The sequence below is a fragment of the Runella sp. R0.1_18 genome (assembly GCF_057652155.1).
Genome location: NZ_JBYFCK010000017.1, coordinates 56,313 through 142,226 on the forward strand (window position 1 = coordinate 56,313; position 85,914 = coordinate 142,226).

Annotated in this window: 60 protein-coding genes and 4 tRNA genes (1 of these 64 cut by a window edge); 42 read left to right on the top strand and 22 right to left on the bottom strand. The window is 44.0% G+C overall.

From position 1 onward, the window contains the following. Window positions 1–501 carry the 3' portion of a polyphosphate polymerase domain-containing protein gene (locus AC23P2_RS23795; protein ID WP_487775520.1) on the top strand. It extends 246 nt beyond the left edge of the window, so the window shows 501 of its 747 coding nt (coding positions 247–747); its start codon lies beyond the left edge, outside the window; it ends in the stop codon at window positions 499–501. 24 nt (window positions 502–525) lie between these two features. Next, window positions 526–1,095, top strand: coding sequence for a DUF4956 domain-containing protein (locus AC23P2_RS23800; protein ID WP_037302407.1), 570 nt, complete (start codon window positions 526–528; stop codon window positions 1,093–1,095). Window positions 1,096–1,098: 3 nt separating this feature from the next. Here the strand turns inward: AC23P2_RS23800 and AC23P2_RS23805 are convergent, their stop codons facing one another. Beyond that, the gene (locus tag AC23P2_RS23805) at window positions 1,099–2,157 is read right to left on the bottom strand and encodes a hypothetical protein (RefSeq protein WP_487775521.1); all 1,059 of its coding nucleotides are present in this window, start codon (window positions 2,155–2,157) and stop codon (window positions 1,099–1,101) included. 207 nt (window positions 2,158–2,364) lie between these two features. Here AC23P2_RS23805 and AC23P2_RS23810 point away from each other — a divergent pair, with 207 nt between their 5' ends. The 9 genes from AC23P2_RS23810 to AC23P2_RS23850 all read left to right on the top strand — a co-directional run bounded on the left by AC23P2_RS23810 (window position 2,365) and on the right by AC23P2_RS23850 (window position 11,347). Then, window positions 2,365–2,775, top strand: coding sequence for a VOC family protein (locus AC23P2_RS23810; protein WP_487775522.1), 411 nt, complete (start codon window positions 2,365–2,367; stop codon window positions 2,773–2,775). A gap of 463 nt (window positions 2,776–3,238) precedes the next feature. Next, entirely contained in the window at window positions 3,239–3,916 is a 678-nt protein-coding gene (locus tag AC23P2_RS23815; RefSeq protein WP_487775523.1) for a LytR/AlgR family response regulator transcription factor, read from the top strand. 199 nt (window positions 3,917–4,115) lie between these two features. Further along, window positions 4,116–5,294, top strand: a complete 1,179-nt coding sequence (locus AC23P2_RS23820; RefSeq protein ID WP_487775524.1) for an acyltransferase family protein — start codon at window positions 4,116–4,118, stop codon at window positions 5,292–5,294. Window positions 5,295–5,350: 56 nt separating this feature from the next. Next, the gene (locus AC23P2_RS23825; RefSeq protein ID WP_487775525.1) at window positions 5,351–5,935 is read left to right on the top strand and encodes a c-type cytochrome; all 585 of its coding nucleotides are present in this window, start codon (window positions 5,351–5,353) and stop codon (window positions 5,933–5,935) included. Between the two features lie 58 nt (window positions 5,936–5,993). After that, complete coding sequence (locus AC23P2_RS23830; protein ID WP_487775526.1) at window positions 5,994–6,443, top strand: nuclear transport factor 2 family protein; 450 nt, start codon at window positions 5,994–5,996, stop codon at window positions 6,441–6,443. 545 nt (window positions 6,444–6,988) lie between these two features. Continuing rightward, window positions 6,989–7,933, top strand: coding sequence for a Kelch repeat-containing protein (locus AC23P2_RS23835; RefSeq protein ID WP_487775573.1), 945 nt, complete (start codon window positions 6,989–6,991; stop codon window positions 7,931–7,933). 214 nt (window positions 7,934–8,147) lie between these two features. Beyond that, window positions 8,148–8,990, top strand: coding sequence for an amidohydrolase family protein (locus tag AC23P2_RS23840; protein ID WP_487775527.1), 843 nt, complete (start codon window positions 8,148–8,150; stop codon window positions 8,988–8,990). A gap of 163 nt (window positions 8,991–9,153) precedes the next feature. Continuing rightward, window positions 9,154–10,437 carry a Gfo/Idh/MocA family protein gene (locus AC23P2_RS23845; protein WP_487775528.1) on the top strand — a complete coding sequence of 428 codons (1,284 nt, stop codon included), beginning with the start codon at window positions 9,154–9,156 and terminating at the stop codon, window positions 10,435–10,437. A gap of 7 nt (window positions 10,438–10,444) precedes the next feature. Continuing rightward, a complete protein-coding gene (locus AC23P2_RS23850) occupies window positions 10,445–11,347 on the top strand; it encodes a sugar phosphate isomerase/epimerase family protein (RefSeq protein ID WP_487775529.1) in 903 nt (300 codons plus the stop codon). Between the two features lie 67 nt (window positions 11,348–11,414). Here the strand turns inward: AC23P2_RS23850 and AC23P2_RS23855 are convergent, their stop codons facing one another. The 3 genes from AC23P2_RS23855 to AC23P2_RS23865 all read right to left on the bottom strand — a co-directional run bounded on the left by AC23P2_RS23855 (window position 11,415) and on the right by AC23P2_RS23865 (window position 13,010). After that, window positions 11,415–11,942 carry a DUF4199 domain-containing protein gene (locus AC23P2_RS23855; protein ID WP_487775530.1) on the bottom strand — a complete coding sequence of 176 codons (528 nt, stop codon included), beginning with the start codon at window positions 11,940–11,942 and terminating at the stop codon, window positions 11,415–11,417. A gap of 114 nt (window positions 11,943–12,056) precedes the next feature. Then, entirely contained in the window at window positions 12,057–12,530 is a 474-nt protein-coding gene (locus AC23P2_RS23860) for a response regulator transcription factor (RefSeq protein ID WP_487775531.1), read from the bottom strand. Between the two features lie 21 nt (window positions 12,531–12,551). Then, on the bottom strand, window positions 12,552–13,010 hold the full coding sequence (locus AC23P2_RS23865; RefSeq protein WP_487775532.1) for a hypothetical protein: 459 nt from the start codon (window positions 13,008–13,010) through the stop codon (window positions 12,552–12,554). Between the two features lie 97 nt (window positions 13,011–13,107). On the opposite strand from AC23P2_RS23865, the gene AC23P2_RS23870 reads away from it, so the two are divergent. Together AC23P2_RS23870 and AC23P2_RS23875 are read left to right on the top strand one after the other, a co-directional pair. After that, window positions 13,108–13,449 (top strand): hypothetical protein, encoded by a 342-nt coding sequence (locus tag AC23P2_RS23870; protein WP_487775533.1) that lies wholly within the window; start codon window positions 13,108–13,110, stop codon window positions 13,447–13,449. Between the two features lie 149 nt (window positions 13,450–13,598). Then, entirely contained in the window at window positions 13,599–14,264 is a 666-nt protein-coding gene (locus AC23P2_RS23875) for a murein L,D-transpeptidase catalytic domain family protein (RefSeq protein ID WP_487775534.1), read from the top strand. A 44-nt stretch (window positions 14,265–14,308) separates the two neighbouring features. Here the strand turns inward: AC23P2_RS23875 and AC23P2_RS23880 are convergent, their stop codons facing one another. After that, window positions 14,309–15,382, bottom strand: a complete 1,074-nt coding sequence (locus tag AC23P2_RS23880; RefSeq protein ID WP_487775535.1) for a phosphotransferase family protein — start codon at window positions 15,380–15,382, stop codon at window positions 14,309–14,311. A gap of 78 nt (window positions 15,383–15,460) precedes the next feature. Beyond that, window positions 15,461–16,105 (bottom strand): uracil phosphoribosyltransferase, encoded by a 645-nt coding sequence (gene upp / locus AC23P2_RS23885; protein WP_028527173.1) that lies wholly within the window; start codon window positions 16,103–16,105, stop codon window positions 15,461–15,463. Between the two features lie 136 nt (window positions 16,106–16,241). On the opposite strand from upp, the gene AC23P2_RS23890 reads away from it, so the two are divergent. Beyond that, window positions 16,242–17,039 (top strand): polysaccharide deacetylase family protein, encoded by a 798-nt coding sequence (locus tag AC23P2_RS23890; RefSeq protein ID WP_487775536.1) that lies wholly within the window; start codon window positions 16,242–16,244, stop codon window positions 17,037–17,039. An 80-nt stretch (window positions 17,040–17,119) separates the two neighbouring features. Here the strand turns inward: AC23P2_RS23890 and AC23P2_RS23895 are convergent. Together AC23P2_RS23895 and AC23P2_RS23900 are read right to left on the bottom strand one after the other, a co-directional pair. Next, window positions 17,120–17,191, bottom strand: a tRNA-Glu gene (locus AC23P2_RS23895). A 169-nt stretch (window positions 17,192–17,360) separates the two neighbouring features. Further along, window positions 17,361–17,432, bottom strand: a tRNA-Glu gene (locus tag AC23P2_RS23900). A gap of 149 nt (window positions 17,433–17,581) precedes the next feature. Here AC23P2_RS23900 and AC23P2_RS23905 point away from each other — a divergent pair. Beyond that, on the top strand, window positions 17,582–17,938 hold the full coding sequence (locus AC23P2_RS23905) for a winged helix-turn-helix domain-containing protein (RefSeq protein ID WP_487775537.1): 357 nt from the start codon (window positions 17,582–17,584) through the stop codon (window positions 17,936–17,938). 77 nt (window positions 17,939–18,015) lie between these two features. Next, window positions 18,016–18,089 (top strand) — tRNA-Pro (locus AC23P2_RS23910). Between the two features lie 55 nt (window positions 18,090–18,144). Here AC23P2_RS23910 and AC23P2_RS23915 read toward each other — a convergent pair. The 3 genes from AC23P2_RS23915 to AC23P2_RS23925 all read right to left on the bottom strand — a co-directional run bounded on the left by AC23P2_RS23915 (window position 18,145) and on the right by AC23P2_RS23925 (window position 20,424). Further along, window positions 18,145–18,741, bottom strand: coding sequence for a helix-turn-helix domain-containing protein (locus AC23P2_RS23915; RefSeq protein ID WP_487775538.1), 597 nt, complete (start codon window positions 18,739–18,741; stop codon window positions 18,145–18,147). Beyond that, window positions 18,738–19,571 (bottom strand): helix-turn-helix transcriptional regulator, encoded by an 834-nt coding sequence (locus AC23P2_RS23920; protein ID WP_487775539.1) that lies wholly within the window; start codon window positions 19,569–19,571, stop codon window positions 18,738–18,740. Before AC23P2_RS23920 ends, AC23P2_RS23915 begins: the two co-directional genes overlap by 4 nt. A 121-nt stretch (window positions 19,572–19,692) precedes the next feature. Continuing rightward, window positions 19,693–20,424 carry a LytR/AlgR family response regulator transcription factor gene (locus tag AC23P2_RS23925; RefSeq protein ID WP_487775540.1) on the bottom strand — a complete coding sequence of 244 codons (732 nt, stop codon included), beginning with the start codon at window positions 20,422–20,424 and terminating at the stop codon, window positions 19,693–19,695. Between the two features lie 381 nt (window positions 20,425–20,805). Between AC23P2_RS23925 and AC23P2_RS23930 the strand changes: the two genes are divergently transcribed. The 9 genes from AC23P2_RS23930 (at window position 20,806) to AC23P2_RS23970 (ending at window position 48,394) form a co-directional block, all read left to right on the top strand. Continuing rightward, window positions 20,806–22,695, top strand: coding sequence for a tetratricopeptide repeat-containing sensor histidine kinase (locus tag AC23P2_RS23930; protein WP_487775541.1), 1,890 nt, complete (start codon window positions 20,806–20,808; stop codon window positions 22,693–22,695). Window positions 22,696–22,791: 96 nt separating this feature from the next. Further along, window positions 22,792–24,882: a tetratricopeptide repeat-containing sensor histidine kinase gene (locus tag AC23P2_RS23935; protein WP_487775542.1), complete on the top strand. Its 2,091-nt coding sequence runs from the start codon at window positions 22,792–22,794 to the stop codon at window positions 24,880–24,882. Window positions 24,883–24,962: 80 nt separating this feature from the next. After that, window positions 24,963–27,083 carry an ATP-binding protein gene (locus AC23P2_RS23940; RefSeq protein ID WP_487775543.1) on the top strand — a complete coding sequence of 707 codons (2,121 nt, stop codon included), beginning with the start codon at window positions 24,963–24,965 and terminating at the stop codon, window positions 27,081–27,083. 221 nt (window positions 27,084–27,304) lie between these two features. Beyond that, complete coding sequence (locus tag AC23P2_RS23945; RefSeq protein ID WP_487775544.1) at window positions 27,305–28,384, top strand: hypothetical protein; 1,080 nt, start codon at window positions 27,305–27,307, stop codon at window positions 28,382–28,384. Window positions 28,385–28,802: 418 nt separating this feature from the next. Further along, window positions 28,803–31,343, top strand: a complete 2,541-nt coding sequence (locus AC23P2_RS23950) for a hypothetical protein (protein ID WP_487775545.1) — start codon at window positions 28,803–28,805, stop codon at window positions 31,341–31,343. Between the two features lie 122 nt (window positions 31,344–31,465). Further along, on the top strand, window positions 31,466–33,106 hold the full coding sequence (locus AC23P2_RS23955) for a spermidine synthase (protein ID WP_487775546.1): 1,641 nt from the start codon (window positions 31,466–31,468) through the stop codon (window positions 33,104–33,106). A 46-nt stretch (window positions 33,107–33,152) separates the two neighbouring features. After that, window positions 33,153–41,933, top strand: a complete 8,781-nt coding sequence (locus AC23P2_RS23960) for an Ig-like domain-containing protein (RefSeq protein ID WP_487775547.1) — start codon at window positions 33,153–33,155, stop codon at window positions 41,931–41,933. A 78-nt stretch (window positions 41,934–42,011) separates the two neighbouring features. Beyond that, complete coding sequence (locus tag AC23P2_RS23965; RefSeq protein ID WP_487775548.1) at window positions 42,012–47,060, top strand: beta strand repeat-containing protein; 5,049 nt, start codon at window positions 42,012–42,014, stop codon at window positions 47,058–47,060. Between the two features lie 71 nt (window positions 47,061–47,131). Beyond that, on the top strand, window positions 47,132–48,394 hold the full coding sequence (locus AC23P2_RS23970; RefSeq protein WP_487775549.1) for a DUF11 domain-containing protein: 1,263 nt from the start codon (window positions 47,132–47,134) through the stop codon (window positions 48,392–48,394). A 173-nt stretch (window positions 48,395–48,567) separates the two neighbouring features. On the opposite strand, the gene AC23P2_RS23975 is transcribed toward AC23P2_RS23970, so the two are convergent. Then, entirely contained in the window at window positions 48,568–50,109 is a 1,542-nt protein-coding gene (locus AC23P2_RS23975) for an alpha-N-arabinofuranosidase (RefSeq protein ID WP_487775550.1), read from the bottom strand. A gap of 151 nt (window positions 50,110–50,260) precedes the next feature. On the opposite strand from AC23P2_RS23975, the gene AC23P2_RS23980 reads away from it, so the two are divergent. After that, complete coding sequence (locus tag AC23P2_RS23980) at window positions 50,261–50,719, top strand: hypothetical protein (RefSeq protein WP_487775551.1); 459 nt, start codon at window positions 50,261–50,263, stop codon at window positions 50,717–50,719. Window positions 50,720–50,765: 46 nt separating this feature from the next. Here the strand turns inward: AC23P2_RS23980 and AC23P2_RS23985 are convergent. Continuing rightward, window positions 50,766–50,838: transfer RNA gene (locus AC23P2_RS23985), tRNA-Lys, on the bottom strand. A gap of 281 nt (window positions 50,839–51,119) precedes the next feature. Between AC23P2_RS23985 and AC23P2_RS23990 the strand changes: the two genes are divergently transcribed. The 8 genes from AC23P2_RS23990 (at window position 51,120) to AC23P2_RS24025 (ending at window position 65,394) form a co-directional block, all read left to right on the top strand. Then, window positions 51,120–51,974 (top strand): fumarylacetoacetate hydrolase family protein, encoded by an 855-nt coding sequence (locus AC23P2_RS23990; protein WP_487775552.1) that lies wholly within the window; start codon window positions 51,120–51,122, stop codon window positions 51,972–51,974. Window positions 51,975–52,083: 109 nt separating this feature from the next. Beyond that, the gene (locus tag AC23P2_RS23995; protein ID WP_487775553.1) at window positions 52,084–54,249 is read left to right on the top strand and encodes a DUF5916 domain-containing protein; all 2,166 of its coding nucleotides are present in this window, start codon (window positions 52,084–52,086) and stop codon (window positions 54,247–54,249) included. A gap of 31 nt (window positions 54,250–54,280) precedes the next feature. Beyond that, entirely contained in the window at window positions 54,281–54,964 is a 684-nt protein-coding gene (locus AC23P2_RS24000; protein WP_487775554.1) for an HAD family hydrolase, read from the top strand. Window positions 54,965–54,994: 30 nt separating this feature from the next. Then, entirely contained in the window at window positions 54,995–57,328 is a 2,334-nt protein-coding gene (locus tag AC23P2_RS24005; RefSeq protein WP_487775555.1) for a TonB-dependent receptor, read from the top strand. Between the two features lie 190 nt (window positions 57,329–57,518). Continuing rightward, a complete protein-coding gene (locus tag AC23P2_RS24010) occupies window positions 57,519–58,139 on the top strand; it encodes a TetR/AcrR family transcriptional regulator (protein WP_487775556.1) in 621 nt (206 codons plus the stop codon). 100 nt (window positions 58,140–58,239) lie between these two features. Further along, window positions 58,240–59,037, top strand: a complete 798-nt coding sequence (locus AC23P2_RS24015; RefSeq protein ID WP_487775557.1) for a DAPG hydrolase family protein — start codon at window positions 58,240–58,242, stop codon at window positions 59,035–59,037. Between the two features lie 26 nt (window positions 59,038–59,063). Further along, window positions 59,064–60,413, top strand: a complete 1,350-nt coding sequence (locus tag AC23P2_RS24020; protein WP_487775558.1) for an FAD-binding oxidoreductase — start codon at window positions 59,064–59,066, stop codon at window positions 60,411–60,413. A 52-nt stretch (window positions 60,414–60,465) separates the two neighbouring features. Beyond that, window positions 60,466–65,394, top strand: coding sequence for a tail fiber domain-containing protein (locus tag AC23P2_RS24025; protein WP_487775559.1), 4,929 nt, complete (start codon window positions 60,466–60,468; stop codon window positions 65,392–65,394). 61 nt (window positions 65,395–65,455) lie between these two features. On the opposite strand, the gene AC23P2_RS24030 is transcribed toward AC23P2_RS24025, so the two are convergent. Beyond that, window positions 65,456–67,240 carry a MutS-related protein gene (locus AC23P2_RS24030; protein ID WP_487775560.1) on the bottom strand — a complete coding sequence of 595 codons (1,785 nt, stop codon included), beginning with the start codon at window positions 67,238–67,240 and terminating at the stop codon, window positions 65,456–65,458. A gap of 35 nt (window positions 67,241–67,275) precedes the next feature. Further along, window positions 67,276–67,575, bottom strand: a complete 300-nt coding sequence (locus AC23P2_RS24035) for a muconolactone Delta-isomerase family protein (RefSeq protein ID WP_028527195.1) — start codon at window positions 67,573–67,575, stop codon at window positions 67,276–67,278. Window positions 67,576–67,713: 138 nt separating this feature from the next. Between AC23P2_RS24035 and AC23P2_RS24040 the strand changes: the two genes are divergently transcribed. Then, on the top strand, window positions 67,714–68,241 hold the full coding sequence (locus AC23P2_RS24040) for an acyl-CoA thioesterase (RefSeq protein ID WP_028527196.1): 528 nt from the start codon (window positions 67,714–67,716) through the stop codon (window positions 68,239–68,241). A gap of 23 nt (window positions 68,242–68,264) precedes the next feature. Here AC23P2_RS24040 and AC23P2_RS24045 read toward each other — a convergent pair whose 3' ends face one another. Next, window positions 68,265–68,552 (bottom strand): ATP-dependent Clp protease adaptor ClpS, encoded by a 288-nt coding sequence (locus tag AC23P2_RS24045; RefSeq protein ID WP_028527197.1) that lies wholly within the window; start codon window positions 68,550–68,552, stop codon window positions 68,265–68,267. A 104-nt stretch (window positions 68,553–68,656) separates the two neighbouring features. On the opposite strand from AC23P2_RS24045, the gene AC23P2_RS24050 reads away from it, so the two are divergent. Both AC23P2_RS24050 and AC23P2_RS24055 read left to right on the top strand, forming a co-directional pair. Next, window positions 68,657–70,126, top strand: coding sequence for a sodium:solute symporter (locus AC23P2_RS24050; protein ID WP_472486959.1), 1,470 nt, complete (start codon window positions 68,657–68,659; stop codon window positions 70,124–70,126). Between the two features lie 20 nt (window positions 70,127–70,146). Continuing rightward, window positions 70,147–70,863 carry a LytR/AlgR family response regulator transcription factor gene (locus tag AC23P2_RS24055; protein WP_487775561.1) on the top strand — a complete coding sequence of 239 codons (717 nt, stop codon included), beginning with the start codon at window positions 70,147–70,149 and terminating at the stop codon, window positions 70,861–70,863. Between the two features lie 257 nt (window positions 70,864–71,120). Here the strand turns inward: AC23P2_RS24055 and AC23P2_RS24060 are convergent, their stop codons facing one another. Next, window positions 71,121–71,417: an HU family DNA-binding protein gene (locus tag AC23P2_RS24060; protein ID WP_028527200.1), complete on the bottom strand. Its 297-nt coding sequence runs from the start codon at window positions 71,415–71,417 to the stop codon at window positions 71,121–71,123. A gap of 352 nt (window positions 71,418–71,769) precedes the next feature. Beyond that, entirely contained in the window at window positions 71,770–73,977 is a 2,208-nt protein-coding gene (locus AC23P2_RS24065; RefSeq protein WP_487775562.1) for a hypothetical protein, read from the bottom strand. A 130-nt stretch (window positions 73,978–74,107) separates the two neighbouring features. Here AC23P2_RS24065 and AC23P2_RS24070 point away from each other — a divergent pair, with 130 nt between their 5' ends. The 3 genes from AC23P2_RS24070 (at window position 74,108) to AC23P2_RS24080 (ending at window position 76,890) form a co-directional block, all read left to right on the top strand. Beyond that, window positions 74,108–74,908, top strand: coding sequence for an RpnC/YadD family protein (locus AC23P2_RS24070; RefSeq protein WP_487775563.1), 801 nt, complete (start codon window positions 74,108–74,110; stop codon window positions 74,906–74,908). Between the two features lie 189 nt (window positions 74,909–75,097). Continuing rightward, window positions 75,098–75,922 carry an SGNH/GDSL hydrolase family protein gene (locus AC23P2_RS24075; protein ID WP_487775564.1) on the top strand — a complete coding sequence of 275 codons (825 nt, stop codon included), beginning with the start codon at window positions 75,098–75,100 and terminating at the stop codon, window positions 75,920–75,922. Between the two features lie 74 nt (window positions 75,923–75,996). Further along, window positions 75,997–76,890, top strand: a complete 894-nt coding sequence (locus tag AC23P2_RS24080; protein ID WP_472486955.1) for an NAD-dependent epimerase/dehydratase family protein — start codon at window positions 75,997–75,999, stop codon at window positions 76,888–76,890. A 58-nt stretch (window positions 76,891–76,948) separates the two neighbouring features. Here AC23P2_RS24080 and AC23P2_RS24085 read toward each other — a convergent pair whose 3' ends face one another. The 4 genes from AC23P2_RS24085 to AC23P2_RS24100 form a co-directional block, all read right to left on the bottom strand. Then, a complete protein-coding gene (locus AC23P2_RS24085; RefSeq protein ID WP_487775565.1) occupies window positions 76,949–78,127 on the bottom strand; it encodes a sialidase family protein in 1,179 nt (392 codons plus the stop codon). 106 nt (window positions 78,128–78,233) lie between these two features. Continuing rightward, window positions 78,234–79,289: a polysaccharide deacetylase family protein gene (locus AC23P2_RS24090; protein WP_487775566.1), complete on the bottom strand. Its 1,056-nt coding sequence runs from the start codon at window positions 79,287–79,289 to the stop codon at window positions 78,234–78,236. A gap of 125 nt (window positions 79,290–79,414) precedes the next feature. Beyond that, complete coding sequence (locus AC23P2_RS24095; protein WP_487775567.1) at window positions 79,415–81,784, bottom strand: GH92 family glycosyl hydrolase; 2,370 nt, start codon at window positions 81,782–81,784, stop codon at window positions 79,415–79,417. A gap of 61 nt (window positions 81,785–81,845) precedes the next feature. Continuing rightward, on the bottom strand, window positions 81,846–83,771 hold the full coding sequence (locus AC23P2_RS24100) for a PfkB family carbohydrate kinase (RefSeq protein WP_487775568.1): 1,926 nt from the start codon (window positions 83,769–83,771) through the stop codon (window positions 81,846–81,848). A 282-nt stretch (window positions 83,772–84,053) separates the two neighbouring features. Here AC23P2_RS24100 and AC23P2_RS24105 point away from each other — a divergent pair, with 282 nt between their 5' ends. Then, complete coding sequence (locus AC23P2_RS24105; RefSeq protein ID WP_487775569.1) at window positions 84,054–84,755, top strand: DUF6090 family protein; 702 nt, start codon at window positions 84,054–84,056, stop codon at window positions 84,753–84,755. Between the two features lie 883 nt (window positions 84,756–85,638). Further along, a partial coding sequence (locus tag AC23P2_RS24110; RefSeq protein WP_487775570.1) for a DUF1349 domain-containing protein occupies window positions 85,639–85,914 on the top strand: 276 nt, incomplete at its 3' end.

Sequence of the window (85,914 nt, forward strand, 5' to 3'; positions counted from 1 at the left end):
AATCGATACAAAGTGCGAGCTAGGCGATATGTGGATACCGATGCGCAGTTTTTGGAAGTGAAATTAAAGGATAACAAGCGACGAACCATCAAAAAACGGATAGCCATCGAAGAGTTGTCGTTGGATTTGTGCCCAACCAGCACAGATTTTTTGGATAATATAGCAGGTGATTTTTCAGCAATGAGCCTAGAACCAACGGTTTGGGTGTATTATCACCGATTTACGCTGGTCAATAAAACCTGCCCTGAGCGCGTCACGTTTGACCTCAATATGTGGTTTCGTTGGCAAGACCAATCAGGAATTTACCCGCATATTGTGGTGGCAGAAGCGAAGCAGCGTACGTATTTTCAAAGTCCTTTTACCCTGTTGATGAGAGATTTGGGCATTCGGGAAGGGGGATTGAGCAAGTATTGCTTAGGTTTGATGAGCGTTGAACCTGGCATAAAGGCAAATCTTTTTAAACCCATGTACTCAAAAATCCATCGATTAAACGAATATTGAAACACCACGGATACCTAACTCATTATGTCGAACGATTTACCATACGAACTGTTTTTTCAACTTGGCCTTGATTTGATGAGCATGGCCATTTTGCTACGTTTGATTTATTTTCCAATCTATCGCAACACTGAGTTTGTCTTTACTTTTCTCATTTTCAACCTTATTATCTTTTCGGTCACGTACTTACTGAACAAGGTAGAGGTGTCGATGGGGGCTGCTTTTGGGTTGTTTGCGGTGTTTTCGATGCTAAGGTATCGAACGGAAGGTATTTCAACTCGGAATATGACGTACCTGTTTTTGGTAATTGCCTTAGGGCTAATTCACGGTATTTCGACCAATTCAGCAGGTATTACGGCCATCATAACGACGCTGTTGTTGTTGTTGACGTTTATTCTGGAAAGCAATTTCTTGTACCGTCGCCAATCGACGAAAGAGATTATGTACGATAAAATTTCGTTGACAGCCAAGTGTCACCGCCAGGCTTTGATTGAAGATTTACAGGAACGGACAGGTTTACGTATCATTCGGGTAGAGGTAGAAAAACTCGATTTCTTGCGAGACATGGCCTATCTTCGGGTGTATTATTACGAATAACGTTTATCCAAAGTCCAATACCACTACTTTTTCGCAATAAATTTCCTTTAAATTACTCCGATTGACGCGCATCACCATCACAAACGGCGCATCGCCAATCGGTAAGCTGCGCTCAGTATCGTGTTTTTGGGAAAGGTTTTTCCAACTTTGGCACAGGTACATGGTCATGGCGAGGGTCGCTTTATTTTCGAGCCCACAGAAGAAGTAACACGGAACGGCACTCGTTCCAAACTGGATGGGGAGTTTGCAAATAAAACCCACATCAAAGCCTTCACTGCCTTGGTAAAAATCACTCCAAACGGTCTGTTCTAAAATTGGGTGAAAATACTTTATCCGAAAGCGAATGTTTTTATCGTCAAATTCGAGGTAAGGATAGGCGTAGTTTGCCAATACCCAGCGGAAAAAGTAATTGGAATAGAAGCCAATCGAGAAGATACAATTTGTTTTATTTAGGTTTAAAATTGTTTCGTTAAAACTGTAACCATCGCTTTTGTGGGTAATTAATTCTTGGTCATAGACGCGTTGCGGAAGAATTTGATGGTAGCTGTGAAACAATTGAATTAGCTCCAACAAACATTCCGTGTCCCGAGAATCGACAGTTTGCTCGTTGGCACGTGGAAACTTGCCTTGCATATCGGGCGGTGGCACGTCTTTGTTGGCGTCAAAAATGGGTTGAACAACCACAATTTTACCTTCGTTCTTGATCCCAAAATAATTGTGTAGCGTGAGCGAAAACTCACTTATGTACGATTGGGGGTTGGGATATCCCAGAAACTTGGTGAAGAGCTCTAAGTAATCTTTCTGAAAATTAACGACTTCGCGGGTTTGTACCTCGTTTTTTTTGCGCCACAGGTACATGGTATTGAAAGTGGTAGAAAACGATAACTGGGTATGTTCTTCTAAAATGGTTTGAAAATATGTCTTGTCGGTGTTTGGGTTGACCAATTTCCAAATAGAAGTTTCAGAACCACGATACGTCATCCCTCGCCTGATAAACTCGTTCTGAAGTTTAGCTTTTACTTCCAAATACAGTTTTTCGCAGAGGTTTTTGTTAATATTCATTGGTAAAAATTGTGCTAAATTGTTCCAAATATATTTCAATTTTTTGTTATAAATTTAATAAAATCAAACTGAGAAGAATAAATTTTAGGCGTGAAGAGGCATTACCTTTGTCATACAATTAACCTGTGATGAACGATAAACGATGGGCTGTTTGAAGGTGTGAGCAAACAGCCCTTTCGTTTTCTCACCCCAAAAACACTTATTTCTATGAAACTGAACTTAGCTCGTATTCAGCATATTGGTATTCCTGTTGTGGACTTGGCTCGCTCGGAAGCATTTTATCAAAGCTTGGGCTTTACAAATGTGATGTCTTCTACTTTTCAGCACGAAGGAGGGGAGGGGAAAGTGGCGATGATGAAACAAGGGGACATCATCATGGAGATTTATCAAATGCCCGACGCCGCCTTAAATGAGATTCGTTCCCGTAAAGACGGCCACATCGATCACGTCGCGTTTGACGTGGAAGACATTGATGCGACATTTGAGCTTTTGAAAAAAGAAGGCTTTAATATCATCGAAGAATCGCCCGTATTTCTTGCTTTTTGGCAGAAAGGCTGCAAGTATTTTAACATCACAGGCCCCGACGGCGAGCGTTTGGAGTTTAATCAGATTTTGTAATAAAAAGTCCTTCCAAGTTTTTTATCGCCAAAGTGGAAACTTGGAAGGACTAATTAACCCACCAAAACTGATAGGTAAGCATGAAATACAATAGTAGCGAACTGGTATAGGGCGCTACTATTTTTTGTTAAAAACATTGAAAATGCGGTTGATTTTACCGTTTAATCAATTCAGGTACAGAGGGTTTGTAGTTTTACACATCAAATAATACTTTTGAGCGTAGTAGAACCTAACTCACTTGACCTTAAAAGTGCTTCAAAGAATCAAAAATTGGCTTTCCCAGCCTTACATGGCTTACACTATTGGCTGGCACAATTGGCCGTTGGTAGTAGGGTCGTGCATATTCCCGTTTTTGTTTTTATATATATTTGAGCCTTTTACTTTATATACCATTACCGATCCTTTTTACAAACTAAGCCTTATTTCAGGATTTGCTGCGGGGCCTCCTTTCTGCGTCATCTTCATGATTGAAATATTGGGGCGTATTTTTCCAAAAATTTATCATGAAAAAGGATGGACTGTAGGAAGTGAAATTCTATTTGTGATGGGGCTTATTTTATTAATTGCAATCTGCAATTTTGCCAACGTTGTCCTTCAACACTCCGATAAAATTCCCGCCACTGTAGAGGGGTTCGGAATGATGCTTTTATTTACAACCATCATCAGCTTTTTTCCAGCAGTTGCCTTTGTGTGGTTTCGATATTATAGGCTGAATCGTCAATACAGTCGCCCAGCAAAAGTGATGGAAACCGAGCTAGCGGAAGAGATGGAAACAGTGAATGAAGAAACTGCAACTGAGCATCTTTTTCTAACTTTAATGGCTGAAAATGGGAAGGATAAAGTTGTTTTAACTCCCCAAAATTTGTGTTACATCGAAGCCGATGATAACTATGTCATGGTCGTTTACCAAGAGGCAAACGGGAAATTGAAAAAGGAGCTTTTGAGAAGTACTCTCAGTAAAGTAGAATCTCAAATTCAGGTTTCCTACATTCGACGTTGTCATCGATCCTATATGGTCAATCTACAGAAAGTATATAAGGTTTCGGGCAACGCACAAGGGTATAAATTGCATCTATGGCAAGTGGCCGAACCCTTGCCCGTTTCCAGAGGATACGCTAAGCAAGTGGTACTAGCGACCTAAAAAGGTACGTATTTTTACTTATAGGGCTTTGTTATTCACCCCAAAGCATTTACAGTCACCCCATTTTTTGTTACAAAAAGACATTTTTATCTACGTTTGTCCTACCTATTGGCCAGGAAGGTTTTAGGTTATAGCTGAAAATACAAAACTAGAATCTGGCTTAACTTGCTAAAAGTTACAAAGATATACTTTGGAAATTATGAAAACAACTACCTCCTATCTTTCTAACCTCACCCCGTTGCGCGGCATTGCAGCTTTGCTTACGGTTATTTTCCACGTTGATTTGATGCTCGGCATGGGAGGTGACATGCTCCTTAAATTCAAAGACTCGCTTCTATTCACCCGCATGTATCTGATGGTGGATTTTTTCTTTGTATTGAGTGGATTTATCATGATGCACGTATATGGTAAATGGTTTACCGATTCGGTATCGGGTAGTGATTTCAAACGTTTTACTACTGCGCGTTTTGCGCGGGTGTATCCGTTACATTTTGTTACGTTGCTCTATTGTATTGGTCTCAAAATTATCATGTTGGCCAACAACGCCCCCGCCAATCCGATGGATACCGTCAGCAATGATTTTTCGACCATTCCAAGTCATTTGTTGCTGCTTCACAGCATGAATTTAAACCAGTGGTTTACGTGGAACAATGCTTCTTGGTCAATCAGTACCGAATGGTGGATGTACATGTTGTTTCCGTTTTTGGTAAAACCATTTTTGAAATTAGGCGTACTGGGCAGAGTTATGGTTGTATTGGCTTGCTTTGCGGGATACTTGGTCATAACGTTTTGGATTGTTCCGCTGGTTACTGAGCCTGCTTCAATACCTTTTGTACGAGTTGACCCCGCGCTGCTGAGTATCAATGTATCCTACCAATACGGCTTTCTGCGCTGTTTATTTGGCTTTGTGTTGGGTATGGTGATGTATGCTGGTTATCAGGAAGATTGGGGGAAAAATTGGCTTGCCAACGGCAATTCATTTCTACTGCTTACTTTGGGTTTGGGACTCTGTATGCACTTTGCTATACCAGATGTTTTTACGGTTTCGTTTTTTCCGCTGATGATTTTGTCGGCTGCTTATGGAAGCCCAAATTTGAATACTTTTTTGGCAACCAATGCCTTACAACGCTTAGGGGAGTGGTCGTTTTCGATTTATTTGGTACACCAACCGCTCATGTACACCATTCAGGCCATTATGACACTGACTGCCCCGCCTAATCCAACAGGCCCGCCGTCCAAACCAGATATGCTCACGGGCTGGCTGATATGTTTGGTATTTATCGGTATTACGTTGGTCGTATCGTACTTGACTTATCGGTTTGTAGAAGTGCCCGCGCGGCGGTGGATAAACAAATCGGGTCGAGTTATTAGCGCATAGAATTTTAGGCGTTTACCTGTTTAATCGTTAAGTCTTTTTTAAACCAATAATGTATTATGAAAAAACAAATTTCTATCTTCGCTTTTGCAGTTTTCGGTACTGCAGTTTTAATGTCTGTCAGTCCTCTAGCCGTATCTACGGCTCGCTTCGACGGTGGGGCAGGGGAGTTATACACCCAAGCCCAAATTGAAAAGGGAAAATACTTAGTCGGAATCATGGGTTGTGCTGACTGCCACGCCCCCAAGAAAATGACCGCTCAAGGGCCAATTCCTGACCCTGATTTGGGATTAAGCGGGCACCCTGCCCACATTCCAATCGGTAAAGTGGTGAAAACCCAAGATTGGGTACTTTTCCATCCCATGAACACCATCGCTGTAGGGCCTTGGGGAGCCACCTTCTCGGCCAATCTTACCCCTCATGCTACGGGTATCGGCACTTGGACTGAAGAACAATTTATCATTGCTATGATTGAGGGCAAAAGCAAAGGCATTCGCTCGGCCCGTCCGCTGTTGCCACCAATGCCTTGGCAGAACTATGTTCATGCCAAAAAAGAAGATTTGGTAGCGATTTTTGCGTATTTAAAAAGCTGTAAGCCTGTTGAAAACGTTGTTCCACAGCCTATTAGTCCTGATAAGTTGTGAAATCGGTTAAAAGAATAACTTCTTTCCCCATCGGTTTCTGTATTAAACTTAAATTACCATGAAAAAAATATTTCTCATTCTCATCACTTCTCTTACATCATTCATCACTTCATTTTCCCAAACTGACCCACGAGAGGCGGAGCTCCGTCGCCTTGAAAATATCGAACGAGAGGCTACGATGCGAGGAGATTCAGCAACGTTGTTTGGTAAAATTTGGTCGAACGAAATGGTGGTAAATACCCCTGCGAATCGTGTTGGTACAGTAGAAGGTTCTAAAATGCAGCTTCGTACGGGAAATTTGGCGTATGCTTCGTTTGTCCGAACTATTGAAAAAATTACTTTCAATGACAACATCGCGATGGTAATGGGGGAGGAAATTACTAAACCACAAGGAATGCAGCAACATGCAGATAAGACTGTTACCCGTCGTTTTACCAATATCTGGAAATACGCGAATAATCATTGGTTTATGATTGGACGACAGGCAACAATTATAAAAGTGGAGTAAATAAGCCACGTTTACCTTTTGTATGGTTATAGGGCTAGACGCCTGTGCATCGCTAACACGAGTTAGAGGCTCGCGTTAGCGAAATAACTGAAATTACAAATTATTATAATTTCTTGCAGGTTAAACGCATTCAAAAAAGTAGCCTCAGCGAGGCTAAATCTTAGTAGAAAAAAAGGGGTAAAGGCCATTCCAAAGCCCCATGGGGGTGACATCTTTCACCGAACGTCAGCCGCCCCGATGGGGCTTTGTGGGGGATTTGATTCATTTTTCTACGAAGATTTAGCTCCTCTGGAGCAATGAATAGCCATTCTATCGACAGGTAGAAGATTTAATTATTTATAAGCTGCTAGCCCATTCATACTCTTGCTTGTATGGGTAGAATTAGGCTTGTAAGTATTTGATAAACAAATGCTTATGTTTTTTTGTTGATTTGTGTATAAGGTAAAAGTGAGTATAAAATGCCATTGTGGTAGTTTTTATGTTTTCACTTTAGACTACTTACCATGCACTCAACTCACCTTAAAACAGGTCTTTTTTGTTCAATAATGGCCCTTGCTCATTTTGGAATTGCTCAGTCGGTTGAAAACTGGGAAACTGCGCAGACCGTCAATAGCTGCACAGCACGGCACGAAAATGCGTTTACCAAGGTCGGGGATAAATTGTACTTAATTGGTGGACGCGGCACGCGGCCCGTTGATGAATTTGACCCCAAAACCAATTCGTGGAAGCAACTCGCTGCGCCGCCCGTGGAAATGAATCACTTTCAGGCGATTGAATTCAACAACGAAGCCTACGTGATGGGGGCGTTTATGGGACAATATCCGCACGAAAAACCATTGACTTCTATTTATATCTTTAACCCTGCCAAAAACGAATGGCGTGAAGGAACGCCGATTCCTGCTGACCGTTTGCGGGGAGCAACGGGAGCAGTAAATTACAAGAATAAATTGTACCTCGTTTGCGGTATCCAAGATGGCCATTACGACGGGCACGTGGGCTGGCTCGATGAATTTGATCCCAAAACCAATACGTGGCGTAAACTTCCCGATGCCCCGCACGTGCGAGACCACGTTTCGGTGGCGGTTATTGATGACAAATTGTACGTAGCGGGAGGGCGCCGCTCGACAGCTCGTATCAATCAGGTGTTGAATTTGACAGAAGCTGCTGTTGATGTCTTTGATTTTAAGACAAATACGTGGACAACCTTGCCCACCGAATTAAATTTGCCTACGCAGCGGGCGGGAAACATGGCCGTGCCTTTTGGGTATAAATTGTTGATTATGGGCGGAGAAAGCTCCGCTCAAGTAGAGGCCCACGCAGAAGTAGAGGCACTGAATACCAAAACAATGAAGTGGGAAAAGCTCCCCAACATGAACAAAGGCCGCCACGGAACAGGCGCGACGATTTATAAGAAAAAGGTATATGTAGCGGCGGGTTCTGGAAATAGAGGCGGAGGCCCCGAACTGACTTCCATGGAAGTCTTGAAATAAATAGGAAAATTGGCGGTGAAATTTCAAGGGATAACAAATCCCGCATCGGAGATGCGAAACGTTTGTAGATTCGCACACAAAGAAACAAATCCCGAATCGGAGATGCGAAACGTTTGTAGATTCGCACACAAAGAAACAAATCCCGCATCGGAGATGCGAAACGTTTGTAGATTTGCGTAAACAAACGAACGTTCAATTAAATTTTTGATTTCAAATGATTATTGATTCGCACCAACATTTTTGGATATACGATGTCGAGCGCGACGCGTGGATTAACGATGAAATGACGCGCATCCGTCAGAATTTCCTCCCTGAGGATTTACAACCAGTCTATGCCGCTAATGGTGTGACCGCCTGTGTGGCCGTTCAGGCCGACCAATCGGACGCCGAAACCTTGTTTTTGCTGGCCTTGGCCGAAAAATATTCCTCATTTGTGAAAGGAGTTGTGGGATGGGTCGATTTGCAAGCAAGCGATTTGTACGACCGCCTAGATTATTATTCACAATACGAACTGTTAAAAGGTTTTCGACACGTAGCGCAAGGAGAACCCGACGATTTTTTGGCGCGCCCCGAAATCATCAAGGGCATTCGTCAATTGAGCGCGTTTGACTTCACTTACGACATTCTTATTTATCCTACGCAGTTGAAAGCCGCTTTGCAACTTGTGCGTGAAGTTCCAGAGGTGCAGTTTGTGGTCGATCATATAGCCAAGCCGTATATCAAAGACAAAAAAATAAATACGTGGTCGAACTACATGCGGCAATTGGCGACTTACCCGCACGTTTATTGTAAAGTATCAGGCATGGTGACGGAAGCCGATTGGAAAAACTGGAAAACCGAGGATTTTTTCCCCTATTTGGACGTGGTTTTTGAGGCTTTCGGCGTTGAACGATTGATGTTTGGCTCCGATTGGCCAGTTTGCTTGGTAGCGGCAGAGTACGAACAAGTACTTGGCATCGTCCAAGAGTACATGAAACGCGTGGGTTTCTCGGACAATGACCAAGCCAAAGTTTTGGGTCAGAATGCCGCTCGTTTTTACCGTTTGGAGGAAGTTTAGGTTTGTTTTTAAAAAAAATTATTATTTGTGCTATATATTTTAAAAAAATAGTATCAAATTTGAGTTAAAATTTGGGTGCAAGGTTTTCGATAAAATCGTATTTTTGTTGAAAATCGAGCGTTCAGTCAGTTAGCTCATTCATTTCTAAATCCTTTCAATTCTCATGAACACCACTCGCCGTGAAGTGCTAAAATTGGCAGGTGCTGCTTTAGCAGGAACTGCATTTCCATCCATCATTATTCCGAACAAAGCGTTTGCTGGTATGAATTCGGAAACTCTTAAAGTAGGTCTTATTGGTTGTGGTGGACGTGGCTCGGGAGCTGCCATGCAAGCTTTGAAAGCCGATCCTAACGTTGTTCTTTACGCCCTTGGTGAAATTTTTCCAGAGCGTTTTAATACTTGCTTAGAAGGACTTCGTAAAGTCCACGGTGACAAAGTACAGGTGGATGAAGGCCGTAAATTTGTAGGTTTTGATGCCTACCAAAAAGTAATCGACTCAGGTGTTGACGTCGTTCTTTTGGCGACACCCCCACATTTTCGTCCGCTTCACTTGGAAGCTGCTATCAAGGCGGGAAAACATATTTTCTGCGAAAAACCAGTAGCGGTTGATGCTCCTGGTATTCGTAAAGTATTAGAATTGGCCAAGTTAGCTAAAGAGAAAAATATCTCTTTGGTATCAGGTTTCTGCTGGCGTTTTCACGAGCCAAAACGCGCCGTATTTGGTAAAATCAACGAAGGCGCAATTGGGGAAGTAATGTCGATTTACAACACCTATAATACTGGTGGCGCGTGGTCATTCCCTCGTCAAGAAGGTTGGAATGATTTACAATTTCAATTGCGTAACTGGATGTATTACACTTGGTTAGCAGGTGACCATATCGTAGAACAAGCCGTACACAGCATCGACATGATGTCGTGGGCAATGGGCGACGTTTTACCCGTCAGTGCCGTTGGAACAGGAGGTCGCCAAGTACGCGTTGACCCATTATACGGACATATTTTTGACCACTTTGCCATTACGTACGACTATCCAAACGGGGCAAAAGGGTTCCACTTCTCGCGTCAGCAAGAAAACTGTGAGCGTAGCTATTTGGTAGAAACTTTTGGTACTAAAGGTCGCGCGATGGCTAACTGCTCACGCCCAACGCACAAAATCGAGGGAGCGAATCCTTGGGAATACTCAGGCCCGCAAAACGATATGTACCAAACAGAACACAATGAACTGTTTGCGTCGATTCGTAACAGCAAGCCCATCAACAACGGTGAGTGGATGGCCAACAGTACCATGCTTGCGATTATGGGACGTATGGCGGCCTACACAGGTAAGAAAATTACGTGGGACGAAGCGATTAAGTCGAACGAGGTATTAGCACCAGACATCACAAGCTGGGATATGCCAGCACCAAAGGTGGAAGTAGCTCGCCCAGGTTTTACGCCATTCTTCTAATCACCTCATGCAAAGACGAGAATTTTTAAAAAACTCCACCATCGCAGCTACGGCTGCGGTGGTGGGGATAGATCGTGCTGCCCTCGCGGCAAAGCCCGCAGCGCGCCCCTTGGTAAAAAAGAGCCTTAAATACGGCATGGTGACCGAAAAACTGTCGGTGCTTGACAAGTTTAAGTTGCTCAAAGACCTAGGATTCGATGGCGTGGAGCTTGATTCTCCCAATGAGTTAGACCCGAAAGAAATCTTAGAAGCCCGTGACAAAACAGGGTTGGTGATTCCTGGGGTGGTCAACTCGGTACACTGGAAATCGCCGCTTACGGATGCAGATCCTAAAGTAAGAGAGACTTGCTCAAAGTCAATGATTAAGTCATTGAACGACTGTAAACTCTACGGAGGAACTACGGTTTTGCTGGTTCCAGGGGCAGTCAATGCAGGTACAAGTTACCAAGATGCGTATCAACGTGCTCAAGTTGAAATAATAAAATTGATTCCCGAAGCAGAAAAAACGGGGATAAAAATTGCGCTCGAAAACGTTTGGAACAATTTCTTGATAAGCCCAGTTGAAGCCGTTCGTTTTGTCGATGAAATTAATCACCCGTTGGTAGGCTGGTATTTCGACGTGGGTAATATTCTTCGTTACGGTTGGCCTGAGCATTGGATTGAAGCGCTCGGAAAGCGCATTATGAAAATTGACATCAAAGAATTTAGCCGTAAAAAACAACAAGACGAGGGCCTTTGGAAAGGTTTTGACGTGGAGTTGATGGACGGTGATTGTAATTGGCCTGTCGTTAACAAAGCTTTGGCAAAAGTAGGCTATTCGGGTTGGGGCTCAGCCGAGGTTCCTGGCGGTGACCGTAAGCGTTTGCAAGTTATCAGCGAACGTATGGATGCCGTTTTTAAGGCCGAATAAACTTCTACGCTAAAATCTCCTTGAACCTCCCGAAAGTTTTGAATTTTCGGGAGGTTTTGTTTTATAATTAGGAATATACTTCTGCCTTGTTTTTTCGCTTTAAAATAAGTGCACTTACCAAAGCCACCACCAAGCCAACAGGCAATACTTCGGTGTAAGTGATGAGTACAACATACAAAGGGTTTTTGTACATTTCTTTGAACTCTTCCATTTCTTTGGTTTTTGCGGCCAAGGCTACTGTATCCGTTTGGGCGACCTCTTTGAGAACGTGTGAAGTGTAAATGTCGAGGTAATCAGGCACAAACAAATAGTAATAAAAAAGCCAAACAAAGACGTACATCGTTGACCCAATGAGGGCGATAAAAGCCCCCGTTTTAAAAGCCTGACCAAACGAGATATGTCCACCTAGCTCTTTGTTACGGTAATTGCGAACTCCAAAAAAGATAAGTGAAAAAATAAGCACCATGGCAGCGTAGCCCATGAGCTCGTTGCCGCTGAAATCGGGGTTGGTGTAGCACAAGTTGACCATGTAAACCATGTTGACACATAGAATCGTACCGAGCACAAGTCCGAAAATGAGAATGTAGCGTTTCATTGTTTTTGAGGGTTTTATTTTCGGCAAAACTAGGTTGAGTACGTGGTTTAGGATTCATACTAAAGTACCAAAATGCGTTTTTAGGCCAAATTCAGACTAAAGTAGGAGCGTGCACTAGGCGATGATATTCAGTCGCTTGGCTTTTTCAATGGCTTGAGTTCGGCTTTTGACGTCCATTTTTACAAATAAATTGGACACGTGCGTCTTTATCGTACTCAATGATAAAAATAGCCGCTCGGCGATTTCGGCGTTGCTGTGCCCTTGTGCCAAAAGCTGCAAAACTTCGTATTCGCGCGTGCTTAAATTCAGTTTTTGAAGTTCATTTTCATTGATGGCTGATTGACCTGCGGCTACCACTTCTTTTTCGATAATGACGGTTTCAACGCTGGGTTTGATAAGTTGTTTGGCTACCCACACACCAAGTAGCAAGAAAAAAACCGCAATGAACCCCACGTAAATATCAATGGAATTGTCCATGATTAAAAACTTCCATTGCAGCCATTTTAGGGTAAATACCAAAACAGCCATGAGGAAACCGTACAAAGCAAAGTGACGTGTTCTGGAAAATAGGTCTTTAAAAAAACTCATGGCGAGGCCCAACAGTGTTATTTATTTTTGACGAATGTAGGTTTCGATATTGAGGTGATTGACACCTAACTTTTCTACTTTTTCGATGCCCGTAATCGTCAGCGTATCTCCCGAAATGTTGTATTCAAAGTCAAATTTACCGCCTTCCCATTCCCTTACGTTGAAGTAATCCAAGTATTCGGTATAGTTTTTTTCGCCAATGGTCACGCGGCCACCACCTGCACTGTAATCGGCGGTAGAGTCTTTGCCATGTTGGAGGTCGTGGCGTAAAAAAGCAAAGTGCGTTGGGCTAATGATTTTAATCATTTCTTGTCCTTTGGTATAATCGGTACGCGTAGTGTCATTGCCTTTGATGGTCGTACCTTGTAGCAATTTCCAGGTTCCAACGAGGGGCAAGGAGGCCGACTGCGTTTGGGTATCTTTATAGCCACATGCCGCAGCCGTTAGGGTCAATAAAATACCGATGGCTTGGTTTTTCATTTGTGATAGGTTGGGGTTTGTTTGAAAGCACTAAGATAGAAAAAAGGGGAAAGCTAGTCGTTTTTACGTTACTTTTGTGGAAAATAATCACTTCGATATGGCTCCTTTTTGGACAAAAACACTGGTTCGTGACGCACTTATTACAGTGGGAACGAGCTTGCTTGTCACAGTATTTTGTTTCATTGGCCCTACGATTCACACGCCATTTTTGGTGGGAATGCTTTCGGCGTTGGGGCTAGGCTGGCTTCAGCCCAAGAAAGGCTGGTTATTGGCAATTGAACAAACGGTCTTAATTGCGGTGTTTTATTTTGCGTTCAATACGTTCAAAATTATGACTCCACTTGATGCCGAAGCGACCCAATTTACGGCTTTATTGCAGTTTTTCCCTGCGTTCACAGGAAGCTTTTTAGGAAGTTTTATTCGGAAAATATTCAAATAGACAAAGGGAATCGTTGGGGAAAAACCTGTTCTATTATCCTGATTATAATCAGTTTATCGGAAAAAGAATCGCGAAAAATGCAACATTTTTTTTAAATTAGGCGTTAGCTTTTTTGTGAAATAGAAACGTGAATCTCGAAAATGGAGTCTATGAAGTCATTACATGCCCGTCTATTTGTTTTTTTATTCGTACTTTCTTCCCTGACAGTCACCGCCAAACCTCGCTTAACCACCTACAGTTCTTTGGTAACCATCTACCAAGAACTCAGCTTAGACGAAGCAGGACTGAGCCACAGCGTTTTTGAGTATGCCATTCGCGGAGTTCAGAAAGTAAACCCAGCCAAAGCCATTCTGGCCATTGTAGATTTGAGCCAACCTTCGGTGAATAAGCGTTTGTACGTCATTGATTTGCTCAAACGGAAGCTTCTTTTCCGTACCTACGTGGCACATGGACGTAATTCGGGGGATTTGTTTGCACAAAAATTTTCTAATGAAGTCTCTTCGCTGCAATCAAGTTTGGGGTTTTACCAAACTTTGGGGACGTACCAAGGTAAACACGGCTTGTCGCTGAAACTCAAAGGGCTTGAAAATGGCTTTAACACCAATGCCCTCGACCGTGCGGTCGTAATGCACGGCGCCGATTACGTGAGCGAAGATTTTATTCGTAAAATTGGTCGTTTGGGGCGTAGTTTTGGGTGTCCAGCGGTACCGTATGGAATCCACAAAGACATTATCGAAACCCTCAAAAACGGGGCTTGCCTGTTTGTTTTCTCTCCCAATCAGCACTACCTGAAGAAATCCACCTTTCTGCTGTAATTGATAAGGTGTCGAGCGCATTTCTCCTTAACAAAATGAAAGCCTTAAATTTTACCTTTTTCAATGGCTTTTGAGGCTGAATTGGTCAAGGCATGAACACCCATCAATAAGGCCCCAAAGCGCTCGTCTTTGCTAAACCCTTTTTTCCAGCGCGCATAAATTTGCTGAATGACAACCGTATTTTTGAACAAGCCAAACACGTAGTAATACAAAATATTCGACAAATCGCGGCCGCTTTTTTGGGCGTAACGGTCGGCAAATTCTTGACGCGTTAGGTTGCCAGGAAGCCACGTTAAATTAAAACTTTTCTCAAAAGGCCCATCGGTCGCTTGTGCCCAGTAAGAAAGCGAAGTTCCTACGTCCATGAGTGGGTCGCCGATGGTGGTCATTTCCCAATCCAATACCGCCAAAATTTCGTTTAAATTCTGGGAATTCAGCACGACGTTATCGTACTTGTAATCGTTGTGAATGAGGGTAGGGGTATTTTCAGCGGGGAGATTTTTTACTAGCCATTTATACACCTGCTCAAAAGCAGGCACGTCGTCGGTTTGGGCGTTTTGATACCGACGGTACCAACCTTCCACTTGGCGCTGTACGTATCCTTCAGGCTTCCCGAGTTGGATTAAACCCGTTTGCTGAATGTCTAAGCCGTGTAAAACCGCCAAGTTGTCCACCAATGCCTCCGAAAGTTGCCGCATGGTTGCTTCGCTCAAACCCAATTTGGGTGCAGAATGCGCCCTAAGAATCACACCTTGAACGCGCTCCATGACGTAAAATGGGCAATCGAGGACACTTTCATCCTCACAAAAAACAATAGGCGTAGGGATTTTGGCATACCCTGCCGCGTGCAGCATCGACAATACCCGAAACTCCCGCCCCATGTCATGTCCTCCTTTGATATTTTTGGCCCCAAACGGCGGGCGTCGCAGCACAAATTCCTTCCCTGTATCGGTTTTTAAGAAATAGGTTAAGTTGGAATAGCCTCCAGGAAACTGACTTACTTCCATAACCCTCCCGATGGCAGGTGCTTGAGACCCAAAATAGGCGTTGAGCTGGGTTAAGTCAAGCTGCTCGCCTTCCCGTACTGAGGTTGGAGTATCGTTTTTGATAGTGGACATTACGTAGCTGATTGTTGGAAAAAATGGTGTTTTTTATGATAGGCGCTCAGTGTAACTTACCCACAGCGTATTTATTTTTTAAACTTTCGCCCCGAACGACAAGTCGCCAGCATCACCCAACCCTGGCACGATGTAATAATGGGGGTCGAGTTTTTCGTCGATGGCACCAATCCAGAGACGACATTCGGGCATTCGGCTTTGCAGGTATTTTACCCCTTCGGGACTGGCAATGACGGCGGCGATGTGCGTTTGGGCAGGAATACCAAATCGAAGGAGTGCATGATATACCTTTTCTATCGACCGACCTGTGGCCAGCATGGGATCCATCAAAATAAGCGTACGGTCTTGTAAATCAGGGGCGGTAATGTAGTCCATTTCTACTTGAAAGTCTTCTTCGCCAATGTGATGGCCTCGGTAGGCACCAATGAAAGCGTTGTCGGCTTGGTCAAAAATATTGAGAAAGCCTTGGTGAAAAGGCAAACTTGCCCGCAAAATAGTGGCCAAAACGGGAGGCTGACGTAGTAATCGAGTTTGGGCAACTCCCAGCGGCGTAGTCACTTGCGCTTGACGATACGGCAACGATTTAGAGATTTCATACGCCAATAATTCCCCCATCCGTTCTAGGTTTCGGCGAAATTTCATGCGGTCTTGTTGAACGTCAACGTCACGAAGTTCGGCTAAAAAATGGTTGGCTACGGAGGGTTGTTGGGTCAAAACAAACATGAGTAAGTAGGTGGTTTGGTTTTAGGGCACTACATTTGCCGCAACGATAATACAAAGACATTCATAGAAAACCAAAAACCTCTACCAACAAAAAAAAGGGGAGGTGGGATAGGCAAAAAAGTTAAAAAACTTGGGGATGAAAAATAGCGTTTTGGGATGGTTTTCGGTGCTGAGTATCCTGTTGATAGGGTGTAACGAACGGCCTGAAAAACAGCATCGAGCAGGGTATGCACTGACATTTGACGACCGTTATGTGGAGGAATGGACGCGACTTCGGCCATTACTAAAAAAATACGGTGCTAAGGCGACGTTTTATGTGACTCAGTTTGACAGTTTGAGCCCGAAAGAAGTACAGTTACTGCATGAACTTACCCAAGACGGGCACGAAATTGGGGCGCACGGTGCTGCTCACATTCGCGTCCTTGACTGGCTCAGAGGAGGGGGTTCACTAGATGATTTTTACAAATTTGAAATAGAAGGCGAATTAAATGTAATGCGCAAAGCAGGTTTTCGACCCGTTACGTTTGCGCACGTTGGCGGGCAACAAACGTGGTGGACTGACCGACGACTCTTGCGTGATTATTTTAAACTGTTGCGCGATGTTTCGATGACCGAGCGGCATTTGCCCTTTATCACGATTCGCCAGCCAATCTTTGCCATCGACGATATTTATTATCAGTTTGATGGCTCACAAAAGGTTCATGCGTTGCTGATTGATCAATACACCCACCTGACTCGTTCCCAATTGAAGGATGGTCTGATTCGGGCTAAAAACACCCATTCTGTGCTAATGTTGTTGGGGCATCGTCCACTGTTTACGCCCTCGGGAGAACCCTACGCTTTTTCGGTACAATTATTAGAAGAGTTTTTGCAAGACGCCCAACGAATGGGCCTTAAATCTTACACGATGCTTGAATTGGTCACGGCTCAATAGCAGGCGTGTTTGAGAAGAATAAAAAACAAAAACGCCCCAAAACTTGTGGTTTTGAGGCGTTACGTTTCGCGCTGCGATTGTGACCCGTAGGGGAATCGAACCCCTGTTTCAACCGTGAAAGGGTCGTGTCCTAACCGCTAGACGAACGGGCCGACTGGTCTCATTGTTCGCTGCGTTTGTGAAACGTGGTGCAAAGGTACGATTATATTTCACACAAAAAACATTTGCGCCAAAAATATTTTTAATTTTCTTGAAACTACCTGAAAACAAAAACGCCCCAAAACTTGTGGTTTTGAGGCGTTACGTTTCGCGCTGCGATTGTGACCCGTAGGGGAATCGAACCCCTGTTTCAACCGTGAAAGGGTCGTGTCCTAACCGCTAGACGAACGGGCCGACTGGTCTCATTGTTCGCTGCGTTTGTGAAACGTGGTGCAAAGGTACGCCGATTTTTGACACTGTCAACAGTTAGATTATTATTTTTTTGGAAATAATTTTTTAATCACTGACAATCAGTAGATTTGGGCCAAGAAAAAAAGTAGAACGTGAAGCATCTTTTAAAAGAAATCCCATTTAGGGTATCAGGAAGTCTTTGGATAGAAAGTGACGAACAGCGATTTTTAGGGCCAGGTAGGGTAGAGTTATTGGAGCGCATTGCCGAGACGGGTTCTATCAACCAAGCTGCCAAGCAAATGGGGATGTCGTATAAAAAAGCGTGGGAGATGGTTAATTCCTTAAATGCGCAAGCCAAAAAGCCATTGGTAGTTACTCAAACGGGAGGGGAGAAGGGAGGAGGGGCGACTGTGACGGAGGAAGCGTGGGTGCTAATTGCAGCTTATCGTCAAATTCGGGAGCGTTTTCAGCGTTTTCTAGAGGAGGAAAGTCAATTTTTAAGGGAATAATTTCAGTAAGAGTTGACACTTATCAAAAAATGAAATACTTTTGCTGCCACCTTTAGCGAAAGCTAACGGTAAAGTTTCGGGATATGGCGCAGTCCGGTAGCGTACTTGTCTGGGGGGCAAGGGGTCGTGGGTTCAAATCCCGCTATCCCGACAACAAAAAAGCACTTACGGTTTGACTCGTAAGTGCTTTTTTGTTTTTAGGTATATTAAACAACTCTCCTATCTATTCGTCCTATGTGCAACAGCTGATATTTCTTAGGAGTAATTCCAAAATGCTTTTGAAACATTTTGTTGAACTTTATGCAAGAACTGTCGCTATAGCCAATACATTTTGAAACTTCTACTGCTTTGTAGCCATTTTTGAGGAGTTTAGCAGCGTGTTCCATCCGCTTGTCCATGTAAAGCTGATAAAATGGTTTACCATATATTGCTTTGAAATTGTTTTTAAACAAATTCAAAGGGATTTTATATTCAATGGCTATTTGTTGTTCGGTAGGTGGAACTTGCTCAAATCCTTCTAATATATATTTTCGGTAGATTTTTTTTATTATATCATCCCAGGTATTCCTATTTTTCATGCGTAAAGGTTCATCACTTTCTTGGGCTGCTTCAGCATTCTCATACTTTAACTCGGTATGAAGATGTTTTATCCTTAATTCTTTGTCTATCTGATTGATTTCGAGGTTGTTGGAGGGAGTTAGAATAAAGGAAATTTTATGAGAAAGTAATAATGCTACTACCGCCTGAACACATTCAGTAGAGACTACAAAGTCAACAGTCGAAGGGTGATGTTTCGCTATCATTGTTTTTCGGTGTAAGTAGTGTTGGGGGAATAGTTGAATTTTTGCTTGAATACACGCGTAAAGCCTGAAGGATGGTGATACCCAACCTGATAAGCTACTTGTGTTATAGAATATTTTCCAGTTTGAAGTAAGCCATGGGCATACATCATCTTTTTATCTAAAATGTATTGGTGGGGGCTAGAATTAAACAATTCATAGAATAAAATCTTGAATTTACTGACACTCATTCCAGCCATTTTTGCCATTTCGTTGATGGAGGGAGTCGATCTTTTAAAATCGGACGTTATTTGTGCTTCGACTTCCTTGATCTTTCGGGAGTCAATTTCTCGGAAGTTTTTCTCAGTCTTACTTAAAATTTGTGTTTGAATATCATCTATAAAATGAAGGAGGAGCTGAAGAAAGTAGCTTTTGGCTAACAAATCAGGATTGACTGCCCGCTGGTACTCTTTCTGAAAAGCAGAGTATTTCAAAGTAAACAAGCTGTATTGGTTGTTCCAATTAATTAGAACTTTTGGAATAATATCTTCCAAGTCAGAGTAGGGACTCCCCACTTGATTTATTAACCAATCAATGCGAATCCCCACGAGAAAAGGCCGCGCATGCTCATAAGTAGTACTTATCAAACAATAATCACCCTCAAGGATATTCCGAAATGAATCAGTGAGGTTACGTAAATCTTTATTGTGCTCAGGTAGTATGGTGAAAAAGTAAGTGTTGCTCGAACCAAAATCGAAAATTTTAAAGCTGGCTTTAGTCCTAGCTCCACTTGATTCCTCAGAAGCTTGTCTTTTGAAGCACATTAACCAAAAATCTAACTTTATGTTCGCCATGAAATATTACAATGATATGTAAATGATACCAAAAATGGTATATCTAAGTATCCCATAGTAAACGTAGTGGCCTAAAGTGAGGTAAGTGGTTTTTTTTAGGTGGTAACTGACAATTTTTGGACTAGATATGTCTTTTTAAAAGATGGTTTAGCTCTTTTCTAAAGCTTCTGCCAACGGGAAGTGTCACCAATCCAGTCAGTTTAATTATGTTGGCTTCTAATTGCTGAACATGTAGTGTATTGACTGCAAACTTGTGATGGATGCGGATAAATTGGGCATCCAAAAACTCTTCAAGGAGCTTGGTTAATGATTTTTTCAGTACATACCTTTTAGAGTGTGTATGTATGTAACAATGACTGTCGTCGGCTTCGATATACACAATTTCAGTGAACCTAACCTGCTCTTGTTGACCTGTCCTGCTACTCAAGTACATGTACTTTCTATCTATAAAATCATACTCTTTGCTTTTGGTTTGCGCTTCTAAGGTTTTTTCGATGGCTGATTGTAGGGTTATCGCATGAAAAGGTTTAATTAGATACTGAACGCTGAGGTTCTTTTGTGCCTCCAAAAATAGATTTTGGTCTTGGGAGGTGGTCATCAGTACGACGGGAACAAGGGTATCTCTAAGAATTTTAAGAAGCTCAATACCAATAGGTTTGTTTTCAATCATGATATCTGATAGCACCAAGTCAACTTCATGATTATCAAGATATTTGGTTAAATCTGTCAATTTTGTGAAAATACCCCCTAACCGAAATGTGTAAGTGGAAGAAATGCGCTCAGTCAGCATAATTTCTAATTTAATTTGGTCAATCGGGTCGTCTTCTAGTATCACAATCGTAATGTCTTTCATAGCTATACTTTATATGCTTAAACATATAATTTGCCGTAAGTGTTATATCAAAAAATGTAAAGCTTGGCTGTGGAATTACTGAAGCAAAAATAGAGTTGGAGGGAAATGAAATAACAATGCCTTTTTAAAAAAAAACATATATGATAAGCGTGATAACGTTTTGGCTAATTTAACGTCGCTCCTTTTAATAGATAAACCATTAACTTTGATAACGTAAAAGACCAAATAGTATATTTTTATTATATAGTATATAGTTTTGAAAATAATTGAGTTAGACTAATGATTTTTTGCCATTCTTTCTTCTATGAATTTGTTTTTTGCTGAAGTTTATTTGAAATGCCACAAGAGCCACTTCTATTGTATGTAAAATGTTTGTAATTTATGAAATACTCATTTCTTCTCTTTTTATTGATGTATATTTCTGAGATAGGATATGCACAAAATAAATCTTTTAACTCTTTTCGTGATTATCTAGTTTTTGCGTGCGATTTTGATAACTATAAGATGCAATTAGAAACAAATTCTAAAAGTGAATCATTGTATTTGTCGATTGCCAATCAACTTAAAAAACAAAACGATTATGAAAAGATCGATTTAAAGAAAATGAGCCTGATTGTAAAACAAGCTTCAAAACAAAAATCACAACTTGGTTTGGCAATGGCTTATTACATACTTGGAAGAGAGCATACGATTGATCAAGATGATTCTTTGTCATACAGTTATTTAACAAAAGCTGAGAAAATTTTTATAGCAAGTAATGATACTACAGGAATAATTCACTGTTCCAAACTGTTGCGAGCCCATACAAGAAGAGCAGACATAAATTTGTCAAAATATTATTTTGAAAGAGTTGTTACACTAGGTCAATATTCAAAGTATCCCATTGATAATTATATGTATTATTTACTTATAATGGCCTGTGATCCTTATTTAAAGCCTCAACCAACTGAAACCGAAATTGAACAGGCTTTAAGTAAAACGATAAAGATAATAGATACATACCCGCATTTTGAATACATCCGAGCCAATGTTTACAAAAATATTCAAGAAGGGTACCGACGAAAGGGAAAGTACGAAAAAGTACTTGAATACGCCCTGAAGGTGATGACTCAAACAAATAAAAAAATTGATTTTATGGACTATCAATACTTGGGTAGTGCCTATCTATCTGTAAAAAAATATGACCAAGCAGTAACTGCACTGGAAGAGGCGGAAAAGCGGATAAAAATTGAAAGACCAAGGGCGCTCATTCGACTTAGAAATATCTATTTGTCATTAAAAAAAGCTTACTACGAACAAGGAAACCTAAAAAAAAGTATAAAAACAGATGAAACATACGATAGCCTAGTTAGTATTATTCGAGACAATGACCGAAGCGTAGCCCTGTTTCACCTGCGAGAAAAATACTCATTTGCTGACAAAGAAGCGACACTCAAAAGACTAGCTTTAGAAAAAGAAATAAACAACTCACAAAAAAGGCTTTTGATTGGAGGTCTAATAATGACACTCATATTGGTTGGAATTGTACTTTTTTTCTCAATAAGGCTTCGGAAAACCAATATTAAATTATTGCGCCTTCAGCAGGCAAGAGACAAGTTTTATACCATCATTGCGCATGATTTACGCTTACCTATGAAAAGCCTCAATGACATGGGTATATTGTTACAACATCTTATTAAAGAAGGAAAAGTTGAGGAATTAGATAGAGTTATTAAGCAGATTGAAAAAATGAGGTATCAATCAAATTTGCTTCTAAATAACCTGTTTGAATGGGGGAAAAGTGACTATTTTGTTAATCAATCTGTAACACGCCCTATTGTCTTTGAAGCGCTTGTCCCTTTGCAAACAATATATAACTACTACTTTCCTTTTGCAGAGTCAAAAGGAGTATTGTTAGAATTATCACTACCATCCTCCTTGCTACTTTTGGCTGATCAAAAAGGATTTGAAATAGCCATCAGTAATATACTTGACAACGCCCTAAAACATACAGCACCTGGTGGAAAAATTATGATTAAGGCATATAAAAGTGACCGTAAATTTCGCCATCATTCAATTGTCATTTCTGATACGGGAGGTGGAATTACACCTAAACAATTAAACTACTTACAACAAGTATTTTTGTGGAAAACAAAGCCAGAAGTAGGTATTCAAGGGCTAGGGTTAGGTATAATTTTGATTTACAACTTTGCCCGAAAAAACAATATCAATATTCATGTAATGAGTGAAATTGGGGTAGGAACTTCATTCAAACTAGTCTGGAAAAGTTAGGTGGTTAAGTACTTTAATTTTCAAAAATTTGTCATAAATTAAATCCCTCACTATTATATTAAAATTGCTTTTTTATAAGATTCAAGTCAATAAATTATGAAATTCGTTGTTTTTGTATCTTTTTATTTGTTCTCAATTGGGTTAGTATATACTCAAAATATTCCCTTTAAATCTTTTCGTGATTATCTTCCTCCTGCATCTCGTTTGGATAGTTTAAAAGAAGTGAAACGTAAAAGTAAGCTCAATCCTCAATCGAGCCAATACCTGCATTTATTGATTGCCATTGAGTTGGGCAAGTCACAACGTGATGATTCAATCACTACGGAAGAGTACAATAAAATAGTACAATTGGCTACCAAGTATAAATCAACCTTGGGGCTTGCCATGGCAAATTATATCATGGGCTTGTATAACTCAACTTGGCAAGAAGAGGTAGCTTATGAATACATGATGAAAGCACAAAGTCAGTTTGCCCAACTGAAAGATACGTCTGGCATAGTTCAGTGTCTTGGTTGGTCATTGCGACAATTTACACAAGATGACGCAAGCTACGGCCCATTTATTAAAAAGGATTTACTGAAAATGAATCAGGAGAATTATGCTAAGTTGGTGGCCCTTTCCGAAAACTCAAAGCATGCCATTGACAGGTTTACGTACTATCGTACTGTTCTGAACAGTCCTCCATCTTTTTCCCAAGAAAAAACCGAAAAACAACAAATGGAAGCCTTCAGGGCCGCCAATGAAATATTGGACACAAACCCGCACTTAGCATACTTGAGAAAAGCAATTTATCGAGCTGCGCAACAAGGTTACTTAAATGCGAAAAAATTTGATAAACTTTTGGAATTGGGTTTGAAAATACTGAATCATCCTGACATTAAAGCTACTTACCCAGATTATAGAAACGTAGCCAATACTTTCACACATTTAAAAAAATATGACAGTGTTATTGTCTATATGAAGGAAGCGATTAGGCGAGTCAAGATTGAAGACCCTAAGAATATAAAGGCATTACGAGGAATGAACAGGCGTTTAAAAAACGCATATTTAGAGATAGGCAATTGGAAAGAGGGTATAAAGGCATACGACGAATACGACAAGTATAATAACCTGGTTCGTGACAATGACCGCAGGTTGGCCGTGTATGAAATCAAAGAAAAGTATTCTTTTACCGAAAAAGAGGCCGAACTGAAACGGTTATCCTTAGAAAAGCAAGTAGCCGAAAGCCGAAATCAACTACTCCAAGCACAATACGAAGCCGAAAAACGAGAGGCTGTTTTAAAAAATCTAGCTTTGGAAAATCAGGCAGCTGAAAGTAAGGCCAAACTGCTCCAAAGTCAGATAGAAGTTCAAAGCAAAGAACGTACCCTCCAAATAGCAGAGGAACAAAAACAGTTTTTGCTTGTTGGTTTTTTAGTTGCTTTGGGGTTGATTGGAACGATTCTGGGTTTTTCAATAAAACTGCGGCAAACCAGTACAAAACTGTTGGAGTTACAGCAAGGCCGTGATAAATTCTATACCATTATAGCGCATGATTTACGTACCCCCATCAACAGTCTCAATGCCATGGGCGGCTTGTTGCCACACTTGATTCAAGAAGGTAAAAAGCAAGAGTTGGAGAGAGTAATCCAACAAATTGAATCCATGAGACAAAAGACCAACCTACTGCTTAATAACCTATTTGAATGGGGTAAAAGTCAGTATTTTACGCCAGATGTGGCGGAAGTTCGTCAACAAGTGGATGTAGTACCTTTGCTGGCTGAACTACACCAAACCTATCTTCCGATTGCGCAATCCCAGAAGATTGATTTGTTAGTGGATTTACCAGCGAGTCTTGTTACAGAAATCGCCCCCAAAGGGTTGTTGATGACGGTGCGAAACTTACTAGACAATGCCATCAAAAACACAGCAGAAGGGGGGGAGGTTTCAATCCGAACCAGTTCACCTGCTGTGGGTAAGGCTTCCAATGGTCTAACAATCACGATTACGGACACAGGAAAAGGTATTGCCCCAGACCAACTCCATTATTTACAGCAAGTATTTGCAGGGAAAGTCAAACCCGAAGTAGGGATTCACGGGCTGGGATTAGGCATGGTATTGATTTACAATTTTGTGCAGAAAAATAAAACATCCTTATCCGTCGAAAGTGAAGTCGGGAAAGGTACTTCTTTTAGATTAGTTTGGTAGCTTTAATGTCGATTCTAACTAGCAGAGCCTCTTTTTATGACGTGAGGGCGAAGTACATATTTTTTAAAATAAGAATTATTATGACCCTTAATAAGCGTATTGTGATAAAGTGCCTGATACTTTTTTTGGGTTTAATAGGTTTTGGCCAGTGGGGATATACCCAAAGTAAATCCTTTGTGTCTTTTCGTGACTATCTCGTTCCCGCTTTTCGTTTGGATAGCTTGAAAAAAGTAGAACGAAGCATGTCGCCCAACTCACAGTCGAGCCAATACCTGCATTTATTGATTGCCATTGAGTTGGGCAAGTCGCATCGGAGAGATTCGATCAGTACGCAACAGTACAATAAAATAGTGCAATTGGCCACCAAGCATAAATCAACCTTGGGGCTTGCCATGGCAAATTATATCATGGGTATTTACAATTCATCGTGGCAGGAAGATCTTGCTTATGAATACATTATGAAAGCACAGAAGCAGTTTGCTGAACTGAAAGATACGTCAGGTATAGTGCAATGCCTTAGTTGGTCACTGAGACATTTTATACAAGATGACACAAACTACGGCCCACTGAGTAAAGAAGATGTGTTGAAAATGAATCGGGAGAATTATGCTAAGTTGGTGGCCCTTTCCGAAAAATCAAAGCACGCCATTGACAGGTTTACGTATTATCGAATTGTTCTGAACAGTCCTCCATCTTTTTCCCAAGAAATAACCGAAAAACAACGAATGGAAGCTTTCAGGGCCGCCAATGAAATATTGGACAAAAAACCGCACTTGGCATACTTGAGAAAAGCAATTTATACGGCTACTCAACAAGGTTACTTTTTTATTAAAAAAACAGACAAATACTTGGAATATGCTTTAAAAACACTTAATTATCCTGGCATCAAAGCCATTAGTCAGGATTATAGAAATGTGGCTGAGGCTTACATAAGGTTGAAGAAACCCGACAGTGTGATTGTGTATCTGGAGGAAGCAATCAGGCTGATTAAGATAGAAAATCCAAAGAATATAATGGTATTGCGGTGGATGAACAGGCGTTTAAAAAACGCATACTTTGAGATAGGCAATTGGAAAGAGGGTATAAAGGCGTACGATGAATACGACAAATATAATAACCTGATTCGTGACAATGACCGCAGGTTGGCCGTGTATGAAATCAAAGAAAAGTACTCCTTTACCGAAAAAGAGGCCGAACTGAAACGGTTATCCTTAGAAAAGCAAGTAGCCGAAAGCCGAAATCAACTACTCCAAGCTCAATACGAAGCCGAAAAACGAGAGGCTGTTTTAAAAAATCTAGCTTTGGAAAATCAGGCAGCTGAAAGCAAGGCCAAACTGCTCCAAAGTCAGATAGAAGTTCAAAAGAAAGAACGCACCCTCCAAATAGCTGAATCCCATAAAGAACTTTTGTTTGGTGGTTTGCTGGTTGCTTTGGGGTTGATTGGAACGATTCTGGGTTTTTCAATAAAACTGCGGCAAACCAATACAAAACTGTTGGAGTTACAGCAAGGCCGTGATAAATTCTATACCATTATAGCGCATGATTTACGTACACCCATCAACAGTCTTAATGCCATGGGCGGCTTGTTGCCACACTTGATTCAAGAAGGTAAAAAGCAAGAGTTGGAGAGGGTAATCCAACAAATTGAATCCATGAGACAAAAGACCAACTTACTGCTTAATAACCTATTTGAATGGGGCAAAAGTCAGTATTTTACGCCAGATGTGGCGGAAGTTCGTCAACAAGTGGATGTAGTACCTTTGCTGGCTGAACTACACCAAACCTATCTTCCGATTGCGCAATCCCAGAAGATTGATTTATTAGTGGATTTACCAGCGAGTTTTGTTACAGAAATCGCCCCCAAAGGGTTGTTGATGACGTTGCGAAACTTACTAGACAATGCCATCAAAAACACAGCAGAAGGGGGGAAGATTTCAATTCGAATCAGTTCAGCTGCTGTGGGTGAGGCTTCCAATGGTCTAACAATTACGATTACGGATACAGGAAAAGGTATTGCCCCAGACCAACTCCGTTATTTACAGCAAGTATTTGCAGGGAAAGTCAAACCCGAAGTAGGGATTCACGGGCTGGGATTAGGCATGGTATTGATTTACAATTTTGTGCAGAAAAATAAAACATCCTTATCCGTCGAAAGTGAAGTCGGGAAAGGTACTTCTTTTGAATTGAATGTAGAGGGATAAGGAAATATAACTCACTTCATTGTGAAAAAACAAAAATGGTAAACAATATGACGTAATGGCTAAATTTGTGGTTCATTTTTTGATAAAAAAACGATATTAATAGTCAATAAATGAAAAGCTTGTTTATCATTTTTTGCGGATTATTTATATCTGTATCTATCCATGCTCAAAAATTGCATGTACTATTTGTAATTGATGGTGAAGATACTAATTTTGGTTTGATGCAATTACGCAATGAATCAGATATACTTTCAATCCTAGAAATTGTAGAACGGGAATTGAGTTATAAAATGGAGGTAATCCACCTTTCAAAGCAAAAATTTACTGCCAATAATCTCCATCAAACCATTGATAGTCTTCCCACTGGCGAAAATGACATCGTAGTCATATACTATGCTGGCTTTGGCCTTCTTCCTCCCAATAAAAGTAGTCTTTTTGCCCACTGGAAACTACGAGACAACCCAACCATTGGGTTATCAGTAGATGAGGTGGCTAGTTGGCTGGAGGCCAAGCAAAAAGCCCAAAAGCTGCACTTGGGATGGATTGTATCAGAGTATAGTGCACAAAGCATTCATTCTCCCCAACGAGTAATCGATACCCTTGGAGTGTCGATGGAATATCGTAAGCAGGTAGTTAAAAAACTGTTCTTAGGGCATTCTGGTATCGTCAAAATGGGGAGTTCGTTACCTGATGAGCCTTCTTGGGTCAATGAAAACCACAGTGCGTCATTGTTTACTGAGTCGCTTGTTCGTGCGTTTGAGCGGATGCTTATGCCATTGGATTCCAGTGTTTTACACCATGTATCTTTTCGTCAGTTTCATACCTATTCCTCTTCGTATCTAAATCGGTTTTTCAATGAGATGCCCATAAGCCAAACCCCTGTTTTGGAAATGAAATCTTGCGAAGGAAGCACTTTGAGGAGTGGGATAGTAGTACCTTCCGATTCTTCAACAGTGCCTGTCAAAGTGTTGGGAGGGTTACTTAATTCGTTGGCGCATAACAAAGACCCACTTCAACGTCAGCAAATCAAACAACAACTTGCTTATTATTTCACCCCTGATGCCACCGTCAGGGTTGTTAGAATGTATGGGATGAACCGAATCCCAAAACCAAAAGAATATACTTTGGGGGCGTATTTGGATACCATACATCTGCCTGGAATGAATCCAAGTACCCAAGAAATACTACCCAACATGATGTATTTATATATAGGTAAAATAGAAACCGATACCACTCTTCTCAAATCGCCACTTGTTAAACGCCTGTCGTTGTCCGAAATATGGGGCAATGTTGCTCACTAAGGTCTTGCTGCTACTGTAGGTGATTTATTTGCCCAATTCTTTAAATATGGCATGAAAATTGTGAAAGGATATGCTCCTTTGAAGTGCCTATAAACTTCCTATTTTTATCATAAAAAGAAATATTTTTACTCCATTTTTCTAATCATAAAAGTTAAAAATAGGGGTATATATCTAAAAAATAGGCGCATTTTATGGCCGCTATATTTCTTTCAATTGGATTAATCTCTTCATATACCCAAAATAACCAAAACGATAACCGATATACCGATTTGGCTAAATCGTCGGATTAGTTCTTGTTACAAAAAAGCTAGGTAGTTCATAGTTTTTTCGAACAAATTTATTCTGAAATCGTATGGTTGTTTTTTTACACTTCCGTTGCTCCAAATACCTCTTGACAACACTTCTATTTCAGTTGTGTATGCTGACTGGAATCTTGAGGTCTTATGCACAGACCGAAACCTTTCCTTCGGGCTCGTACATCATCAACATGGGGATTACCCCGCAAACCCAATCTAATGCCCTGAGGCCCTACGGGTTGATTTATGATTTGTTGAAAAATGACAAAATCCCTGTCAAATGGGTCATTAGCCAAACCAAAGGCATTGATGGTATAGACTTTAGCCACCAAGGGGTAGATTTTCGAGGCGGGACGTTCATTATTCCAGCCTCTTTTCGAAACGCATCGGTGAATGGCAAAATTAGCAGCTATGGCGTTTCGGGGATAACCACGACAAGCCCGTTGACGGTAAACGTAACTTATACCCTCAGGTCAGCACCCCGCTGGACGTTGGACGACCAAAATGGAAAAATCGCTGAAGGTTTTTTCAGTCAGGCGGGGATTCCATCCTCGGCTTATAACTTTAAAGACCCCCAGTCATTGGGAGGTTGCGATGATATTTTTGTGATGCCCCACGCCGATCCCAAATGGAGTACCCACAGCAATTTATACAATTGGAACCGTACGCAGTTTGGGGCGATTTGGGCGGGTTGCAAAGCTGTTTCGGAATTGGAGAACATGAACAATGGCAGTTTGCAAACCAACTTCTTGGCCACCAACGTAGGTGGCGTTGGCAATGCCTTGGTTTTTTCGGGTTCACACGCTGATGGAAGTCCCCCTTACACTCGTATTAACCCAAGTAGTCCTGCTTCGCAATACATGGGCTCGACAGATGCAGCTCACCCTGGAGGTGCTGAACAAATCTACCTTCCCAAGGCGGGGGGCGGCTGGCGGCCCACGACCCAAGTTATTGCTTTCGACCCTAGTCAATCCAACGTCCCAGGGCTATCGCCTGGGCCAGCAGCCGTGATTGTCTTTGGTCGTGGTTTTGGCCTCAACACTTCAGGCTATGTGATGTACGAAGCAGGTCACGACATCAAAAAAGCAGGTGGGACGGCCAGCATCGCCGCCATTCGTGCCTTTTTTAATTTCAGTCTTTTGTCTTCTGTTGACAAAGTACCTTTTATCAGTGTGGCAAGTGTTCCTACAACCATGTCAATAGGTGTTGGCTATGCCGTTAGTGTCACGGCTAACTCTCCTGTATCTTCTCCGCTTACTTATCAATGGACGAGTAGCTGCGGGGGTACTTTTGCCAATGCCTCGGCTGCCAGTACTACATTTACCCCTCCCAATGTGGGTAGCGTCACCTCTTGTATGATTACCGTCACAGTGTCCGACGCCTGCGGCAGGCAAACCTCCACTGCCACGCCTATTACCATTCAGCCGTGCAGCCAATCGGTCACTTCTACTGTAACACCGCTGTGTACTGGTGCTACCAATACGGGGGCCATTGCTATGACTGTTACGGGCGGCACTGCACCCTATACCTATACATGGACTCGCTCGGGCGGTGGCTCTGGTTCGGGCAACGGTACTACCATTTCTGGTCTTGCTGCGGGTACTTATACCGTTACGATTACCTCTTCTACTGGATGTGCCAATACTTTTACTGCTATAGTGGGTACGTACCCTGCCATTGTCATAACACCAACAGTCACTCCAGTGGCTTGTAATGGCGGTGCTACTGGTTCTATCAGTTTGTCGGTTTCGGGTGGAACGCCAGGCTACACTTACAATTGGGGCAGCGGCATTACTACCCAAAATCGCAGTGGTCTAACGGCTGGTAACTACAGCGTGACTGTCACCGACGCCCAGGGGTGTACTGCTACCGCAAATAGCATCAGCGTAACCCAACCCGCACTAATCAGTGCGACACCAACCGTAACAAACGTGGCTTGCTTTGGCCAATCTACAGGAGCAATCACACTTGCAGTCGCTGGCGGAACCGGTCCCTATACCTACCAGTGGAACGATGGGGCCTCTACCAAAGACCGTACCAATATCCCTGCGGGCACATACAGTGTCACCATCACAGATTCAAGAAGCTGTACTGGAACAGTCACTAACATTTCCGTTACGCAGCCTTCTGCCGCCCTTACGGCTTCTTTGTCAAAAACAGAGCCAACCTGCGGAGCCACCAACGGAAGTGTGACGGCGACAGTATCGGGTGGCACGGGGCCTTATACTTACGACTGGAACGGTACGCCAACGGGCGACGGAACCGCTACTATCACTGGCTTGGCCTCGGGGAATTATCAGGTCACTATCACCGATGCCAGAAACTGTACTTTTATTGCTACCATCACTTTATCAAATGTCGCCACAATGGTATTGACTACCAATGTAACGCCTCCAACTTGCCCGCCTGGTTCTAATGCACCTTTGGGTACAAACGGGGTCATTGATTTGGTGGTGAGCGGTGGTACAGCCCCGTTTACCTATGCTTGGACAACTCCGAACGGAACAGGTCTTGTGCCAACAGCTCAAGATCAATCAGGCTTGTCCACTGGAACTTACAACGTAACCGTGACGGATGCCGTAGGATGTACAGCAAGTACTTCAGTGACACTTACTGCAATAAACCCTTCACCTGTCAAGCCAGTAACCATAAACAATAATTAATTTTTAAACCGCTCCAACGAGGTAGTAACACCCAAAAATTGGCGTTTAAAAGCACATCAATTGATTGTGTAAACTAGGGGTAGTGTAGAATAAAAAATGGAAATGTTAAAAAAATATTTCAAATGGAAAGAAAACTAAATATCAAATCTAGTACTTCTATTCAAGTTGATGTGCTACCTAAAAGTCAAAGGAAACTGTTGCTTATAGTTTCCTTTGTGGAAGGAGCTGCAGTTATGATTATAGAGTTACTGGGGGCAAAGATTGTTGCACCGTTCTATGGTACATCAATGTATGTTTGGGCTTCTGTATTGGGAATAACACTCATTGCTCTTTCTGGCGGATATTTCGTTGGGGGCAGTGTTTCTAATAAATACAAAGACAAAAGCCCACTGTTTGCCATACTTGCTATGGGGGCGATATTCACAATCGTAGCTCCAAGGATTGCGCCAACTATAATGATGGCTACGGCGGATTTTGGGGTGCGTATTGGCTCATTAATTTCGGTTTCAATCTACCTATTACCGCCTATTTTTTGCATGGGGATGGTGTCTCCCATCATCATACAGCTTATTAATCAATCGCAGGAAAATGCGGGTCAAACCGCTGGTACCATCTATGCCATTTCTACTGTTGGGGGCATACTCGCTACGTTTCTTGCGGGTTTTGTGCTCATCCCCGAACTAGGTATTCAAACCACTGCGACTTTTACTGGGCTTGTACTAATGGGTTTTTCGGCAATCGGTATGTTCAGCCGAAAACAAAAAATGCAAGCTGTTCTCACCTTTGGCCTTTTTGTTTTTTTCGTTCCGTTTGTCTATAGCCAACCTACCGCTGATCCAGCAATTACAGTACAGTATCAGTCGAGCGGTATCTTGGGTGAGTGGACGGTGGTAGATCATAAAGGTTTTGCCAAAGATGGTCGCCCAGTGAACACAAGGCAATTGTTACTCAATGGAATAGACCAAACTTTTACCAATGTGGGTATCGAGCCATTTTCAGTATGGAGGTATCCCCATAAAGTGACGGCTTTAGCAGGGATAAAGCCAGCTAAAAGCAAGGCTTTGCTATTGGGAATGGGCGGGGGAAGCATTGCCCATAATTTGATTCGACTCGGATTTGAACTTGATATTGTGGAATTGGACGAACGGATTCCGTATATCGCTGAGCAATGGTTTGGATATAATCCAACCTCTGCTAATCTGGTCATTGATGACGCACGTCATTACATTCGACATACCACAAAAAAATACGATGTAGTCATATTGGATATTGTCAATGGAGAGGTACAGCCCTCCCACATGTTTACAATAGAAGGTCTAAAGGAGTTAAAGGCTGCATTAAATAAAGACGCATTGGTGATTGTGAATTTTCAGGGTCAGCTGGATACAGATGATTTAGAACTTTCACGTGCGCCCCGTTCGGTTATCAAAACTTTTGAATCCATTGGATATAAAATGTTTGCGGTTAAGAATGAAAAAAAATCAATATCTGCTGATTTATTAATCTATGGTACTCCTGGTTCATTAAATATCCAAGAGGCACTTAGCCAAAACTTAAGATACAACGATATTCTACCCAATGACCATTTTTCCGTGGCAGATTATGTCCCAATATCAGGGTATGAATTAGGGGACGTAGAGGTGATGACTGATGACAAACCGAACTTAGAATTATTGAATACTCCTACTGTTTTGAATTGGAGGAAAAATAAGATTGAGTACACCGTAAATGGACTCATCAAAAAAGGGGTACCTATTTACTAACCAGCAATAAAGAATTTTATGTGTCAATCGAATCAAAAGCTATATTATGGAAACCATCTACGTAACTAAGCAAATAAAAGATAAATCTTCTCAGATTTATTATCATTTGTCGCGTATCACAGTTGTTTTATGCCTGTTTTTTGGGGTTGCGGGGGTTATCCATGCCCAGACGGTGACCATTACCTCAACGAAATCAACCTCGGTTTACAAAGGGTATAATACCAGAAACTACGGTTCGTGCCAGGGTATCGGTCCTGACAATGCTTCTAATTACCAGCAAAATGCCTTCATCGAATTTGATTTGACGGCTATCCCTGCTGGGGCAACCATCACCTCGGCATCCCTCAGAATGGTACACGGCAATAATTCAGGATGGGATGGCGAGAAAGGTTCATCGTTCCCGTCAATCATCAGAAGGGTTACCACTGCTTGGGTAGAAGGGAGTGCCTGTAATGCCACACAGTCAGGATCATCCACTTGGAACAGCCCCGGAAGCGGCAGCTGGACTGGCGGGAGTTTTGCAAGCGACAACTATGGCACACTAACGGGGGGGGCGTCTGATCCTGAAGGTTTTGTTTATAATATCACCATTACAACCTTAGTGCAACAGTGGTATAATGGTACTCATCCAAATTATGGTTTGGGCATAGTACCCCAAACCCTTGTAGGTGACAAAGAAGAATCATGGTATTATATGTACAGCGATGATGCAGCTGTCGCGTCTAACCGTCCGCAGCTTATTGTCAACTATTCGCTGCCACCAGTAGGCGGAACGGCCAGTAAAACAGATGCTTGTATCGGTGTGGCCAACGGATCAATTACCGTATCTAACCCAACGGGAGGAAGCGGTACGTACCAATACCAAATTAACTCAGGTGCTTGGCAGAGTAGTAATGTATTTAATGGACTTACGGCTGGAACTTATACGGTACAGATACGAGACGCGAATAATATAACGAACCAAACAACGCTCTCCTCCCAAAGCATAGGTAATTTACCCGACTCCGACGGGGATAATATTTCGAACGATTGCGATTTAGACGATGATAACGACGGCATATTGGATACAGTGGAGGGGTCTGGCAACACAGACGGAGATGGTCTGGTCAATTCGTTGGATAACGATTCTGACGGGGATGGATGCTTCGACGCTATCGAAGGAGGGGCTGCGCTTACCAGTGTAGATGCCAATGGCCGACTGACTGGAGGGGTTGGGTCAAACGGAGTTCCAACAGCTGCGGGTGGGGGACAAACCCTTGGAGGTAGTCAAGTGGCTACGCGGGTTGTGATTGAGACCAACCCGAGTAATCAATCGGTAGCTGCGGCTGCACCAGCCACTTTTAGTATCTCTGCTCGCGGTGATAACGCCACCTCCTACAGTAGCGGTACGCCCAGCTACGGTACAGCAGGCAACTCAAATGGAGGTCTATTGTACCAATGGTATGTCGGTGACCCTGATGCTGGTGGAACTGCCCTGACCAATACGGGTGTGTATAGTGGTGTAACAACGGCTACGCTAACTATATCGAACAGTACGGGGTTATACGGAAATAATTATTATGTGGTAGTTACGCATAGTTCCAATGATTGCGTTCGATTCAAACGCTCGGCGGCGCTTACTTTATTCTGTGGTAGTATCACTGCCTCCGTAACATCACAAACCAATATCAATTGTTTTGGTGCCTCCACTGGTGCAGTCACCGTTGCAGGGGCAAACGGGCTTGCACCATACACATACAAACTAGGAAGTGGCGTTTTTGTGAGTTCAGGTACGTTTTCTAACCTAACTGCGGGCGCTTACACGGTTACTGTTAAGGACAATGGTGGTTGTGAGGAAACCGTTAATTTCACCATTACGCAGCCTTCGGCGGCTTTGGCAGTGAGTCGGTCAATAGTACAGCCCCAATGTTTTGCAGCAGGAAGTATCACACCTACTGTCATCGGAGGAACAGCTCCCTATACCTACGACTGGGCGGACATACCTGGAACCAACAATGTCAGTAACCGAATAGGTCTAGCCGCTGGTACGTATAATCTAACCGTTACCGATTCTAAAGGCTGTACGGTTGCGAGCAGCAACATTGTGTTGAATGCTCCCAGCAATTGCGACCCCATTGATATTTGTCGGAGCAGTGTCGCTGAGGTCTTCTCGGTTACCCCTGATCCTGCCAATATATCCTATACTTGGACGGTTCCTGCTGGGGCAATTATCACAGCGGGGCAAGGTACACCACAAATCACAGTGAATTGGACTGGTGTCACGCCTGGCACTTACCAAGTGTGCGTTGTGGCGGTGAATAATTGTAACGAAAGTGCCCAGACCTGCATTGATGTAGATGTGATTCAGCCAACGGCACAAGCTTCCGTTGTACTGCCGATTTGTAAAGACAGAACAATCGGTTTGCTGGCTACTGGTGGCGTTTCTTATGCTTGGACGGGGCCAAACAACTTTACCTCATCCAGCGCTAACCCTACCATACTCAACGCGAATGCAGCCCTCCACAATGGTACTTACACAGTGGTGGTCACAGATGCTTCGGGCTGTAAGGCTACGGCCACTGTGAATGTTACGGTAGAAGATAACCCTGTGCTGACCACTGCGTCGGTCACGAATGCTACTTGTAACCAATCAAACGGTGCGATTAACATTACCGTGAGTGGCGGAACACCCGCTTATGATTACGATTGGAATAACGGAGCCTCAACCGAAGACTTAACTAATTTGAGCAGTGGTAGTTATACCCTGACGGTGACAGATTCAAAAGGCTGTTTTCAGACGGCCACCGTTGCCGTCATCAGCACAGACGGGCCAACTGTTACAAGAACAACAACCAACGTGACGTGTAACGGTGCCAGCACAGGTACTATAAACGTGACGGTGACGGGCGGAACAGCCCCCTACACCTACTTGTGGTCTGATGGAGCTACTACCGAAGACAGAACGGGATTAGTGGCTGGAACTTACAGTGTGACCGTGACAGATGCCACGGGATGTAAAAGTACGACAACCGCTACCCTTACACAGCCAGCGGCGATTGTGCTTGATCATGTTAAAACGGATGTCAATTGCTTCGGTGGCTTAACAGGAAGTATAAATTTAAGCGTATCGGGTGGTACTGCTCCCTACACATACGCTTGGACGCGTAACTCAATTGCCTTTTCGGGTAATATCCAAGACCAGCCTTCTATTGGAGCAGGTACTTACCAAGTAACGGTTACTGATGCCAACGGCTGTACTGCAACGCAAACCATTGTAATCACACAGCCAAGTGCCGCTTTAAGTGCCACTCGGGTTATTTCCAACGTAAGTTGTAGAAATGGTACAAATGGTCAAATCGTACTGACTGTAACTGGCGGGACGGCTCCCTACACATACGCTTGGACGGGATCGAATAGCTTCACGGCAACGACCAAAGATATAATTAATCGTCCAGCAGGTACCTATAACGTGACCATCACTGATGCGAATGGATGCACCTTCCCGCTGGTAAATATGCAGATTACACAACCTGCCTCTTTGATTTCTGTAACTCCAGTTAACACAACCAACGTGTTGTGTTTTGGAGATGGCAATGGAAGTATTGATATTAATGCATCTGGTGGAACACCGCCTTATACGTATGGGTGGAACACTGGTGCTACTACCCAAGATATTAGCGGTCTGAATCCTGGGGATTACAATGTAGTGGTGACGGATGCCAATGGCTGTTCGGTTACTTCAAACATATTCACTATTTCTGGCCCAACGGCCCCAATATCTGCTACGATAACGCCTACTGATGCGGACTGTTTTGGTGCTTCCACTGGCGAGATTTCGATAACAAACGGTGGCGGGACACCTCCTTATACTTATTTGTGGAGCAATGGTTCAACCAGTCAAAACCTGTTTAATTTGCCAGCAGGCGATTATTCGGTGACAGTTACCGACGCAAACGCATGTAAGGAAGTGTTTCAAACCTCGGTTGGACAACCCATCCAAATCATCATAACGGGGGCAATCACCAATGCTCTTTGTTCTGGCAGTGCAACGGGCGCTATCACAGTATCAGTAACGGGTGGCTCTGCTCCTTACACTTATAAGTGGTTAGATGGACCTACTTCACAAAATCGTACCAATTTAATAGCGGGTAATTATACCTTAGAAGTGACTGATAATACAGGATGTAAAGTTTCTAAAACCTTTACGGTCAATAATACTTCCAGTCTTTCAATTGCGTCTATCACTACACCAATCAGCTGTTTTGGCAACAACAACGGTCGGGTAAACCTCATCGTCACTGGTGGCGTAGCACCCGTTACGTTTAGCTGGTCAAATGGTGCTACTACCGAAGATATTTCGGGCTTGTCAGCAGGGACTTACTCTGTTACAGTTTCGGATAACATCGGTTGTGTGAAAACACTAACGGCAAGCCCTGTTACTTCACCCACTGTTTTAACTGCCACTGCATCGCAAACAAAAAGCGTAAGCTGTAAAGGGGGAAGCGATGGTGAAGCGACCGTTACAGGTAGTGGCGGAACGGCTCCTTATACCTACAATTGGTCTAATGGAGCGATGACCGCGACCGCAACGGGTTTACAGGCAGGTACATACAACGTATTCGTTACAGATGCCAATGGATGTACGGCTACCGCTTCTGTCGTTATCACTGAGCCGACTACTGAAATAGAACTGTTTGTCAACGTTTCGAATACCTCTTCGTGTGCCATCAATAAGGGTGCTATAGATTTAATTATCCAAAATGGAACGGGGCCGTTCTCTTACGTATGGACTGGCCCAACTGCCATTGGGAACATCCAAGATCCATCAAACCTATCGGCAGGCACCTATAATGTCACAGTGACTGATGCACTAGGCTGTACCAAAACTATCTCCGCTACCGTTGGTAGTGCCCCTGCGCTCTCAGTAAGCGTATTGGCTGAAAATCAGAGTTGTCAAGGAATTGATGGTAAAGCATTTTCGGTAGTGACAGGTGGGGTAGGGCCATACACCTACTCGTGGTCTCCTGGTGGTAGCACTAGTAAAGATTTAACTGGTTTGTCGTCAGGAACTTATGTTGTAACAGTGACTGATGTTAATGGTTGTACAGCCACTGGTTCGGGTACCTTGATTGCGCCGAATTGTCAGCCGCCAGTAGCAGTTGATGACCTTTATACGACTCCTTTTAATACGCCTTTCAATGGAACAGTCGCTACTAATGATTCCGACCCTGACAATACGTTGGCCGAGTTATCATTTGACCCATTGGACTCACCCTTATTAACCCAAGGGACCCTCGTGTGGGACTTGGTAAATGGTTCATTTGCTTTTACCCCAGCATTAAATTTTGTGGGAGTTATTACTGTTCCATATAGAGTTTGTGATCCAACAGGTTTGTGTGATGATGCAAACTTAATCATCACCGTGAGCGCACGTCCTCCAGTTGCCACCGATGATTTCAACAATACGCCAATCAATACGCCTGTATCTGGCAATGTGTTGACCAATGACGATGACCCGCAAGGTTTACCATTGACGGTGAATACGTCGATACCGACAATCTGTCCGCCGAAACACGGTACAGTGGTGATGCAAGCCAATGGTAACTACACATATACGCCAAACAACAACTTCGTAGGCACAGACAACTTCTGCTATATAGTGTGCAGCAGTATCAACTTGTGCGATACGGCTACTGTGACCATTGACGTCTTGCCGAGACTCACCACCAACAGTGTGATAGCCAACGATGACGCGAGTCAGACGCAAGTAGGTGTACCCGTGAAAGTGAGGGTGTTGGGCAATGATTTTGACCCGCAAGGCGACAAGTTTGCTTCGGTGACCAGAATCACTAGCCCGACCAACGGAACGGTGGTCTACAACGCCACAGATAGCAGTTTTACTTATACACCAACGGGTTTATTTGTGGGTAAAAATAGCTTCAAGTATGTGCTTTGTGACGTGAAAGGCGCTTGTGATACGGCAACCGTAACGATAGATGTGTTACCATTGATTACTGGTAACGACCCACCAGTAGCGGTGGATGATGCCAACGTCACAAGGGTCAATGTACCTGTAAGTGGTACAGTAGCGACGAACGACAGCGACCCCAACAACGACCCGCTTGTGTTCACCAAACTGACCAATCCAACAAATGGTACGGTGGTATTCAATCCGAACGGTACTTATACCTATACGCCAAATAACAACTACGCAGGTCCTGACCGATTCATTTATAAGGTTTGCGACAACGGAACGCCGAATCTGTGTGATACTGCCACGGTTTATATTACGGTATTGGTATCACCTCCAGTTGCCACCGATGATTTCAACAATACGCCAATCAATACGCCTGTATCTGGCAATGTGTTGACCAATGACGATGACCCACAAGGTTTACCATTGACGGTCAATACGTCGATACCGACAATCTGTCCGCCGAAACACGGTACAGTGGTGATGCAAGCCAATGGTAACTACACATACACGCCAACCAACAACTTCGTAGGCACAGACAACTTCTGCTACGTGGTTTGCAACAGTGCAGGCTTGTGTGATACGGCTACTGTGACCATTGACATCTTGCCGAGACTCACCACCAACAGTGTAGTGGCCAATGATGACGCGAGTCAGACGCAAGTAGGTGTACCTGTGAAAGTAAGGGTGTTGGGCAATGATTTTGACCCGCAGGGCGACAAGTTTGCTTCGGTGACCAGAATCACTAACCCGACCAACGGAACGGTGGTTTATAATCCAACCGACAGCAGCTTCACGTATAGCCCAACGGGTGCATTTGTAGGCAAGAACAGCTTCAAATACGTGCTTTGTGACGTGAAAGGCGCTTGTGATACGGCAACCGTAACAATTGATGTATTGCCAGTTCGCCCTGGTAACGACCCACCAGTAGCGGTGGACGATGCCAACGTCACAAGGGTCAATGTACCTGTAAGTGGTACAGTAGCGACAAACGACAGTGAACCTAACAACGACCCGCTTGTGTTCACCAAACTGACCAATCCAACAAATGGTACAGTGGTGTTCAATCCGAACGGTACTTACACTTATACGCCAAATAATAACTACGCAGGTCCCGACCGATTCATTTATAAAGTCTGCGACAACGGAACGCCGAATCTGTGTGATACTGCCACGGTTTATATCACGGTATTGGTATCACCACCAATAGCGACTGATGACATTAACAATACGCCAATCAATACGCCTGTATCTGGCAATGTGTTGACCAATGACGATGACCCACAAGGTTTACCATTGACGGTCAATACGTCGATACCGACAATTTGTCCGCCGAAACACGGTACAGTGGTGATGCAAGCCAATGGCAACTACACCTACACACCAACCAACAACTTCGTAGGCACAGACAACTTCTGCTACGTGGTTTGCAACAGTGCAGGCTTGTGTGATACGGCTACGGTGACCATTGACATTTTACCAATCATCACCATCAACAGTGTAGTGGCCAACGATGACGCGAGTCAGACGCAAGTAGGTGTACCTGTGAAAGTAAGGGTGTTGGCCAATGACTTTGACCCGCAGGGCGACAAGTTTGCTTCGGTGACCAGAATCAGTAACCCTACCAACGGAACGGTGGTTTATAACCCATCCGACAGCAGTTTTACTTACACGCCAACGGGTTTATTTGTGGGCAAAGACCGCTTCAAGTATGTGCTTTGTGACGTGAAAGGCGCTTGTGATACGGCGACAGTAACGGTAGATGTATTACCATTGATTCCTGGTAATGATCCACCAGTAGCGGTGGATGATGCCAACGTTACCCAAGTCAATGTACCAGTGAGCGGCACAGTAGCGACGAACGACAGCGATCCTAACAACGACCCGCTTGTGTTTACCAAACTGACCAATCCAGCGAATGGTACGGTGGTGTTCAATCCGAACGGTACCTATACCTATACACCAAATTCTAACTACGTAGGCCCAGACCGATTCATTTATAAGGTTTGCGACAACGGAACGCCGAATCTGTGTGATACCGCCACGGTTTACATTACAATTTTACAAGTCACGAAGGTTGCACTCTTGCCAAAAGTGTATTTACAAGGCTCATTGTTTGGGGTATTCTCGGGTAATTTGATGCGGGATGATTTGCGGGTGAAAAACTTGATTCCAAGAAAATCACCTTACCTAGCTTGGAATCCGATTACACCAGCCGATACCATCACTTCAAACACGGTGTTGACAGTTACTGGACAAAATGCCATCGTAGATTGGGTATTTGTAGAACTTCGAAGTGCAACAGATTCTACTAAGGTGATCGACAGCCGTTCGGCGCTTGTACAACGAGATGGAGATATTGTAGATGTAGATGGTACTTCTGCTATTGTTTTCACCAGTGCAATTCCAGCAAACTACTTTGTGGTTGTCAAACATCGTAATCACTTGGGTGTCATGACGAAGAATGCACTTCCATTAACACTCATCAGTACAGTTGTCGATTTCAGATTAGCAGCAACACCAACCTATGTTTTAGCTAATTCCCCAATTCATCAGTCGCAGGTGAATGTGGTACAAGGGAAAGCACTTTGGGCAGGCAATGCACTTTACGACGGTCAAGTGATTTACCAAGGTACTGCCAACGACGTCAACATTGTCTATCAGCAAATTATTGGGGCAGCAGCCAACGTGATTGGGTTACCATTCTTCATTTTGGCAGGCTACCATACTGGTGATATCAACATGGACGGAGAGGTGATTTTCCAAGGAACAACCAATGACATAGAGTACATCTATCAGAATGTTGTCAATAATCACGGTGGTAACTCGCTCAAACAGAGCTTCTTCATTATTCAGGAACAGTTGCCTAAATAAATACAAAACCAATTATGTGGGGGAAATATTTTCCCCCGCATAAAACCAAAAAAGTAACTACTTAATAGTCTTACCCCCATGAAAAAACAATTATATAATCTCCTTTGGTGTGGGTTTGCGTGGATTTTAGGAATTATTCCTGCAATAGCGCAAGATCTCTCAACAAACCAAGTCAATTACCAATTGACATATAATCCCACCACTCAGGTTTATACGGTTTGGGTCGTACCACAGTATAATACGCCCAACCCAAACAATCCCGAAGCCAATGAGCTTGGGGCAACAGCGCAGGTATCTTTGAAAGTTCCCAAAGACTTTGTCATCCAAAATATCACTGATATAAGGGGGACTTGGGAAAAAAGCCCAGTAAAAATCGGGAATCAGCCATCATTTGCAACTGCAGGATTAGATCCAAATTATCTTTATTATGTGATTGGTAAAACCTCAACGGAAGTCAACTATGGCCCTTTTAGTAGCGGCACACCTGTTTCACTTTTTACCTTTCAAGGCAATGCCTGTTATGGTGCGGTAGGAATTTTAGCGAAAACAGACCCTTTTGTGGCCGCAGCCAGAAGCTTAGCATCCTATAATACAGCCTGTAGTTTTTATTCACGTTCGGGACAAGCTACAAGTGGGAACGTGATACCTTTAGAGCAGTTCGTGGACAAGTTAGGCCCTGACGCTGATTGTAGTGCGCCTTCAATTAAGTTAATCAAAAGCATTGGCTCTATCACCGACAACGGCGCTACGGGTCGCGGAGTTGGTGATGTCATCAATTATACTTTTACTGTCACCAATACGGGTAACGTGTCACTCTCGGCGGTTACTTTGACCGATGCAAAACTCAGTTTGAGCAACGTAGCGGTGAGTCCTGCCACGTTATTGCCAGGTGGAGTAGGGACAGCTACTGCCACTTACACCATCACACAAGCGGATGTCAACGCGGGAGGAATTGAAAATACAGCGACAGTGACGGGAACACCCTCAAGTGGGCCTCTTTCAACCGTCACTGATGTATCGGATGCAGGCACGGACAACAACGCCGTGGCTATCACCAACCCAGACGTGACCGAATCGCCAAAGCTCAATGGAACAACTGATGCCGATCCGACGAATGACCCGACTGTGTTGCTGATTACCCCAGCACCTTCAATTAAGTTAATCAAAAGCATTGCCTCCATCACTGACAACGGTGCTACGGGCCGTGGAGTAGGTGATGTCATCAACTATACTTTCACCGTTACCAACACGGGCAATGTGACGCTCACAGGGGTGTCTTTGACCGATGCAAAACTCAGTTTGAGCAACGCAGCGGTGAGTCCTGCCACGTTATTGCCAGGAGGAGTAGGTACAGCTACTGCCACTTACACCATCACACAAGCGGATGTCAACGCGGGAGGAATTGAGAATACAGCGACAGTGACGGGAACGCCCCCGAATTTGCCCAATGGCAATGCCGCCACGCCTGTCACTGATGTATCAGATGCAGGAACGGACAACAACGCCGTGGCCATCACCACCCCTGACGTGACCGAATCGCCAAAGCTCAACGGAACAACTGATACCAATCCAACCAATGACCCAACTGTGTTGTTGATTACCCCAGCACCTTCAATTAAGTTAATCAAAAGCATTGCCTCCATCACCGACAACGGTGCAACAGGCCGTGGAGTAGGTGATGTCATCAACTATACTTTCACCGTTACCAACACGGGCAATGTGACGCTCACAGGGGTGTCTTTGACTGATGCAAAACTCAGTTTGAGCAACGCAGCGGTGAGTCCTGCCACGTTATTGCCAGGAGGAGTAGGTACAGCTACTGCCACTTACACCATCACACAAGCGGATGTCAACGCGGGAGGAATTGAGAATACAGCGACAGTGACGGGAACGCCCCCGAATTTGCCCAACGGCAACGCCGCCACACCTGTTACTGATGTGTCAGATGCAGGAACGGACAACAACGCCGTGGCCATCACCACCCCAGACGTGACCGAATCGCCAAAGCTCAACGGAACAACCGATACCAATCCAACGAATGACCCGACTGTGTTGCTGATTGCCCCAGTGCCTTCAATTAAGTTAATCAAAAGCATTGCCTCCATCACCGACAACGGTGCAACAGGCCGTGGAGTAGGTGATGTCATCAACTATACTTTCACCGTTACCAACACGGGCAATGTGACGCTCACAGGGGTGTCTTTGACCGATGCAAAACTCAGTTTGAGCAACGCAGCGGTGAGTCCTGCCACGTTATTGCCAGGAGGAGTAGGTACAGCTACTGCCACTTACACCATCACACAAGCGGATGTCAACGCGGGAGGAATTGAGAATACAGCGACAGTGACGGGAACGCCCCCGAATTTGCCCAATGGCAATGCCGCCACGCCTGTCACTGATGTATCAGATGCAGGAACGGACAACAACGCCGTGGCCATCACCACCCCAGACGTGACCGAATCGCCAAAGTTGAACGGAACAACCGATACCGATCCAACGAATGACCCAACTGTGTTGTTGATTACCCCAGCGCCTTCCATTAAGTTAATCAAAAGCATTGCCTCCATCACCGACAACGGTGCTACGGGCCGCGGAGTAGGTGATGTCATCAACTATACTTTCACCGTTACCAACACGGGCAATGTGACGCTCACAGGGGTGTCTTTGACTGATGCAAAACTCAGTTTGAGCAACGCAGCGGTGAGTCCTGCCACGTTATTGCCAGGAGGAGTAGGTACAGCTACTGCCACTTACACCATCACACAAGCGGATGTCAACGCGGGAGGAATTGAGAATACAGCGACAGTGACGGGAACGCCCCCGAATTTGCCCAACGGCAATGCCGCCACGCCTGTCACTGATGTATCAGATGCAGGAACGGACAACAACGCCGTGGCCATCACCAACCCCGACGTGACCGAATCGCCAAAGTTGAACGGAACAACTGATACCAATCCAACGAATGACCCAACTGTGTTGCTGATTACCCCAGTGCCTTCCATTAAGTTAATCAAAAGCATTGCCTCCATCACCGACAACGGTGCTACGGGCCGTGGAGTAGGTGATGTCATCAACTATACTTTCACCGTTACCAACACGGGCAATGTGACGCTCACAGGGGTGTCTTTGACTGATGCAAAACTCAGTTTGAGCAACGCAGCGGTGAGTCCTGCCACGTTATTGCCAGGAGGAGTAGGTACAGCTACTGCCACTTACACCATCACACAAGCGGATGTCAACGCGGGAGGAATTGAGAATACAGCGACAGTGACGGGAACGCCCCCGAATTTACCCAATGGCAACGCCGCCACGCCTGTCACTGATGTATCAGATGCAGGAACGGACAACAACGCCGTAGCCATCACCAACCCCGACGTGACCGAATCGCCAAAGTTGAACGGAACAACCGATACTGACCCCACCAATGACCCGACAGTGTTGGTAGTTACCCCAGCTCCGAAATTAAGATTAGTGAAATTGGCTGCTTTGGGAGGGACAGGTGCTGTAGGTGATGTAATAACCTACACTTTTACGGTCACCAACACAGGTAATGTCACCCTTACAAATCTTTCCATCGATGATGTAAAACTTAGCCTGAACAACCTGCCTGTCTCACCAAGTACCCTTGCTCCAAACGCAACAGGTACAGCTTCCGCCACTTATACGATCACTCAGGCAGACCTTAACGCAGGCGAAGTTAAAAACACCGCTATCGTTACAGGTACACCACCAATTGGCCCAGAGGTGACAGATGTTTCTGACAGCGGGGATGAGTTGGTAGATACCCCTGCCGATCCAGATTCTGACCCTACCAATGACCCAACTATTGTACCACTAAACCAGAATCCTAAAATTGGTATTGCAAAAGAGGTTGTCTCGTTTGTTGATAACCTTAACTATACCTTCGACGTGACTTTCAACATCAAGGTAAAAAACGTAGGGGATGTTCCACTTAGTAACGTTCAGGTTTTTGACACGCTTTCTAAAACCTTCCCAAGTCCAGCCTCAACCAATGTGCTTGGAGTGAGCAGTACCAAATTCACGGTCAATCCTGCCTACACTGGCACTGCAAGTAATACGCAGCTGTTGCTGCCTGGCAATGGTTTGGCCATCAGTGACAGCGGAAGCATTACCCTCACTGTGCGCGTTAGCCCTAATATATTGGTAGGCGTGACTTATTCCAACATTGCCTACGCTACTGGTCAGAGCCCTCTGGGGCAGACTGTTGAAGACCAATCTCAACTCGGGAATGAACCTGATCCAGATTTTGACAAGGATCCAAAAAACAACTCAGATCCAACCCCTATTACGATTGTGCCTCCTGGAAAGCTTACGCTTTTGCCTAAAGTCTATTTGCAGGGGTCTTTATTCGGGGTATTTTCTGGCAACCTAATGCGTGATGATTTGCGGGTGAAAAACCTAATTCCTAGAAAATCGCCATACGTAGCTTGGAACCCTGTAACAGCTGCCGATACCATTACCTCAAACACGGTTCTGAGCGTTACAGGAGCCAATGCCATTGTGGATTGGGTTTTTGTTGAGCTGCGCGACGCCGATGACTCAACAATTGTGGTCGATAGTCGTTCGGCGTTACTGCAACGCGATGGTGACATTGTAGAAGTTGATGGAACGTCGCCAATTACCTTCAACACAATTGCACCTGCCGACTATTTTGTATCGGTTCGTCACCGAAATCACTTGGGGGTTATGTCGCAAACTGCGCTGCCATTAACGCAGGTCGTTTCTACGATTGATTTTCGTTCGGCAACCACACCTACTTATGTTTTGGCTAATTCACCGATACACCAATCACAAGTGAATGTAGCTCAGGGGAAAGCCCTTTGGGCAGGAAATGCCCTTTATGATGGTCAAATAATTTATCAAGGTACAGACAATGACGTCAATGTCATTTATCAGCAGGTGATTGCCGCAACTGGGAATCCGTTCTTTTTGCCTTTCTACATTTTGGCAGGATACTACACGGGTGATATCAATATGGACGGAGAAGTGATTTTCCAAGGGACAACCAATGACGTAGAGTACATCTATCAAAACGTCATAAACAACCATAATGGTAACTCGCTCAAACAAAACTTCTTTATCATTCAGGAACAGTTACCTAAATAAGCATGGATATATCCAGGGGCGTAATGCCCCTGGATAGTCTAAAAAATTCAACGCAATAAACACAGACTACAATGAAAAACGGATTATTTACACTCGCTTGGGTTGGGCTTATTTGGGTTCATTGCTTTGTCCCCGTAGTAGCGCAACAACTCTCGACAAATCAAGTCAATTACCAATTGACTTACGATGCTTCTAGTCAGACTTATACGGCTTGGGTAGTGCCTAGGTATGCTACACCAAATACCAATAACGGTGATGCCAATGAGTTTGGCGCGACAGCACAAGTTTCGTTGAAAGTTCCTAAAGACTTTGTGATTCAGAACATTACAGATATACGGGGGACTTGGGAAAAAAGCCCTTTGAAGCTCGGGAATCAAGCCGTGTTTGCTTCGGCCAATTTAGATCCGAACTACCTATATTATGTTATTGGCAAAACTCCCACTGAAGTAAATTATGGTTCTTTTGCCAACGGTACGCCCGTTTCACTTTTTACCTTTAGGGGAAATGCTTGCCAGGGGCCAGTAGGAATTTTAGCAAAAACGGATCCATTTGTGGCAGCATCTAGAGCGTTAGCCTCACTCAATACCGCTTGTAGTTTTTACTCACGCTCTGGGCAGGCTATTAGTGGAAACGTAATTCCTTTAGAGCAGTTCGTAGATAAATTGGGGCCTGACGCCAGTTGTAATCCACCGATTGACTTGGCATTGACGGTGGCCACCAGTAATCAGCAACCAGGCTTAAATGCAAACATTACTTTGACTGTGAGTGTCACCAATGAAGGGCAAAATCCTGCTTCAGGTGTAGAAGTAAAAAACATTTTACCCGCTGGTATGAGCTTCCAGACATTTGCGACGGCTACTGGTACGTATAATTCAGGTACGGGCACGTGGACTATTGGGAATATCGCAGTAGGCCAAACAGTAACGTTGTCTATTGGAGTCCAAGTAACACAGACTGGAGTGCAGTATTTTACCGCAGAAGTGTCTAAAGCAGACCAAGGTGACATCGATTCTAGTCCCAACAATAGTGTAGAAACCGAAGATGACTTCGACCGAACTTGTGTGACGGTACCTGCTCCTATTTGTGCTGGACAAGTCTTTGAACTTTCAATCCCGAACGGTTATACTAACATTCAATGGTACAAAGACAACCAACCTATTCCGAATGCAACTACCTCCGTTCTTCAAGTGACCCAAGCAGGTACTTATCGCTTTACAGCGACCAATGTTACCTGTCCAACGGCAGGGTGTTGTTCATTTATTTTCTTTGAAGGAGACTGCTGTCCTACCAAAGCAATATGTGTGCCTTTCACGATAAAAAAAGTAAGGAAGTAGGTTGCTGTCAGTCTGTTTTAACTCAATAGAGATAGCAATTCAATTGACAATATTTAATAGATAAGGGTAAGTAATATATCATAATAGGGCATCATTAGATGCCCTGTTATATAACACAAAAGTCCCCATGAGCGATGCTGATGGGGACTTTAACTTGATTTAACTACAAAAAATTATTTCTTGAGTGTCAGCGTAATGACGCTATAAGCAGGAATCGTAAGTTTTAACACTCCTTTGTCGAGTTTCGCACCTGCAAATTCTTTTACTGTGATTTTGTTGGGTTGTTCAAAACTATTGAAATCATTGATTTTAGCAGAAGCCAGTATCTGACCTGATACTTTTGAAAACTCGTCACCTCGTAGGTTGATGCTTACTTCGTGAGGCTTGCTGTAATCAATATTTGTCAGTGAGATTGTCAAGGCGCCAGTGGCATTTTTTGAAGCAGAAGCAGAAACTGCCGTCAGCTTTTTTCCTTGAAACTCGTAAGATGGTGATTCAATGCTGATAGGTACCAGCAGCGCATCTTGGTGAACGTTATACATTTTCATCACGTGGTACGTTGGGGTGAGTAGCATTTTCTCTTCATTGGTTAAAATAACCGATTGAAGCACGTTGACGATTTGGGCGAGGTTGGCTCCCCGAACGCGATCAGCGTGATTATTGAAGATGTTGAGCGTTAGCCCTGCAATCATCGCGTCGCGCATGGTATTTTGTTGGTACAAAAACCCAGGATTAGTGCCTGGTTCTACGCTGTACCAGCCGCCCCATTCATCGACAATCAAGGCCACTTTTTTCTCGGGGTCGTATTTGTCCATGATGGTACTATGTCGTGTCACAAACTCTTCCATTTTCCAAGCCTCATCCATGATCTTAAAATACTCCTGCTCATTGAAATTAACCGAAGGACCTTTGTCATTCCAGCTAATGACAGAATAGTGGTGCAACGCAACGCCCGAAAGCATGGTATGAGGAATGTTTTTCATCAACGTTTCTGTCCATTGATAATCGCCGTCACTTGCTCCTGAGGCAATCCGATACAGTTTACCAGTGTTATTCCAGTCGGCCATAAAAGTGGCGTATTGGCGGTAAATATTCGCATAATATTCAGCTGTCATATTTCCACCGCAGCCCCAGGCTTCGTTTCCGACTCCCCAGAGCTGAACATTCCAAGGCTTTTCACGGCCATTTTGTTTACGAAGTTCGGCCATTGGGCTACCGCCTGGGTGATTAACATAAGCCACCCAATCGACCAAGTCTTTGACTGTTCCGCTCCCTACATTACCAGCCAAATAGGGCTCAGCCCCTATACGCTCGCAAAGGTCGAGGAAATCGTGTGTCCCAAAGCTATTGTCCTCTGTTACGCCTCCCCACCAAACGTTGACCATTTTTGGGCGTTTTTCTTTTGGGCCAATACCATCTTTCCATTGGTAGGTATCTGCAAAACACCCCCCAGGCCAGCGAAGGTTGGGGATTTTGAGGTCTTTTAAAGCTTGAATGACGTCGTTACGAACCCCTGCTGTGTTAGGAATTTTTGTGTTTCCTTCGCCTACATAAATACCGCCATAAATACAACGCCCAAGGTGTTCGGCAAAATGCCCGTAAATGTGTTTATTGATTTGAGTTTTGGCCAAGTCACTATTGAGCGTAATTTTTGTCTGGGCTGTTGCGTCAAGTATCAGCCAACAGGCGACCAACGATAGTAGTACTTTCTTCATTGATTTACTTAGTAGTTAGAATATGGTTATTTTTACTATTACTAGGTAAAAATGATATTTTCTTGATTCTATACCCTGAAATCAAGAAGATTTATTTTTTTTACCACTTCGCTAGGGAGAACCTAATTTGCTTATTAAAACAAAAAGAAAAATGAAGAAGACAATTTGTTGGGCGCTACTCATGGGTTTAGGTGCGTGCCAAACGCAGCAAGGTGAAAGTACCCAAAATGATACAACCAAAGTAGCGGAGGTGCCGATTGTTGGCGGTGATCTCGACAAACACGGTTGCAAAGGATCGGCAGGCTATACTTGGTCGTCGGTAAAAAAAAATTGTGTACGATTATTTGAGCAAGGTGTTCGCCTTAACCCTCAAGATACGACCTTAAATCAGACGGTGTCGGCCTTTGTTGTTTTTGCTGAAGAAGCCCAAGAAAATGCAGGAGATGTCGAATTGTTTTTGCCAACACTGGCAGATAGTTCCATTATTTTGTCGCCACTCAAAGACAACGGTGCAGGAACTTGGGGCAATGGCAATTATCTTCTAACGCAATGGAAAGGTGTATATACTTTGGAAGAAAAAAAGAAGGTATTGTACCAAGGCGGGCGCTAAAAAAAAGCCTCAAAACAGTGCGTTTTGAGGCTTTTTTTTGTTTTTGTGATCCCGCTGGGACTCGAACCCAGGACCCATACATTAAAAGTGTATTGCTCTACCAACTGAGCTACGGAATCCTACTTTTTCATTACTGCTTTCAACTTTTTTCGTTTCGTTGTCTGCGTTGTTCTGAAATCGTGGTGCAAAAGTACGTGGTTTGACAATACGACGCAAGTGCTGATGTGAAAATATTTTTAAAATATTTTTTAAATATCAGACAGTGAGTGAGTTAAAGTTGAAAATATTTTTAACTTTTTTTTGCGACTCCGATTTGTGGTTAGATTCTTGGTACGAAATGCTTATAAATTCGTAGTATTGAAAGTTAATCAATCATCACTCATTTATTTCCACTTCCATAATGAAACTATTTCGTTTTGGCGCATTTGAACAAGAGCAACCGGGAGTTATTTTGTCGGATGGCCGTAAAGTAAACGTAGCAGCGTTTGGCGAAGATTTTAACGAGGCATTTTTTGCCACCGATGGCCTTTCTCGCTTGGCCGATTGGCTCACCATTCATGCAGATACTTGCCCTGAGGTTTCGGAGGATGTTCGCCTTGGTTCGGCCATCGCGCGCCCTTCAAAAATTGTTTGCATCGGCTTGAACTATGCCAAACACGCGGCAGAGTCGGGGATGGATGTGCCAAAAGAACCCGTTATCTTCTTTAAATCAACTTCCGCTTTGTGCGGTCCAAACGATAACGTAATTATTCCGCGTAATTCTGTCAAAACAGACTGGGAAGTAGAGTTGGCCTTCGTGATTGGTAAAAAAGCCAGCTACGTGGATGAAGCCAATGCCATGGATTATGTAGCGGGTTATATCTTACACAACGATTATTCGGAGCGTGAGTTTCAACTTGAGCGCAGTGGTCAATGGGTAAAAGGTAAAAGCAATGATACTTTTGCCCCGCTTGGGCCTTTCATGGCAACCAAAGATGAAATCGCTGATCCTCACACACTTCGCCTTTGGTTGAAAGTGAATGATGAGATGTTGCAAGACTCAAATACCGATGATATGGTGTTTAAAATTCCAACCTTGGTAAGCTATCTAAGCCAATTTATGACCTTGCTTCCTGGCGATGTTATCTCAACAGGAACGCCGTTTGGGGTAGGGCTGGGCTTTAAGCCGCCAAGATACCTCAAAGCGGGCGATGTTGTCGAACTAGGCATCGACGGGCTCGGGACGCAACGCCAAGTGGCAGAGGCTTATCAGTAAGACGAGTAAAAATCTCAGCATTTTATTTTTTCATTTTGTGCGGCTTGATGGTTTCCATTAAGCCGCACGCTTTTTGTTGATTTCAACCTATCTATCCAAATTTCAGATCATGTATCGGTTTTTGTGCTTACTGCTTTGCTGCACTTCTCTTCTTACGTTTGCCCAAAAGAAAAACGAAAAATTTCAATACCACATTTTTGAAGCCAAAGGGGCTATTAAAATTGATGGCTTAGAAAATGATGCCGCTTGGCAGCAGACAGAGCTGGCGAAAGATTTTCACATGGTGACTCCCATGGACACGAGCCTAGCGCGCAACAAAACCGAAATGCGTCTTTGCTACGATCAGCACAATTTGTACATCATTGCGGTTTGCTACAAGGCCGTAAAAGGTTCTTTTGTGGTTGAATCACTAAAACGGGACTTTAATTTTGGGCTCAACGATAATTTTTTTGTGGTGCTTGATACGTTTGAAGACCTCACCAATGGCTATTCGTTTGGGGCAAGTGCCGCAGGGGCGATTTGGGACGGACAGGAAGCTGATGGAACGTTTATTAACCTCAACTGGGACAATAAATGGCATTGTGTAACGCGGAACTATGAAGACCGCTACGTGTGGGAGGCTGCTATTCCGTTTAAAACCATTCGCTATCGCCCCGATAACTTGCGCTGGGGTATTAACGGCAGTCGTTTGGACTTGGCGACCAACGAAAAATCGGCTTGGGCGCCCGTTCCGCGTCAGTTTCAGTCGGCCAACTTAGGGTATGCTGGGGTATTGGTGTGGGATAAGCCTTTGCCACCTGCTGGAAAAAATATCTCTTTGATTCCTTACGCCTTGACGAGTATTTCTAAAAATCAACTGGCCAAAACGCCTGCTGATATTAAACCAAACATCGGGGGTGATGCTAAAATTGCCCTCAATTCGTCACTCAACTTAGACTTGACTGTAAATCCTGACTTCTCTCAAGTAGAAGTGGACGTACAACAAACCAACCTCGACCGTTTTGAGTTGTTTTTCCCCGAACGTCGTCAGTTTTTCCTCGAAAACGCGGATTTGTTCGCTAACTTTGGTTTTGCCACGTTGCGGCCTTTCTTTTCGCGTCGGATAGGGTTAGGGGTGCCTTTGTTATTTGGCGCACGTTTGAGTGGGAAATTGGATAAAAATTGGCGAATTGGTGTGTTGGACACGCAAACCAAAGAGGACGGTGCAACGCCCGCCCAAAACTTCGCGGTGGTGGCTTTGCAACGAAAGGTGTTTGCTCGCTCGAACGTAGGCTTGCTGATGGTGAATAAACAGTCGTTAAACCTTGATGAAAGTGTTCATAAAGGCGCATCAGCGTTCAATCGAAACGTAGGAGCGGAGTTTAACTTAGCCTCGGCCAATAATATCTGGACGGGGAAAGCCACCGTTTTGAAGTCATTCAGTCCAAACGTTTCGGGCAATGACGTAGCTATTGCAAGCATTTTGAATTACAACAAAGCCAATTTCTTTTGGCAATGGCGCCAGGAATATGTGGGAGAAAATTACAATGCCGAAGTAGGTTATGTCCCCAATGCCGCCCGTCGTGGGTATCAGATGATGGCGCCGAACGTGGGGTATTTGTTTTTTGTAAACTCCCCGCTATTAATCAGTCACGGGCCTTTGCTACAGTCAACTTTGTTTTGGAACAAATCAGGCCGTTTGACAGATAATGAGACGTTTATGGCCTATAATTTCAATTTTCGCAACCGTGCGATAGGAATGGCTTGGGTTGCTACAAATTACGTGCAACTTCTGGCGCCTTTTGACCCAACCAACACTGGCCGTGAAAAATTGGCCGCAGGGACGAAGCATTATTGGAATTCTTTTGGAACAGAGTTTACGTCAAGCCCACGAAACAGATTTACGTATTCGTTTGCCACGCGCTATGGTGGCTTTTATGCCGATGGAACTCGCCTCAATTTAAGAACGACGCTGGGCTATCGTTTTCAGCCGTACGTGGCTACCAAATTTTCGGTGGACTACAACATCATCAAGGTACCTTATTTGCAAAAACCTGTGGAGTTGTTGTTGTTAGGGCCACGGGTGGATGTGACATTCCGCAACAATCTTTTCTGGACGACTTTTGTGCAGTACAACAATCAAGCAGATAATGTCAACCTAAATACGCGTTTGCAGTGGCGCTATCAGCCTGCATCTGATTTGTTTATCGTTTATACTGACAATTATTTGCCCGAAAACCTCATGGTTAAAAATCGAGCGTTGGTGCTCAAGCTGACGTATTGGTGGAATATCTAATGGTTGTGTATTTTTGCAAAAAAATACGTAAATGAGCATAAAAGTTGTTGCGTTTGACGCGGATGATACATTGTGGGTAAATGAGCCTTTTTTTTACGAAACAGAAAGAAAACTCTGTGCCCTTTTGGAAGATTATCTGCCGCACCACACAGTTTCTCAAGAGTTGTATCGAATGCAAATTCAGAATTTGCCGCTGTATGGATATGGGGTTAAAAGCTTCATTTTGAGCATGATTGAGACGGCGATAACGGTATCGGAGAAAACAATTAGTCTGGAGGTAATCGAAAAAATAATTTCGCTCGGCAAAGAAATGTTGGAAAAACCGATTGAGTTGCTGGATGATGTGGAAGAAGTATTGCAGACGCTTTCGGGGCGCTATCGGCTGGTGGTGGCTACCAAAGGCGACTTGCTAGACCAAGAACGAAAGCTGAAAAAATCGGGCTTGGAGCACTATTTTCACCACATCGAAATCATGAGTGAAAAACGGGAGGCCGATTACCGAAAGCTCATCAAACACCTAGACATTGCGCCCGAAGAATTTGTCATGATTGGGAATTCCCTCAAATCGGATGTATTGCCAGTTTTGACCATGGGAGGACACGGATTTCACGTGCCGTTTCATACGACTTGGGCGTTTGAGCAAATCGAGCACCGCATTGAACACGCCAATTTTAAGGAGTTTTCGGCGCTGAAAGAGGTACTTGCGCATTTGTAACGTAACACGCTTACACTATCGTTAGAGTAGATGTTTGGGAAGCTTCGCACACTAATGGGGATTTTTGGGTTGCTGATAAGTTGGCACCTCAATACCCGTGGGCAGTCGTTCACCCAAACCATTAAAGGACAAGTAATTGACGCGGAATCTCGACAGCCTTTGGCGGGGGCAAGTGTGGCTATTTTGACCACACAGCCGCTGCTAGGAGGGCAAACCGACGCAAATGGCCTTTTCAAAATTAAAGGCGTACCCCTGGGGCGTCATACGTTGAAAGTTACCTTTTTAGGGTACGAAAATGGCCTCATTCAAGAGCTCGTTGTGGGGGCGGGAAAGGAAATTGACCTCACTATTCGGCTAACCGAATCGCTCCAACAATTGGAAACGGTCACGGTAAAAGCTTCACCACAAAACGGAACTGCGCTTAACGAAATGGCCACAGTTTCAGCACGGTCGTTTTCGGTAGAACAAGTCAAACGCTATGCGGCAGCTATCAATGACCCTGCGCGTATGGCGCTTACTTATGCAGGAGTAGCCAATAATAATGAACAAAGCAATGCGCTTATTATCAGAGGAAATAGCCCCAAAGGTGTATTGTGGCGGATGGAAGGTGTAGAAATTCCCAACCCAAATCATTTTGCCGAAGAAGGGGCAACGGGAGGAGGAATTAGTGCCTTGAGTGTCAATATGTTGAGCAACTCCGACTTTTTTACGGGGGCGTTTCCAGCCGAATACGGAAATGCTACTTCAGGGGTTTTTGATTTAAAGCTACGCAAAGGAAACCACGAAAAACGCGAATACTCGGTGCAGGTAGGGGTGCTGGGAGCGGATATTGCCGCCGAAGGCCCTTTTAAGCCGTCGGGGAAATCTTCTTACTTGGTGAATTATCGCTACTCGACCCTCGAAATGATTAAGCGGGCGGGTATTGAGATTATTGGAGATGCGGCGCCAGATTTTCAGGATGGGGCATTTAAGTTCTTTTTCCCCACTTCTAAAAATAGTACTTTATCGCTGTGGGGAATGGGTGGACTGAGCCGTCAGATTCGCCGCCGTACCACCCAAAACGATGCGTTTCATTCTGACCGCGCGGTAGTTGGGTTGAACTATACGCACTTTTTATCTAACCAATCGTACCTAGATGCTTCCGTTAGTTGGGCGGCCAATCGGCAAACGTACGATGCGACTCGTTTGCAACAAATTTACGTTCGAGAGGAAGATTTTACGAACCAAGCCTACCGCCTTTCGTTGCAATGGAATCATAAAATTAGCGCGCAGCATTCACTTCGCGTGGGGCTGATTATGAGTGATTTGAGGTTTGTTTTGCTCAACCAGACCATTGATGGCCCCCGTTTTAGTACGACGGTCAACCAACGCGGAGAAACCTCACTTGTTCAGGCGTACGGTCAATGGAAATTTCGTGCTTCACCCACTTTTACCCTGACTTCAGGGCTTCATGCGACTCGGCTGGGAATCAATGGTCAAGCTTCGGTTGAACCTCGGGTGGGATTTCGTTGGAATGTTTTGCCCCGCCACGCCTTGACGGCTGGGATGGGCGTACACAGCCGAATCGAAGCGCTTTCGACTTATTTTGCAGAAGTTAAAACCACCAATGGGGCGACTACCCAAGCCAATAAAAACTTGGGTTTGATGAAGTCAGCACATTTTGTGTTGGGGTATGAGTTTCGCCCGCGCGAAGATTGGAGATGGCAAGTTGAAACGTATTACCAGCGTCATTTTGACGTTGCCATTGGAACAGCCTACGCCAAAACCATTTTTTTACAAACCGAATCCATGCTCAATTTGATGGATGGCTACCTCACCGATTCGTTGGTAAGCAAAGGCACAGGGCGGAATTATGGCATAGACTTTACGCTGGAGAAGTTTTTGACAAATGGCTTTTACTTTATTCTCACATCGTCGTTGTACCAATCCAAATACACTGCCCGCGACGGCATTGAGCGCAATAGCCGTTTTAATGGCAATTTTGTGCAGAATATTCTTTTGGGCAAAGAATGGAAAATGGGGGAGATGAAAACCAATACGTTGGCCGTCAACATCCGAAGCCTATGGGCGGGCGGTAATCGTTATGTCCCGATTGATTTGTCCCAATCTCAAAAACGTAATACGACCGTCAGGGTCTATGAGCGCTCTTACGAAGAGCAATTGCCCAGTTATTTTCGTTTTGACACGCGGGTAAGTTTTACCAAAAACCGCCGTAAAACCACGTCAACGATTTCGCTGGACGTTCAAAATGTCTTCAATCGGCTCAATTTATACCAACCATTTTACGATACTTCCACCAAAAGCTTGCAGTTTGATACCCAATTGGGCCTAGTGCCGATTTTGAATTGGCGCATTGAGTTTTAGGGCTTTTTCTGGTTAACCTTTGGCGCGTGAGGGCGGGTTGTAAGCAACCCTTGACACGTTAAAATCGGGTTGTGAGCAACCCTCAGCACGGGATACGCCACCCTCAGCACGGGGAGAAAAAATATTTTTTGGGTAAAAAATTGGAAGTAAATATTTTTATAAACAATTTTGTCGAGAAAAAAAAAGGTAAATGCCAAAAATCGACCACGATACCAAAGACCGCATACTAGCGGCTGCCGAGAAAGTGTTTCACGCCAACGGTTTTAAAGGGGCGCGAACCTCGCTCATTGCCGAAGAAGCGGGTATCAGTCGGACGATGATGCACTACTATTTCAATTCCAAAGAAGAACTTTTTCAGGAAGTGCTCAAGCGGTCGGTTGGGGTTGTCCTCGAACATGCCCAAGGGGTTTTGACCCAGCCCCGCGACCTGAAAGAAATGGTGAACGGTTTGATTGATTTGTTGTGTGATGTTTGTGCGTTAAAGCCTGGCTTGCCGACTTTTGTGGTCAACATTTTTAACGAATCGCCCGAAATTGCGTATTTCATGGCTATGGGTCAGTCGGATGAACTTCCAAAGGTGCTGAATCGGTTGCTAGAGGAGGCAAAACAGCAAGGAACGGTACAGTCGGACATAACGGGTGAACACCTAATGCTCCATATATATGGCTTATGTTCAATGGCTTACTTGGCGCATAATTACATCAAAGCCAAAGAAAAACGTAGCGACGAAGCAATGAATGCTTTTTTGGAGGAGCGTAGGGTACAAATCAAAAGCTTTGTGTGGCACGCCCTTGGTAATCAGGGGATTTAAGCACGTTTGAAGGGCTTTGAATTGAAAAAGGCGTCTCGCCTTATTTTTTGCGATTTATATAAACAATTTTGTTGAACTAAAATGTATAAAATAATTAACCATGACAACCCACGCCACCTACATGGGGTACCGAACGGACGATTTCGAACACCCCTTTGCTAAGTTTTTCAACGATGTGATTGCCTCAATTCCTGCCAACGTAGCTGCGGCATTGGACCATGCCTTGCCTTCGTCGGAAGCTTTGGATTTTGAAAAAGTGACCAAATTGGCAAGCAAAGGCTACGATTCGGTTGAAAATGGATATTTTATGCTGCCTGACGGAGGATTACACGTGGCCGTGCTGACCCCTATGCTGCACGTTACTCCCCCCATGTGGGACTGGTGGTTTGGCTGGCACGGTTGCCAAGATAATCGCTATAAATTATGGCATCCTGCTGCCCACAAATCTGCCCGCTGGGAAGATGGGCGCGACGATGAAGCGTACATTGGTCGCACGTCTATCATTGAAGAATATATCGGAACTTCCCTCGAAAAAGCGGCTATTCAGTTTGTGCATCCCACTGCATTGGGGTTTTCGGAGGAGCAGATTGCCGACAAAGAAGAAGTGGTGTATATCTGCGCACGCTTGGGATATCCACATTTGCCCGTTGATTTTGGTTGGCTGGTACACCAAGTGCGCAAAACCGCCGTTGGCGCCGAAATGCGTTCACGGTTTTGGATGGGAGGAAAACACATTCAGTTGAGGGGAGACAATAAGTTGGTTCAACTGGTGTCAGCAGTGTTGCCAAAAATTGCACATCTCCCTGAACGTCAAGCGAAAGACTTGTTGCAGCATTGCTCCGAGGAAATGAATCATTTGGCCAAAATCTTGCCCGACTTATACCACGAATTTCACTAATCCAACCCTTTAAAAACCATTTTAACATGAAACCAATTGCTATTTCAGGAGACATTATCCAACAAGGAGACAAAGGCTTTGATAGGGCTATTATGGACACCCTTTTTAATCAATGGGAACCAGGCCGCCGCCCCGATATGATGGTAACCCCAAAAACCATCGACGACATTATTGACACCATCCATTATGCTCGAAAAGAAGGAAAACATATCAGTATTTGTTCGGGAGGGCACAGTTGGTCGGCCAACCACGTTCGGAACAACAGCGTGTTGATTAACATGCGAAAATTTGATACGTATGAGGTAAACCGTGAGGCGATGACGGCCAAAGTAGGGCCAGGGGTAGGAGGGAGTACGTTGCTAACGGCCTTGTTTGACCAAGACTTGTTTTTTCCTGCGGGGCACTGCAAAGGCGTATGCGTTGGCGGTTATCTGCTGCAAGGAGGTTTTGGATGGAACGGACGAAAGTTGGGCATGGCTTGCGAAAATGTCATTGGAATTGACGTGGTTACGGCCAATGGCGACTACATTCATGCCAACGAACACCACAATTCGGACATTTATTGGGCAGCGCGGGGTTCAGGCGGTGGATTTTTTGGCGTTGTGGTGGCGTTTCATCTACGACTTTTCAAGAAGCCTGCTTATTGTGGGTCTATTACCCACGTTTTTGATATTCAGCACCTTGAAGATGTGTTTCGGTGGGCGCACGAAATAGGGCCAAGTGTGCCTGATGCCGTCGAATTTCAGTTACTCACAAGCCGCAAAGTCTTGAAATTTTTGGGGCCAGGCATTGAAGCCGTTGCACCAATTTTTGCCGATACAAAAGACGAACTCGAAGAGGCCAAGGCGTTTATGTTGAATAGCCCCATTAAGCAAAAAGCATTTTTCAAAACACCTTATTTGAAAGCAAATATGTCGTCGATGTATCGTTTTGTGATGACGCATTACCCCGACGACCACCATTGGGGAGTGGACAATATGTGGACCAAAGCTTCCATCGACGAGCTAATGCCCTATTTGAAAGGCATGGTGGAAACCCTGCCACCTGCTCCTTCGCACATGTTGTGGCTTAACTGGTACCCTCCCAAGCGTTCACAAGACATGGCTTATTCGCTGGAAGATAACATTTACATTGCCCTGTATGGTACTTGGAAAGACGCAAACGACATCCCCAACTACGGCAGTTGGGCAAAAGGGTGGATGGAAAAAGCCAATCACTTGTCCACGGGAATTCAGTTGGCCGATGAAGGACTTCACCAGCGCATGGCACCTTTCGTGGCGGCAGATAATCTAAAACGTCTCGACGTAGTACGTGCCCAACGCGACCCGAATGGATTATTTAACCCTTGGCATAGTCGCCCTACTCTTACTCTATAACCAATTCCACACCTTTATTTTTTGTTCCACCACCTCTTTACTACACATTGTTATGAACTCACAGGTTATTTTGCGCCGCGCTTATGCGCTGGCGATTGCATTGGTTTTGTCTTTATTTATGGGGACTAAAACGGTTTATAGTCAGTCGGTTACTTTTACGCCCAATGGTGTATGGTTACCAAGCATGACCTCCAACGAACGTATCACAATGCCCGTTACGATGGGGCAATTGGTTTTCGATACCAACACGAAGTCGATTTGGTACCACACAGGCGTGGGAGGAGATTGGAAAGAATTGATAACGGTCAAGCCGTCGGCGGATAATTTGGGCAACCATACTGCGACCCAAAATATCAACGTGGGCGATTACTTTTTGTCGCCCGATGGCTTAGATCGAGGCTTGAAAGTTGGCCGCGAACAACTGTTGTTGCAATTGCCCAAACCGCGTTTTCAATTGGGAACCAACTTGGCGACAAATTCACAAATCAATTTTGCCAACTACACCCGCAATTGGGCCATAAGCACCTCCCAAGACCGATTCGAAATCGTGGACTCTACCTTTCAAACGCGCCCATTTATTATTGAAAAAAATGCCTTTCATAACATGTTGTACATTCAGGAGGATAAAATTGGGATTGGAACCAGTTCGCCTCGCGAAAAGTTAGATGTGGCGGGAAAAGTAAAAATGAATGGTTTTCAGTTGCACAATGGCACCAATACAGCAGGGTTTATTCTGCAATCGGATGCGGGAGGGAACGGAACGTGGGTGAACCCAGCGGCGGCAGGTTTTAACTATTGGACGGTAGGCAACGGTACCATGTTTCCGAACCAAAATGTGAACGTGGGGATTGGAACGGAAGCGCCTAGCTCGAAGCTGGATGTGAATGGGAAACTGAAAGCAACAGAAGTCGAAATAGCATCAACGTTGAAAACGGCTTCACTAGAAACGTCAGGCACAACGAAAACGACGAACTTCCAATTGACCAATGGCGCAATTAACGGATATATTTTGCAGTCGGATGCCAACGGAAATGCAAGCTGGAAAAGCCCTTCGAGTTTGCCGATTAACTTTTCTGAGAGCGACCCCAAGGTGGGATCATTAAGCAGGAATATTGTGCCAAAATGGAATGGTAATAAGCTCACAGACGGTACAATCGTGGACAATGGCAACGTGGGAATAGGGGTTGCTGCGCCGACGAACAAATTGGAAGTAGCTGGTACGACGAAGACGACGAATTTACAGTTGACCAATGGCGCAACCAACGGTTATATCTTGCAATCGGATGCGAGTGGAAATGCAGTTTGGAAGGACCCCGCGAGCTTACCAATTAGTTTCAGTGAAATTGACCCGAAAGTGGGGACATTGACTAACAACGTGTTACCCAAGTGGAACGGGACAAAACTCTCAGACGGTACAATCGTGGACAATGGCAACGTGGGGATAGGGGTTACTGCTCCGACGAACAAATTGGAAGTAGCAGGGACAACGAAGACGACGAATTTACAGTTGACCAATGGCGCAACCAACGGTTATATCTTGCAATCGGATGCGAGTGGAAATGCCGTTTGGAAAGACCCATCGAGCTTACCAATTAGTTTTTCTGAAACCGACCCAAAAGTGGGGACATTGACCAACAACGTGTTACCCAAGTGGAACGGGACAAAACTCTCAGACGGTACAATTGTGGACAATGGCAACGTGGGAATAGGGGTTACTGCTCCGACGAACAAATTGGAAGTAGCAGGGACAACGAAGACGACGAATTTACAGTTGACCAATGGCGCAACCAACGGTTATATCTTGCAATCGGATGCGAGCGGAAATGCCGTTTGGAAAGACCCATCGAGCTTGCCAATTAGTTTTTCTGAAACTGACCCGAAAGTGGGGACATTGAGTAATAACGTGTTACCCAAGTGGAATGGAACAAAACTGTCTGACGGTACAATCGTGGACAATGGCAACGTGGGAATAGGGGTTACTGCTCCGACGAACAAATTGGAAGTAGCAGGGACAACGAAGACGACGAATTTACAGTTGACCAATGGCGCAACCAACGGTTATATCTTGCAATCGGATGCGAGTGGAAATGCAGTTTGGAAGAACCCCGCGAGCTTACCAATTAGTTTTTCTGAAACCGACCCAAAAGTGGGGACATTGAGTAATAACGTGTTACCCAAGTGGAACGGGACAAAACTCTCGGATGGTACGATAGTGGACAATGGCAACGTGGGAATAGGGGTTACTGCGCCGACGAATAAATTGGAAGTAGCAGGGACAACGAAGACGACGAATTTCCAATTAACAAACGGAGCAACCAACGGCTATATTTTGCAATCGGATGCGAGCGGAAATGCGACTTGGAAAAACCCGACATCGCTGGGCATAAGTTTTACGGAAACAGATCCCAAAGTAGGAAGCCAATCGTTGGATTATGTGCCAACTTGGGATGGCAATAAACTGGTCAAAGGAAGTATCTTTGATAATCGCCGAGGACGAATAGGGATTTTAAACGATGACCCCCAAGCCCCTTTTTCAGTGGGCGAAAGCTACGTTACCAACCTAGACGCTATTACTTATTTTAACACTTCGGAGAACAAACCAGTAGTATTCGCCAGTATTGATAAAGCCACTCCTGCCAATAGTAAAGGCATCATGATAGGGGAGCGAGGGAACGAAATTCAAGGTCGTTCAGATGGAGACTTGACCACAAACGGTGATTTGATTTTGAATGCTTACGATGGAAACGTGGGTATTGGAACCACCACGCCCAGTAGTAAATTGGACGTAGAGGGGAAAATAAAATCAACGACTTTGCAATTAACCAACGGGGCAGCGAATGGGTACCTGTTGCAATCAGACGCAGACGGGAATGCGATTTGGAAAAACCCGACATCGCTAGGGATAAGTTTTACGGAAACGGATCCCAAAATAGGAATCCAAACGTCGGATTATGTGCCAACTTGGGATGGCAATAAACTGGTCAAAGGAAGTATCTTTGATAATCGCCAAGGACGAATAGGGATTTTAAATGATGACCCCCAAGCCCCTTTTTCAGTGGGCGAAAGCTACATTACCAACTTAGACGCTATCACTTATTTTAACACTTCGGAGAACAAACCAGTAGTATTCGCCAGTATTGATAAAGCCACTCCTGCCAATAATAAAGGCATCATGATAGGGGAGCGAGGAAACGAAATTCAAGGCCGTTCGGGTAATAATTTGACCACAAATGGCGATTTGATTTTAAATTCTTATTCAGGAAACGTGGGTATTGGTACATTATCGCCTTCTACAAAATTGGACATAAATGGAAAAGTAAAAGCAAAAAGTGTACAATTGAGCGATGGTGCCCAAAATGGCTTTATCCTTCAGTCGGATGCGAGTGGAAATGCCTCGTGGGTATCCCCCAACTTCTCCGAAACTGACCCTAAAATTGGAAACTTAACAAGCAATTATTTGCCCAAATGGAACGGTTCTACTTTGGCGAACACGCAAGTTTTTGATAACGGTTCAAATGTCGGCATCGGAACAAATACACCTTCCGTCAAATTAGATATAAATGGGAAAGCTAAAGCTACCCAATTACAATTGACCACGGGAGCAACCAACGATTATGTCTTAAAATCTGACGCCAGCGGAAATGCGTCATGGGCCGACCCGACTCATCTAACAACCATTTTACAAGATGCTGATGGGAATACAAAAATTGAGGTTGAAAAAATCGCAAATGAAGATGTTATCCACTTTTCAACGAACGGGAAAGAACGATTGGCAATAAAAGGAGCCCAAATGGCAGTTTATAGCACAGGAGGTTCTACATTTTTAGGATACGCTGCGGGCGAAAATGATGATTTGTCAGATAACCTTAATACTTATGTGGGCTATTTTTCAGGAAACAAAACCTCTACAGGCATTGGAAATGTAGGACTAGGAAGTTTATCGCTGGAAAATAATGTGTCAGGCATTTACAATGTATCGCTTGGCTCACAATCGTTAAATAAAATAACGACAAGCTCTTATAATACAGCTATTGGGGTATTTGCTGGACAGAATGCGACAGGTTCAGGTAATGTTTTTATTGGCTACGAAGCGGGTAAGAACGAAACGGGTAATAATAAACTTTATATTGATAACTCTAATTCAGCTACTCCGTTGATTTACGGAGATTTCGCTTCTAATTTATTGACCGTCAATGGTAAAATGGGCATAGGAACAACTTCCCCGACGCAAGCCAAATTGGTGGTGAATGGAAATGCCAGTAATACACTTTCTTACGCCTATTTTAATGGCAGTAACCAGACAGGAGCAGTCACCAATTATACCGCCAACTATTCTATTTACGCCTCTGACCGTGTGGCGGCTACCGAATTTAATGCTTTTTCAGATGCGCGTATCAAAGACATCAAAGGAAAGACAAATAATACTACCGACCTCGAAACCCTAGCCAAAATTGAAATTACCGACTATCAATTCAAAGATAAAATCGGAAAAGGGAACGGCCATCACAAAAAAGTGATTGCCCAACAGGTAGAAACGGTTTACCCACAGGCGGTTAGTAAAACCACCGACATCATTCCTGACATCTATCGGTTGGCCAACGTTCAAAATAACTTTGTCGAATTGCCCCACCATCAGCTTACGGTTGGGGAAAAAGTAAAACTCATTTTTGGCGAAAAGCAGGAAATATTAGAGGTGGAGGCTGTGAATGAAAAAGGGTTTAAAGTAAAAAATAACGGTACAGCGCTCTTGGCCGCAACTTCAGTATTTGTTTACGGCCGAGAAGTATCCGATTTTCGTTCGGTAGATTATGAAGCCCTCAGCACGTTGAACATTTCGGCAACGCAGGCGTTGTTGAAGCGCATTGAGCAACTCGAATCCGAAAACACGCGCTATAAAAATGAATTTAAGTCGTTTCGAGCGGAGTTGGAGCAATTAAAAGCAGCCGTATCGGGGGGAACGAACGAGACAAAAGGGAAATAGTGCGTTGAGGTACTCATTCAAGTGCGTCGGGGTGCTCACACCCCGACGTTCCCAGCATACCTCAGGGAATTTCAATCCCAATTTGTCGCATCAATGCCGTTGCGTTAAATTCTCGGCAAACCCCTTCTTTCAACTGATAGTCGAAGTGTAATTTGCCGTCGGTGAAGGTAGAATAAAAACTGTAATTGTGGGCAAACTGCCCTTCGTTGGCCATGTCGCCCAGCTCAATGTCGTGGGTAGAAATAAACCCAGCCGCTTTTTGTAAATGAAGCTGCCGAATCAGTGCCTCGGCACCTTTGTGGCGGTCAACGGAGTTGGTACCTTTTAATATTTCGTCCAAAAAGTAAAACACAGGAATGGGCGAGCTTTCCGAAAGTTTGAGCAAGGTTTGTAAACGCTTTAACTCAGCATAGAACGAAGAGGTGTTTTCTTCCAACGAGTCTTGCGTTCGCATACTTGTAAAAACCTGAAGAATAGCGCTCGAAAACTGTTCGGCACAGACGACCGAGCCCGATAACGCCAAAACGGTATTGACGCCAATGGTGCGTAAGAAGGTGCTTTTTCCTGACATGTTTGAGCCTGTAATGATGGCCGTTTGGCCCAAACCTTGTAGTTCAAAATCATTACAAACACGTTTGTCAGCCGCAATGAGCGGATGGCCGACGTGTTTGGTTTTGATGTAAAATGATTCGGTAGAAAGTTCGGCAAACGGATAAGCGGGATTAGAATAAGCAAAGCCCGCCAAGCTACTTAGGGCTTCAAACTGACCCAGTACGTGAAACCATCGCCCAAGGTCGTCTTGGTGGCGCTTTTTCCACGCTTCAAGTTGGGTCATCCATTGCAAATCCCATAATGAAGGAAGGCCAATGGCCAGCATAAAGTACGGATTCAGCCGAAAATTGAGGTTTTCGGTCATTTTAGCAAGCTGCTGAATACTTTTTGACGCGGGGATGCCCGTAGTAAGTTGGCTTTTGAGCTGTCGTAGTTTAGCAGACTCAAACGACTGATTTTCAATTTTTTCAAAAAGAGCCGCGTAAGCTTTCAAGGTTCCGACAATTTGCTCCGATTGCTCGGCATACGCCTTGACCGAAGCGTTAAGTTTGCTCAAAATAAACCCGTGAAAAAGCAACACGGCTACGATAACCAACCAAGGGATTAGACCCAGAGACGCTGCCATAATCCCCAAAATTGTCAGGATGGGCAACCACCTAAAACGCTTCCAGCGAAGTATGGATTCATTTTCGCCAGCTTTGAGCCAAAGCGATAAAAATTCGGTGGATTGGGAAATTTGTTTTTCGAGAGCAGCAGTGGCTTCAAACTCTTGACGCCAGTCGAGTAGGGGAGTAAGCTCGGCAATGGCCAACTGACGAACCGTAATTTCGATGGGGTCGGCGGGGGCTAAGAGCCAATGTGCCAAGGTTTTCATCCCCACTTTGGTATGCGCCCGATTGATGAGTTTAAAAAGTGAATGTTTGCCAAAAACATCCAAATCGTAAGCATAGGGATGGTTGGGCGGAGCAAACTCTTCCCCCGTTTCTTTTCTCAAAAAAGAAAGCGACAACCTTGCCGTTTCTTCTTTGTTGAGCTGAGTCAAAATCCGATAAAGATTGAGAAGTCGGGAGGTTTTTTGGTGTTTGCGCAGCACAATCGCAAATAAAACCAGCCCTAGAAATCCAATGGTAAAGGCAAACGAAAGGTCACTTTTTGAAAGCCACCAAACAGCGGCGGCTGCTAAGATAAAAATAGCAAGTCGAGCGGTGGAAAGTTGGTTATAACGGCGCTGGATTACTTCGGTTTGTGCTTGAAAAACGGCTTGTCGTTGGGTGTAGATTTCGGAAGGATTCACGGCTGAATTTTTTCCCAAAGGTACACATCTTTCGACTAATTGAGCGAAAACATCGGGAGTTTTACGGCCGTTGCGGTATTATTAAACATCAATTCCGAAATCGTGGGCTCCATGAAATCAATTAACGGAAACTGCGAAAGAATTTCCAAAACGTGCAATTCGGTATCGGCTTTGATAACGCACCAAAGCTTGGTCCGATCGGATGAAAGGGCATAAGACGTAATTTTTCCCGTCTCCATCAAATGATTGATTTTTTGACGCTGGCGCGGGATTTTTGCTAAAAACTCCTCCGTCATTTCGTCAGGGAGGGTAAATTCTACCATGAATTGACTCATAATCCTAGAATGTTAGATTACAAAAACAACAGCCAATGTACTGAAATGGTTCGGAAAGTTGTGGTTTGAGAGTTTAGAATTAATTTTGTCGCTTGTATTACATTCGACAATCAACATTCTAAATTCGACATTCCAATTATGCCTCTTCCCAAAAAAGCCAGTGAGTCACACACCATCATGACCGAAATGGTACTGCCCAACGATACCAATACCCTCAACAACCTCATGGGAGGGCGGTTGCTTCATTGGATGGACATTTGTGCCGCCATCACTGCCCAGAAGCACGCGCATCGGACAGTAGTGACGGCTTCGGTCGATAACGTATCTTTTGCCGAGCCGATAAAGTTAGGAAACATCGTAACGTTTGAGGCGCAAGTCACCCGTGCCTTTACGTCGTCGATGGAAGTACACATCAAAGTAAGCGCCCAAAACCTTTCAGCGGGCGAGGCGGCTGTGCATACCAACTCTGCTTTTTACACTTTTGTAGCGGTTGACCAAAGCGGGCGACCCATCGAAGTTGCGCCCGTGATTGCTGAAACAGAAGAAGAGCAAAGCTTTTTTCAGAGCGCGTTGCGTCGTCGGCAATTACGGTTGGTTTTGGCAGGGCGAATGAAACCCAGCGATGCCACCGAATTGAAAGCACTGTTTGGAGAAAGTGGCGAATAAGAAGTAAGGGAAAGGCAGAATTACTAAAGTATTTCTGCCGAAATACCACGGCGACAAATCTCTTGGCGTTTGGGTACTAGCTCTTCCCAAGAACCATTTTTTACGCGGCATTTGCCTTTGTAATGAATGATAATGGTACACTGTTCTGCTTGTTCGGGGGTATGTTCGCAAACATCCATGAGGGTTTCGATGACCCAATCAAATGTATTCACCTCGTCGTTGAAAACCACTAGACTGTAAAGGTCGGTTTCCACTACTTTTTGCTCTACTTCTTCGACTACATCGACTTCGGGCATTTCAAACAGTTGCATGTGCAAAGATTTGTATAGTTAATGAACTGATATAACAAATTTACGAAAAATCGTATAGGTTTGCAAAAGGTATAAACACATTCTAACCTTATTTGTTCCATTCTATGAGTCCATATGTAGCTCTCACCATTCTCATTGTGTATTTTGCGGTATTGATTGCAGTGTCTATTTATACCTCTAAAGGGGCTGACACAAATACTTTTTTTACGGCCAATAAGCAGTCTCCCTGGTACTTAGTGGCATTTGCCATGATAGGCACGTCGCTGTCGGGGGTTACTTTTATCTCCGTACCTGGTGCAGTTGGAAAAATTCAATTTTCCTACTTTCAGGTGGTGTTAGGTTATATTTTGGGATATCTGTTTATAGGTAGTGTGCTCATGCCGCTTTATTACCGACTGAACTTGGTCTCTATTTATACCTACCTCGAACAGCGTTTTGGTTTTTGGGCGTACAAAACAGGGTCGGCTTTTTTCCTGCTTTCGCGCACACTCGGTTCGGCAGTGCGGCTCTACGTAGCGGCGCAAGTTCTTCAATTGGCCATGTACAACGGCCTTGGGATTCCCTTTGAAGTGTCCGTATTGATTACGATCGCACTTATCTGGGTCTATACTTTTAAGGGTGGAGTAAAAACTATTATTATCACCGATACGCTCCAAACGACGTTTCTGGTTACGGCAGTCGCGCTTACGATTTATTTGATTTCCAAAGAGCTAAATTTTACGTTTGGCGGGATGGTCTCTGCCGTGGCCGATAGCGAATATTCTCGCATTTTCTTCTTCGACGATCCAAAAGACAACAAGTATTTCTGGAAGCAATTTTTGTCGGGGGCGTTTATTGCCATTACCATGACGGGTATGGACCAAGATTTGATGCAAAAAAACCTGACTTGTAAAAACATCGGTGAAGCTCAGAAAAACATGTTTTGGTTTACCATTACGTTGACCTTCGTCAACCTGATGTTTATGAGCCTTGGGGTGTTGTTGTATTTTTATGCCCAGGCCAAAAACATTACGTTACCAGAACGTACGGATGAAATTTACTCGATGTTGGCCTTGAATCATTTTGGCCTCAACGAAGGAACGGCGGGAGTTGTGGTCGCAATTACGTTTTTGATTGGGATTACGGCTGCTACCTATGCAAGCTCGGACTCAGCGCTGACCGCCCTGACGACGTCTTTTTGTATTGACTTTATGAACGTAACCAACAAACCCGAAAAAGAACGCGCCCGTATCAAGCACTGGGTACATATTGGGTTTTCGTTGTTGTTTTATGTGGTCATTGTACTTTTCAACCAACTCAATAGCAAAGAAGTAATTACGGCTATTTTTGACATTGCTGGCTATACCTATGGGCCGTTGCTGGGCTTATTTGCTTTTGGGCTATATACCAAACGTTCGGTGAAAGACCGCCTGACGCCTATCGTGTGTGTCTTGGGGCCGATTATTACGTACGTACTGAACCAAAATTCGGAGGCATGGTTTGATGGGTACAAAATTGGTTTTGAGCGGCTTATGCTAAATGGCGCAATTGTATTTTTAGGTATGCTATTGATTTCAAAACCAAAAGAATCGTAATTTTAAAGAAAAATTCGTTCATGAAAATCAATACACTGGTTGTTGATGATGATATAAACTGGCAAAAAATCATTGGGAAATTTGTGCAAATGCACCCCAATTTGGAGCTTGTGGGCGTGTGTGGTTCTGCCATGGAAGGTTATAGTAAAATGAGCGATGTCGAGGTCGATTTGCTGATTTGTGACATCGAAATGCCCGAAATGTCAGGTTTAAGCTTTGTTAAAAGCATTCGCCATCGTCCTTTGGTTATTTTTGTAACAGCACATCGTGACTATGCCTTGGATTGTTATGAGGTATCGCCAGTGGATTTTATGCTAAAACCGCTTGAATTAGAGCGTTTTTTGAAGGCCATTGAAAACGTCAAAGAACGCTTCATAAATACGGAAGAAACAAGCCCAGTGGAGCCTTATTTTTTTGTTAGGGAAAACTCCAACTACATACAAATTGCCTACAAAGAGGTGCTTTACATGAAAGCGCAGGAAAATTATCTGCAAATTGTGACAAAGCATTCGTCCTACTCACCCATTTTATCTATTTCTAAAATGGAGGAACAACTTCGTAGCGACGTTTTTATGCGGGTACACCGTTCGTTTTTGGTACATCGCTCTGCGATTCAGATTATTACAAAAAACGAAATTATCTTAACTACTGGAGATTCTATACCCATCGGGGATCAGTATCGCAACCAAATTACCCGCAAACACATTGAGGGAAACCTGATAAGTCGTATCCTATAACTGCGTCACAAAATAGAAGGGGTTGTCCAAAAAGTAACAGGTTACAAAATATTCTTTGGATTCAACCTCATCCCAACCCTTCCGCTCAGGCGGCCCTGTCCTTTCTGGAGAAGGGCTCTAAAAGTCCCCCTCTACTGAAAGGCCGCGACGGCGTACCGTGAGGGGGATTTAGGGGACGGTCGGCCGCTGCCGTGAGGTTGAACAGAGACCGAAGATAATTTGGTGATACCAGACTTTTTGGACAACCCCTTCATTTGTTATAGGCTAGGCTCAAGGAGGCTTTTTTTAACTTCTTCAATAAAAATTTTTGAAGGCTTAAAAGTAGGGTATTCGTGTGCTTCTACCTCAACAAGGGTATTCCGTTTTACATTGCGCGCAGTGCGTTTTGCACGATGTTTGTTTTGAAAATTGCCAAAACCGCGCACATAAATAATTTGGTGTTGGCTAAGTGAGTCTTTGATGACATCAAACATCGCATCGAGCGTTGTTTCTACTTCGGTTTTGGTACGGTCGGTTTGCCGATAAATACGCGTTACCAATTCTGCTTTAGTCATTGTAATGGGTTTTTAGGTACACAGATCATTTCGCATAAGAGTTTCAATAACCGTTGATGTGAGATAACTAAGTACCCTTGCCGAAAATCGGCGGCACTATCAGTACAACAAAATTATATTCCAAAAATAGTATTTTAAAGTCCGATTCCAATTTTTTTATGAAAGGGGAGTATTTGTACATAAAACCCTCTATTTCGTACATGAAAATTGGAGGGGGCAAATTGGGTTGATGATAGTGGGACACGAAAAGCGGAACGTAACTTACTATACGTATATTTATGTCATTTAGGTACATAAAAAAACGCAGGCCACTTCATAGCGTAGCCTGCGTTGGAGTAAGATTTAAAAATCGTTATTTCATGACGGTATTGGTTGTAGCGCCACTAATAACGCCTAGATATCGTCCAGCCCAGTAAGGAAGCAGCCAAATATCTCCAGCACTCATTTCCGAACTACCACGCCCGTTTCGATCTAAAATAAACCGACTGTTGTTGTGACGAATAATGCCTAGTTCGTCGGGAGGAAGCACTTCTTTGGTGGTTTGTTCGATAAAATTGGGGGGCAATAGTTCAATGTCTTTGCGATGGCTATTTTTTACCGTCCAATCAATCATATCGAGCGGGTATTCTTGCAAATACCAAACAGATTCTTCCAAATCAAAATCTTGAATGCCAGTGATAGCCGTCAAAATATTCCACAGGCCATCTTTTTCGGGGCGTTCAAACTGCCAGTGGTCCACGATGGCTTTCTTGTAATTGGCCTTCAATGTGTCATTAAACGCATAGCGATACAACCCCCAATAGCCCATGTAGTACATTTCGTCGTCCGAATGGTTCCAGTCGCCCGAAAGCATCTTGCTCCAATCGCTGGCGTTTCCTGGTGCCTGCCCAATGATTTTCATGGGACGCATGAGGTTTTCGTAGTACCCGTGTTTTTTCATCAACTCAAATGCCTTGGCCTTGTATTTTTCTTTTTTGGTAAAATGATAGGCCGTTTGCAACATGGCCGTAATGTTGGATGAATTGAGCTTGCGGTCACCCACGTTGATGGGGAAGTTATTGACATAATCGGGGTGCCATTTTCCCCAAAGGGTAGGTTTTCCGTCCCAGTCCACCAAATACATATCATTTTTGATGATGTGGCTCATCAAAGTATCAATCAATGCAATGGAGCGTGATTTTAGGTCTTTGTCGTCGATCAACTCGGCCATGGCGCCAAACGCAAAAATGTGCCCAATCACTTCGTCGCTGCTTGTCGTGGACTTCCAATCCCATTCGGGGTCGTCGGTACGGCGCCACGGTTTGTCGTCGTATTTGTAGCCTGTGCGCTCAAACGACCGCGACGGAAACCCTGGGATTTTATTGATGTCGTACAGGCGTTCCATTGCATCCAACGATTCGCGGCAGTTTTGGAGTGCTTGTGGGTCTTTGGTGGCGGCGTAGCGGAAGATTTGCCCGCCCAAATACATGGAAGTCCAAAGGCCGTCGTTGTCAGAATCTTGCAATGTACCCGTGGACAAATTGCCGTTTTTCATGCGACCAAGCGTGCCATTAAAGCCATCCCGAATGTGGCGAGTGCGCACTTGTTTTTCGTAGAAAGTGGCTTTTTCTTGGAGCGTCATTTTGGTGAACATAATTTTTCCAAGCCCTTTGTCGGTCAATACCAACACCGAACCGCCTTCTCCTTGGGCAATGTGTACCACCTGGTCAGAAGGAAGCCAACGCTCAGAAGCGTAATAGTTAAATTTTCCGTCGGGTTTTTGGTAAAAAGCACCCTCGCTCGACCCAAACCAAAGCTGATTTCCAATGGCAGTGATGCAAGTGATGTCTGTTGAGGGAAGTTTTTGCTGGAGCGGCGTGATGACTTTGCCCGTTTTATCTAATTCGAGGTAGCCAGTTTTAGTGCCTACAACGAGCTTGGAAAGGGTGACTTCCAAGGCTGTGAGGTTATCGGCTGCATAGATTTTTTTCACTGCTTTGGCACCTTCAGCAGCCGAATACACCGCTTTGTCGGTCAATACATAAAATTGTCCGTTGTTGTATTTGATGTCCAAAATACGCCCTTCAAGACCCGTTTCTTTCCAGCCTGTTCCTTGTTTCGGAAGGTATTCTAGCTGCGAACCGTTGGCAATGAGGAAATTAAAGTCGCTACCACCTGCGAAGAGGTGTGCGTCGGGGAGTGAATGTTTGAGAAACAACTTGCCCGCCCAAGCATCGCTCAACACCGATTTGTTGTCAATCAAAACAAACTGCTGCTGATAAAGCGACAGGTTCGCAATTTTTTTATCAGCGATGGGGCGGTATGAAACATCTTTTTCTAGTGTCCCAGGATAGAGCAACTGACCCGCATGAGGTTGGAACAAACCTGTTTTGGTACTGATTTTGATGGTTCCATTGCGGTCGGTGAAAACATGGAGCGGTTCAACGCTGTCTTTGAAATAATATTTGATGGCGTAGTCTTGCGTAAAAGGCGTGTCTCGGTGGACAGGCTGTTTGGGTTTTTGAGCCAGAAGACCAAAAGAGCATAGCCATGTACTTAAAACTAGGAACTGTATTCTCATAAGATGGGATATTGGTGTAACAGAAACTTTCTTTTAGAATACTCTGATTTAATTCTCAAGGGCTATTTGGGAGGTTCAATTTTAAAACCTAAGCTACTCGTAGTACTCTAAATCTGTGTATTTTTGTACAATGAAACAGAAAAGGAAACAAGCCAACCAGTACGACAAAATTTTTAAAGAAAATATTGAGGTTGTCATTCCAAGCTTGATGGAAAATGTCCTTGGGATTACTGCGATTTCTTTAGAAGAACTTCCTGATGACATTCAGCATACTAAAGAGCGTAAACCTGATGTACTAAAAAAAGTTGTTGATAGCCAGAGTAATACATTTGTGTTACAGATTGAATTTCAAGTAGCGGATGAGCCAGAAATGGTTTATCGTATGGCGGAATATTGTATAATGCTTGCTCGTAAATATAAATTGCCTGTTCGCCAGTTTGTCATTTTTTTGGGCAAAACCATTCCTCAAATGGAAACAGAGCTTACGATGGAAGATTTAAGCTTTAAATACCATCTGCGCTCTATAAAAGTTATTGATTATCAGTTGTTTTTGAGGTCTGAGAAGCCCGAAGAAATTGTTTTTGCAGTACTAAGTAATTTTGGTGCAGATAAACCTGAAACAGCGATTGAAAATATAGTTGACCGACTTGAAGAAACAACGGGCACGGATTTGACGTTAAAGAAGTACATAAATCAGTTGCGTATATTAGCGGAATTGCGTAAATTAGATTTGCAAATCGACGAAATCATGGAAAGCATTTCAAAATATTTAAACGAGGAAAACGACTATTTTGTAGTCAAAGCCAAAAGAAAAATCGTTGAAAACTTATTAAAAGAAACTGATATGGCTTTTGACAAAATTGCTAAAATTGCAGGTGTAACTATTGACTTTGTCGTCAATATTCAACAAAAACTATCTTCTGACAAGTGATTTATTAGAAGAGCGCCATTCTTATTTACTTTATTTTCTTCATATTCATCCAACGCGGATTCTATTCCTCTGTGGAATAGAAAAGAAAGTGGTTTGTAACTGGCTAGCTGCCAGTGGTATATTGTGAATTAGGTGCGGTTAGCGTTAAAATAAAGGGCCAAGATGCTTTTATAACTAAACGCACTACACATGAAAAAATGGCTCATTGCTCCCGTATTGATTTTGCTCTTTTGCTGCTTTTCCCCCGAAAAAATGACGTGGGTGGCTTTGGGAGACTCGATTACTTACCTCAACGAACACCAAAATGAAACGGGCAATCGTATTACCAAAGGCTACATGACTATGGTGACGGAGAAATTGCCTCATATTCAGTATATTAATCAAGGGCATAATGGCTGGACGGCCGCGCGGATTGCGGAAAAAATCGAAAGCCTTAATTTGGTCAAAGCCGACGTTTATTCTGTCTTTTTAGGAACGAACGATTGGTGGGGAGGCCGACCCGTGGGTACGATGTCCGACTACGAAAACAACACGGGGTTTGGGACGCTCTACGGTTCGTTTCGGATTATTATCAATAAATTTCGAAGCCTCAACCCCGACGCAAAAATCATTTTGATAACGCCGCTTCAACGCGTGGATTTTGTGTATATCGCCAATTTTAAAAACAATGCTTACGGTTCGTACAAAGACAAAAAAGGGCAATATTTGGAGCAATTTGCGGAAGCCATCAAGGCCATTGGAGAGCGGGAAAAGCTGCACGTGGTGGATTTGTACCATGAGAAAAAACTAGCGCATTCAAAATTGGTGAAATTTAAACGACTAAAAGACCCACAAACGGGACAGTACAAAAACTATTCGTACCCCGAATTTATCGACGTTCCGTTCAACCCCGAAACAGACGAATATCCTTACCCCGTCGAATCCATCGCTATGACCTACGACGGCCTGCACCCTTCGGACGCGGGTTATGAGGTGATTACGAAGAAGTTGGTGAAGATTATGAAAAAGTGGTAGGTTGTAAGTTAATATCACCAGCCTAGGGGTTGCTATCAATACTGTTATTTATATTACTCAAATCAATTACTACAATGCGAATATTGTTTACGGGAGGCTCAGGAAAAGCTGGAAAACACGTCATTCCGTATCTGCTCGAACAAGGACATAAAGTGTTGAATCTAGATTTAACGCCGTTACATCATCCTGGGGTAGCTAACCTAACCGCCGATATTACCGATTCGGGGCAAATGTTTAATGCAATGACTTCCTACACGGGGTTTGAAGAACTGGAATTGGGTACAGGTGTGCCCAAATTTGATGCAGTGGTGCATTTTGCGGCGGTTCCACGTATCTTGCTAAAGCCTGATAATGAAACTTTTCGGGTAAATACCGTAGGAACTTATAACGTGATTGAAGCGGCCGTAAAATTAGGTATCAAGAAAATTATCATTGCATCGTCGGAGACTACTTATGGTATCTGTTTTTCGGATGGCCAAACCGACCCTCATTCGCTACCATTGGAAGAAGATTACGACGTTGACCCAATGGATAGCTACGGATTGTCAAAGGTGGTAAATGAAAAAACAGCGCGAAGTTTTCAGCGTCGCTCAGGATTTGATATTTACGCTCTTCGTATCGGAAATGTGATTGAGCCGCACGAATACGCTGAACTATTCCCTCATTATTTCAACCACCCTGAAGTACGTCGCCGAAATGCTTTTTGTTATATTGATGCACGGGATTTGGGGCAGATTGTGGATTTGTGTTTAAAAAAAGATGGCCTTGGTTACCAAGTGTTTAATGCAGGGAATGACCATAATGGCGCTGTAATTCCGAGCAAAGAACTAGCCGAGCGATTTTTTCCAAATGTGCCCATCACACGCGAATTGGAAGAACATGAAGCACTGTTTTCTAATCGAAAAATTCGTGAGGTGTTAGGGTTCAAAGAGCAACACAACTGGCGAAAATATGTAAAATGGGGCTAATGTAATGTCAACATTCATGTAGAAAACTGACGCTTACATTGCCCATTTTGTTGATGCTTTAGTTGATTCTTTTTGGATTCACCACCACGTATTTGATGGACTTATTTTTGTTGTCGGCGTGGGCAGAGTAAGTGATGTGCAAAAGTCCGTCGGAAGTTTGAATGAGGCACGGATAAGAGTAGCCACCTTTATCGCGGGGGTGGTCTTCTAAGCGGGTTTTCCATTTCCAAGTTTTGCCTTCGTCGTCAGAAAGATACAGGCTGACACGGTAGCGTCCGTCTTCAATGTCGTTGCCAAGAAAGGCCAGTCGCCCATCTTGCAAATTCAATAATTCGACACTCGCGGTGTTTGGAATGTCAGTTTTGACCGAAGCCGTCCATGATTCTCCTTTGTCGGACGACTCGCTGATGTGAACGCGCGTAGGTGCGTCGCCACTGTCGCGTAGGTAGGCGATAATATTTCCATTTTTTCGCAGCGCCAAAGCGGGTTGAATCGGTCCACGACCTACCAAAGGAAGGCTGGGACGCCAAGTCGCACCAAAATCGTCCGAAATGGCCATCATCGAAAAGTTATACCCGTCGGAATAAAGCGGTAATACAATCCGACCGTTGTCAAACTGAAGCGGTTTGATGCGCGTCATCCACCCGATGCTTCTTTTGGTGGCATCTTTGGCAGCTTCGATAACCATGTTGTCGTATTTAGGCGCATAGCCCGCCCATCCTGCGGTGTATTCGGGTAGTTTTTTGAATTTTTCGGCTACTTCTTTGGCAAAACGGTCGTCGGGTTTGAGCAAAATATTGTCTTGCCAATTCCAAACGGGCGCACCGTTGCCGCTATAATCAGTGGATGTTTTAAACCGAAGAATCGACTGTTCCCATTGATTGGCTTGTACGGCAATCCATACCAAAAACAGCGTGCCTTTTTGGTTTAAAAACAACACAGGGTTGCAGTCGGGCAGGAGTGGGGTATCGGCCATTTCAAACGGCTCGCTCCATTTCGTTTGCCCTTTTTTGAGACGTGAACCCATGATTTTTACATCATCAGCCGTACGTTCACCGCTGCCATGAAACCATACTGAAAGAAAATCACCGTTGGGCAAAGCCACAAGGCTACTTCCGTGGACGTGTTTTTCTTGGGGTGGGAAAATGAGCGTGGATTGAACGATGGGTGATTGGGCAAAGGTGGTTTGAAAGAGGCAAATAAAGGCAAAGAGGAAGAAAGAATAACGGAGTTTCATTCGTGCTTTTTTTATTGATAAAACTTGTTTTTTGTCATGCTGTAAGCATCTAAAACGGTTGTTAATTCATCTGATTTTTAGGCCCTTACAGGGTGACAAAGGAAATTTACTTCACTTTCTTACGGCGTTCCATTACTTCGCGCCAAGTAGTAAGAATGATACCTTTCGACTGAATATAAGCTTTTAATTCAGGGCTCATCATCGAGAGCATATCGGCGTAGCGCGAACCACCCGAGGCACTGATGTATTTGAAAGCGTCGGTGATGTCGCTGCTGTGTACGATGAACATCGCCAAGCCAGGCTGCATGGCATTGAGGGTTTCAATGAACTGCTGGGCCTTGTATTTCCCCCATTCTTCAGGGGAAGGATTGGGGGTTGAAGGTTTCCAGTCGCCGCTGATGGTGTGCAAATCGTCCAAAACAGGTAGGCCCAATTGCCAAATTTTTTGACCTACTGCCGTCGATGATTTGGTCAATTCAGGGTCGGGGAGTTTCATCCCTTCTTGCCATTTTCCTTCGGCTTTGAGTTTTTTGACCACAGGCAAATTAAGGCACTCTTTCAACAGTTTATTATTCCCCCCAGGAAACATGACAGGAATCTGGTACTCGGCTCCTACCTTGATGTAACGTTCCAAAAAAGGTTGGTGCGCAAAAAGCGTCCCCATGTGCGAGTCGAGGTGCGTGGGTTTGAGTCCCATGCGTAATGCCCGCTCCACTTGCGCGCGTATTTCTTTTTCGACTTCGTCGGCTGTGCCATTTTTCACCACTTGAGCTACTTCGTGCCACAAATTACCCTCATTGTCAACCAAACTAGGTACGTTCTGAAAACCCGCCAACGGCGTCCAGCGGTAGTCGCGCCACTCAGATGTGAGGGTAAGGTGAACCCCTGCGTCTAAGTTGGGATTACTTTTTTTGATGTAATTAACAAAACTCGCCGACCACGCACACGGAAACATGATGCTGCACGAAGTGGCGACGCCTTGCTCTACTGACTTGATGGTACCCTGATTGGATGAATACGACATCCCAGGGTCATCAACGTGGAAAATGACTACTTTGGCACCTTTGGGCCAGCCGAGTTTTTCGGCGTAGGTATCTTGGGCATGTGCTCCAATAGCAAGTAGAGATATGATTAAGAGAAGAGTTAATTTGTTGATTTTCATGTTTTTGGAGATTGCTTCGTTGCTTGTTTTAATCTGTGCCAATCTGTTTAATCAGTGTTTCATTTACGGTGATTTTAGCACACTGATGACATTGATTCGACAAGATTTTTACAGATTTTAGAAAACTAAAGACTCTGAGAGTAAGGCACAGATGTTTTACTTGTTGCCCACGTTTTATTGGGCTGGTCACCCATTTCAAACACCAATTCTCCACCCGCCATGATTTCGCTGTGGTCAATCCAGCTACGGTCAAAAGGTTTGCCATTGAGGGTTGCCGATTGGATGTAGCGGTTTTTGTCGGAATTATTGTGGGTAATGATTTTGAACGTTTTCCCATCTTTTACCCCGAAACTTACTTCATCAAACAGTGGACTGGCGATGACGTATTGCGAACTTCCTGGTGTCACCGAATACAGCCCCATACTACTCATTAAATACCATGAAGAAAGCGAACCCATGTCTTCGTTTCCACACAAACCCGCTGGCCCCGTGCGGTAGAAACGCTTGAGTACTTCACGCACCCAGTATTGGGTTTTCCAAGGCTGAGCGGCGTAATTGTACAAATAAGCCACGTGGTGTGAAGGCTGGTTTCCGTGAACATATTGACCAATGGTGCCAACGACCCCGACGTATTTGGGCGGAGTAATGGACGCATCCATGTTGAAAAACGTATCCAAACGCTCGGTAAAAGCTTGATTTCCACCCAGTAGCTTTATCAGACCTGAAGCATCGTGCTGCACCGACCACAAATATTGCCATGCGTTTGACTCGGTATAATGGCGGTTGGGACGACGACCTACCAAAAGCGGATCGAAATAGCGGTAATAATGATGTTCACCTACGGAGTCGATGGCTTGTTGATTGTTCCCTAATGCTTCTAACCAAGCTCCATTGGCACGGCGAGGACGCATAAATTGAGTGGAGGCGTCATAGACATTGCGGTAATTTTGGGCGCGGCGGTAAAACAAAGCGGCATCGTCTTTTTTGCCCAATGCCTCAGCCAACCGCGCAATACACCAGTCGTCGTAGGCCAATTCCATGGTGTTAGGCACCGATTCGGTGGTTCTGTCGCAAGGTGCATAGCCAAGTTGGATATAGTCAGCCAAACCAGCTCGGCCTGCACTGGCAGGAATATTGGCGGGCGGTGACTCCAAAGCTTTGCGGCGCATGGCGGCATAGAGCGCCTCAATATCCCAGTCGCGGTAACCTTTAAAATAGGCGTCCACCACGACAGGAATCAGGTGGTCGCCTACCATGCTAGGGCGGTAGGTATTGCGGAAATGTTGGGCGGGCAGCCAGCCAAATTCTTGGGTTTTGGCACCAATGGATTTGACAAAATCATTGACGTGTTGAGGTGCAACAAGGGCCAACAACGGATGCTGCGAGCGATAGGTATCCCAACAAGAAAATGAAGTAAAAAAACTGTAATTCTGTGCTTTATGGATTTTATGATCCATGCCCATGTATTGACCATCAACGTCTTGTCCTGTGTATTGCGATAACAAGCTGCGGTAGAGAGCGGTGTAAAAAATCTCCTTTTGTGCCTCGTCATTGGTTTTGACAGCGACTCTTTTCAGCGCTTCGTTCCACGATGTGCGGGCATCATTTTTTACTTTATCAAAATCCCAGTGCGGCACTTCGGCTTGTAGATTTTTGCGAGCACCTTCCACGCTCACGTGCGAAATCGCCACTTTGACGGTCACTTGGTCGCCTCTTTTGGTAGAATAACCTACAAAATAGCCAATATTGAGCCCTTTTTCTTCGGTTTTGTAGGGCCAATATCCTTCGGCCGATTCGGGGGTAATGTAGTCGTTGTCCCATGTACCGTAGTACTCAAATGGGCGGCTAAATTTTGCCACAAAATAAACCATTGTGCCATTGGCGTCTTTGTAACCTTCAAGGGTAGAATCATTCGTCATTTTTACAAACGAATCCCCACTCGTAGCATTTCCCCCGATTTCGTGGCCAATGTCCATCAAAATGGTCGCTTTTCGTGCTTTGGGGAACGTATAACGATGTACTCCTACGCGGGTGGTGGCGGTAAGTTCGGCCTTTACTTTGGGGTCTTTGAGGAAAACCGAATAGTACCCAGGAGTGGCTACTTCGTCTTTTTTGTCATAACGTGAGCGATAACCCGCGTCGGGGTTTTCTTTCGTCCCTGCCGAGGTTTGCACTTTGTCGCCCACAATCGGCATCAATAGTACGTCGCCGCCCGTGGTCATTCCTACTCCGCTGAAATGGGTATGGCTAAAGCCAATGATAGAGCTGTCGGCATAGGTGTAACCTGCGGCATACGTCCATCCTTTAACGTCGTGGTCGGGACTGAGCTGCACCATGCCGTAGGGGAGCGTTGCCCCAGGGAAGGTATGGCCAAAGAAATCGGTTCCGTTGAACGGGTCAACGTAGTCCACAGGGTCTTTGGAAGAAGAACCGCATCCCCACCAAAGAAGGGAAGTAAGTAATAACAAAAAAGAGGTTGTATAAAAGTGCTTCATTTTCAGGTTGTTGTCTAAACCTTATAGGTTTTAGAAACCTATAAGGTTTGAGGAGGTAGTTTTACACCGTTTCCGAAATCTCTTCTTCTTTAAAAAGCAAACTGACTAATTTTTGGTACTGAGAAAAATCGGGGATAATGAGTTGCGCTCCCGCTTTGACGAGGCGAGGACGTTTGTCGAGGTTATACCCAAAACGTTGTACTTCATTGCTCGCAATCCCCACTGAAATTCCGCCCGAACGACGCCCTTCGCGGATTTCGTCAGGGCCGTCGCCCAGTACGACCAATTCGTTTCCGTTAAGATTGTTTTCGCGGATGATGCGTTCGATAATCATCTTTTTGGAGAACTTAGTGTATTCACGAAGTGCGCCGTAAATACCTCCATCAAACAAATCGGCGTAACCCAAAACCGTAGCTTCGTTGCGAACATCGTCCACGTCGGTACCGCTGGCGAGGTACATGGTTACGCCACGCGCTTTGAGCTCATGCAAAAATGAAACCGCGCCCTTCAGCGTATAGTCTTGCCAGTCTAACTCGCCCGCTTGAAGTTTGGCAACGCGTTTGTCCACCAACTCCATGAGTGCGTCGTTGTAGATTTGTTTGTATTCAAACTTATCCAAAATCTGGTCTTCTGGCACATAGCCCGCTTCCCGAACCATGTTGACGAGCCCCTCCATCTGGTAAATAGTCTGAATACCAGTGGTTTTATGAATAAATTCTTTGACCTGGCGAAGCACTTTGTTGTACGTTGCCTGATCAACGGAGTCGTAAAAATCTCCCAAAATTGCCTTCATCATTACAGGCTCCATGATTTCCTCCCAGCCGTGGCGGAGGGTACTGATGGTGCCGTCGTGGTCAAAAACGGCGTATTTGATGTGTCCAAGTCGGTCTAAAATAGACTCGTCACACAGTTCAATTTCTGTTTCTGGTAAAAAGACAGCTTGGCGTGGATTTTCGGCCAAGTCAACTTGGTAGGCGTAGTGTGGGTCTTGGCTGATGGCCAAAATTTCTTCGGCATTGGCCGTGCCTGTGGTAAAGAGTTTTTGTACCGTAACCCCCGCCGCAAAATTGGCAAATTCGGCAGCTTCGGCTGGACTAACGCCCACCGACAAACACAACGTAATGGCGCTAATGACAGTATCGCCCGCGCCCACGGTGTCGAGGCGGCTCGTGAGTTGCAGTCCAGGAACTTCGTTGAAGCCTGTGGTGTCAAAAGACGTAATGCCTCGTGCCCCGCAAGTGACAAAAACGGGTTTTTGTGTTGAACTGTGAAGGGCTTTTCCGTATTTGAGGACATCGGCACGAGGAAGAACCGTGCGAGGCTCAACTTCTACACCATTGAGGTGAGCGGCTTCAACGTCGTTGAGCTTGCGGTAAACGTTCGTAAAGCGGTCGTTGAAGTGACGAGAGTCAACCAGAATAATTTTGTGGCTGTATTGGTCAAAAAGCGCATTGGCTTTTTCGATAAAACTATCGTTGGTGATACTTCCTACGACTTGTTGGTTGAAAATCAAGGCATCATAGCTTTCTAAGGCCGACTGAATACTGGCCAAAATCAATTCATCGGTTTCGAGCGAACGCTGATTATACACCCCAAAGTCGATGCGAGGCTCTTCTACGCCTTCGACGTAGCGTTTGAGGTACGAATACGTTTGAAAATCTTCTTTTTGGACAAAAAGGGAACTGGTATCAGCGCCAAGGGCCTGCAGTTGAATGGCTAATTCACGACCAAAAATGTCATTGCCCACAACACCAATTACTTTGATAGAAGCAGGTCCAAGGGCGGCCAGATTGGCAACAACATTACCCGCGCCGCCAGGCGTATAATAATGACGTTCAACGGCCTGCGCCTGTAAGCCTGTTTCGATGGAAACTTCCGAGTTGCGAGTGTCCATGATCCAGTAAGAGTCTAAACAAAAATCGCCATAGACGGCTACTTTGGCCGACTTTATTTTATCAAGAATAGCATTGATGTGAAAGGTGTTCATAAAAACAGATGGGAGTATCTACCGTTAATTTTTATTGGTAAATACTTCCATCAGAGAAATCAAGGCTACTGATATACTGATAAAATTCAAAGTTTATCTTCGTTCGGTACTATGTGGTTGGGGTTGTGAGCAACCCTTTCGTTGGGATTTGAGAATCCCAACGCACCCGTGTGAGCGGGATTCTCAAATCCCGCCGGGAACGAGTGCAAAGATTTTTTTCTTTTTTGGTAAATCAACAGGATTTTTCGTTACTTACTCTCGCAAGCAACTGATTTTTGAACGATGGAAGGCAAAAAAATAAAACAATTCCTCAAAGACGCCCTCGAAAAATACATTTCGGAAGTGTTGGTCATCTTTATTGGTATTTCTATTTCATTTTTCTTCGATGAATGGCGAGAAAATAGAAAGGATAAAGAAACAATGCGAAAGCATTTGACAGTTTTGAGAAACAATCTTGTGCAGGATACAATGCAGTTGACACTGATGATAAAATATGGCAATAGTTTTGTGCGCAATATTGACAAATTGGTGTATTTCCAAAAAGATTCAGAAATAACGGACAGCCTTACTCAGTACATTGACAATGCCGCGAGTTACCTAGTGTTTAAACCAAACCAAATCGCTTACGAGGAAATAAAGCAATCGGCGCACACCAATTTAATCGAAAACGATTCTTTGAAAACCCTCTTTCTGTACCACTATACGTCAACCATTCCCAATTGTGTGGAGTGGTGTAAAGTAGATGAAACCCATACCATGACGCAGCTAATCCCCGAAATGACCATCTATTTTCCCGTAGTTGCCGACTCATTGAATAGGGTATCGCCCCTTGAAATAACGAAAGCGCTGAGAGGGAGAAAGTTAAGGAATTTGCTTCTGGCAAATAGTACTTACAAAAAAACAACCATTCTATTCTTTCGGATGACCCAAAAGTCAACCAAAGCTCTTTTGAAAAAAGTTGATGAAGAGTTGGCAGAAGATTAAAAATGCGGTTGGACGTGTTGGGCTGCTGGAGAGAGATTTACGCATGTATGTGTGAGCGGGATTCTCAAATCCCGCGTATGTGAGCAAAGTGTGTGCGAGGGTTCTCAAACCCTCGTTGCTGTTAAATATGTGCCTTAGGGTTGGTTTAAGCGTATTTGCACAGATAGCGTGAGGCTGCGCCTCGTGCTATCTATTGAAAGGCTTCCAGCCAATGCAAATAGCCTAAATATTACGGTTTGTATTTGTAAGATAAATAGAATACGCTACGATTGTTTAGTAACGTTTCGTTTAATTTTATGCTTTTTTGAAAAATATTTTCCTTTTTCATTGAAAGAGAGCAAAATTTTATGAAACTTGCTTTTGGAAGTACCAACAAACCACCAACGGTTGTTGTTTTACAATAAGTTACTCATTCTCAATGCTAAGTGTTGAAGTTCGCCTAATAATACGTTGAAAACCAAAAATAAGACATGAAAAACAGACAAATCACAATACTTGGATTAATTGTTTTTTTATAGGATTAGGGACAATCTTAATTGACAAAAATACTGAGAATGGAATTTTGAAGCTCTTATCTGAATATGGTAGGCATTTAACAATGTTAGGAGGCGGATTAATAGGTTATGGATATGTTAAAAAGAATCAAAAAGTGAACTAAGAATAGTTTAACTTTTAGAGTAATTTTTACGCTTTTTAGTTCTTAGTATATGCCATACCAGGTGACTTTGATCGGAATTGCTACTTAAAATTGCTTTCTCTCCAACTTAAAGTTTTCCTAAAGTCTCGATAAACAATTAAATTAACTTTAAAGTTATTGCAAAGGCTTTTTAATGCTTGTCGTTAAAAAATTAGTTAAAAGTGTTTTGATATTTAAAAAAATGAAATGAAGAACATGCAATGGTTTAATATGCCCGAAAAATGGAGTTTTGAGAATAACAAACTTTATATGTTTGTAACACCGAAAACTGACTTTTGGCGAGTAACCCATTATGGGTTTACAGTAGATGATGGACCGTTTTTCTACGCAACATTAGGCGGAGAATTTGAAGCAAAAGTAAAAATAACAGGTGACTATAAAGAAAGATATGACCAAATGGGTCTGATGTTGCGCATAAACGAGAGGATTTGGATAAAAACAGGTGTAGAATTTGTAAATAAT

Bases quoted from the DNA above. Each gene is read 5' to 3' on its own strand.
- AC23P2_RS23935 (WP_487775542.1), top strand. From the start codon at position 22,792: ATGAAATTCGTTGTTTTTGTATCTTTTTATTTGTTCTCAATTGGGTTA.
- AC23P2_RS23915 (WP_487775538.1), bottom strand. From the start codon at position 18,741: ATGATAGCGAAACATCACCCTTCGACTGTTGACTTTGTAGTCTCTACT.
- AC23P2_RS24015 (WP_487775557.1), top strand. From the start codon at position 58,240: ATGACAACCCACGCCACCTACATGGGGTACCGAACGGACGATTTCGAA.
- AC23P2_RS24055 (WP_487775561.1), top strand. From the start codon at position 70,147: ATGAAAATCAATACACTGGTTGTTGATGATGATATAAACTGGCAAAAA.
- AC23P2_RS23990 (WP_487775552.1), top strand. From the start codon at position 51,120: ATGAAACTATTTCGTTTTGGCGCATTTGAACAAGAGCAACCGGGAGTT.
- AC23P2_RS23830 (WP_487775526.1), top strand. From the start codon at position 5,994: ATGAAAAAAATATTTCTCATTCTCATCACTTCTCTTACATCATTCATC.
- AC23P2_RS24020 (WP_487775558.1), top strand. From the start codon at position 59,064: ATGAAACCAATTGCTATTTCAGGAGACATTATCCAACAAGGAGACAAA.
- AC23P2_RS23875 (WP_487775534.1), top strand. From the start codon at position 13,599: ATGAAGTCATTACATGCCCGTCTATTTGTTTTTTTATTCGTACTTTCT.
- AC23P2_RS24040 (WP_028527196.1), top strand. From the start codon at position 67,714: ATGCCTCTTCCCAAAAAAGCCAGTGAGTCACACACCATCATGACCGAA.
- AC23P2_RS23955 (WP_487775546.1), top strand. From the start codon at position 31,466: ATGGAAAGAAAACTAAATATCAAATCTAGTACTTCTATTCAAGTTGAT.
- AC23P2_RS23800 (WP_037302407.1), top strand. From the start codon at position 526: ATGTCGAACGATTTACCATACGAACTGTTTTTTCAACTTGGCCTTGAT.
- AC23P2_RS23820 (WP_487775524.1), top strand. From the start codon at position 4,116: ATGAAAACAACTACCTCCTATCTTTCTAACCTCACCCCGTTGCGCGGC.
- AC23P2_RS23920 (WP_487775539.1), bottom strand. From the start codon at position 19,571: ATGGCGAACATAAAGTTAGATTTTTGGTTAATGTGCTTCAAAAGACAA.
- AC23P2_RS24080 (WP_472486955.1), top strand. From the start codon at position 75,997: ATGCGAATATTGTTTACGGGAGGCTCAGGAAAAGCTGGAAAACACGTC.
- AC23P2_RS24010 (WP_487775556.1), top strand. From the start codon at position 57,519: ATGCCAAAAATCGACCACGATACCAAAGACCGCATACTAGCGGCTGCC.
- AC23P2_RS24045 (WP_028527197.1), bottom strand. From the start codon at position 68,552: ATGCAACTGTTTGAAATGCCCGAAGTCGATGTAGTCGAAGAAGTAGAG.
- AC23P2_RS24070 (WP_487775563.1), top strand. From the start codon at position 74,108: ATGAAACAGAAAAGGAAACAAGCCAACCAGTACGACAAAATTTTTAAA.
- AC23P2_RS24090 (WP_487775566.1), bottom strand. From the start codon at position 79,289: ATGAAAATCAACAAATTAACTCTTCTCTTAATCATATCTCTACTTGCT.
- AC23P2_RS24025 (WP_487775559.1), top strand. From the start codon at position 60,466: ATGAACTCACAGGTTATTTTGCGCCGCGCTTATGCGCTGGCGATTGCA.
- AC23P2_RS23865 (WP_487775532.1), bottom strand. From the start codon at position 13,010: ATGAAAAACCAAGCCATCGGTATTTTATTGACCCTAACGGCTGCGGCA.
- AC23P2_RS23880 (WP_487775535.1), bottom strand. From the start codon at position 15,382: ATGTCCACTATCAAAAACGATACTCCAACCTCAGTACGGGAAGGCGAG.
- AC23P2_RS23995 (WP_487775553.1), top strand. From the start codon at position 52,084: ATGTATCGGTTTTTGTGCTTACTGCTTTGCTGCACTTCTCTTCTTACG.
- AC23P2_RS23855 (WP_487775530.1), bottom strand. From the start codon at position 11,942: ATGAAACGCTACATTCTCATTTTCGGACTTGTGCTCGGTACGATTCTA.
- AC23P2_RS24100 (WP_487775568.1), bottom strand. From the start codon at position 83,771: ATGAACACCTTTCACATCAATGCTATTCTTGATAAAATAAAGTCGGCC.
- AC23P2_RS23835 (WP_487775573.1), top strand. From the start codon at position 6,989: ATGGCCCTTGCTCATTTTGGAATTGCTCAGTCGGTTGAAAACTGGGAA.
- AC23P2_RS23850 (WP_487775529.1), top strand. From the start codon at position 10,445: ATGCAAAGACGAGAATTTTTAAAAAACTCCACCATCGCAGCTACGGCT.
- AC23P2_RS24000 (WP_487775554.1), top strand. From the start codon at position 54,281: ATGAGCATAAAAGTTGTTGCGTTTGACGCGGATGATACATTGTGGGTA.
- AC23P2_RS24060 (WP_028527200.1), bottom strand. From the start codon at position 71,417: ATGACTAAAGCAGAATTGGTAACGCGTATTTATCGGCAAACCGACCGT.
- AC23P2_RS23815 (WP_487775523.1), top strand. From the start codon at position 3,239: ATGATTGAAATATTGGGGCGTATTTTTCCAAAAATTTATCATGAAAAA.
- AC23P2_RS23980 (WP_487775551.1), top strand. From the start codon at position 50,261: ATGAAGAAGACAATTTGTTGGGCGCTACTCATGGGTTTAGGTGCGTGC.
- AC23P2_RS23805 (WP_487775521.1), bottom strand. From the start codon at position 2,157: ATGAATATTAACAAAAACCTCTGCGAAAAACTGTATTTGGAAGTAAAA.
- AC23P2_RS24065 (WP_487775562.1), bottom strand. From the start codon at position 73,977: ATGAGAATACAGTTCCTAGTTTTAAGTACATGGCTATGCTCTTTTGGT.
- AC23P2_RS24085 (WP_487775565.1), bottom strand. From the start codon at position 78,127: ATGAAACTCCGTTATTCTTTCTTCCTCTTTGCCTTTATTTGCCTCTTT.
- AC23P2_RS23845 (WP_487775528.1), top strand. From the start codon at position 9,154: ATGAACACCACTCGCCGTGAAGTGCTAAAATTGGCAGGTGCTGCTTTA.
- AC23P2_RS23870 (WP_487775533.1), top strand. From the start codon at position 13,108: ATGGCTCCTTTTTGGACAAAAACACTGGTTCGTGACGCACTTATTACA.
- AC23P2_RS23975 (WP_487775550.1), bottom strand. From the start codon at position 50,109: ATGAAGAAAGTACTACTATCGTTGGTCGCCTGTTGGCTGATACTTGAC.
- AC23P2_RS23965 (WP_487775548.1), top strand. From the start codon at position 42,012: ATGAAAAAACAATTATATAATCTCCTTTGGTGTGGGTTTGCGTGGATT.
- AC23P2_RS23825 (WP_487775525.1), top strand. From the start codon at position 5,351: ATGAAAAAACAAATTTCTATCTTCGCTTTTGCAGTTTTCGGTACTGCA.
- AC23P2_RS24095 (WP_487775567.1), bottom strand. From the start codon at position 81,784: ATGAAGCACTTTTATACAACCTCTTTTTTGTTATTACTTACTTCCCTT.
- AC23P2_RS23890 (WP_487775536.1), top strand. From the start codon at position 16,242: ATGAAAAATAGCGTTTTGGGATGGTTTTCGGTGCTGAGTATCCTGTTG.
- AC23P2_RS23840 (WP_487775527.1), top strand. From the start codon at position 8,148: ATGATTATTGATTCGCACCAACATTTTTGGATATACGATGTCGAGCGC.
- AC23P2_RS23930 (WP_487775541.1), top strand. From the start codon at position 20,806: ATGAAATACTCATTTCTTCTCTTTTTATTGATGTATATTTCTGAGATA.
- AC23P2_RS23810 (WP_487775522.1), top strand. From the start codon at position 2,365: ATGAAACTGAACTTAGCTCGTATTCAGCATATTGGTATTCCTGTTGTG.
- AC23P2_RS23970 (WP_487775549.1), top strand. From the start codon at position 47,132: ATGAAAAACGGATTATTTACACTCGCTTGGGTTGGGCTTATTTGGGTT.
- AC23P2_RS23925 (WP_487775540.1), bottom strand. From the start codon at position 20,424: ATGAAAGACATTACGATTGTGATACTAGAAGACGACCCGATTGACCAA.
- AC23P2_RS24075 (WP_487775564.1), top strand. From the start codon at position 75,098: ATGAAAAAATGGCTCATTGCTCCCGTATTGATTTTGCTCTTTTGCTGC.
- AC23P2_RS23960 (WP_487775547.1), top strand. From the start codon at position 33,153: ATGGAAACCATCTACGTAACTAAGCAAATAAAAGATAAATCTTCTCAG.
- AC23P2_RS24105 (WP_487775569.1), top strand. From the start codon at position 84,054: ATGGAAGGCAAAAAAATAAAACAATTCCTCAAAGACGCCCTCGAAAAA.
- AC23P2_RS24035 (WP_028527195.1), bottom strand. From the start codon at position 67,575: ATGAGTCAATTCATGGTAGAATTTACCCTCCCTGACGAAATGACGGAG.
- AC23P2_RS23945 (WP_487775544.1), top strand. From the start codon at position 27,305: ATGCAATTACGCAATGAATCAGATATACTTTCAATCCTAGAAATTGTA.
- AC23P2_RS23950 (WP_487775545.1), top strand. From the start codon at position 28,803: ATGCTGACTGGAATCTTGAGGTCTTATGCACAGACCGAAACCTTTCCT.
- AC23P2_RS23940 (WP_487775543.1), top strand. From the start codon at position 24,963: ATGACCCTTAATAAGCGTATTGTGATAAAGTGCCTGATACTTTTTTTG.
- upp (WP_028527173.1), bottom strand. From the start codon at position 16,105: ATGTTTGTTTTGACCCAACAACCCTCCGTAGCCAACCATTTTTTAGCC.
- AC23P2_RS23860 (WP_487775531.1), bottom strand. From the start codon at position 12,530: ATGAGTTTTTTTAAAGACCTATTTTCCAGAACACGTCACTTTGCTTTG.
- AC23P2_RS24005 (WP_487775555.1), top strand. From the start codon at position 54,995: ATGTTTGGGAAGCTTCGCACACTAATGGGGATTTTTGGGTTGCTGATA.
- AC23P2_RS24050 (WP_472486959.1), top strand. From the start codon at position 68,657: ATGAGTCCATATGTAGCTCTCACCATTCTCATTGTGTATTTTGCGGTA.